Below are 115,343 nucleotides of genomic sequence, written 5' to 3' on the forward strand. Positions count from 1 at the left end.
TTTTCCGGAACAGGTTGATTCATTGTATTAACAGCTCTAAATGCAGACGCCCTTACAAGCTTTTCTTTCTTATCATCACAACAATTCACTTTTACATACTTTCTATCACATTGACTATTTTTTCTAAAGCAATCATGACTTTTCTTTTTATAATCTTTACAATACTTACAGTAATAACAAGACGTAGTAAGTCCCCCTTTAAATTTATTATTACATACTATGCAATATAGATTAGAATAGTTTGGACAAACTGTTACTATTTTCAATAGAATAAAATATCCCCACCATTTCGGTGAGGATTATTCTTTCTCTTTTGTTTACTCGACTTTATTTAATTGGAGAAGGGAATCTTGCAGCTTCAAAATGTGAGCCGTCTTCTGAAGGACTTAAAACTCCGTCTATGCTACTTTGTGCATAAACCTCAACTTGATCTCCTTCATTCAATTGAATAATCGTCGAAACACTTACTACATTTCCAAAACCTATTGGACCGAAAAAGTCATTATCTATAGCTATTGCTGCGTTTCCATTTACACGAATTTCTACACGAGCTCTATAATTTAAACTAGGATCGTTTGGAAAGAAACCAATCGTTCCAATAATAGAGTAAACTCCCCTAGTCTTCAGAATAAAAATAGACGTTACTGGATTATACTCATTTGCTAAATCAAATTGTTCATTTTGGAACAATACCTTTACAAAAGTATTGGCAGGAACCGTTTGATTCACCGTATTTCTAGCTCTAAATGCAGATGCCCTAACAAGCTTCTCCTCGTTGTCATTACACTTACTCGTGCTCTTACAACAATCATGCTGTTTCTTTTTATACTCTTTACAATACTTACAGTAGTAATAGCAAGACATGCTAGTTCCCCTTTCATGCTTATTACTACATATTATGTAAGGGGGATTCGCAATGTTTGGACGAGCTATTGTTTTAGCACTATACTTATCGCCTATTTATATACACTTGAGAGGAAAACATATTAATAAAAACACAACCTAGATGTATAGTGCAATCCATTCAAATTTAACGAATTTACCGAAAAAACTCTCCTTCCAAAGGCGTATGAAGGGCGATAGCCCAGCGCTCGATGGGAGATGAATTTCGGTTTGGGATACCTGCCCCCTACTGATTAAACTTTCAATTTATAGATTAAATACAGTTCCATATAGGATAGTAAGAAAAGAACTTCCATACGGTGTGATTTGATGCACTGGGTAAAAATACTCCATAGATGAATAATACGGCTGGATACCTTGTTGCTGCATTTGCATTTGTTGTTGCATTTGTAATGCTTGTTGAACAGCTTGAACTGTACTTTGTGCTCCACTAAACGTTATTGATGTACCATACGCTGGTCGCATACCAGCTTGAGTAGCAAAATAAGAATAAAACATTACTTTCATCTCACTTCCCTAAAAGTAATTACAAGTTATGTTATGATTCTTTATTTCAGTGGGTGCGGAGAGTTAATCTATTAGCTTTGATTAGGTTTAAAGATTTTTATTATCTGTTACACTTTCATATTTCATTTACAAGGTTCATCTACTAATACTAATTTAATTTTTGAAGGGGCATTTCATTAACAAGTTTCTGATAACTATTTTTTAAATTCGACTACTTTCAAAATTTTAGAAATGAATGTTTAAGATTACTAAAAATAGATTACTTATCTATACAACCTTCACAAAATAAAAACACCCTAAACGGATGCTTTATTTTTCACTACTTTTATTCATTAACAATAATTCAATTGTCCTCGTATTTCACCATTAGAATGTTGTACTGTATGAACATTAATATATATGTTTCCAGATATGATTTCATTTACAAGAGTACCTAATGTTTGACCCGCTAACGGCCCGACCAAATCTTCTTGAGTAATCATTCCCGTAAGAGTTGCACACTCTATTGAAACTGGATTTGTTATAGGTCCAAATAAAAAAGCTACAACAGGACCGTTCGTTCCTTTTGACCCAAGATGCAGATGGGCAGCTACTACATCCTCTATATCGAATAAATCTAGCTTGAATTTTAAGCTAAGCTTGTCCGGGCTTAATTTAAAGAAAGCCTCTCCTCGAGCACCTGTTTCTACTAGTGGAACTTCATTCCTACCGCGTAACTTTGCAAAGAACATATTTACCACTCCTACGTTGTTATATACTCCTAATATATTCTTGTCCTTCATATATAGTGTTAATAAATCAGGTATTAGTCTACTTAATTTTTTTATACCATAGGTTAAATTATCAATTTCTATTAAATCCATTAATATTACTATTACGTATTTGAATTTTATTCATATACTATATTAGATTACTCGGAAGGAGGCGAAAGTATGGAAAGCTGTGTTTTGTTCGTTAATGGACAACCTCTTTTAGTGGTCTCAGTCGCTGGAATCGAAATTGCTAGATTAGAACTTTCTCTTCAAGTAGCATTGACCTTAATAGCATTAGGAATTCCAATCTGTGCATAAACGTTAGGTATCTATTCAAAAGAGAGCTTAGGCTCTCTTTTTTATTCATATCTTTCCTTCACAACAAAAAAAGACACCACTAAAAGCACGGCATCGCGTAAAATAACTGCTATTTGTTTAATCATTTCTTCACTAGCAACCCTAATTCATGTAGAATTTCTGAGAACGAATAGCCATATGCAAAACCTACAATACGAATCCCTGGAATCCATCTATGTTCTAAATTTTCATTGTATGTTTTCTTATAATACTTTAATTTAGAATCTATACTGTATTTGTCGTTAATAATTACTTCATCGCTATGAAATCCATCCATTTCAATCTGAACAGCTACGTACTCTGCTCCCTCAATAAAGGCTTTATTATAACACTTTTCTAATTCTTCTAATGTCACTCCCATTATTAACCTCCTTTCCAAATGGGTGTTTTGTTCAATAAAAAAAGAGCATCTAGATCAGTAGATGCGAAGATATATATATAAGGTAAGCTCTTGGATTATTTAATAGATTATAAACTGGTTGCTTGTCCTACAATATATTATATGATTTTCATATAAAAATGGTTCATCAAAAAACAAGGTGAAAATTACTCATTGTCATTTTAGAAAATAGTTACATTTTAATTTTTTAAGCTAGTCTATCAATCGCTCCCTTCCAACTCCTCACTTTCTTCACGTATTTGTCCAATTAATGAAATTACGGACCCTACGGCTTGTATCCAACTTCCTGTTATTTCTATCAGTTGTCCTTCTTTATTTTTTTCATTCGGTTCGCTATTCACTTGAATGTTTGAATTTTTTTCAATATCATTTAATCGATTTCCTTTACCATACTGTCTCTCTTCTCTATTAGTTTTCAGTTCATAAATACCTCCAATTGCTTGCAATGAATTCCCTATAGCTTGCATTAAGTTTCCTACTATATTTAAATATTCATCTTTATCTGAAGTATCCTCAAATTCATCTGCTAATGCTGTAAGTCCTCCTAAAGCCTGTGTCCAATTCCCAGCAATCACTAATTTAATTTTTGTTTCATCTTTAAACTCAATAACCAATCCAGATATTACAGTTACATTACCAATTGATTGAATTTCATTCCCGATTTTTTCAAGAGATATTTCCCCTTGACCATCAGCCTCTAAAGCATTTCCAACTGCTTGTAATACGTTCCCGTATACACTCAAATCTTTCCTTACATTACTGCTTATAAAATAAAAAGGTGTACTTCCAATAGCGGCAGTTATTGTACCTATAGCTGCTATCAATGCACCAAATATTTCTTTTAGTTGGTTCTCCATTTATAACCTATCCCAACATTAAGTAATTACTTTCATCTTATTCAATCCCACATCTACCTGTTAAAAATTCAAACATAGATATCTATTTATATTACTTTCCCTATTAAACTAAGCAGTTTTTGCAAATAGATGACTTCTTCACTAGAACACTTAATAAATTACTCTTTTTATGTTTTAAGTTAATAAAAATATATTTCCATATTGTTTTCTAGTCTTACTTACACTTTCTGTTAATAACCAATTATTGATTATACATCCCATAAGAACGTCTCGTTTTTCTAAACATATACTTAGAAGAAAAATATTCCTGAACATTACACAAATACTTACAAATGCTTAAGGCATACTTAACGATTATAAAATTTTAAAAAGGAGGTAATTATGAAAAATAATCAAAACTCAAACGATCCGTGCGAAAAATTCCAATTCCCCTGTTTTATTTCTATATCCTCTTGCGATCAAACTAATTGTTGTACACCTGTTTTCTTCTCATCTTCTCAGCAACAAGAATTATTGTCCCTAATTAACCAATTAAATCAAGCTATCCTTTCTTTCTTTACCACGCCAAATCCGACAACTATACAAATACTCCAATCATCATTACAAGCGTTAAATGATTTAATCATTGCAGTACAACCAAATACTCCAAATAAAAATTTAGTTATACGAACTATCACTCAATTAATCAATTCTTTGCCCACTGCATCTCTTACTCAAATCTCTGCGTTATTCCAATTTTTATTCCAAAATTTATCTTCGCTCATTAGTTGTTCCAATATATCGGACCCATTGTTACAACAAACATTCAACTTAATTTTGCAAGGAATATTGAATAGTTCTCTATTAAATATTATCGGAATACCCGGTCCTACTGGAGCGACAGGACCTAGAGGATTTTCAGGACCTAAAGGAGCTACTGGTCCTCAAGGTGTGCAAGGAATTCAAGGGCCAGAAGGACCAGAAGGAGCTACTGGTCCTCAAGGTGTGCAAGGGCTTCAAGGACCGGAAGGACTTGCAGGAGCTACTGGACCTCAAGGCGTGGAAGGGCTTCAAGGGCCAGAAGGACCGGAAGGACCGACTGGACCCCAAGGTGTGCAAGGGCTTCAAGGACCACCTGGGCCACCTGGACCCACTGGCTCTGGGACTGGAATGGGAGTTCCTGGACCCCCAGGACCGACTGGACCTCAGGGAGTACAAGGAATTCAAGGGCCGGAAGGACCAGAAGGAGCTACTGGACCTCAAGGTGTGCAAGGCATTCAAGGGCCGGAAGGACTCGAAGGGCCGACTGGACCTCAAGGTGTGCAAGGTATTCAAGGACCGGAAGGACCAGAAGGGCCGACTGGACCTCAAGGTGTGCAAGGTATTCAAGGACCGGAACCGACTGGAGATTGTGAGTGTCCAACAGGACCTACGGGACCGACTGGGCCAACCGGCCCCACTGGACCTGCATGTAATTTCCTTGTTTATGTTACAAACGCAGGGGCCATAGACGATCCCACAGATGATACAGTATCTGTAATTAATACCGGAACAAATACAGTTGTTGCTACAATTGCTGTAGATAATGCTCCTCTTGAAGTAACCGTTTCACCAAATGGGACTCGCGCTTATGTTACTAATATTTTTTCTGATACCGTATCCGTTATTAATACTTCTACAAATTCTGTTATCGCTACCATTCCTGTTGGAAGCGACCCGATTGGTGTAGCTGTTTCTCCAAATAATACAACTGTTTATGTTGGAAATCACGGTAATAATACTGTTTCTGTTATAAATGCTGCTACTAACACAGTTGTTGCTACCATTCCTGTTGGTAACGCTCCGCAAGGAATCACCGTTTCTCCAAATGGAACCTTTGCATATGTCGCAAACGAATTAAGCAACACAATTTCTGTTATTAATACTGCTACTAATACAGTTAGCGCTACTATTCCTGTTGGCATTCGTCCTAGAATAATCGTCTTTACACTAGATGGCACTCGTGCCTATGTCACAAATCAAAACAGCAATACTGTTTCTGTTATTGACACCGCTACTAATTCCGTAATTAATACAATTAACGTAGGTACTGAACCGGTTGGTATAGATATTACACCAGATGGCACACGTATTTACGTTGTAAATAAAGTTAGTAATAATGTATCAGTAATAAGCGTGGCGACAAATACTGTAATTAATACAATTCCTGTTGCCTTATCCCCGGATCAAGTAACCATCATACCAGATGGCACTCTCGCCTACGTTACAAACCAAGGTAGCAATACTGTTTCTGTTATCAATACTGCTACAAATATGGTTATAGATACTGTTCCAGTAGGCGTTGCTCCAACTGGTATAGCAACTGGAACTATTTGTGAATAAAAAAAACAGAGAGACAAAAATATATGTCTCTCTGTTTTTTCGTTCCTTAAAAACTTCATATTCAAAGTCCCCCTTGTATGAAATGAAGTAACTGCTTAACTTTACGAACGTGAAAAACAGTCACAAATTATCTATATCACGCTCTAATCATATTTTCTAATCTTCTAAAATTCTTTTATAAAATAAAAAAGCAGCTGTTAAGCTACTTTACATTCGTTTTATCCCCAAGAGAAATGATATATATATTCTCCCGTTACACTTTGATTAATCCCATTAATTCTAGCAAACCGCATTAAGTCCGCTCCTTGAAGAAAATACATCGCAAGCATTACTGGCACTTGTGACCACATAAACTGATAAAGCTCCTCGGCTCTCAAGTTTGTCGAAACAATTAAATCATTTACAGGTCCTTGATTCCATACAGAAGTTCTAACTGAAATAAACGGAAGATCCTTTCCATTTACCACTATTCTTGCCATACTTTGAGTTATGTCCATATCAATGCCCTCCATCATTACAAAAATCGGACCTGTGTATTTACTCCTATGGTTATAAATATTCTTGACTTTCATAAATGACTAAGGCAAACCTCTATTTTTCGCTTCTATTCAAATAAATTTATTTATTACAGTAAAAAACAAATGAAATTTTAGTATTACTCTCCCTCAACTTCCGTATTATTTAAATATTCCATACCCTTGTTCGCTTTAAAAATCTGGTATGCAAAATTACATATCTTATTATCTCAATATCACTTTATTAACTACAATTTGATAGAAATTCATTTGAATCACCTGATAAATCAACATTTGTAATTTAATTCCTTATTTAAAATTCCACCTTATTATTCTTAAACACTATATTCAAATAATTATATTGGGATTTCTTGTTGTATACACATCTATCTTTTTCATGTATTATATACGAGAAGAGTAAGGTAAGAGTTACTCTTTGCCATTTTAGGAAAGGTCCTGTTGGAAACAACAGGACCTTTTTTCATATAATTTCATTTCCGTTTATTTCCATAATATTATTTATCAAAAACACTATGCCCACGTAACAAATATCTGTAAATCCATGAATATGCATGCGCTTTATGAAAAAAATAAAAAAGCACGTTATTCGTCATTTTAACGATAGCGCGCTTCACTCATCTTCTTTATTTGCTTTCTTTGATTTTTCATTCTCTTCTTTCTGGGCTTTCTCCACTGCTTTTAAAAACCCTTCCAATGCTTTTTTCGGATTATTATCATTTAGTGGGTGTAGATCCATTCCAGTTTCCTCCTCTTAGAAAGTATTCCATGAATACCAAGCTCAATAAGAAATACAAAAGCCACAGCACTCACACACCGTGGCTGAATATATAAAATAAATTGGGATTTTCGTCATTTTTGCGAATCAGCTTTACAATTACCATTGTGTATGAACATCGGTTTTTCTAGCATCTAGTTCACCTCCTTAAAAATGCAGGATTTCCCTTTCCAATATTGAATTAGTAACATTTGGAAAGGAGGTGTAACATGGCGGAAATTAAAGTGGGACTTACACAATTTTTAGACTTCACACTGAAAAGTAGTGCAGCTAAAACAAATTTTGTAAAGAATTTAAAATCTCAACCTGAATATCACCCGGTTTTTGATTACTGGAAACAATTACGAGAAACTGTTATTAAATTTCATAAAAACGAACTACCTTTTGATTGTTTTGAAACATTAGTACAAACTGTTGATCAGAAGAAAAAGCAAAACTACATTGATGTTATAAAGCAGTACAAAAAATTTATTAAAAACAAAGAAGTCTCTTGGTTTGATCCAGGTAAATCACATTGGTTATCAGATAATTTAATCGTCCGCTCATCACCTGAACTCGGTTTGCTCATTAATGATGAGCCGCATCTTATTAAACTATTTTTCAAAGGAAAAAAAGAGCGAATTGATAAATATAACATCAACTCAACACTGACATTATTAAATGAATCAACATTTTCAAATAAATATAACGATGTGAATTATACTGTCCTTAACATCCAAAAGAACAGAATGTATACGAATAACTCTATTAATAATGATCATTTAATAGCTCTTGAATCAGAAGCCCACCAGCTTTGTTATTTATGGAATAAGATATAAAGGGTATAGGTATCTCTTTCAATACCTTGTTCATGCGTAATTTGGGCACAATTTTCACAAATCCAATTCGTTTCTTTTAATTGAAGCTCACCTTCTTGTTTCTCACAAACAATGCAAGGTGGGCGTTTTTGTTTCTTCACCCATTTCAACATCCTAATTCCCCTGACTTCTTAACCGCTAAATAATTCCTAAGATGTTCTTATGATCCCTTTCGCGTTCCACATCATGTTTTTTCTTTCAATCTATACAGTGCAGCAATTTCCCCTCTTGTTAGTCACGCTTCTTTCACCCATATTACTTTTTGGGGTTGTGATTATTGCTGGAACTCATATAACGCCGCCCTAATCTCTTCTCTCACAACTTCACGAATACGTTCTTATAACGATTCCTCTAAATTCATACATGCATCCCCTACATCTTTTTTTGAATTTCCTGCTTGTTGTTTAATTCACTCATAAAATTTATGAGTAATGATTATCCACCGTTTACCTTCTCTAAGTACCAGAAAGAGATTGCTTGTTTTATCCGGCATTACATTTCAGTCGCTTCATAAACATCTCATAAAAATATGTGAGGAAAAAAAGAACGTTATAGCAATGGCTATCATGAATACAATTTGAATTACCCTACTTATAATAGTAACCTTACAATTCAGAAGTTTGACACAACCCTAGAAAAAGCTTATAAAGAAAAGTGAGGTTTCTAATATTCGTTTCTAGGACCTAAGGTGTACATCCGAAGATTGCAAGTAAACATTTAGGATATAACAAGAGTAGGTATCACGCTGGGCACTTACTGAGCTGTTGTACCAGGACTTCAAGAAACTGCGGTGGATCAATTTGCAAACGAATTATTCAGAATGAAAACTCTCGTTAGAAGTTCGTTAGAAGTTTTCGTTTCACAGCAAATACACCAACTAAACAACCAAAAATATTAATAGTGAAAAAGGAGAAACAAAACATGAAAGAAATCAAATCTGAACAGGAATTCAAAGACATCATCGCAAGTGAGGAGCCAGTAGTTGTTAAGTTCTTTACTACATGGTGCCCAGATTGTGTGCGTATGGACAACTTTATCGGAGATGTAATGGAAGAGTTCAATAAGTTTGAATGGTATTCTATTAATAAAGATGAGTTCCCAAGTATCGCTGAAGAGTATCAAGTAATGGGTATTCCAAGTTTACTTGTATATCAAAATGGTGAGAAGCTAGGCCACTTACATAGTGCTAACGCAAAAACTGAAGAGCAAGTTACTGAGTTTTTAGAAGCATACTAAGATGAAGACCCTCTAAAATATATTTTCTAGAGGGTTTTTATTTTGCCCAATCACCTTTGAGCGGTGTAGTATACGGATTCATCATAATACATCTATCCTTTTCCCTATCCCCTCGATCCAAATCGCGTTCACACCCTAACTTTGCACTTTACAACATATTTTTCCTTCACGAAACTTTGTTATCCCCTTCTTAAAAACCTAAAAAACGTCAACAATGTTTGTATAGACCCACACGAGTTTCGTTTGGTACTCTATTTATAGAAAGAAATCCCTTGTAGAAAGGTGAGTGATTAAAATGGATACTCTTTCTCATAAAGAAGCTGATAAAGGTGCTATTGTCAGCATTATGGCCTACATATTTTTATCCTCTATGAAAATTATCATCAGTTATATTACCCTCTCTAGCGCATTACGTGCTGACGGTTTAAATAACTTAACGGATATCGGTGCTTCTTTAGCGATATTAATTGGTCTAAAAATCTCTCGTAAACCTCGTGACCCAGATCATCCTTATGGGCATTCACGCGCAGAACAAATTGCATCACTTGTTGCTTCTTTTATTATGGCAACGGTCGGATTAGAAGTTATTATTAGTGCTATTCAATCTTTTTTAAATCCGAAACAAGTAGCGCCTAATGTACTTGCTGCATGGGTAGCCTTATTTTCTGCTGTCGTTATGTACTTTGTGTATTTGTATACGAAAAAGATTGCAGCGCGCACAAAAAGCAAATCATTAGAAGCCGCTGCAAAGGATAATTTATCAGATGCTCTCGTAAGTATCGGTACAGTAGTAGGTATTGTCGGTTCGCAGTTCCAAATGCCTATTTTAGATCCTATTGCCGCTTTAATTGTCGGCCTTATTATTTGTAAAACTGCATGGGAGATTTTCGTAGAAGCTTCTCATATGTTAACGGATGGAATCGATCCAGATAAGATGGAAGAGTACGCTGGTGCTATTGAACATATTGGTGGCGTGGAAAACATCGTAGATATTCGCGCTCGTATGTACGGGAATCAAACGTACGTTGATATTACAATCGAAGTAGATGCTCGTATGGATGTTGGTGAAAGTCATTGTATTACTGATAACATCGAGGCTATGCTCCGGAAAAAGTTTGGCATTTACCATGCACACATTCATGTTGAACCAATGGAAAAAGAACCTATTATGACATAGGTTCTTTTTTAATGAACGCTTTATGAAATATAACACATAAAACGAGCCAGCTACCGCCAGCTGCCCATCCTGCTAATATGTCAGATGGATAGTGAACGCCAAGATATATTCGGCTAACTGAAATAGATAATACAACAAAGCTCGCTATAAAAATAATCAACAATTTTTTATGCAATGTAATACGTTCTTCAGTAATTGTGACGTATGCAATAAATCCTAAAAAAGCAGTAGCATTCATCGTATGACCGCTCGGAAAACTATATCCAGTTGCAGTAACAAGCTGCGTTACATCAGGTCTTGCTCGTTCGTACCATAGTTTAAGCATACTGTTTAAATAACGAGATCCATAATAATTAATTGTTAGAAGTAATGCACTAAGCAACTTTTTTCTAACGAGAAAATACATTACAAGAATGATGAGTAACGGAAAATATATTCTTTTGGAACCGATAAAAGATACCCAAGTAAAGTAGGCTGTCAAGTAATCGTTTCGAAAGCTTTGAATAAAATGCGCGACTATATTGTCAAATTTCTCAATACAAGCGGTATGATACGAAAGTGATAATACGACAAAACAAATGAGTAGCGTAAAACTTAACAAGTATAAATGTCGATATCGTTTCACATACATAACCTCACTATACAAAAAAATGGAGCGGTTGTTTTAGTTTTCCTCTCCATTTCTTTTTTATGCATAGTTTATTTAAAAATATAATTGTTAATTTTTTCTTGCATTGTTTGAATATCTTCATTCGTTACTGTAAAGCGAATCACTTTCTCGTCAAGATCAAGCGCTTCTGCAAATAAACCTGCTAATCCGCGAGATTTTCTGTCTACTTCCATAATAATCTCTAGGCGATCGTAAGCGCTTGGTAAGATTAATAATTCTAGTTCATCTAATTTCCCATAATACTCTCCGGAAACAGGAACAAACTCAAATTCTTGTGCAAACGGAACTTGCTTACGTAATCGATACGGTATTTCTTCACATTCTATATGACGCGCTTTAAAACCTAATTGATTTACACTCTCTAACACACTATTTAATAGTGCATTGGGCAACACTTGAATGTAATCACGATCACTTGGATCTATACTGCGTTTAATATCAAGACCTGTATGCACCCAAACTGTTTTCATTCCAAGTGTAAGCGGGGTTTCAACTGGCATTATAAATGAAAATGGAATTTCTATTTTTTCATTCGGCTCAACAGAAAAAGGTTCTGTTAAACGAACTCGCTCTAAATCATATGTTGCTGTTACTTTTTTATCATCCACTTCTCGTACATACGACGTCGATAATGTTAAGTAAATGCTTTCAATTTGTTGGCTAACTGAACCACCAGTTATATGAACCTTCCCTAGTATCTCTTCTCCAACAATATACTCATCTTTTTCAAGAACTGTATCTACTTTTGCATTACCAATACCAACACTTGCTAAAAACTTTTGAAACACGGAACCTCCATCCTTTCTAAAGCAAAAGCTATATCTTTTTTTAAATCTTGTACATTCTCATAGTACGGCGTTTTTATTTGTAACATTCGCATAAGCATTTCACGGTTATAATTTTCCAAAGTTAATTCGTCATACCATGGTTTTTCATGTTTTTCATTAGATTCATAGCCTGCATATAATAAAAATAACGAGAAATGACCAAGCGCATAAAAATCGCTACGAAAGTGAACTTCTCGCATCAAAGCTTGTTCACCTTCATAAGCTGTAGCTCGTTCATCACCCTCACCCTTCAATTTAGCTAATCCAAAATCAATAATACTAATTTGGTTTTCTTTCATTAATATGTTTGGAATGCGTAAATCTCGGTGAATTATACCTTTATTATGAAACACCGATACAATTTCTAATATTTCATATAAAATTTTTAAAACTTCACGTTCTGTATATACATGCCCATCTAAGAAAATATAATCTTCGAAATTTTTACCAGGCATATATTCCATCACGAAAAAGCTTTTTTTCTCCCATACGAAATGATCATATAAACTAGGAATTGCATGATGATTTAATGTTTGTAAAATCATTTTCTCTTGTTCAAATGATTTTCTACCTGACTCATACCTTTGTTTACTCTGTCTTAATTGTTTTAAGACTTTATTTCTATTTATTTGTAAATCATTAACGACATATGTAACCCCATAACTGCCCATTCCAATTACTGATTCAATTTTATAACGTTCTGCAACGATTGTATTTTTTCGCAGTGGTCTATCAAATAAAGCTAGTATACGACGCCATTTCATCAGCTACTTGAAAAGAAGCTACGACTTTTACGTTTTCTTTTATAATGCTGATGCCCATAACCAGATGAATGTCGTTTATAATCGCTACTTGAATAAGAGCGACCTCTATGGCGATAATCACTACTAGAATACGAACGATTTTTTTTCCTACCTAATAAAGAATCAATAATTTTTTTGAACATCCCTTCACCTCTTGAGTAAAATTTCCTTTTAATTATACCAATAATTTCCGAATATATTTGTGACAAGTTTGTAAAGAGTAAAAAACGACGAGTTAAGCCCGCCGTTACTTTCACTCATCCTCTTCATCAAAAACTTCATCAATCATACATTTCTCTAATAAATACTCAAATGTAATATCTGCGAGATCTTCAATTTCTTCTCGTTTTGGGACGTACCCTCTTTCAATTAGTTGCTCATAAAAAAACTCCGCAATCTCTTCCGTATCAATTACGACCTCAATTTCCTTCATGAGCATCACTCCTTTATTTCTGTTTTATGAAAAAATCTCAAAATTATGTATATGAGATTAGAAAAATAGTTTTTCTTTTTTTATAGGTCATATCCTTTGGACGAGATGCATACGATGGTAGTACAAGCTATCAAAAAGGGGGATTTAATTATGGAATACCAATATGAGGTAGAACAAGAAGTAGGGCAAACAAAAGAAGAGTTCATGCATGAAGATCAATGGGCAGACTCTCTTATTAAATGGCTTTTTATTTTTTTAATAATTGTAGGCATACCTTATACTGCATATGTTGTTGTTCAATTCATTCTCTCTTTCTAGTTAACTATTTTTTCTCTGTCAATTTAACTAAATAATTATGAACAACATCCATAACAATTTTGTATTCTTCATCTTTAAATGTATCGAATAACAATTGATAATCGTTATAAATATCAAGTAATCCATCAATGATCTCTTGACGATTTGTCTTAACACTCACTTTTTTTGAGTTGTTAATTGACTTTAATTTTCCTAAATCTAATTTATTCATACCAGCTTTATCTTGTTTCATTTTCTTCAAAATTGCATTTGCCGTTTGAGCATTAGCAAGTAACGTTAAATCTGACTCATCCGCTTCTAACCATTCACCATCCGTAATTCGTGACAATTCGTATATAGTATCTTCCCATGCGTCATTTTTATATCTCCATACTTCTGTACGAAAACCAACAATTCGAAACACATCTTTATCGTATCCTGTTACTTGCACGAGATCACCAAATGTGAAATTATAATTTAATTCAATCCACTCAGTTTCACCTTTTTTCATATCTTGCTCTGAAACGTGCTGCAACGTTTGCTCTACGTAAAACCCATCGTGATTATTGACTTCGTAAACGTAAACTCCATCTAAAACCTTCATATTTGTGATTTTACCAACGGTTCCATATAGCGTAATCACGACTATGTCCCCTACGTTATATTTAGGTTGCTTTTTTCTCGCCATCTATATCTCTCCTTTTTTTGACGTCGTGATTTTGATAACAGTATATGCAACCTACATAAAAACGCTTATCACAGAAGCGTATATTCATAAATTTTTTCAATAAAAAATATCACCGTATAAAAAAAATATTTACAACGTAAAAAAAAGCTAGCAAATAGACTAGCTTCACGTCAAAAAATTCATATAGTTCTTATCTCTCTTGTATGTATAAATCCCAAGCTTCATCAAATATAGACATACTTTCTAGCAATCCACTTAACTCTAAGTATGAACTAATTTCATCATAATCTTCAGATTGCTTTGGAAAGCTTAAATCATCATACATTGCTTCTGCTAAATTCGATACTTCATTACTAAATAAAGCTGCACGATGCTTCATCATATAGTGGTAAAATGTCTTTTTCAAAAATATTCCCTGCCTTTCTAACTTGGATACATTATACAAGGCAAAAAAGAAAAAAACCAGCATAAAAGCTGGTTAAAAGTCGAAATAATTTCTTTTTAATAGACGTGGTCTTCCCATTAATTCTTCATATGTTAGTTGTTTTGGTAAATCTTTCGTATAAATTAGAAACAATTGATCTTCTATTTCTTTCACTGTTTGATCTGCTTGATAGTCCATACCACATGAGGAACAAGAAATGCATGGTGTCTCTTGGATTTCAATGGCTTTCGTACCATCTGGTAATTCCCAATATACAGTATTCAAGCTTTCTTTCGCTTCTGTACTGTCACACCACATACAATTCATACTGCATCACCCTCATTTTTTTTGTCGTTTTCTTCTAATTTAGCCATTTGCGATTGATACTTTTTATCTTTAAGTTGATCACGCTTATCACGTTTATCTTTTAGTGATGCATGAGTGTCATTATCTTCATAGTCTTTACGACGGCTCATACGCTGTAAGTCGTCTGGAACAAGGTTAAATTTCTTATCACTCATAAGACCTGCGATACCAACATCTGAACGTTTTTCTTCGTAGTTTGGATAGATTTCTTTAAAGTACCCTTCTGCTCTTCCTGGGATATAGCTCTCTGGCTCTGGATACGTTGTAATAACACCTTCAAAGTTACGAAGCACAACTTTATCTGCACTTTGCGAAATTAAATAGTTTGGTTGAAGCGCAATTTTCCCGCCGCCTCCTGGTGCATCTACAACGAATGTTGGAACCGCATAACCAGATGTATGACCGCGTAAACCTTCAATAATTTCAAGACCTTTAGATACTGGTGCACGGAAATGACCAATACCTTCAGATAGATCACATTGATAAATGTAGTATGGACGTACACGGATTTTTACTAAGTCATGCATAAGTTTTTTCATAATTGGAACGCTGTCGTTAATACCAGCTAAAATTACTGCTTGGTTTCCGACTGGAACACCAGCATTCGCTAGCATTTCACATGCTTTTTTCGATTCCTCTGTAATTTCAATAGAAGTATTGAAATGTGTATTTAACCATACTGGATGGTATTTTTTAATAATGTTACATAAGTTTTCTGTAATACGCTGCGGGAATACTACCGGCGCTCTCGTTCCGATACGAATAATCTCGACATGCGGAATCTCTCGTAAATTTTTTAATACATATTCTAAAATTTTATCGTTAATAAGAAGACCGTCTCCACCAGAAATTAATACATCTCGTACTTGTGGTGTATCACGAATGTAACCAATTGCATCATCTAATTGTTTCTTCGGCACACCCATTCCAATTTGTCCACTAAAACGACGGCGTGTACAGTAACGACAATACATAGAACATTGATTCGTTACTAAGAACAATACGCGGTCTGGGTAACGATGTGTTAGACCTGGAACTGGTGAATCTTCATCTTCATGAAGCGGATCTTCTAAATCATATTTTGTTTTATATAACTCTTCCGAGATCGGTACAGATTGCATCCGAATCGGACAGCGTGGGTCATCAGGATTCATTAGCCAAGCATAGTACGGTGTAATATTTAACGGGATCGTTTTTGTTGAAATTTTAACGCCTTCTTCTTCTTCAGGTATTAAATTAATCACTTTCTTTAAGTCATCCAAAGTTTTGATCGTATTCGTTAATTGCCAAACCCAGTCATTCCATTGCTCTTCAGTAACATCCTTCCACAACTCGATATCCTTCCAGTGACGATTTGGTTTGTATACATCATGTAACATTGCTATTCCCCCTTTTTATACGCTCATCCTTTATATAAGCAATAGTTATGCCAACTTTACATTATTGATAAGTAAATGTACGGTGAACGCTATTACATAAACGAAAAAATATTTGTAAGCACTGTATAAAATCCATACATACTATCATATTCATTACTTTTTATATATGTAAACGCTCTTTTATTGGTGCAAACACACAAAAACCGCCAATTATTCGGCGGTTTTGTCGTACTTACTCAATTTATATTGAAGCGTTTGGCGAGGGATACCTAACATTTTTGCAGCTTGTAATATATTCCCTTCCGTTTCAATTAACGCTTGATCTATTAATTCCTTTTCTGTTTGATGAAGTGCTTCTCTAAGTGGCAATATGCTCTTCTTCTTTGGCAAATTCTCTTTCCGAAATGTACGCGGTAAACAATTGGCTGTTAGTGTATCCCCTTCTGCAATAATGACAGCATGTTCAATCGTATGTTTTAGCTCACGAACATTGCCAGGCCATTGATAAGCTTGTAGTCTTTCTTTCGCTTCCTTATCCATTTGAAGTACACCTTTTTTATAACTTTTATTATATTCGTTCAAAAAATAAGACGCTAATAATAAGACATCCTCAGTTCTTTCACGTAGTGGCGGAATATACAATGAAAAGACATTTAATCGATAATATAAATCAGTACGAATTTTATTCTCTCTTAAACATATTTCTGGTGGCTGATTCATTGCAGTAATAACGCGAACATCTACTTTTCTCGTCTTATTATCACCAATTCGACGAATAACACCATCTTCTAATACACGTAGCATTTTCGCTTGTAAATCGAGAGGCATTGAATTCAGTTCGTCTAAAAACAATGTCCCACCATCTACAAGTTCAAATAATCCCGCTCGTTCAATTGCCCCAGTATAGCTACCTTTCGTCGTTCCGAACAATAAACTTTCTAATAGCGACTCTGGCAAAGCTGCGCAGTTTTGTGCAATAAATGGCTTGTTCTTCCGTTTAGAAGCTTCATGAATCGCTTGTACAAATAACTCTTTCCCTGTTCCTGTTTCCCCATATATTAAAACATTTGCATCAGTTGGCGCTACTTTTTGTGCTAATTCTTTCGTCTGTTTAAATCGAGCATCATCCGTCACAATCGTCTCAAATGCAACATGCTTTTTAATTGCTTTTTTTCTAGATGACCGCTTTATTTTTGACTGCAAATCTACAATTGTATCCGTAAGTTTTTGAACTGTGGAATAATCCTTTGCAATTTCAACAGCCCCAGCAATATTTCCATCTATAAAAATAGGTAACGTCGTATTTACTGTACAAATGTCTTCCCCATTTAAATTTTGATAATGCTGAACTTGATGAACGATTGGTTTTTTTGTATCTAACACTTTCATTAACGTACTCGTTTCCCTAGATAAAGAAGGAAACGCTTCTAACAAATGTTTTCCTAACACTTTTTCAATTTTTGACCCATCGTGTTTTGCAGCTACAGTATTATAGAAAATTGTAATACCATTTTCATCTACTGCGTGTATAGCCTCATCAATACTGCCCAAAATCGCTTCAATGACTTCTTGTGTCGAAACTGCTAGCAATGTCATCCCCCCTTTTGCCGAAAATTCAGCAATCACATGCCGAATTTCCGGCATACCTATATGCGATTATAAGCATGACGATTCCGTTCTATTTTTTATACCGTACTATTTAGACAAATCTTTCACCCATATATTCATATCTTCTAGCTTATCGAAAATGTAGCAATTGTTCGCCAGTCTTCCTGTATACGTATAACCTAACTGATGAAAGGCCGCATTCATTCCGAAAGAAAGCGATCGAGCAATTGTATAGGAGCAGAAAATCGATTTTTCTTGCAGTTCTTCTTCTAACTTAATTAGTAAACTTTTCATAAACCCATGCTTACGATATTCGGGTAAAGTAGCACAATTCGTTAATTCTGCATTTCCTTCTTTTATATTCATTTCTGCAGATGCTGTACTAATTATTTTCCCCTCGAATTCGTACACATAGTATATTGTATCGTCTTCCTTCATCGTTTGTTTTACATAACTCGCTTCGTTTAAAGGAGTCGGATAAACTTCAAATACTTTTCCAAAGACAGCCGCTAATTCTTCCGCATCCTCTTCTGTCGCTTTTCTTAATAAAAATTTCTCTGGTACTATTTTTTCCTTTACTTCTTTTGCTTTAACACCGCTTAAAATGGTATCTTCCTCAGCCCAATGAATACTATTTCGTCTTTCATCATTAATAAATTTCACGAAGAAGTATGCATCGTGACCTTGAAAATAATGCGGTATTGTTGCTTCCAATAAAAAACCGAAAGAGAGCCATGTAGAAACATGCTCTCCCTTTCCTTTAATAATACATTTAGTGAAAGAATGCTTCTCTGCTAATTCGTCAATTGTTTGGATAACCCTCTGAATATTTCCTGTGTAGTGGTCTACTCGAATACGTTTATTAAAATAGTCTAAAACGCCTTCTACTGTATAGCCATTCGTCTGTTCTCTAAAAGATTCATAGTATTTCATTTTTTCACCTCACACCAATCTAGTAATGTACATGCAATAATTTTTGCGGCAGCTATCATTTTATCAACTTCTATATATTCGTTTGGATAATGTGCTACTTTCGTCTCTCCTGGACCAAATACTATCGTTGGTACACCTGAGATTTGTGTAAATAAACCTCCATCAGTCCCCCACGGTGATGCTTCAATAATCGGTTCATTCCCTTCGATTTCAACAAAGTTATGCTCTAGTGTCGTAATTAACTCATGATTTTCTTCTAGTTCACCAGGAACCCATCTCGCTCCAAACCATTCTACTTCTACAGGATTTTCAACAAACCAATTGTCCACATTATTTAATTCAGCGATCCAATTCTCGAACTCTTCTTTTGCTGCCTCTATAGTCTCATTCGGCGCAATACCACATCTTCCTTCTAAATTTAATGAATCAGGAACAGAACTTGGCCAACTCCCACCTTCAATTTTCCCAATATTAATTGGAATTGGAATGGGGATTCCTTTAAATAACGGGTCTGTAATTCGGTCATTTCTCTTCACTTCCAATTTTCTCAAATGATCTACAACAAACATACTTTTTTCAATTGCACTTACTCCTTCATAACGCGTTCCACCGTGTGCTGCTTTGCCTTTCACATGTAGACGAAACCACATGGACCCTTGTTGTTTCGGGAAAAACTTCATATTTGTTGGTTCTGGAATAATGACACCATCTGCTTTATATCCTCGTAATATAGTCGCTAATGTTCCTGCCCCGCCGCTTTCTTCTTCAATTACACTTTGAAAATAAATATCTCCTTTTAATTCAATACCAGATTCAATAATAGCTTCCATCGCAAGCATCAGTGCGACATTGCCGCCTTTCATATCCGTTGTTCCACGACCATATATACGATTCCCTATTTGCTCACCACTATAAGGGTGATGGTCCCACTGATTCACATCTCCTTCTGGTACGACATCAATATGTCCATTTAATATCATAGATTTCCCGTCGCCACTTCCTTTTAAAGTTGCCACTATGTTCGGGCTATCTGAAAAACTTGTACGCGGTGATACAAAATAAGGATGATCTTTCATTTTAGAAAATGAAGGTTCCCAAATATCAAGATCTAAACCTAGCTCACGTAATTTTTCAATCACAATTGCCTGCGCACCACTTTCATCACCAGATACGCTTTTTTCTTGAATTAATCGTTTTAAAAATTTTACGCTTTCCTCTTCATGACTCTCGATATAATCACAAATTTTCTTTTTTAATTGCTCCATATATTACATCTCCCCTCATTCGATTACTAGTAAGTTAGAGCCAATTTTGAAATCAGCTTCTGTATGTTGTTTTATATCTTCCACTGTGTATGGACTCATTAATTCTTGTAAAACGAGTCCACCCTGCGTCACTTCCATAACTGCCATATCCGTAATAATTAAATCTACACATTTCTTTGAAGTTAATGGTAATGTACACTCCGAAACAATCTTTGCATTTCCGTATTTATCGACATGATTCATCACAACAACGACCCGCTTCGCTTTTTGTGCCAAATCCATCGCTCCCCCAATACCTGGAACGCGTTTTCCTGGTACAATCCAGTTCGCTAAATCACCATTCTCACTTACTTGTAATGAACCAAGAATCGTTATGTCTAATAAACCTTTTCGAATCATCCCAAACGCTGTGCAACTATCAAAATAACTCGCTCCTGTAATAAGAGAAGTCGGTAAACCTGCTGCGTTACATAAATTTTCGTCTTCATTCCCTTTTCTTGGCGTAGGTCCCATACCTACAATTCCATTTTCCGCATGAAACATAACGTTTATATCGTCAGGAAGATGATTCGGTACAAGCGATGGTATACCAATACCTAAATTTACAATCATACCATTTTGTATTTCTTTCGCCGCGCGCCTAGCAATCTTATCTCTCACTTCTACGCCCATACCCATTTCCAATTCACTCCTTCCGACGGTACAATATAATTTACAAATACTCCTGGGACAACAATTTCTTCTGGATCTAAACTTCCAAGTGGAACGATTTCTTCTGCTTCTACAATCGTTATATCCCCTGCCATAGCTACGTGAGGATTCATATTACGAGCACTTTTATCAAACACAAGATTACCAAACGGATCCGCTTTTTTCGCATATACAATTGCAACCTCAGCAGTTAATGCTGTTTCAACTAAATATGTCTTGCCATTCATTTCAACTGTACGTTTTCCCTCTTCTACAATCGTATCAACACCTACATCAACTAATACACCTCCAAGTCCTACACCACCAGCACGAATACGCTCTGCTAATGTTCCTTGAGGAGAAAACTCGATTTGTAACCTTCCTTCGTTTAGCTGTCTTCCTGCATTTGGATTTGAACCAATATGTGAAGTAATTAATGATTTTACTCTTTCATTCGTAACAAGACGACCGATTCCTACATCAGGAAATCCCGTGTCATTTCCTATTAAATTTAAATTTGTAACTCCTTTTTCTAAAATCGCCTGTATTAAAGATGGAGGGGATCCAATCCCCCCAAATCCTCCAAACATTAATGTCATATCATCGTGGAACAAAGAAATTACTTCCTCTATCTCTTTTAATTTATCGAATGTATTCGTAATAGTTGTCATGCGATACTATGCCCTCCTTTTTGCATCATTTCTTCTACACTTTTTGCAAAAATTGAAAGTAATTCATCTAACTCGGAATATGTAGTTGTCATCGGCGGTGCTACAAGCAGTGCACTATCTTCTTTTCCTGCTTGCCCTGAAACAGCTTGGTATAAAAGAAGACCATTTTTAGCTGCAACCGAAATAAGTTCCGACGCTTTTGTAAACGGTTGCAATTCTACTCCAATCAGCAACCCTTTTCCGCGCACATCAGCAATGATTGTCGATTGTTGCTGAACTTTCTGTAGTCCTTTTATTAAATACTCTCCCTTTTCTGCTGTTTTTTCAGGTAGATTATGTTTCTCCATATATTCAATAACAGCTAGAGCTGTTGCTGCAGATAATGGATTTGCACTTAACGTATGCCCACTCATTACAGAACGCGATCCACGTAAAATTGGCTCCATAACACGGTCACTTACAATCGTCGCTGCCATCGGTGTATATCCAGCTCCTAAACCTTTACCAAGAGTCATAATATCCGGTTCTACACCCCAATGCTCCATCGCAAACCATGCGCCAGTACGACCAAGCCCTGTCATTACTTCATCAGCAATAAATAAAATATCGTAATGACTGCAAATATCTTTAATGACTTTATAATATTCTTTCGGCGGAACGACTGCGCCTCCAGCTGCTCCGATAATCGGTTCAGCGATAAAAGCTGCGATATGTTCTGCACCAATTCTTTCAATTGATCTTTCTAGTTCAGTCGCACAAGCAAGCTGACAAGTTGGATATACCTTTTGCACCGGACATCTAAAACAATATGGAGCTGGAATAGTTGGATAATCTTCTAAAATTGACACGAAACGTTGTCTGCGCAGTGGATGCCCAGACATTGATAAGGCTCCCATCGTAATACCGTGATAACTCATCCATCGTGACAAAATTTTATGCTTCCCTTGAATACCTCGCTCTTGAAAATGCTGGATTGCAATTTTCATAGCTGTTTCATTTGCTTCCGTACCACTATTCACAAAAAAGCTCCAGTTCAAATCTCCTACACTTAAATCGCTTAATTTCTTCGCTAATTTTTCAGCTGGTTCACTCGTAAACTGTGATCTATAAACGAAAGCAATCTCCTCTGCTTGCTTTTTTATAACATCTGCAATCTCCTTTACGCCATGCCCAATACCTGCCGTAATTGCCCCTGACGAACCATCAAAATATTTATTTCCGTTTTGATCATACAAATACACACCTTTTCCATGTGAAATCATTGGATACGGCTGACCAACAAGTGGTTTAATTAAGTAATCGCGCATAGCGCTCCCCCATTTCTCCAATTTGTATATATATATGAAGAAAATTGACGTTTCTTTCATAAAAAAGAACCCTCTGCGAAAGCAGTGATTTTATCAAAAAACTATTATAAAATATACAAATGAGTGCTAAATATTAATTTCGAAAACAGAAAATTCAGAACTTAAAACGAAGACCAACCCTTATCTATACGCTCCAATAACCCTCCTTTATATAAAATAAACGCTTCACTACATATTTTCTTAACATAATATCAGCTTCCCTCAATTGCCGACATTGTGTAAACTTCGACGAAACTCCCTTTAAACTCCTTCCTATTCTCCTACTTTATATTGCATATTTTCAAACAAATATCGACAATTAATCCTACTAAATGCATAGCAATTATTTTTATAGAAACCTATATTTTACATACATTCTCCTCCGTTTTATACAATAAAAAAAGAACCGATTAACCACATTAATCAGTTCGGCACGACGCTCTTTTATCGGTTAATACTGCCACTTGCTAACGTAAATAGAAAAAATAATGTTACAAATTCAAAATTCATCCTACATCGTAAAGCACAAAATCGTCCATAACTCCATTCACAATTCCTTTTTGGATATCCCCATCCCAATATTTTATTCCTTTCCTTATGTTTAAACTACCTTTCCTTTATAATTTATGTAGGACAATTATCACTTTGTATGTGTATTTGCCCATTATTAAAAAAATCCCTAGTTTCCTAAGGATTTTTGGACATGTTTTCGATATGTTACTTCATACGCTCTTAAGGTTTTTTATTTCGAAATATACATTGTAATCGGTACATCATCATCTAACATAGATGATATATTGCTGTATACTCTAGAAAATTATAAGGCTCTTTCGCCTAAAAAACACTTATCCTTAAGCAATACTCTTTATTAATTTTCAACTTTTCTCCTTCAAAAAACAATTTTTTCGCATAACCTCTTTCTTGTTAAGCATATAGTTTTAATGATGACAAAGGAGGAATATTCATGTCTCAATCTGAAATCGAAAAATATGGACAAGAAGCTGCACGTTACGAACAGCTCGCTCGTTACTATCAATTTAAAAATCCGAAAAAATATGTAGAACTATATATGAAATATTACGATGCGCTTACGAAACTTGTACAGGCGTATGAAAAAAGAGATTCACAAGAAGCTGCTTTACCGTCACACATACGTTTTTTTCACTCTGCTTCCAATACACCTGCGGTTGACATTTTAGTAAACGGGCAAAAGGTTATTAAAAATATTTCATTTAAACAATTTAGTCCCTATTTAACATTAGTGCAAGGTAAATACCGTATAGATATTGTCCCTGTTGGAAATGAAACTCCCATCTTTTCAGCTTTAGTACCAATAATGGGGAATCACACTTATACTTTTGCCGCAATAAATAGTGACAATCATCTACAATTACAACCTATGCTTGATAATACACATTTACCAGCTGGTCAAGCAAAAATACGCTTTGCACATTTTTCTCCAGATACCCCTGTTGTAAATGTAGATTTAAAAGGTGGAGATCATTTATTTGAAAATGTACTCTTTAAACAAATAACAGATTTTTTGGAAGTTAGTCCTGGTACAGCAGATATTGAAGTTTCACTCGCCGATAATCCCAGCGTCTTACTAACTATACCGAATTTCAAAGTCGAACCGAACATCATATATACAATTTCATTTTTAGGTTATTCAACTAAAGATCCTAAATTAGAAGCCGTTATACTTACGAATTAAAACAGTCTACACCATTCATTTGGTGTAGACTGTTTATTTTTGAAATACAATTTGAAATTCTGTCCATTCGTTATCTGAACGGCACATGATGGACCCATTATGTTTTTCTACAATTTGTTTACATACAAATAATCCAATACCAGTTCCTAACTTTTTAGTAGTTACAAATGGTTCGAAAATCATTTCTACACTTTCAGCTGGAATCATTGGCCCATTATTTTTTATCACAATTCGAATCGATTGATCTTCTTCAAATACATCAATGATAATTTTCCGTTCTTCTTTCATTGATTCTAGAGCGTCAATTGAGTTCATTAATATATTTAAAAATACTTGTCTCACTTCACTCCGATAGCCAACAAGTGGAATTGGATACGGTAAATTCTTTTCAATCGAAACATTTGCATTGACCAAACTCGGATATAAGAACTGTATAATATCTTGAAACAAATCATTAAGCCAAAATTGTTCTGATTTATTCCACATTTCTTTTTTCGATACGAGTAAAAATTGCGAAATACGAAAATTTAATTGGTCTAATTCATGCGAAATAATATCTAAATAAGATAAACTTGGATGATCTGCCTTTAATAATTTAACAAATCCCATAATTGAAGTGAGTGGGTTACGGAATTCATGTACAAAACTTGCTGACATTTGCCCTAAAATCGTCAGCCTTTCTTTATGTGTTTCGTTAATATATTGCTGTTTTTCCTCTAAATTTTTTGATATAATTTCCGAGTATTTTAAAACAGTATAATAAATTAATTTATCAAAACAAGTATGTATTTGGGCCATAATCGGTTTCAATTCACGTGCGCTAACATCTAATTCACACATCGCTTCGAAAAGTTCATTTCTTCCCACATTTGCATTATAAACAAAGTCTCCAATATTCGCATCTGCCCCTGCACGTTCAATAGCAATTTTCTCGCATAATGGCTGAAGATAATCTATATCTTTTTCTTCCATAGTAAGTTCGATAATTAACTCTAATAAATCCTCTCCATTTTGAACTGCTTCTAGTTTAAATGGATCTTTATCGGAAATTATCATTTTGTTTTTCCAGTTCTCAACGAATTGGTGCCTGTTGTTTTTCAAGTGCGAACAAAATACTTCTTTAATATCCTTATCGATTGGAAAAACCCCCATTCCCTCCATTTCCATGCGACGAACACCCTTTATATTTTGAATATTAACACAAAAAATGCGATTCGTTAATAGATTATTGTCACATTTTGTTAATATGTGTTGATAAAATTTTTAATGTCCTTATTAATTGTTTAGATTGATACATTCCATTTTCCTTCCTTTCATTCAAAATTTTTTACATTCGATGCGACTTTTTTTTGCATCCTGCTTCATTCTTTCGTACAATAGAAAATGAAAGGTGTGAAAAATATGGTAAATAAAAATGTGGAAGATTATCTCCAAGAAGGCATTTACGGCCAAAAGCAGAACAAACCAGAAGAACGTAATATGTATTTAACTACGTTACGTGAGCGTGTAGAAATCGCTTTAACTATCGGTCAAGTAATGCAAAGTAATGTATATTCTGAAGTAGCTAGTAGCATGCGCTCTTCTCAATCATTACAAATATTCCTAAATGGTGGCATTGCTTACCCACATTTATCAAAATACATTAAATTAGCAAATGAAAAAAATGTTCCTTTTACAATTGTTCAAAATAAAGGTATAGCAACACCAATCGGTTTAGTATTATCTCATAGCACTGCTGTTGACAAAGAACAAATTTATGTAGAAGATGCTATTTTCAAACAAGAAATGAAGTAAAAGGTACACTTGGTTAAATTAAATCGTTCCGAGAAACGTAAAACAAACAATAAAAAAACGAGTATGGAATCGTAAACATTTCCAGCTCGTTTTTTATTAGGATATTTAAGCTCGCTCTACTTTACTTTTTAATACACACTAATTTCATTTCTGTCATTTCTTCTATTGCATATTTAATTCCTTCACGCCCCGTACCACTTTCCTTAACACCACCGTAAGGCATATGATCTACCCTAAACGTTGGAATATCATTAATCATGACACCACCAACCTCTAGCTCATCAATTGCACGCATTGCTTTAAACAAATTATTTGTAAACACACCTGCTTGTAGACCGTAACGTGAATGATTTACTTGCTCAATTGCCTCATCAAATTCTTTAAATGTATTTACTGTCATGAGTGGACCAAATACTTCTTGGCACTGAACAGATACATACTCTGGAACATTTGTTAATACAGTCGGTTCAAAAATCCTTGCATCACGTTTCTTACCACCGTATAAAACAGTAGCACCTTCCTTAATAGCTTCTTGCACCCACATTTCTATTCGCTCTACATCTTTTTTCGAAATTAAAGCCGATACGTCCGTTTCTTCCAGCAATGGATCACCAACAATAACTGTTTCCATCGCTATCTTTAGCTTTGAAAGAAATTCATCCATTCTCTTTTCATGTACAAAAACACGTTGTACCGAAATACAAACTTGTCCATTGTTTACATATGCTCCCCATTTTACACGTTCAATTACTTCATCTGTTAATTCTACATCTTCATCAATAATAACAGCAGCATTTGATCCCAGTTCCAACGTAACTCGCTTTAACCCAGCCTTTGCCTTAATTCCAATTCCAACTTTCGGACTTCCCGTAAAAGTAATGGAAGCAACATCATCATTTGTAACTATCGCCTCACCTACAGTTGAACCGGGACCAGAAATAATATTTAAAGCTCCTTTTGGCAATCCTGCCTCTTCAAATAATTCAACTAATGCGTAAGACGATAATGGCGTTTGATCAGCTGGTTTTAACACAACTGTATTTCCGGCAGCAATTGCAGGGCCGACTTTATGTGCCACTAAATTTAATGGGAAATTAAATGGGGTAATAGCTCCTATAACCCCTATCGGTTTTCGTATTGTGTATGCAATACGCCCATCTGCACCAGGTGCTGCATCAAGTGGCAGTGTCTCGCCGTATATACGCTTCGCTTCTTCCGCTGCAAATTTGTATGTCTGAACGGTACGATCTACTTCTCCCCTCGCAGCACGAATTGGTTTTGCAGCCTCTTTTGCAATAATCTCTGCAAATTCTTCTCTTCTTTCATCCATTTTTTGTGCAACCTTCTCTAAAATAGTCGCACGATCATATGCAGATAATGTATTCATTTTTTTCATTGCATTTTTTGCAGCAGTAACAGCCTCTTGTACATCTTCTTCCGTTCCTTGTGCAATTTCCGCTAACGTTTCTTCAGAATATGGTGCGTATAATGGTTTATAAGTGTTTACAGACTTCCAATCTCCATTTATATATAAATGCTTTTTCATAAATCTTCCCCTTCCAAATATATGTATACAACAATATTTCACCTAGTGAAAGGTCTGGCTTATGCCATTGTATCATAGCCCTTATTCTGCCAAAAATATTATGCTCAAAAAAACCCTGCCATATAGCAGAGTCTACGAACTAATTTGTTCTTGAAATGGAATTTGTTTTTCATCTTCTAAAATAACAATTGATTCTACAGTTTTTGTAACTTCTAATCTCTTTATATAGTGTCCATCTAATTCTTTTACACAAAACTTATAATTTTCAATTTCAATGAAATCCTCTTCAGCAATTTCTATATTCTTCGTTAAAATCCAACCACCGATTGTATCAACACCATTATCATCAATTGTTAAACCTAATAACGTATTCACTTCACTAACAAGTACTTTTCCCTCTAGTATTGTTTTCGTTTCACTAACTTGTTGAATTTCTGGCTGTTCATCCGTATCAAACTCATCTTGAATATCTCCCACTATTTCTTCTAAAATGTCTTCAACTGTAACAAGTCCAGACGTACCACCATATTCATCTATCAATATAGCAATATGCGTTCTTTCTTTTTGCATTTTTAAAAATAAGTCGTGTATTGGGATAGAGTCGATAACTAAAATGATTGGCCTAATATATTGCTCTACTTTCTTATTACTTACTGCATTATGCTGCACAAAATCTGTGAAAATATCTTTAAAGTTTACAAAGCCTATTACGTGATCTTTGTCCCCATCTACAACTGGATATCTCGTATATTTTTCCCGAGACATTTTTTGCAAAGCTTCTTCAGCAGGCATTTCTTTACTTATAATATGCATCTCAGTTCGGGGGACCATTATTTCTTTCGCTATACGATCATCAAATTCAAAAATTTTATTTACATATTTATATTCAGATTGATTAATCTCTCCATTTTTGTAACTTTCTGAAACTAACAACCGTAATTCTTCTTCTGAATGAACCTCATCGTGCCCTTTCGGTGGTTTCAGCCCTAACAACTTCGTAATAATTCGAGCTGATCCATTTAGGATCCAAATAAATGGAAACGCCATACGATAAAAGAAAATTAACGGTTTAGCAACAAACAAACTCACTTGTTCAGCTTTTTGAATCGCGAATGTTTTTGGGGCCAATTCCCCTATTACAACATGTAAAAATGTAATAAACAAAAACACTAAAATTACAGCAAAAATGTCTGCTAGTTGAGTAGAAATGTTCAAATTTACAAAAAGCGTGTCAAACATTTGCTTTAACGCCGGTTTACCAAACCACCCAATCCCCAGAGCTGTAACTGTTATTCCTAGCTGACAAGCAGATAAATATTCGTCTAAGTTTGTAATGACTGTTTTGACAGATGTTGCGCGATTATTTCCTTCTGCAATTAAATAGTCAATTCGTGAACTTCGCACTTTAACAATTGCAAATTCTGCTGCGACGAAAAATGCCGTTAAGGCAATTAAAACAATCACTATACTTATACTATATATGTCCAAATACTTCTCCTTACTTACATTGTAAGCAAGGAAGCCACCTCCTACTTAATTTTATTCAAGTGAAGTAAGCATTCTAATACTCTAAAAAAATTCTACATTAGCAACCACCTTTTTATATATTATATGCATACATAAAAAAGATATTTATCATTATGATAATCTAATTCATTTCCCTTAGTCAAATAGTTCTAAATCTTAAGATAAAACATTTTATATAAACGATATATTCTTCACAGGTTCATTTCGTGAAAAAACACTTTCTTTGCCGATTCCACACTTCTTTTGTCACACTAGAAGGGAACTTCCTTCATAGATCGAAATCATTCAACAGGATATATATAGGAGGGATTATTTTGGAATATAAAACACCATTTATCGCAAAAAAATTAGGTGTTAGCCCAAAGGCTGTTGTCCGGATTGCACAACAATTAAATCTTACGATAGAAAAAAATAAATATGGTCACTTTATTTTCACACAAGAAGATTTAGATCAAATGTTAGAATTCCATCTTTCACAAATAGAGCAGTCTCAAAACTCTCACCCTACTCAAAAAACATCATCAAATGATGTTGAAGAATTAAAAACTCAAGTAAATACAATCGTTCAAAACAAATCATCACATGAATTTGAGCAATTAGCAGCTCAATTAAACACTATTACGAGAAGGCTAGATCGAATGGAAGAACAAATGCAAGATAAGGCAAATGATGTTGTTACGTACCAACTTTTACAACATCGCCGTGAAATGGAGGAAATGTTAGAGCGAATTCAAAAGCTAGAAGCTTCCCTCAAGAAAGAAGAACCAATATATATTACTCCCGATTCAAAACCAACATATGAACGAGAAAAGAAGCCGAAGCGCCGCAAAATGATTTTTAGTATATTTGGATTATAATTTTTAGACCCTTATTAAAATAATAAGGGTCTTTTTTCATGAAGAATGACTTCATATTAAAATAGTATTCTCTTTATTATATATATTTATTTCGCTTTATTTTGTTAACATAATATTCTTACTGTATTCTGCGATTAATGCCTGTGCATGAGCATTCCCTTGAATCACATCTCGAAATTCTTTTAAAGAATACAAATGCGTAGCCCCTTTTCGGGCATGAATTCGCACTGGTACACCTTGTAAAGTATCATGAAACTGAAATGGCTTATCTACCGGTTCAATTGGGAAACCGAGTGTTAATAAATACATATACATTCTTTTTGTCACTGCTGCAATATACCATTCTGCTTTCGTTTCTAATGCATGCATAAATAAAATAGCTGTTAGTCTTTTGAAGTGTCCTCTCCCACGAGACGTTTTCGCAATACTCAACTTGCCTATTTCATACACATTTTTTAAATCTTTCACTAAATCATTTTTAGAAAACGGATAGAAAAACTCAGAATTCGATTGCTCTGGTTCCGTATACTTAATACATTCTACTGTACCAATATGATGTTCATCTTCTATTAATAAAAATCGTGATGGATTTAAATTACGTTCTACGAACATTAAGTTTCTTTCTTCACAAAAATCTCCCCATAGTTGCTCGAACCAAAAATGTTCTTCTTTTGTTTGAACACGCTGGAACATATTTACCCGCCTTTCCCATCGCCGCTCTGTTTTTGATAACGCTTTCACTATCTATCATATAAGAACAAATCTTCGTATGCAACTAAAAATATTTATGACTTATTATATTCTGCAAAACGAATTAAATTCCATCTTAATCGTCTTTTATCCCTCATGTACCGTTCTTCTAACAATATATTTATATTACTTTCAAATTCAAATCGTATAAAGCTGTCTTCCATACAGCATATATTTCTTCTTAATCTAAAAAAATCCTTTATAAAAAAGGATTTTTTTACTTCTTCATGCTTTTTAACCACTTCTCAAAAATTTGTACCATTCCATGTTTTCCGGCTAATTTCTCTTCCCCTTGTTTCGTTTTATATGGATATAATTGCAAGAACACACCACATCCAGACTCAATTTTTTTACTATGCATATGACTTCCTGGATATACACAAATAACTTCATAAATGGCCCTTCGATAATAGACTCTCTTTCCATCCTGTTCTTCTACATATTTTATAGACCAGTACTTATACATTTGCTCAGTTGCCTTCGTATTTCCAACGTGCTGAAAAATGTTGTACATTGGGCTATACTTCACTTCAATAATAATAGAAGATTGATATACGTATTTTCCTTCCTCCTTTACATAACAGTCTAAGCGAATGTCTGGCTTCTTCGTATCTTCCCCATTATAAAAATTACTCCCTTTACTTAATGCAATAAGGGGATGAGTTTCAATTAAATCATTAAATGCGACATGTACTCTAATATCATCTCGGTGTAAAACTACTGTCGTTCCATCCTGTAATCCATCTACATAAAAATGTTCTTGAATTTGTTCACGAATGGAATTTCTAGCCTCAAAACCAATTTGCTCTAACATGGAAATAACGATAAAAAAAGCGTAATATTCATACACTAAAAATGTTGGTTTATAAACAAATAATAAAGATGGAGATTGTTCTGTATATTGTGGAAGTACATCTAAATGCTGTAGTAGTTGTTGATGTGGTATCGGTAAATCATGTGAGTACATGTTACCTGTTTCGGAAACTTCTCTCCAAAATGGAGAATGCATTAAAGTTTGAAAGTATTGTACACTTTCATGTACAAAGTGCGCTAATATTTTATATTCTTGTATCTTCATAGAGCTTTTTCGCAAATCCGCCTCTTTTAGTAAATGAATATTTTTATATTTTTGTTTCTCTCTATCGGTCACTGATCCATTACGCTCAATTGTTTGTATAATCGTTTTTACAGCTTGAAATTCTTCTGATTTCTTCCTTTTTGCTCTTTCTAATATTTCAATTGTTTGGCGCAAAAAACTTTCAGCTTCAAGTAAATAGAAATAAAATTGCATCGCTTTAAATTTAAGAAATGCATTTTCCTTACTATTTTTTTGTTCTATAAACTTACGATTATAATATTTTGCATACGGTTTTCTTTCCGCCACTATGGTTCCTTTTCTCGTTGCTTTCCGCTCTTTTTCTTCCCATTTATATTCATGTATAAATTTTGAACTCGATTCTATTTTCTTAAAAATTTGCTTTATCTTTTTCATTTTTTGCGGCAACTTTCTAAGTAACACTAAATAAGAAGAATCTTCAATATCACTAAGTGCAGAGAAAGTCTTTTTATAATAACCTCTATCTAAAATCAACTCATTCAAAATTGACTTTACATAGTTTTGAATCATTTCAAATTGATCATCAAAAAAATTTTTGGGAACGATTTGAAATGCGCCATAATACGTTCTATCTTCTATATTCACTTCAAAATGATATAATCCACAACGCCATGGATAAAAGAATTCCGTTTTTCCATGTTCATATATTAATACCTTTTGTTTTTTTTCATTTATTTCATATTTTGACTCTTTTATATTTTTCTGTCCCTCATATACTTTATTCCATATAAAAGTAATATTCATTGGACTTTCATAATGGTAATGCAATCTAATTGGTTTTAATTCTTGTACTTTATAAATACATTGAACTAATGCTGTAGTAGATGTACAAAGACGATTTAATAAAATATATTCCCCCTTTGCCTCAGTTCCAATGATTAACTTTAATACAAAAGGGAGTGTTTCTTTCGTATCAACGATTTCTGTTTCATATCGCCCTTCATTTTGCATAGCCATACAGCTCCAGTTCTCTACGCTTTTCTCTTATATATGCTAAAGAGTGTTCAAATGTAGATACTCTGTTTGCAAGTGGCGATTGCAAAAGAGGTAGTAATGTCGCCCCCCTTTTTACGTCTTCAGAAAGTAAAGACCCAACCATCATTTCAGTACCTCTTATTTTCGTCAATACACGTTGCTTGATTTGTAAATCAAATCCCTCTTCTCTACTGATCATATAGGAATGATTATTTTGGAACGGTATATTTTGCAAGTAAGTAGCGATTGCGTTTGCACATCGAAATGAAATTCCCTTTGACATATCATGTGATGACAATACAACATGTAACTTATCTAATAGTTCTAACTCTTCTTCAGAAAACACCTCAATCATCGCTTTATTCCTGACCCAGCTTATACGAAATTCTCCTGCAGTTACTTTCAGAGGTGGTTGTAATACAATTTTCTCTTGTTCCATACACATCTCACAAAACGGAATCTTTTGTAACGTTATTAAATTCGTCCGATCTAATAATCGATCTGAGAGTTCTTTCGTTGTTTCATCAAAATTTACTGTACCTACAAATATAATATTTTCACCAATTTCAATTGTTGCTGGAATTGGATTTTCTTTTTCTTGTACACCTTCATACAAATTTAGAATACGGTTTTGCTTTTCAAGTTGAAGAACAGATAGAAATGGAGTAAACCAATGCTCAATATGTGACATATTCATTTCATCAAAAACGATTATATATAGTTGATTTTGATTTTCTTTTGCCTTCATTAACGCCCTAACTAATTTTGTTTCACTTTCAATAAAAGTACCATTTGGGTGAAGGTAACCAAGTAAATCATGTGGTTCTTGATACGATGGTGAAATCGGAATCCAAACCAATTCTTCCCCATACTGTAATCCAAGTGCTTCTGCATAAGCTTGCACAAATCGGGATTTCCCAGCGCCTGGTATACCACCTAGAATCGTCAACATATTTGTTTTCGCACTTATATGGAAATTATAAATGTCCGTTTCATCCAAATATAGCCCTTTATTACGTACAAAACTTTTTACATACTGTAAAAAGACGGATTCACGCTCATCCCATTCCCATTCATCCTTGTGCACTTTTATTTCCTCTACTTCTACATGCTTACCTTCTTCAGTCATTCGTTTTTTTAATTGCTCATACATGTGATTGCTTACAAAATACAATTGATCTTCTACCGCTATTTCCACATACTTCATCCAGTCATTTAAGTCTATATACTTACATTCCCGCTGCTGTTCAAAATATGCGATTGAACTAATTGATGATGACTTTAAAGATATATTTCCATATAACCTTCCATCGTGCCACAATAATTCGGGAGGCTCAAAGTCTTTCGGATATTTTGGCATTAGAAATGACAAATAGCCATTTCCAAGTTTTCTTTCTAAAGACTCTCCTTTTTTGTATTCGGAAACTTTAGGTACTGGAATCATTTTATAGCCATTGGCCATTTCTCGTGGTTCTTCTGCACAAATTAACTCCACGTATATATGTCCTCTTTCATAATAGAGACGAAACATAACCAATTGCTTTTCTAATTTTCTTTTCTTTAATTCCGAAAAGACTTTTTCATTCTTTTTATTGCTACATAAACCTTCAAATACGTATGGTTCATTTTTTAATTGCTCTTGTAACGTGAATGGTATTGGCGATAGGCATTGTACAAAGAAGTTCTCTCCATTCTTCTCTCTCTCTGCTTTTGTAAACTTTCCGATAAACCTCATATAGTACATTCTTTTTATAAAACTTGGCTGAAGAGCTTTATGTAATCTCACCTTCGTCACCTTCTTTTTTTCATACTATTCTTAGTGTATGAAAGAAACGAAAAACTAGAAACAAAAAACCTGACGTTATCCGCCAGGTTCAAAATTAAAACGTATATTAATGAGATGGAAATGCTTTTTTCTCTTGTAAAATGGCATTATGAGCAATTTTCATTTTAGCAAGTACATATCGTAATCGATCTTCAGCGTTTTCATCTGTATTTTGCTGTAATTCCGCCAAATTTTCTACAGCACTCGCTAAATTTTCAATCACTCCTCGTAGTTCAGGATGATGATTAAAAAAGGATTCTTGCACTAATACTTTCCTTACTTCACTCGCTAAATCAACAATTCTGGTTAACTGTTCTTTTTCTTCCATTTTCATCCCTCCTGAATATCTTATGTATTAAATATTCTCTAGACAAAGAAAAAAGCCCTTTATTTAAAAGGACTTTTACATTTTTATATTTCCAGTTAATAACATATAAAGTGATGTGATAGCTGCGATAACAATTGCCCACATTACATATCTCTCAATACCTTTAAAACAACGATTTCCTTTTTCTTTTCTTGCATACATGTAAACAATAATCCCAATTCCATACACGATTGAAACAAGTAATAAATTTTTCAAACCTGCTGCATATAGAAGCCATACAGAATAAGTAGAAGCAATTAAAGCTAACGAACCGTTTTTTACTTTTGCATCTTTTAGTTCGTTTGTAATAACTAATTTAAATTGGAATAACGCTGATAATAAATATGGTACTAAAATTGATGTTGAAGCAATAAAATACATAATTTGATATGTTGATTCTGAAAACAGAACGATTATAAATATAATTTGGGCAACGCCATTTGAGATCCATAATGCCATATGTGGCGTTTGTTTTTTATTTGTTTTCGTAAAGACTTTCGGAAACACGCCATCTTTTCCTGCTACGTGGGAAATTTCAGAAACAAGTAAAAACCAGCCTATTAATGTACCTACAAGTGAAGCAACTAACCCAATGTTAATCGCAACGGCGCCCCATGTCCCAACAACATGTTCTAATACATGTCCCATTGACGGGGTTTCTAACACGGAAAGCTCTCCTCTTGTCATCGCTCCCATAGACAAGACAGAAATTAAAATATAAATAGACATTACTAAAATAAGTCCAAGTACTGTCGCTTTACCAACATCTCGGCTATTTTTCGCTCTACCAGATAATACAACCGCTCCTTCAACTCCAATGAAAACCCAAAGAGTTACAAGCATTGTATTTTTCACCTGACCAAGTATAGAGGAAACTGATATAGTTCCTTCTCCCCAAAAATCATGTGTAAATGTATCCCAGCGAAACGCTGTTACCATTACAACAATAAATAATACGATTGGAACTAATTTCCCTATCGTTGCAATAACATTCATAATAGATGCTTCACGAATTCCAAATAAAATTAGAAAATGAAGTGTCCATAATAAAAGTGATGCACCAACGATAGACGCAACATTATTTCCACCTTTAAAAATGGGGAAGAAATAACCTAATGTACTAAACAGTAACATGATTGTTGCAACGTTTCCTAAAATTCCTGCTAGCCAATATCCCCAAGCACTGTTAAATCCGATATATTCTCCGAAACCAGCACGTGCATAACTATAAATTCCGCCCTCAAGCTCCGGTTTTTGTCTTGCTAACGTTTGATATACGAGCGCGAGTGGAATCATTCCCATCGCTGTAATACACCAACCAATTATTATAGAGCCGCTATTTGCTCCTACTGCTAAATCATGCGGTAAACTAAAAACACCGCCACCAACCATCGTTCCGACTACTAATGCAATTAATGGAAAAAACCCTAACTTCTTTTCTATTTGTACCACCCCATCTGTCATTCTAGGTGTTATGTTCGTTCAACTATTAAAGTCACCTTTTTCTCTAATAGACGTTTCTCTTATATTTTTTCAGGAAAACATTACTTATTCTAAAAGAAAATGAAGAAAAATGGAATACTTTTTTGAAAAAATGTATAAGTATGCACAAAAAAACCGTTCATTTTGTAATGAACGGTCATTTCATACATATAAATTTGTATATTTCTTGTAAAATTAACGAAGTAAATTCTCTTTTTGTAAAAATTGTTTCGCAACTTCTTCACTACTTTTTCCATTCACATTTACTTCATAATTCATTTTTCGCATTTCTTCATCTGTAATCTTCCCAGATAATGTATTTAATACTTTTTCAAGTTCAGGATATTTCTGTAACGTCTCTTTTCTTAATAATGGTGCACCTTGGTACGGTGGGAATAACCCTTTATCATCTTTTAGCACTTTCAGTCCATACTGCTCAAGTTCACTATCAGTTGAATATGCATCGATTACGTTAACATCCCCTGATTGAATTGCACTATAACGTAGTTTCGGTTCCATCGTTTTCACATTTAAAAACTTATAGTTATATAATTTTTGCATTCCTTTATAACCGTCTTCACGATCAGCAAATTCTAATGTGAATCCTACTTTAGCATCCTGTGCCATTTTTCCTAAATCAGAAATTGTATTTATGTTATTTTGATCTGCTATTTTTTTTGGCATAGCTAGTGCATATGTATTGTTATACTCCATCGGCTTCAACATAACCATATTATATTTCTTTTCCATTCCAATGCGAGCCTGCTCATATACTTCATCCCGATTTGTGCTTTTTGGCTCTTCTTTCACAAAAGTAGATAAAGCTGTTCCCGAAAACTCAGGGTATATATCTACTTCTCCTGATTTCAATGCTTCAAATACAAATGCTGTTTTTCCAAGACCTGGTTTTAATTCTACGTGTAAATCGGTATCCTGTTCAATAAGCTGCTTATACATTTGAATTAAAATTTCAGGTTCTGATCCAAGTTTTCCGGCAATAACAATATCTTTCTTTTGTGTGTTCCAAAGAAAGGGAGAAGCAATCATTATACAAGTAATACATATCGTCAATATAATACGCTTAGAAGAGCGTTTTGGACTCTCAAGCACTCGAAGTACTACATCAAAGAATAAAGCGAGTAACGCGGCTGGTACGGCCCCTAAAATGATAAGCGCATGATCATTTCGATCGATACCAAGTAATATGAGTTTTCCGAGCCCACCAGCACCTATAAGAGCTGCTAATGTAGCTGTTCCAACAATTAATACCATCGCCGTACGAATACCGGCCATAATAATTGGTAATGCAAGAGGAAGCTCTACCTTCCACAGTCTTCTCCAGCTATTCATCCCCATAGCTCTCGCTGCTTCGATTAAAGATTCATCTAACTCCCTTATTCCTGTATATGTGTTTCGTAAAATAGGTAATAGTGCATACACAACTAATGCAATAATGGCTGGGAGTTTTCCAATTCCTACTAACGGAATTAAAAGTCCGAGTAATGCAAGTGATGGCACTGTCTGCATAACCGCAGAAGTTCCTATTATAAATTCAGCCATTCGTTGTTTTCTCGTTAATAAAATGCCAAGTGGCACCGCAATAATTACTGCAAAAAATAGTGAAATAAGCGATATTTGTAAATGCTCACTTAATGCAGTTAGTAATTCTATTTTTCGCTCTTGGAACGTTTGTATAAAATCAGTCACTGTTTAGCCTCTTTCCTTCATTTGTTCAACAATGTAATTAACAATATGACGACTTGTTAAAGCTCCAACATATTGACCATTTTCTTCAACTGGAACGACTTCGTCAGCTCGTACACGAACTAATGCTTCTTGTAAAGAAGAATGCAATGATAATGCATCCCCTTCTACCCGTATACTTTCATCAAGTGGCAATACATCTTCTATACTTTTCCCCTCATACCAAGGTTGTCCACGATTTCCAATGAACTCTTCTACAAACTCATTTTTCGGATTATGTATAATACCTTCTGGTGTATCTAATTGAACTACTTTTCCTTCTTTCATAATACAAATACGATCTCCAAGTGATAATGCTTCTTGCATATCATGTGTTACGAATACAATTGTTTTTTGAATCTTCTTTTGCAATTGTACGATATCCTTCTGAAGCTGTTCCCTACTTAATGGATCTAACGCACTAAACGGTTCATCCATAAGAACGATTTTCGGGTTTGCGGCTAATGCTCTTACGACACCAACGCGCTGCTTTTGCCCTCCTGACAATTCATCAGGCATACGATCGCGATATACGTCTGGGTCTAGCCCGACCATCTGTAGCAACTCATCGACACGAACTTTTATTTTTTCTTTGCTCCATTTTCTCATTTCAGGAACAACTGCAATATTTTCTGCAATTGTCATATGCGGAAACAAAGCGATTTGCTGCAATACGTATCCTATATTCCAACGCAATTCATTAATATTATATTGTTGAATATCTTTTCCATCGATTAAAATAGATCCTTCAGTCGTTTCAATTAAACGGTTAATCATTTTCATTGTCGTTGTTTTCCCGCAACCACTCGGACCAATGAGAACAAAAAATTCTCCCTTTTTAATTTCTAAATGCAATGAATCCACTGCTTTCATGCCATCTTCATACGCTTTTGACACATGATTAAATTGAATCACAAATACAACTCCTTTAATGTTGTTTCCTTTATTTTGATGGAATACGGCATTCATTTCAAATGATACGCTTTATAATTAAAAAAGAGCTCAAATTTGAGCTCTAACGGTCGAACAATATCGTTTTCATTATTGCAGCATATTCACGTACATACATTTTTTTCTTAGAGCGCATTGGTGTTTCAGCAGCTAGTGCCTCCATCTTCATGCCTAAACGCTTTGCAATTATTTTGGTCCTATACAAATGATACGTATTACTTACAACTACCGCATGTTTCACATCATATAAATCCATACTAAACTTTAAATTCTCATACGTATTTGTAGATTGATCTTCTATTAAAATACGACTCTCATCTATACCATGAATCATTAAATAGTTTCTCATACTATGAGCTTCCGGTATATCTTCATCTTCCCCTTGACCACCTGAAACAATTACTTTCGCTTCAGGATGGGAATGTAAATATTCCAACGCTACATCCAAACGGTTTTGAAGAGATAAAGACGGTCTATCTCCAAATAACTTTGCGCCTAAAATAAGAACGTACGGAGAGTGATTACTCAATTTTTCACGAGCAACTTTCTTCATTCGAAACGTCATATAAAGAATGTACAGTGGTGGAAATAATAAGATTATAAGCAAGATCCATTTGTTCATAAATAAGTTTGCACTCCCTTTCTTTTTATTATATAGAAAAAGATAGGAAGGCAGAAGTATTTTTTATACGATTGATTTATCACTCCACTCCTAGTTGTTTTTTCACCTCTTTATATACGCTCATATATGCTTTTAATTCTTTAACTAGATCATGAATTAACGGTTTTGCATCTTCTCCCAGTTCACCGTCTTGTACATGAAGTCCATCAAGCACAACTTGTTTTGGGATTGCATTTGCGTACACCCCTCTAGCAACAATACGCATACTGTTTAATGCGTTAATGCCACCTTTACCGCCTCCAGCAACTGCAAGTAATGCGACAGGTTTATGAACAAATTCACTACTGCTTAAGTAATCTAACGAATTTTTCAACGCTCCACTCATTGCATTATGATATTCAGGTGTACATAGTACTACACCGTCTGCAGTTTTCACTAATGCCTTTAATTTTTTTACCGCTTCTAATTCACGTTGTGATTCTTCCCCGTTATATAAAGGCAGTTCCTCTACTGATAAATCGTATAACTCCCCTTCAAATTGATCAGCAATATATTTTGCCACCACACGAGTTCTACCGAATTTTCTTGGCGTACCGTTAATAACGACTAGTTTCATAATTATTTCTCTCCTTTGTTTTTCAGTTATACTTTTATATTATCAGAAATTTCTATACAAAACACAATATAAAGAGGGAACTAGCTTGATAAAATAGTATGATAGACGAAAAAAAGAACTCATACGAAAGTAGGAGTTCTTCACAATTACTTTTCTTCCGCTTTATCGCTCAGTATGTCTATGCTTCTTTTTGCTTCAAAATGGTTATACGCTTTTTCTGCTAATTTAATACGTTCTTCTGGTAATTCTATATATTTCATAACGTTTTCTATTATTTTTTCATACGGAGTAAACACTATTCCTGGCCACTCTATCTCGTCCTCAGGATTACTATTTTCAGAGATAATAAATTTCTTATTTGCCACTGCATAAGAAACTCGAGGAGTTTCAAGAATACCCGATAAGTAAAAATGAATATTTAATATAATTTTAGACCTAGCAATCAACTCATTTCTAACAATTCCCCACGCATTATTTTTAAAAACAATATTTAAATTCGGGGCAACTACTTTTAATTGATTAAAAATAGCTTGTCGCCTTGGGTTAAGAGCACCTATAAACAGTATATCAATGTCTTCAGTTAACTCTTCATCAAATGCATCTTTTTTTATTTCTAGAGTTGGGGCATAGTTCATTTCCACATGTTTTATTTCTTTTCCTACTCCTTTTTGTTTTAACCATTCTATATTTTGTTTACTATAATCCCAAATTTCCTTATCTTTTAATAACATTAAATAAAGAGGATGCGCATAAGGACTTCCTTCATATAGCTGTTCTAAATTATAAACAATTGCATTTTTTGGTAGTAGATTCGGATTATGTGCGTACGTATGCGCTCCAAAAACAATTGTATTTTTCACATTTTCTAGTATTGTTTCTGATATGATTGCTGTATTTCCCTCCTGCTCCAATCGCCATTTCAAAGCTCGCGCGACATCTATGAAACTACCATACGTCTTTGGGCATATAAAAAGACAATAATCATATTCTTTATTCAAATAGGCTTCCATTAGTCTTAAATTATTTTTATATAAATCCACATCCGGATATTTAATTAAAAGCTCACTTGCATGTTTTTTTGCTACTTTATACATTCCAGCATAATAAGCAGCAATGCACCTTCTTAATTCGATTTTTTGCCGATGCTCTTCTGCTACGTCCATGTCTATAAGGAGATTTGCGATACAATACGCTTTTAAATGATCACGATCATAATAATAATCTAGTAGTGGCATCAATTCTTCATACGTATTTCCATGCACGGATTCCCCTAGTTCTAGCGCCCATCGTATTAATTCCATGATTACTCCACTACTCCTTTAACCGACAATGTATTTAATAAAATTTCGCATTACTTTCTACCATATTTGCTATATGCAACGGTAGCTCTTCTTTTTTCGATTCCAAATATTTTTGTGATACTGCACCTAAATGTTTTTTATGCGGTATATAAAAAGCACTTATAGAAATCTCATAGTCAAATAAGTAATCATACACATGATAATCTACAAATAGCAGATCATTTTTCGGAAAAGGAATTTCCTTCCCTTGCAACGCATACATCAAAGCAATATTATTTTGAGATTTTAATCGATACATTCTTGCAAGTTGGTATAATGGCTCAGCCCGAGTTGGTCTATATTCCCACGCTTTTTGAAAATAAAGAATAGCTAATGCTGTATATTGCTCTTCTTGCGCCTTAGCATTTTCTTTTTCATCCACTTCTGTTACCTCATATTGTTTATTTGCTGAACGGTTTGCTAATTGTTCATAACAAAATCCTATTCGCAATAACGAATAGAACACCTCTTCAACCCATCCACCTGCTTCCACTCTTTTTTTGTACCATTTAATCGAATCTTCAAATTGACTTAAATGAAAATAAGTTTGGGCTAAGTAAAATAAATATCTTATATGCAAATCTGGCGTTGTTTCTGGATCACTCAATCCTTGTAACAACAACCGCTCATCTCTCTCAAATTTATCAGCTTTACTACCACCATCCCCAGGATCGTTAACGACAAGCGTCTCTAACCTAGCTACCCTCGTATTGTAATTCGCACCAACTTTGGAACGATCTATATCCCAATACTCATGAGTAACACCGACAGATTTCCATGGTAAAGAAGCTTTCAAAAGGCGTGTAAGCCAATACTTAATATGAATATCATATTGCATTGTAAGATAGTGGTCTTCCGTTAAACTAGTCTTATCAAACTCGGGATCAACTTCTAATATCATATCTGCATCTAATATTAATAAATAATCTGCTTCTGGATATGTTTTTTGTGCTAATGAAACTGCTAAACTTCTGTTATAGCCAAAATTTTGAAATGGTTCATGATGAACTGTTCCAGGGATTTCATTTTCTTCACACCAATTTTCAATAATTTCAGGTGTATTATCAGTTGATCCCGTATCACAAATAGAAACAAAATCTACAATTGATTTTGTAGCATTTAAACATCTTTCCATAATTCTAGACTCGTTTTTAACAATCATACAAAGACATAACTTTTTTTCTTCCCCTGCATTCTTCACTTGCTCATTTCCCATTTAACCACCTCATATTTTATTAACACGCTCTTTTCATATGTAACACCACTTCATAGCTACACTGATGACATAATCATCCTTTTACTATTTATGAAAATTTCATTTTATTTATTCTTATTTTTATGTTGGGACATCTTTCATGCTTCACTATATATTTGATACAATCAGTACAAATAAACAATGATTGATTGATATTTTTAAATTAGAGATTTCTTACACTATAAAAAAAGAAACTTGCGCCTATGCACAAGTTTCTTTTTAAAAACAACCTTATTTTTTCACAACTTCATGTCCACCGAACTGATTACGAAGAGCTGAAACTACTTTTCCGTGGAATGTATCATCTTCTTGAGAACGGTAGCGCATAAATAATGACATTGCGATTACCGGTGCTGCCGCTTGAAGTTCAAGTGCCGTTTCCACAGTCCATTTCCCTTCTCCTGAAGAGTTCATCACACCTTTAATGCCATCAAGTTTAGGATCATCTGCAAATGCCTTTTCAGTTAAGTCCATTAACCAACCGCGGATAACTGATCCGTTTGCCCATACTTTAGCAACATCTTCATAATTGAAATCAAAATCACTTTTATCTAACACTTCAAAGCCTTCAGCGATTGCTTGCATCATTCCGTATTCAATACCGTTATGAACCATTTTTAAGAAATGACCACTTCCGACGCGGCCTGCATAAGAATACCCATTCTCTACTGCTAAATCTTTAAATAAAGGTTCTAATTGATCATAAATTTCTTTTTCTCCACCAACCATTAAGCAAGCACCGTATCTAGCTCCTTCTACACCGCCTGATGTACCGATATCTACGTAATGTAAACCAAAACTTTTCGCTTCTTCAGCACGGCGTAACGTATCTTTATAGAATGAATTCCCGCCTTCAATAACGATATCGCCTTCCTCTAATAATGGATATACATCTTTTAGTACCGATTCAACAACTTCTCCCGCAGGTACCATTACCCAAATTGTACGAGGAGCTTCTAGTTCAGCAATCATTTCTTTTAATGTATGACGAGCAGTAATCCCTATTGCCCCTGCCTTTTCAACAAGCTCTTTATTAACGTCATATACAACTACTTCATGCTTGTCTTCATATAAATGTTCTGCTAATGGGAATCCCATTTTTCCTAATCCAATTAAACCTAGTTTCATATTCATCAATCTCCCATTCTATACAAATATATTTAATAACGAAATTAGTCCAAGTGCTACAACAGATAATATCGTCTCCATTGCAGTCCATGTTAATAATGTTTCTTTCACAGTCATTCCAAAATACTCTTTAATCATCCAAAATCCAGAATCATTTACATGTGATAAAATTAATGACCCTGCACCTGTTGCAAGTGCTAGTAGTTCAACATTTACACCTGGTGTACTTGCTGCAATCGGTGCTACAATTCCAGCTGCTGTCATCATAGAAACTGTAGCAGATCCAGTCGCAATTCGGATAAGTGCCGCAATTCCCCAACCTAATAATATCGGTGAAATATGAGATTCTTTCGCCATTTCTGCGATTGTCGTTCCAATTCCAGAATCTAATAATACTTTATTAAACGCACCGCCTGCACCGATAACTAACAGTATGTTCGCAATAGGCCCTAAACAATCATTTGTAAATTGTAATACTTTATCTTTTGAGAAACCTTTTGCATAACCAAGACTAAAGAAAGAATATATCGTTGCAATTAATAACGCGACTATTGGATCTCCAATGAAGTGCAATACTTGTGCAAGTTGACTTGTTTTGCTTAGCCCTACTTCCGCAATCGATGCACCTAGCATAAGAAATACTGGAAGTAAAATAGTAAACAATGTATTTCCGAAACTAGGAAGTTCCTTCTTCTTATCTCTTTCAATAAATTGCTCCGCTATATCTAATGGTACTTCTTTATGTATACGAGCACCGATCCATTTCCCGTAAAGCGGACCTGAAATGATTGCAGTTGGAAGTCCGACGATTAAAGCATATAAAATTGTCTTCCCTACATCTGCTTTAAAAATACCTACTGCTGCCATCGCCGCTGGATGCGGTGGCACGAGTCCGTGTACAACAGATAGTCCTGCTACTAGTGGAATACCGATTGTAATAAGTGATACCCCTGTTTCTAACGCAATTGTAAATACTAATGGAATTAGTAGTACAAATCCAACTTGGAAAAATACTGGAATCCCTACTAAAAATGCAACGAACATCATCGCCCAGTGAACACGTTTCTTCCCAAAACGATCTATTAATGTGGTAGCAATTCGTTCAGCACCGCCAGATTCGGCCATCATTTTTCCTAGCATGGTTCCTAATGCTAAAACTATCGCTAAAAACCCTAACGTATTACCAAGCCCTAGTTTAATAGAATCGATAATCCCTGGATCTTTTGGTGAAGTTCCAATCAATGGCATTCCCATTGCAAGTCCTACACCAATTGCTGTTAAAATTAACGCGACAAACGGATGCCATTTTACTACTGTAATAAGTAAAAGTAGTATGACAACTGCCGCTAGTACGATTCCAACTACCATTTCTCCCAATCCCCCTATTGTTTACGTTGGAAAGCAGCTATACAATCAAATTCTTCTTTCAAGCGATTGTAAAGTCGTTCATACATATAAAACATTTCTAAATATATAGCCGTATTTTCTTTATTCGGTACATGATGATGAACAATATCAATCCAATCCTTTACCTCTTCAAGAGAATCAATTTTTCCTACAGCATATAAAGCAACTGCCGCTGCCCCAAGCGCAGATGCTTCATGACTTTCAGGAACAAGCAATTCTTTTCCCATCATATCGGATAACATTTGTCTCCAAAATGCAGATTTCGCAAAACCTCCTGAAACGCGTATTTCAGTAAGTGGCCCTGTACAATCCCTGATTGCGAGTGCAACAGAATATACGCTCATACAAACACCTTCCATGACTGCACGTATAAAATGTTCTCGTTTATGCTGAAGGTTTATTCCAAAGAATGTACCACGAGCATTTGCATTCCAGTACGGTGCACGCTCTCCAGATAAAAACGGTAAAAATAGCAATCCACCCGCTCCAGCTGGTACACTTTCCGCATACTTAATTAATAAATCATACGGATCAATGCCAAGTTTTTTTGCTACTTCTTGCTCTGGGCTACCAAATTCATCACGTAACCATCTCAGTAATATTCCGCCGTTATTCGTTGGTCCGCCGATCACCCAGTGCTCGTCTGTTAATGCATAACAAAACGTTCTTCCTTTTTCATCTGTATTAACACTTGATGAAATTGTTCGAACCGCACCACTTGTACCAATTGTAATTGCAGCTGAGCCAGGCGATATTGCCCCAACGCCCACATTCGCAAGAACACCATCACTTGCACCAATAACAACTGGCGTATCTTCACGAATACCCATCTTTTGTGCTAATTCCGGTTTCATACCCGACAAAATATATGTAGTTGGCACTGGTGTTGATAATTGTTCTGGTGACATATGTAACAACGTTAAAACATCTTCATCCCAGTTTAATGTTTCTAAATTAAATAACCCGGTAGCTGATGCTATTGAATAATCCACTACGTAACGTGAAAACAATTGATACATAACATACTCTTTAATGGAAATAAATTTATATGCGCTCGCATATAATTCTGGCTCTTCCTCTTTCATCCACAATAATTTAGAAAGTGGCGACATCGGATGAATTGGTGTACCCGTTCGTCTATAAATTTCATGACCATTCATATGTTGTAATAATTTTTCTGACTGTTTCGTACTTCGATTATCTGCCCAAATGATAGAACGCGTTAATGGTGCACCGTTTTTATCTACTGCAATTAATGCGTGCATTGCTGTACTAATACCGATTGAAGAAATATCCTCTGGTAACACGTTACCCTTCCGGATGGCAACGCTTACAGTTTTATATACAGCAGCACATATTACATCAGGATCTTGCTCAGCCCATCCGACATTCGGTTGAATAATTGGATAATCAACTGCATGTGATGCAACGACTTTTCCTTTTTCTGTAAATACAACCGTTTTTGTACTTGTGGTACCGATATCAATCCCGATTACTCTCCCCCTTGTTTCCATGCGAATCTTCCCTTCGTTTCTAGCAAAATACGATCTAGTAAACCGTTTACATGAATTAGTATATAAAAATTTTTTTCGTTAATCAAGTTTTAAAAAGAAAATTTTTTTCATAACAAAAAATATATCCCCCTCATTCCATTTCACTTACATACTAAATTTAGATTTTCCCCGCGGTAAAGTTGCGTTATATTCGTTACGTTTCGCAACACACTCTCTTTTTCTTTCATTAACAACACATACATAGTTCTTCCTTACGTTCTACTCATTTGCATGAAAAAGAGTTGAGAAGCAATATTCATTTTTAAGGGTCACTTTACATAACCATCAAGCTAAGAAAAATGATTAGTGACCCTTCTTTTTATACAAGTCCGAAAAATAAGGGATATTTTTAAAAGATTATTAAGTAGGCAATAGTTAATTGATTAGGCCAGTATTTTTATTCTTCACTAATAAAGGGAGCAATTATCTTTTTTTCATGAGAAGATAACACGATATTTGTTGATGGCGTACCATATTGCATCGAATCATCAATAAATTTTTCTAAACTTTCTACAGAATACGTTGCTAATTTGACAATATAGCTAATTTCCCCTGCTACTCTGTAACACTCAATTACATCTGGATGATTATAGCAAAAGTTAGATAATGATTTACAATTCGTTGATTTAAACAATATAAGTGCAGAAATTGGACGATTAATTTTTTTTAGAGAAACACGTGCATGGTAACCTTCAATAATTTGTTGCTCCTCTAACTTCCTTACTCGCTCAGTTACTGACGGAGAAGATAAGTGAACTGCTTCAGCTAAATCCTTCATTGAAATTTTTGCATTTGACTGTAATAACCCCACGATTTTTTTATCAATTTGATCCATAAACTATCCAACCTTTTTTTATAAAATAGAATAACCTAAATTCTTTATATAATAAAGCCAAACAATTGAATATCCTTATTTAACTTATTCATCAGCTTTTTATATTTATATAAAATAAGGATATTAGGAGGCGATTTACGATATGAAAAAGATTTTATTATTATTAGCTGACGGATTTGAAGCAGTAGAAGCTAGTGTATTTACAGACGTACTAGGTTGGAATAAGTGGGAGGGTGATGGATCGACCGAGGTCATAACAGCTGGTCTTCGGGATAAATTAACCTGTACTTGGAATTTTACTGTCATACCCGAAAAAACGGTTGATAATATTCAATTGGATGAGTTTGATGCACTAGCTATTCCAGGAGGGTTTGAAGAAGCTGGTTTTTATCGGGATGCATTCAGTAAAGAATTCTTACATGTTATTCAACATTTCCATGTCAAACAGAAGCCTATTGCAAGTATTTGTGTTGCATCATTAGCGCTTGGTAAAAGTGGAATTCTTATAGATAAAAAAGCTACCACATACAGTCATCCAACGAGTAAACGAAAAGAGCAGTTAAAGAATTTCGGTGCAAAAGTACAAAATGATTTAATTGTTCAAGATGGAAATATTATTACATCTTCAAATCCAGGTACAGCTTTTGATGTTGCATTTTTATTACTTGAAAAATTAACATCTAAACAGAACGCTAAACATGTAAAGAATCTAGAGCTTGTTAGAATTATCTCTTTGTTGAACCACAGGTGCCCTCCTAGGAATTCATTGATCCCTAGGAGTTTTTTAAATTTCCTACACGTAGCCTAAAAGAAGAAACCATCTCGTCTAAAATTAACTTTGCATAAGTTTAGCTTTATCGCGATGAAGTCGCGTAACATAGCCGCTACCTCTCCAAATAAGAATTCTGTACATTTTGCTCTATTAATTGTTTTTGGTTCACTCATCCTATTACCTTAATAAACTTAGAGCGCGGATCCTACTATAACTTTATTAACTTGTAAATATATGTTCCATACTATAAAATCTAATAGTATTTTTATTTTTCGGAAAAATAAAACAATATTTTAGACTTTATTGTATAATGTTGTAAAAAGATGTCGGAGGGATTTAATGTTACATAAAATATCTCAATTCACAATTAAGCTTTCATCAATTCTTTTATCACTGTTACTATTATTAAATTTACCTTATTTATTTATCACTCAACAAGGATTCACCTTTCAACCAATTTATTTTTTTAACCAGATCGTTACTATGTTAAAACAGGTTTTCTCACCTGAATCATTGTTGGTTATAGGATCAGACCCAAAGTTTGGTCATTTAAAAACAACACCACTATTTCCAACTGTTTTAGAACCTTACCTATATTCGTTTATTGTATTATTTGTGGCCTTTTTGCTTGCGCTCTTTATCTCATCTAGCATGGCATTTTTTTATTTTTTAGCAAAAGATTATATAAAAAAATGGATAAACCGGATTGTGTTCATATTAGAAGCTGTCCCTGATATGATGATGATGATTTGTTTGCAAATATTTTTCATTTGGGTACTTAAGAAATTTGGGGAAGCTCCTTTCACCATTATTTCTTTTAATGAAAATCGTGCTTATTTACTCCCTATTTTATCTTTAGCGGTCTTACCTACATTACAAATGTTTCGGATGATGGTGTTATACATAAAAGAAGAACATGGAAAACATTACGTAGAGGTTGCATATGGAAAAGGATTTTCATCAAGTTATATACTATGCATTCATTTATTCAAAAATATATCTATCCACTTTTTCCACCATTTAAAAACGATTTTTGTTTTCTTACTTTCTAACTTATTCATTTTAGAATTTGTTTTTAATATGCAAGGCATTATTCAATTTTTATTTAAAAAGGCGTTTATTTCACCTCCAGCTGCATTTATCATACTTGTCATGATTACCTTACCATTTTATACCATTTTTCAAATAACCTCTTTCATGATGAATAGATGGCAAAAGCAATTGAAAGGAGCAACTTTATGAAATCTATTTGGAAATCAAAACGCTTTTTAATCGGCTTTACTTATTTATTCATACTTGTTTCAGCTAGTTTTATTTATAGTTGGTTCTTTAAAGATAACATCCCAAAACCTCCTCAGTTACTTTACAATGACAATAACGAATTACTTGGAAAGGCCCCCTTTCCACCATCGTTAATACCGCCTTTTGGATCTGATCGTTTTGGAGAATCTGTTTTCTTACAAATTATAGAAGGAGCAAAATTTACCATTTTATTAGCCGTGGCAATTAGCTTCTTTCGAATTTTATTCGGAACATGTATAGGAATCCTCTTAAGTTTATATGCTCCAAAATTCAAGAGATTTTTCCAGTCATGCTCAGAAGTTTTTTATTACATTCCTACTTTATTTATCGCATTTATACTCATCACACCCGTTAATATTGTAATCGTATCAAATGCTGATAGATTAGATCCAAATATTTCATTTGCGTTTTATCAAGTACTCGTACTTATTTTCGTCGCTCTGCCTACACTTTCTTTATATATATCCTCAGAAGTTGATGAATTTATGAAACAAGATTACATTTTAAGTTCCCAATTGCTAGGGGCTAGCCGTTTTCATATTATCAAAAAACACTTACGAGTCTTATTACTTGACCGCTTATTTGTGTTATTTATGGAACATATCGTTCAAACTCTCATACTCGTTATCCATTTAGCGTTGCTTGATATTATAATTGGTGGGATACAAATGCGTGAACTCTATGACGGAGTACTCAAACCTGTTTCTCTATCTAATGATTGGGCAGGCCTTATTGGATTAAATCGTTATGAAATGAATATTTCATGGTGGATTATTTTGTATACTCTCGTTTCATTCTTTATTACGATTCTATTTATTAAGCTTATGACAATCGGGATTCAAGATGCACTGAAAGCAAGAGATTCGCAAGTTGTAGCAATTCAAACCGTTCCAGATCATAAAAAATTTGTTAAAAGTAAAGATTCTTTTTCGTTTGTAGATAAAGTGAACCTTTAATCCTTTCTCGTTAGTCGACATTGATAGTAGTGGAATGCAAAGAAGATGATTCCTGTTGAATGCAGGGATCATCTTCTTTCTGCCGTCTAACTTTTTTACATGTATTTAGCTAGACTCATGCTTTTTATATTTAAAATGAATTATTTGCAATCACAATTATGCTGTTTAAAATCGATTACCATACGTCCTTGAATTCTACCTTGTTCCATTTCTTCGAATACATTTTGTACTTTATCTAGAGAACAAGTTTGAACAACCGGCACTACTTTTCCTTCTGCACCGAACATGAATGCCTCTTCTAAGTCTTTACGAGTACCGACTAGAGAACCAACTACTTCAATTCCATCTAGTACAAGTCGCGGAATGTTTAAATCCATAGTTTCTACTGGTAAACCTACTGCAACGACTTTACCACAAGCACGTACTGCATCAACTGCTGAATTGAATGCTACTTTAGAAACGGCTGTTACTACAGCAGCATAAGCACCACCAAACTCATCTTGAACAATCTTATCAGCAGGACCTTGAGAAATTGGATTGATAGTCATATCCGCACCAACCTCTTTTGCTAATGCTAATTTATCGTCATTAATATCTACTGCAATTACCTTTGCACCAAATACGTTTTTAGCATATTGGATAGCTAGGTTACCTAATCCACCACACCCATAGATGACGATAGGTTGACCAGGTTTAATGTCTGATACTTTTATTGCTTTATATGTAGTTACGCCCGCACATGTGATTGATGATGCTTGAGCAGGATCTAATCCTTCTGGTACTTTCACAGCATAATCAGCTGTAACAATACATTGTTCTGCCATACCACCATCTACTGAATAACCAGCATTCTTAACTTCACGGCAAAATGTTTCTCTACCAGTTATGCAATATTCACAACGTCCACAAGATTGGAACATCCATGCAATACTTACACGGTCACCTACCTTTAGTGAAGTTACATCATCAGCAAGTTTCGTAACAATACCTACACCCTCATGACCAAGAATACGGCCATCTGTATTTCCAAAATCATGATTTGCAACGTGTAAATCAGTATGACAAACTCCACAATACTCTACATCCACTAGCGCTTCACCTGAGTGTAACGGACGCAATTCCTTTTCAATAACTTCAATGTTTGCTTTACTATTTTTATTTACTACTACCGCTTTCATATGTGATCTCCCCTTTAGTGTTTTAGAATTTTAATGAGTTCATCTCACAACTTCTACCTGCACTGTTTCGGCCAATTATTGCACCAAATTTAAATGTTCAATCATCATTACACGTTCATCATAACATGTAATTTTAAAAGCTTATTGTTAAATATTGAACAATATTTGAATTATTAACCAAATGTTTTCTTACTATATTTGAAGGAAAAACTGAGATTTCATCTATGTATCGTTTATTAGAATTCAAGATGCGAAGTAATAAATAAAGATTTTTTAATATAGGAAATTATTATCATCATATTTTCAAAAAAGATTATAACGAGTAAACCTAGATTATATATCATCAAACTATTGACCAATATAAAAAGCCCTTCAACTGAAGGACTTTTTATATTCGTTTCATCGAAATTGTTTCGCGTATACTTTGTAAATTTTGCAATGTCTCTTCTTGGCGTTGTAACGATAACCCAACGTATAAAGTATCTAACAAACTTAACTGTGCTAATCTTGATGAACTTGCTTCTGTACGGAATTCCGTCTCACGTGTTGAAGTATATAATGTAATATTAGCAAGTTGACTTAATGCTGATTTCTGATAGCTCGTAATTGCAATAATGCGAGCTCCTCTTGCTTTTGCTACTTCTAACGCTTCCAGTAACCCTTTATTGCTACCAGAATGAGAAATTGCAATTACCACTGCTTCTTTAGTAAGTAAACCCGCACCCATAATTTGAAAATGTGAATCTGTATGAGCAATACAAGAAATACCCGTTCTCATAAATTTATGATATGCATCCATCGCTATAATACCAGAACCACCATTTCCATAAAACTCAATACGACTTGCATCTTGCAATACCTTTACGGCTTGCTCTAGCGCTGTATCATTTAACAAATGCAATGTATCTTGCAGTCCTGTAATATGCGAATGAAAAACTTTTTTAGCAACAGTTACCATACTATCTTCTGCCGATACTTCTTCATGAATATTTTGCATAGGAGTATGTACAATTTCACGAGCTAATGTAATCTTTAAATCTTGAAACCCTTGAAAACCGAGGTGCTTACATAAGCGGAATATCGTAGCTTCAGAACTATTCGTAACTTCAGCTAATTCTGTAATAGATTTATGTACAACATCTTGTGGATGTTTCAATATATGTTCGGCAATACTTCGCAATTTCGGTGATAAACCATTTAACGAAGCCTGAATCTTTCCAATCCCACTTCTTGTACCTGGCATAGCATATCTTCCCCTTCCATCGTAGTTTTATTGTACCTAATTATAGAAAGAAGAAAAACCTTTATTTAGCACTACTATAAATTGAAACTTTAATCAGTGAGAGTATTGTACATCTCCCACTAATTATAAGCCCGCAAATAGCGGGATAAATTTTAAATACTCCTATGTATTCTGTCGTAACATGGGACATAATTATTCATACTTATTATTTCCCCCGTGCTTCACCGCATATAATGCAGCTTGCGTACGATCATCTACTTCCAATTTAGCTAAAACATTTGAAACGTGTGTTTTCACAGTCTGTTCTGTAATATGAAGCTCTGCTGCAATTTCTTTATTACTTCGCCCTTTCGCAATTTCACGAAGTACTTCTTGCTCTCTTTTTGTTAACATGGAAAAAGGGTTCTCTTTTTCTTTCTTAACTGCTGATCGTCCGAATAGTGCTGGTGTTATTTTCGGATGAAAATTCGCATTTCCTTCATGTACTGCAATGATAGAAGCGACAAGTTGCTCTGGTTGTACTTCTTTTAATTGATAACCATCTGCTCCAGCTTCCAGTGCTGGTAAAACATAATCTTGCTCTGAAAAACTGCTTAATATAAGTATCTTTATTGTTTTATCATATTGCTTTATCCGTTTTGTTGCTTCTATACCATCCATCTTCGGCATTGATAGATCCATTAATACTACATCTGGTCTTTCCGTTTGAATGAATGTTAATGCCTCTTCACCATTTTCTGCTTCCCCAACTATTTCAAATTCTTCTCTCGTTTTTAAAAAGAATACAAGTCCTCTTCGAACGATATGATGATCCTCAACTAGTAGTAATTTAATCTTCAATCTTCTTCTCCCCTTTAAACCGGCAATTGAATTTCAATTTTTGTACCCTTTTTCAGCTCAGTTTTTATTTGAAATGATCCCCTCATTAACTGAATACGTTCCTTCATACTTTTTAAACCGAGGGCTGACTCTCTTACGTGATCTTGTATAAATCCTATTCCGTTATCCTCTATGTAAAAATACAACTGGTTATTTTCTATTTTTAAAAGAACATTTACCTTTTCACATGAAGCATGTTTTTTACAATTATGTATTGCTTCTTGACTAATACGCCATAAAACTTCTTCAATTTCATCTCCAATTGAAACCATACCATCAATTCGAACTTCCACGTGGATCCCTAACAACTTTCCGTAATTTTTAATTGCTTCTGCTAAACCTTTCTCTAATCCTTCCGGTCTTAATTGCCAAATTAAAAGTGTCATTTCTTGTAATGCTTCCTGTGATAATTCTCCAATATAGCTCAACATCTCTTGCAAGTCTCTATCTTGCGTCATATTTAAAGTACCTTTTGCTGTTAGCATAATAGAAAATAACAATTGTTTTACTGAATCATGTAAATCACGTGCAAGTCGATTTCTTTCAGCTACCACTACGTATTTACGTTCCTTCTCTACCAACTGAATACGTTGTATTGTCGTTCCTATTTGAAATGCAATCGATTCTAATAATGCCAATTCTTCCTCTGAAAAGTGTGTTTTTTGAGGTGAGGCTACATTTAATAGACCAAACTTCTCCGATCCAGACCTAAGTGGAATCGTCGCATGATGCGTAACATCTTCTGTCTCTCCCCAATTACACTCAATCGCATCCTCTATTCGCTTACATTCAATAATATTTGTCGCTTTTTCCAATCTGCCATTCACAAAACGCTCTACACACCAGCAGTCCCCTTCACACATCGGCTTCTTCTCTTTCCATGTAAGAGCCGGTGGTAAGTTTTCATCTACAAGCATACGGTGCTTTCCACTTTCATCGATAAAGAATATCCACCCTGTTTGTAAATTCATAACTTGTAACAATGTATGTAACACTTTTTCTAACATGACTTGTAAGTCTGTTGCTTCATTTAATAATTCTGCAATTGCTTTTAATGCTTCTAAACGATGCATCTCTTTTTCTTCAAAGTTCATTTTCATCACCATCTATCATTATAACATTAAGAAATTTCTAAATTCTACAAATAAGAAAGAACTGAATTCCTTCAGTTCTTTCTTTAAATTAATCATTTTATTATTTTTCTATCCAATGTTGGAAGCTAGATTTTTGTTAACAAACTATTCTATTTTAGCTGTCCGATAAAGATTGTCCACCATGGTTATGCTGTAAACTTTCAGTAGTAACGACCATATTTGCTGCTGGCATTTGCACTTGATTCTTATGGAACATAGACATTAATTCAAACCTTACTTGTCTAGAAGTTTCAAAATAATCTTCTGGCTTTATTAAACCTGTAATACAAAATTCATATCCAACATATTTAAGGTTCGGGTTTAAATCTGTGACACCAACATATTTAAACGGCTCAACAGCTTCATCCTCTACTTTATAAAGACTCGAAGCCAATCTTTCATTACAATTAACACAAACTTCTTCTAACAATTCCTTAACTCTTGTAGGATCTTCCTGATAACTTACCGTAATCCGTTCAATTACGCGCATCCATCCTTTATTAAAATTTTGTATCGTCCTAATCTCTCCGTGTGGTATCGTAAGAAGTTTTCCTGACCATTCACGAATTTGCATAAAACGAATACTAATTTCCTCAATTGTTCCTGAATTTGTTCCGTTAAAAGTAACAAAATCGCCAACACGAAACTCTTTGTCCGCTAATCTCGCAAAGCCTAATATAACATCTTTTAACATCTGTTGTGCAGCAAAACCAATAACAACTCCCGCTATCCCTGCACCTGCAATGATACTTTTTATATCTACAAATTGGCTAATTAAATATATGATTAGACTGATGATAATGATATATCTAAAAATAGATCGAATCACACTTTGAATCGTTTGCTCTACCTCTTCATCAAAAAAGCTTGATTTCCTAAAAAACCAATCAATAATACGGTTGATTACAAAAGAGATAATGATTAAAACTAATGCAAATAGTAAAAATCTTAAAAGTAAAAACTCACGTACATAATTAAAAAATTCTTCAGTATACGTTAATAAACTCATCCATCCACACCCTTAACTAATGAAAATTTCATGAAAAACTAATTTATTGTCATACCTTTTGATTTCCTTAAAACTTGTTACACTTTCTTCTATAAATATACCCTTTTTCATTATCTAAAGGGAGATTACATTAGAATTTTTTTATAAACGACTTTATTTTATGACTGCGCTACATATCTCAAAAAAGGAAAATATTAACACAATACCGAATAGTTCATTTGTAAATATTTTGACTCGCGGGGGTTAACTAACAATGGGCTATATCGAAGAACTAAGAGAAGTTATTGGATCAAGACCACTCAATTTATCTGGCGTTGCTGTAGCTGTCTTCAATGAAAAAGAACAAATATTACTACAACAGAGACGAAGTGGTATTTGGGCTGTCCCTGGTGGATTCGTTGAACTTGGCGAATCAACGGAAGAAGCCGGAAGACGGGAAGTGCTTGAAGAAACAGGGATTGAAATAGGCTCTTTACAGTTAATAAGCGTATTTTCCGGAAAAGAATTTTTTGTAAAATTACCGAACGGAGATGAATTTTACCCTATAACAATCGCATATCTTTGCAAAGATATTACAGGTGGTACGTTAAAAGCTGATGGATTAGAATCATTACATGTACAATTTTTTGACTTAAATGGGTTACCAGAAAAAATTAGTCCGTTCATAAAAAAACTAATCGAGCGAAACCTCGTCTCAATTTAAACGAAAAAAGAGACCTTTTTAAAGGCCTCTTTTTTTCACTTCACTTCTGCATGTAAGCATGACTTAAAATGTCCAAGTGCAAATTCATGTCCTTGCGCATTAAAAGATGCAACTGCCTTTTCGTAAACTACAATTTTAAATCCTTTATTATAAGCGTCTACTGCTGTGTGAAGAACACAAATATCAGTACAAACACCTACAAGATGAACTTCTTCTATTCCTCTTTCTCTTAACTTCATCTCTAAGTTTGTTCCTGCAAATGCACTATATCGTGTTTTATCCATATAATATACATTCTCTGCATTTTTATATGTTTCGTACACATCTTGTAATTCACCAAACAAATCTCTTCCATTTGTACCAGCTATATTATGAGGCGGGAATAACTTTGATTCTGGATGATATACATCATTTTCATCGTGTTTATCGATCGCAAAGACAACATAATCTCCATTTTCAATATATTCTTTCGTTATATGGACAATTTCCTTCTCAATTTCTTGTCCTGGTTTCCCGCATGTTAAAGCACCTTTTTCAGCTACAAAATCATATGTATAATCAATATTAATAAGAGCTCGTTTCATAACCACTATCTCCCCTTCTCCTGTTTCACAGTAAACAATAGAAAATTTGTTATTACGACATCGTATGTACTATTCGACATTTCAAATGAAATACCTACATTTTTCATGTAAAACTTACCTTAACCATTGTTTATCATATGATAGATAAACAATGGTAAAACAAATAGCTCCTATTAACAAATCATGAATTTGTTAATTGAGCGTAATTTGAGTCACCTCTTGGATTATAAACCAAATGACTGACATCGTTAAAATAATCAAGACGATACGAATACATCGATTCACATCTTCAGCCTCTTTCTCTATCATAGTAGAAACAAGTGATTTCTTCTTACTTAATCGTATTAGAAAACGAAACAAGTTATTCACTGTTACATCCTCTAGTATAAACAAAAAAGCACACTACTTTTTGAGTAATGTACTTTTTATTCTTCTTATGACGCTGGTTTTGTTTCGAATGTTGCTTGATTTAAACTAATAACCTTTCCTTTTGGATCATTGTTTTCATACTGAACTGCAGTAATCGTATGACTACCTGTCTCAAGTGTCTTTTCTTTTAATTGTACTGTTGTCTGTGTTGTACTAGTGACTTGATGTTTATCTGCATATACTTGATCTACAAATATAAATGTTTCTTTATCATTTTGAAAATTAGAAAGCTCTAATTCAACATGTTGAATTAAAGTATCCTTTTTGATGAATACAGTTGGTATATTGCCGTTTTCAGAAGTACCATCTGGTGTAATAACTTTTACTTTTCCTTCACCAACTGGTACTGCACCTTCAGGGAATACTACTATATTCTCATTACTTGCATTTACAACTCGTTCTTCCTGCTTTGATTGCGCATCCTCTTTTTCTTGTGGAGCACCGCAACCGGCTAATAACAATACAGACAATCCAGTGATTATGAATTTTTTCAAAATTCATCCCCCCTGTCATTTCATTATAATTTATTATACAAAAATAACTTTTAAATTTTAAGACTATTTTCAACACTTTCATGAACAAATAGAATCTTGCCCACGATTAATGTATCATACTTTCCTTAATAGAACATTAATTTTTTTTATGAAATAAATAGTAATTCCCTCTTATCTATCATTTTAGCCCAACAAATTAATTACATACCTGTCCAAAATAAAAAGACATTGTTCATTCAATGTCTTTTTATTTTAAGCTTTAAAAAACAAATGTTGTAATCTCATCTACTTCTTTTCTTGGAAGTTTCTTCGGCTTATCTTTCGGAAAACCGAGTGAAATAACCATATTTATTTGTTTTTCAGACTCAATTTGTAAATATTGTCGTAGTTCATCTTGAGCTAACAATACCGGTCCTGTCATTGGACAAGTACCCAGCCCTTTCGCATGTGCAGCCAACATTAAGTTTTGTGCCGCTAAACAGCTACTCTTAATTCCTTCTTCTTCCCAAACTGAATCTGGAACAAAAGCAATTGGATCAAATATCTTTTCGCGAAATTTTGATTCATATGGTGTTGCCAAACACACGATTAATACAGGTGCCTCTGAGAAAGCTGTTGCATATGGTCCAAATGAACGGGTAAGTAATTTCCCTGCTTTCTCTTCTCCGTTTTCTGCCGCTTTTGCCGCAAGTTTATGTAATGCATCCCAAGTCATTTGCTCAATTTCTTTAATTTTCTCTCGGTTCATAATGACCAAGAACTCCCAAGTTTGTGAGTTCGTATCACTCGGTGCATAACGAGCACAATCAATAATTTCTTTTATGTCACTAATGGATACTTCTTGTTCTGTGAACTTCCTAACACTTCGTCTACCGTGAATTACTTCTTTAAAATCTTCATAATTCATACATTAAATCCCCTTTTTACAACGTTTTCAAATCTTGTCCTATGTTTGAATTATATCATGAAAAAAAGCTGGAGGAATACCAGCTTTTTTCTTCAATATTAGTTCGTAACTTTAAATAAACGAATACTTTCTTCATATGCAACTTGGAGTTTCTTTGTAATTGGTCCTCTTTCGCCGGTTCTAAACTGTTCATCACCTATTTGAACGACTGGGAATATTTCAAGTGGTGTCGCTGTAAAGAAGCACTCATCAGCCTCATATACTTCTTGTAGTGAAAATTCTCGTTCTTCTACTTCAATATGTAACTCTTTCGCTAATGTAATAACGAAGTGACGTGTAATGCCGTGTAGAATGAAGTTGTCAGCCGGATGTGTAATCAATTTATTATTCTTCACCATAAAGAAATTTGAATGACACCCTTCAGTTACAATTCCATCTCGTACTAATATCGCTTCTTGATAGCCTTGTTCGTTTATTTTATTTTTAATCATAATATTAGGTAGCAGATTTAAAGATTTTATATGACAAAACTTCCACCGTATATCCTCTTCTACCGTAACTTTTATTCCCAGTTCCATAGCAGCAATTGGTCTTGGAAACGAAACAATATTTGCAAAATATGTTGGTTGCATATTTGACTCATATACATGATTACGTGCTTGAGCACCTCTTGATATTTGCAAATATACATTCCCATCTTCTTGAAATTGATTTTTTTCAATCATTTGATGCAACTCTTCCACTAACTCCTCCTTAGTAAAAGGTGGAATTAGTTTTATTTCTTCCATAGAATTAAAGAATCGTTCCAAATGTAGATCTAATAAATGTGGCTTCCCATCATATAGTCTGAATACCTCGTATATACCATCACCAAATTGAAAGCCTCTCTCCTCTAATGGAATCATCGGCTGTTCTTCCTTCGTATTTACAATTCTTCCGTTAAACAAAATCCAATCTTTATGAGTAGCTTTCATTCATTCCCACTCCTTTATTCCATAATTGGTTTAATTGTACAACTTATCCACACTCAAAAGAAGGAATTTTCTGTATTTTTATAAATAAAAAAGTACATCACCCATTTAAGGTGATGTACTCGACCATTCATTTACTTTAAAAAATATTTTTCAATATCATCTAACATAAGGTTTGCAGCTACAATACCACCTGCTGTATTCCAAATCACTTCATCTACTTCGAATACTTTATTATCTTTAGAAGCCTGTAACTGCTTAAAGAGCGGATCTTCTGTCCATTCTTTCGCTAACGTGTTTCCTTCATTATTCTTATCCGCATCTTTATCAGATGTGAAATAGAATAAGTAGTCCCCGTCCATATTTGGAATTTGTTCTTTTGTAATTCCTTTTATCGCAAATTCATCTTTATCTTGTAATGGTGGTCGTTTAAATCCAATATCATTTAATACAACGCCTGAGAATGAATTTTTTTGATAAATACGAACATCACCTGGGACGAAGCGAATAATTGAAACTTTAGAGTTAATTTTATTACCTAATTGTTCTTTTATTCCTGCAATACGCTTTTTATAATCATTAAGAGCATTTTGCCCTTCTTTTTCTTTATTTACAGCTTTTGTATAAAGCGTAAAGTTTTCTTTCCAATCACCGCGCAATGTTTCAGCATATACTGTTGGCGCGATTTCTTTTAACTGCTCGTATATTTTTTCGTGACGCATTTTATTTCCAATAATTAAATCCGGCTGAAGCTTCATTACTGCCTCTAAATTAATGTCACGCTCAGTTCCTACTACTTTCGTATCTTTTAACTCATTCGCTAAATGAGGATACCATTCATCCCCAGCTCGTGGTTTTGTCGTTCCAACTGGCGTTACTCCAACAGTTAAAAGTGCCTCAGCACCCTCATTCGTTAAAACAACAACTCTTTTTGGTGTACCATTTACTGTCGTTTCGCCCATCGCATGCTTTATACTATATGAATCTTTTGCCTTTACTGATGTATCTTTATCTTTCTTCTCTTTTTCTTTACCGCAACCTGCAATTATGACCATTAATAACATAATGCAAAGTATAAGAATATTTTTAGTGCGTGTCATAAATCCCCCTAGTTGAAAATGATCTTCATTAACATTTAAAGATTAATGTATATCTCATACATTGTCAATAGATATATCAGAAAACTTTTACAATATATATAATTTCCACCTCATTTTTATTCAAAATATTTTTGTACTTATTTGCTATTCACTTTTTAACCGTAACATGTGAAACATAAACGGACATAAGAAAGTAATTGTAATTCCAGTCAATGCATAACGTACATAATACATATCAGGTATTACTTTTTTTAGTATGAGCTGTATCATTAACATGAAACTAAGGCCTAAAACTGTTTTTACTACTTGTATTTTAAAATTATTATTTTCATTCATTTTAATAAAGTGATTCTCTAACATGATACCAATCGTAGAACCTGTCAAAACTCCAAGTAATTTTAAATTATCTATTTGGTCAGTCATAAAATACATAATGAGTGAAACTGCCAATACAATTCGTTGTAACAATATAAATTTCCTATCACTTAATTCCCCTGTTACTTTCGTATATAAATAAACAACTATGACACTAATTAAAACGGCACCTATTATATCACTGAGCCAATGTACACGTAAATATAGACGAGAAGTAGCAACCAATATTATAAAAATAATTCCAATGATCCAAATGATTCTCTTTTTACATAACATCATAAAAGAGCCCCAAAATGTTGTCGCTAACTGGACGTGTGTACTTGGAAAAGAATAACCTGCAGCTGATTTTTCATATAAAGCCTGAATTCCTTCGTATGTATACGGTCGCGGGATTTTCATGAATTCTTTTACCACTATCCCTATATACCCAGAGAAACAAAGCATAACAATCATATGAAATGCTTTTCTTTTAGAAACGCACCAATATAAAATCGAAATAATGACTAAATACAACGTTTCATTTGCAATACTAGATATAAGTTTAAAAAGTATTGTAAGCACACTTCCCTCCACACTGGTCATCCATTCAAGAAATAAAATATCCAAATTAAACATAAAAAAAAACGAAACCTCCCCAAAATTTAATCCTGCTATTTGTCAGCACTTAAGATAAACTAGTTGATTAACATTTCAAATTTATACACCTACTTACGTTACAGGTTAAGAATATATAGTACCACATACTAATAATAGATAATATGTTAAATCATCTAATTATTTTTATAAATTTTAATGAAATTTTGAGCTTTATATACAAAAACATCTGTATCTTGTTATCCACTTATTTATATTCCATGTCAAATTGCACCTCGTTGTTTTTTGATATATGGAACTACTATTAAATAAATCAGCATACATATAACTTTCAAAACCATTACAATTACAAATAAAAAAACCGCCTTATATAAGGCGGTTTCTATCATTGTGCTTTAACCAATTTAAAATAAATATATACGATTGATAGTGAATATAACGTATGCAAAATAAAAGAAATAAAAGGGCTATTCCAGTGCTACTATACAGCAAACCGAACTTTAAAAAAATATTTAAAAGCGGTGGAAAGTTCGTTATGTTTTGTAATGTAATAAGCATACAAAATAAAAGGAAAAACACAGGGGCATATTGTAATTCATACGGCTTTCTTTTCTTATTCATTCTTTTTCGAATGAACATATGGATTAGCTCTGCTACTATAAAACACCCTCCAATTAATACAAGACCAGAAGTCATCGTCATATATCCACCTGCCTTATATTTATCTCGCACAACTACTCATCGTTATATTTTCTTCACATATATTCCATCTTCTTCATTAAAACCAAAGCTCTCTATGAAAGTTTTTGCTTGTTCTGTTAATTCCGTTTGTAATACCTTTATCTCTTTCACGTTTCTTTCTTTCATCATCGTTTCAAATGTAAAATACGTATTTGTCCCATAACCGTAACTTTGATAATCAAAGTGAATAATTAACTGCGATAAAATTGCACTCTCCTCTTGTACACTATAGTCTATTACACCAATATATGTATCATCAACTTTCACACAATACTGTACTTGATTCTCAGTTAAACTATGTGAGCGAAACATTTCTTTAACAACGCTTTCATTATCTACAGTTACTTTTTCAAACGTAATCATATGTTGTCCATCCTTTTACTATTATTGTATCAATAATACGTCCTATTTATGAAAAAAACCTTAAGACCATATGCGATCTTAAGGTTTTTCTAATTAAACTAAGCTATACGCACGTTTCGTTTCTTCGTGGAACTTATTCGTATCGTATTTATGCTCAACATAAATTTGATGCCATACCATAAACGCAAGTACAGTCCAAATTTTACGGCTATAATCGCCTTTATCTGCACAATGTGCTTCCAGTAAGTTTAATACATACTGTTTGTCGATTAAATGCTCTGTTTTACTCTCGTTTATAATATTGATAGCCCAATCATGCATTTCGTCTTTTAACCAGTGACGAATTGGTACTGGGAATCCAAGTTTTTTACGATCTAATACGTGATCTGGAACGATTCCGCGTGCCGCTTCACGTAAAATAGCTTTCGTAGTTCCGTTAGCAATCTTAAATTCAGTTGGAATTTTAGATGCAACATCAAATACTTCTTTATCTAAGAACGGTACACGAAGTTCTAATGAGTTTGCCATTGTCATTTTATCAGCTTTTAATAAAATGTCACCGCGTAACCATGTGAACATGTCAATGTACTGCATTTTGCTTACATCATCATAATCTTTAATCTCGTTATACAATGGTTTCGTGATATCCATATAGTTAACACTTTCATTGTAATACTTCATTAATTCAACTTTCTCTTCTTCACGGAAGATTTTCGCGTTTCCATAGTAACGCTCTTCAATTGGCGTACACCCACGCTCTAGGAAGCTCTTTCCTTTAAATCCTTCTTTAAGAGCACCACTTAATGCTTTTAGAACGCTCTTACCTGGGCTAGGAATGTAAGAGAACATTTTTAGTGAGTTTGGCTCACGATAAATGTTATAACCACCAAATAGCTCGTCTGCACCTTCACCTGAAAGAACAACTGTTACATGCTTACGTGCTTCTTTTGCAACGAAGTACAATGGTACAGCTGCTGGATCTGCTAAAGGATCATCCATATGCCAAATGATTTTTGGGAACTCATCCATAAACTCTTTCGCTGAAATGAATACGTTATGGTTTTTAACGCCTAATTTCTCAGCAGTTTCTTTTGCAACATCAACTTCACTGAAACCACGTTGTTCAAAACCAATTGAGAATGTTAAAAGATTTGGATTCATTTCTCTTGCGATAGAAGCGATAATAGATGAATCGATACCACCAGATAAGAATGAACCTACTGGTACATCACTGCGCATATGCACTTTTACTGAATCATACAACACATCACGAATTGCTTGGATATGCTCCTCTTTCGTTGCGCTTGAAGCATTGAAATAAGGTTTCCAGTAGCGATGGATTTCCATCTCTTTACCGATTTCTTTTACGAAATAATGACCAGGCTCGATTTTATTAACATCAATTGTTAATGTTTCTGGCTCTGGACCATATTGGTACGTAAAGTAATGTTGTAGTGACGTTGGATTAACGCCTTTATCTTCCATCACATGCATAATACTTTTCTTCTCAGATGCGAAGAATGTAGTATCACCTTGTTGTGCGACGTATAAAGGTTTAATACCGAAGTGGTCACGTGCACCGAAAAGTTTCTTCTCTTCACGATCCCAAATCATAAATGCAAACATACCACGAAGATAGTCTACACATTTTTCTTTCATATGTGCATACAATGCAATGATAACTTCTGTATCAGATTGTGTTGCAAACGTTGCACCTTTTTCAAGTAACATTTCACGTAATTCTACATAGTTGTAAATTTCACCATTAAAAATAATTACATATCGATCATTTTCATAAGTTAGCGGCTGATGTCCTGCCTCTAAGTCAATGATGCTTAAACGGCGGAAGCCAAATTGTACATGTTCATCACGAAAATATCCTTCGTCATCTGGACCACGGTGGAAAATCATCGTGTTCATATTTTCAAATTGATGTTTTTCTGTTTCTGAAAACTCTCTAGGGTTTTCACATAAACATCCTACAAAACCACACATACTTCTTACCCTCTTTCAGTTTTCATTCTGTCTATATACTACTATATCAACCCTATTTATACTAGCATAATCAATTGAATATGGCGACCAAAAACTATAAAAAAATCACTCCATTTCACATTTTTAACAATTTTTTATGAAAACATGAAAACTAGGCAATCACCTTTCTCCGCTTTTGTCATATGATATTGCAAATTGATTTCTAGGAGGGAATACCATGAGTGAAGAAAAAAAAGACTCTTCTCGCCCACCGGTTCGCAATTATTTAAAGCAAATTGATGATTTCTTCGAGCAAACACCACTTCGCAATGTAATCGCTGATTTAAATCATTTTTTCCAAAAAGGAAATCGTTTATTAACATTCCCCGTAGATTTATATGAAGTTGGTGAAGAACTCGTTGTTACAGCTGAACTACCAGGTATACAAAAAGAACAAATTCAAATTGAAATACAAAGTGAATACTTAAAAGTCTCTGTAAAAGAAGAGATACTTGAAGAGGTCGAGGAAGAAACATCTCATAACTATTATCGCCGAGAACGTTCCATTTCAGAAGCATCAAGATTGATTAAATTACCGTACTCAATTAATAAAAAAGCAGCGAAAGCTTCGTATCAAAACGGCGTGTTAGAAATTCGGGCACCAAAACTTCCACAACAACATGACATTTTATCCATAGACTAATGTAAAAAAAGAAGGGTGCTATGCACCCTTCTTTTTAATCCACTAATCTCTTCATATCACGTATAATGTCTTCGTACGGCGTATTACTAATACCACTATACTTTTTCATTACTTTTCCGTTTTGATCAATTAAATAAAATGATGTACCATGTATAACTTGACCATCCTCAGGTTTATCTACAAGTGATTGGAAATTATCTTTTGAAAACTTTGTAATATCTTCTAATGAATAACCCGTTAATAAATTCCAGTTACTAGTATCCTCTGTAAACTTTTGAATGAAAGCCTTCAAATTCTCCGGCTTATCAAGGTCTGGATCTACACTAAACGAAACAAACTGAACGTCTAATTTCTCTTCTTTGGCCATCTTTTGCAGTTTTGCCATATTGGCAGTCATTGGCGGACAAACTGTTTGGCAATTTGTGAACATAAAATCAGCAACCCAAACTTTCCCTTTTAAATCTTTTGTACCAAATGACTTTCCATCTTGATTTGTAAATTGGAAAGTTTCTAAATCCCAATTCAATGGTTTACGAAGCTTTGAACCCGATCCACTACATCCAGCAAGTACAAAGAGACAAAATACAACCATAAGACCAATTATTTTTTGATAACGCTTCATCTATAAACCTCTTTTCTCTATCCTAAATTTAAATAGGTTATGTTTATCATAACAAAAGTTAACACTACGAGAAAATTGTTTACTACATTTGTTCACGAAATCGTACGAATTTACGTATGTTACTTCTTTATTTTAAGCCAATTACTAGACAAAATTTATTTTTTTACTATTATTTCTCTAAATAGAAGTTGCAAAACTAATTTTATTGTTACTTTTGTAAACGCATCCCCCTATTTTTTAACAATTCCTTAAACATTCATCCATGTTATACACTGTATTCCTTAACAACATTTCGGTACAATACAATTACAACGATTTTAAATGAGGTGATGTTCATGACAAAACGTTATGAAAACATGGATAATGTGAGTACAAAAAAATCAATTCGTTCCTTTATACGTTGGCGAAAAGAACGAAAACAAAATAAAAAGGATTTTTCTTTTTTAGTAGAACAATCACCTGTTAAGCAAAGTAAATTTCTACAAAACAACTTTGAAAAGACGTCTGTAACTTGGATTGGTCATTCCACATTCCTTATCCAAACGAATGGGCTGAATATATTAACAGATCCAGTATGGGCTACTAAATTAAAATTAGTTCCAAGACTTACTGAACCTGGTCTTTCTATACAAGAACTACCTAAAATTGATATTGTCCTCATTTCACACGGTCATTATGACCATTTAGATTTTTCAACGCTTCGCCAGCTAAATGATGATGTTTTATACCTTGTTCCTATTGGACTGAAAAAACTATTTACTCGCAAAAAATTTACTCGTGTAGAAGAGTATAATTGGTGGGAAAATACGATCATTAATGATGTTTCCTTTCACTTCGTACCGGCCCAGCACTGGACGAGAAGATCCTTATTTGATATGAATACATCTCACTGGGGGGGATGGATTATTAATAATGAACCAACGAAAGAAACCGTTTATTTTTGTGGTGACAGTGGCTATTTCCAAGGTTTCAAAGAAATTGGCAGACGCTTTTCAATTGATATTGCCCTTATGCCAATTGGCACTTATGAGCCAGAGTGGTTTATGAAAGTATCTCATGTTTCACCTGAAGAGGCAGTGCAAGCTTATTTAGATTTAAACGCTACACACTTTATACCGATGCATTACGGAGCTTTTGCCCTTGCCGATGAAACACCTCGCGAGGCAGTAACAAGGCTCCGAAATAATTGGAATTTACGTATGTTACCGTGGGAACAACTGCATGTACTCTTTTTAGGCCAAACTTTTACTTATAATAGCGCAACAAACGATAAGCAAGTAAATGAAAAAATTGAAACATTACACGTATAACGTAACTACTTATTTTCTATATCCAACATATACTATAGAAAATCATAAAGTAAAACTTTAATCAGTGGGTGTTTTCTATGAATAAATATTTACAGACTCGCTATATCATTAGCGGGAGTGCCTGTATAACCCTTCTTATTTCTTACTTTCTATTCACATAAAAAAGCTACTTGAAAATTCATTTCAAGTAGCTTTTTTATTACTCTGCTAAATACATAAATCCGATTGCACCCGGACCTGTATGAGTACTAATAATAGGCGTTGTAAAGAAAATTTCTGATTGAGCAAATCCACTCACTTTTTCAACAGCCGCTTTTACATTTTCAGCTAAAGGAATTGCTTTCGCATGCGGAATTGCAACAGCTTTTACAACTTTTCCAGCTGTATCTTCCTCAAATAACTTAGCTAACGTTTTTACAATTTGACCTTGGCTACGCACTTTCGTTACAGGGTTATAAACACCATCTTCAAGGCTAGCAATTGGCTTTATATTGAGTAGCGAACCGATAAACGCTTTTCCTTTACCGATACGCCCACCCTTCACTAAATTTTCTAATGTATCTACTACTACATATAAACGAGTATTCTTTCTCACTTCATCTACACGTTTTAAAATTTCTTCTAGTGAGCGTCCTTCATTTGCCATTTTTGCAGCTTCTATTACTTGATATGCTAAAGCATGTGTAATAAATTGAGAATCAACAACTGTTACTTTTGTGTCGGTCATTGATGCAGCACTATTGGCAGTTGCCACAGTACCACTCATTCCACTTGTCATATGAATGGAAAGTACTTCACTTCCATCTTCACCTAACTTGTCATACATTTCTACAAATGTACCCATTGCCGGTTGTGATGTTTTTGGTAATTCCTCTGATTTGATCATTTCTTCAATAAATTCATCAGGTTGTAAATCAACGCGATCTAAATATGTTTGTCCATTTACAGAGATTGATAATGGTAGCACATGAATGCCATACTTTTCGATTACATCCTGCGTTAAATCTGCAGTTGAATCTGTTACAATTTTAATTTTTTGCATATTATATTCTTCCCTTTCCAATACGCTCTCCTTGTTATTATACTAGCATTCCCTGTGCTTTCAACAATTTCGAACAAATTTCACCAAATTAATTATATTTTTATACCTAAAATGAAAAAGACAGAGTTTACTAACCCTGTCCATACTTTGTATCATGCATTTTTTTCAAGGGTATTTGTTTTATATACATTTAAATAATCATTCCACTTCAAACAATTTTGCAAATATTCACGGAAAGAATACGAAAATCTTGGGTGCTTTTGTTTTTGAATTTTTGCAATAAATAATTGAAGACGAGACTGAATTAGAAACGATAATGGATGCTGTGCCTGTAGGACAGGGATTTCGAATATTTTAATACAATCCCCTGTTGAATGAGTGAAATAAAAACTTTTCGTAATCACAATATCAATCCTCTTTTTCATTGGATTTTTGAACTTCCTCTACTTTACCCTGTAACACGTTGTTTAAAGTGGAGACTTCTATGAATACAAAAGTATCCTTAGTCAATCCCTGTAGTCCTTTTGGTTAGAAGATTTATACTCTATTCATCCTCCATCCTAAATATCCGATCAGACAGGAATCCCGCTATCCGTATATTGCTTAATAATTTTAGTATAAACTTAGCAAAGCGCAAAGTTTGTCTAAATTTTGGAGATTCTATAATTTTTTTCTTCTATATATTGTATACGTTTATGTCTAAAGTATAACAAATAAATAAAAAAAGTGCCTTTATAACGAGGCACTTTTCGACTGTATTTCTTCTTCTCTTTTCTTTTTCCGCTTACTGACAATCTTTGATAAAGCGATACTAATTTCATAAATACAAATAAGCGGTACCGCTACTAAACTATGTGATAAAAAATCCGGCGGTGATATACACGATGCAATGATAATCAATGCTACGTAAGCATACCTTCTTATTTTTATTAGCAATTCCGCCGTTAACAGTCCAATACTCGTTAAAAACATGACAACTACAGGTAATTCAAAAATTACAGCAAATGGAACTGTTAAATTAAGAACAAAATGAAAATACTTTTCTGTCGTAAACATCGTATTAAACATTTCATTACCTATCGTATTTAAAAAATGAAATAAAAACGGCATTACAACGAAATATCCAAAACATAAACCTGCAATAAATAATATAGACAATACCGGTATATACATTACTGTCATTTTTTGTTCATTTGGATGTAAACCCGGTTTTACAAATAACCAAATTTGTATAGCAGCAAAAGGAATTGTACAAACGATAGCAAATACTGTAGCAATCGAGAAAAAAATCCATAATACATCACTTGGACCGAGAACAGTTAATTTCATTGGTAAATCTTTTACTAGCCAAAAATAAATATCCTTCGTAAAAGTAAATCCGATAATTAAAAATAGGACAAAGGATAGTACTGTATATATTACTCGTTTGCGAAGCTCAACAATATGTTCTACTACGCTCATTTCCCGATCTTCCATCTCGTTCACCACACTTTATTTATCCATTTCGAGGAAAATTCATTACATTTTTTCTTTCTTTTCCTTCTCTTGAAATGCATCATCAGTCAATTCTTTCGTTGATTTTTTGAATTCTTTTAACGTTTCCCCTAAAGCCTTTCCGATTTCCGGCAATTTTTTCGGCCCAAACAAAATGAGTACAGCTACTAAAATTAAAATTAATCCTGGAAAGCCAATATTTGAAAACATTTCTCCATCCCCTTTATTAGTAGATTCCTTGTCCTACTATTGCATAATTTTATTTTGTCAAAAAAGTTTGAAAACGTCAACAAATCCATTGCCTTTTGTCAAAAAAATTCAAAAATATAATCAATTATACAAATTTCATTTTCTATTGCCCTTGTGTATGATATGGTAAGGGAAGTGACATATTATTTTATGATAGTAGAAAGGATTTGCATTATGACTGAAAAAATGACGCGAATGACACATTTTGTGAAAGAAGAAATTGCAAATGCAATTACACATGGTATCGGTGCCATTTTAAGCATCCCTGCCTTAATTATATTAATTATTCATGCCTCTAAGCATGGTACCACATCTGCTGTAGTTGCATTTACGGTTTATGGTGTAAGCATGTTTTTACTGTACTTGTTTTCGACCTTGTTACATAGCATTCATCATCCAAAAGTAGAAAAATTATTTACTATACTAGATCACTCAGCCATTTATTTATTAATCGCTGGCACATATACTCCTTTTTTACTTATTACGCTTCGCGGACCATTAGGCTGGACGTTACTCGCTATTATATGGACACTAGCACTCGGAGGTATCATCTTCAAAATTTTCTTTGTACGTCGCTTTATTAAGGCATCAACATTATGTTATATCATAATGGGATGGCTCATAATCGTTGCTATTAAACCACTTTATGAAAATCTAACTGGACATGGTTTTTCACTACTTTTAGCAGGCGGAATTTTATATTCTGTAGGGGCTATATTCTTCCTTTGGGAAAAGTTACCTTTCAATCATGCCATTTGGCATCTTTTCGTTTTAGGTGGTAGTGCGATGATGTTCTTCTGCGTACTCTTTTATGTCTTACCTACAGCATAAAAAAAGGTTTCAGCTTATATTAAGCTGAAACCTTTTTTTATTACTTATGTAATTGTGATGCGATAACATCCTGTGTATGCTTCGTTAATTCTTTAATATCCATATTCGCATACTCTTCAGCTGTAATCGGCTTAGAAATTGTTACTGTTGCATGAGCTGGTTTCATACGGTTTCCATTCGCTTCAAACATTTTATATGTCCCATCTAATGTTACAGGTAAGATTGCTACACCAGATTTTACTGCAAGGTGAAAACTCCCAGCCTTAAACTCTCCAATTTCGCCACCCTTACTTCTCGTCCCTTCTGGGAAGATTACGATTGAATGCCCGTTCTTTAACAGCCCAATTCCATCTTTAATCGCTTGAAGAGATTGACGACGATCATTACGAACCATAAATACACAATTCATAAGTTCCATCCAAGTTGGTACAACTGGAAACTTCTTAATCTCTGCTTTTGAAACAAATCCAATTGGTTTATTTAAGTAACCTAGTAAAACAGGAATATCCATATTACTCTGATGATTACTTACAACTAGTACCGGCTTATCTTTTGGAACATTTTCCAGTCCCTTTACTTCAACTGTCCCACCAGCTACACGTACCATTTTCTTACCAAACCAATTTGTCGTTTTATACACAACATTATCTTTTTCTTGTGGCGACATCGTATTTACTTGTCTTTTCAGACGCCACATTCTCGGTGTAATCGCAATTACGATTAAAATTAAATAAAAGATTTTAAAAAACGTTTGAATCATACAGAACCCCCACCTATTATCATTCCGACCTTCATTATACTAGACAAACGAAGGAAAAAGAAGAAAAAATGTCCAAACAGCAAGTGCTTGGACATTTTCAAGTATTCTATATTAGAAACGTTTTGCTAATTCACGAGCATTAGCAATTGCTGCTTCTTTAATTTCTGGTGCTTTTTCAGGGTTTGCATTCATACCTTCAACTGCAATGTATTCAGTTTCATTTACACCAATGAATCCTAATACTGTTTTTAAGTGATTGCGGCCGAAGTCTACAGCTGCGTATGCTCCTTCAGAATAAACGCCACCTGTTGCTTGAATGTGAAGTGCTTTTTTGCCTTCTAATAAGCCAACTGGGCCATTTTCAGTATACTTGAATGTTTTACCTGCGATTGCTAAGTTATCTAAGTATGCTTTTACTACTGGTGGATAGCTAAAGTTCCACATTGGAGTTACGAATACATAACGATCCGCATGCATAAATGTTTCTAAGTTTGTGTTCATTGCTGCAACTTTTTGTTGTTGAACTTCAGTTAAAGTTTCAAAGCCTTCACCTGCTGCAAATTTACCCCAAGCAGCAAATACATCCGCATCGATTGCTGGTACTGTAGTGTTGAATAAATCAATTGTTACAACTTCGTCTTGTGGATGTTCGTTTTTATAAGCTTCGATGAAAGCTTCTCCTACTGCCATTCCGAAAGAACCTTCTGCTGAATTTGGATTTGCTGTAATAAATAGTACTTTTGTCATTGTATTCTCTCCCTTTTACACATCTTATCTTTAATTTGAGATTTATAATTCGAAAGTAAATAACTTACCTTATGTAAGTATAATACAAAAAGTTATGTTCAATGTCAATAAAAAATAGCTACTTTTTTTTCGTAAGTTAATAAACACTATCTTTTCAATATGTTTTTGGTGAAACAAAAAACTACCTCCACATTCCATGGAGATAGTCTTCATCATTTTCTATTTTTGAAACACATGTTTCACTTTTTCAGCTGGAATATTACTTCCGCCTCTACCTTTTACATCTTCAATCATCATTGTAATGACCATATCTGGTGAATTTAAATCAAATGCAGCGAACCAGCCTAGTTCTTTTCCTTCGGCCTCTTTTGATACTTTTAATTCCGCTGTACCTGTTTTTCCAGCAAGAGTCATTCCATCAATTTTAGCAATTTTCCCAGTACCATCTGGATCATTAATTACTTTCGTCATAGCAGTTCTTAATATATCCTGATTGCCTTTTGAAATGACATTCTCTTTCCAAACTTTTGGTTGCTTATCTGTTTTAATAATATATGGAGAAGGTATGTTTCCATCATTAACAATTGGTGCGTACGTTAACGCTAGATGGAGTGGCGTCATTAATACTTGCCCTTGTCCATAACCTGTGTCTGCCATTTGAATATCATTTTTAATACCACCATTTGCGATTTTAGAAGCTGGGAATCCATATTCAATTGGTAATTTCTCATCGAATCCGAATTTTTTCGCTTCACTCATAAATTTATCTTTTCCGATTTTCAAAGCTTCTTGTGCGAAATAAATATTATCCGAGTATTTCATTGCCTTATCAAAATCAATCGGATTTGCATCTTTTACACGCGTTACATAATAATTACCCCAAGAAGAATCTTTTGTCCATTTTAATCCTTCAATTTTCAATTCTTCTTTTGGATCGATTGTTTTCGTTTCAAGACCGATTGCAGCTGTAATAGGCTTAAATACAGATCCTGGAACTGATAATTGTGTAAATCGGTTCGTCATCGGCTTTTTCGGATCGTTATTCCATGCATCGCGTTGTGCTTTTGATGTCCCTCTTGCAATTATGTTAGGATTATATGCTGGGCTACTTACAAGTGCAAGTGTTTCTCCGCTTTTCGGATTAATTGCCGCACTTGAACCAGCCTCGCCTTTCATTTCATTATAAGTTTTTTCTTGAACAGCACTATCAATCGTTAAAGTTACATTTTCCCCATCAACAGCATCTGTTTTTGCTAAATTTTTAATTTCTTTCCCTTGTGCATCTTCTACAAAGACACGGCCACCTTTTTTACCACGTAGCTTTTCTTCCAGTACTTGCTCTAAACCAGCTTTACCTACTGGATCATCTGCTTGATAGCCTTTCTTTTGTAGCGTTTTTAAATCTTCAGCATTCACTTTTCCAATATAACCAGTAAGATGTGCTGCTGCTTCCCCTAACGGATATGTACGAACATTTACTGGTTTTGTTGAAACACCTGCTAAATCAATGTACGTATTTTGCGTTGCCCCTTCAGGCAAAATTCCAATTGGTACGAGATACCCTGGTTTTACCCATTTAGCAGCTAGTTTTTGATCAATTTCTTCTACAGACATATTTAATAACTTCGCTACTGTCTCTTTCGTTTGCGGAGCAGTATCGTCTAATTTTTCTGGAACTATTCCAATTTCAGAAGCTTTCCCATTCGTTGCAAGACCTTTTCCATTACGATCATATATTTCTCCACGTTTTGGCTGCGTCGTTTGCATACGCACTTTACTATCTTTTGTCATACCTGGGAAGATAAAATCAGGAGTCCAATCTATTTTCCAAGATTCTTTATCTCCATCTTTTTCTTTCACCATTTTTGCTTCATGACCAAAAGTGATTTTACCGCCAACTGTATCCATACTTACTTTAAAAGGAACAGGACCTTCATCTTTTTTATCTTCTTTTACTTCCCCTGTTTCTACTTTTAAATCTTTCACTTCAATGCCAGCATAAATTTTTTCATATTTCTCAGTGAAATCTTTCTTTGAAATATCTTTTTTTGCCTTTTCTGATAATTGATCATACATTTCTGCAAATTTTTGTTTATTCCATGCTTTTGCATATGTATCAAACGCTTCTTGTGGTTTTTCTTCTTTACCACATCCAACTAACATGAATGTTAAGCAAAGAAAAAGAATCCCCCATATCTTTCTCAATCGATTCTCCTCCTCTTTCTACACCAATACTTTAGAAAATATTAGCATTTTTACATGCTACCATTCATTATAGCACTATCGAATCTCATCTATAAACCTATATTGATGGATACAGATAAAAAGATTGATGCGAATATTCACATCAACCTCTATTATTATTGTTGCTTTTCATATACATGATAATAGTACGTATACGGATTTTTTTCATCCGTTAACCCTTTTTCAACAAAAATTTCTTTCCAATTTGCCATATCGATTTCTGGGAAGAATGTATCTCCTTCAAATGCATGATGAATTTTTGTTATATATAACTTGTCTACGTATGGTAAAAAGAGATCATAAATTTGCGCTCCGCCAAAAATAAAAATCTCTTCTTCATTTTTGCATAGCTCAAACACTTCTTCTACAGAATGTGCTACTTCACAGCCTTCAACATGATACCCTTCATTACGAGTTACAATGATATTACGTCTTCCAGGCAGTGGTCTACCAATCGCTTCATAGTTTTTTCTTCCCATAATAAGCGAATGACCCATCGTTGTTTTCTTTACATATTGTAATTCACTCGGTAAACGCCAAGGTAAATTATTATCTTTACCAATTACTCTATTCTCGTCCATTGCGACCATAAATGAAACTATCATCTTTTCATCTCCTCTACAATTACACTGCAACCGGTGCTTTAATTGCTGGGTGTGGATCATATCCTTCAATCGTTAAATCTTCCATTTCAAATTCAAACACAGATTTCACATCTGGATTTAATGTAAGTTTTGGGAACGGACGTGGTTCACGTGCCAATTGCTTTTCCACTTGCTCAAAATGATTCGTATAAATGTGTGCATCTCCAATTGTATGAACAAATTCTCCCACTTCAAGTCCGCATTCATGTGCAATTAAATGTGTTAGTAGTGAGTAACTTGCAATGTTAAATGGAATTCCAAGGAATATGTCACCACTTCTTTGATATAACTGACAAGAAAGTTTGCCATCCGCTACATAAAACTGGAATAGCGTATGACAAGGTGGTAATGCCATACTTGGTACATCTTCAGGATTCCAGGCAGAAACAATTAGGCGACGGGAGTCTGGCGTTTTTTTAATCATTTCAATTACATCTTTTAATTGATCAAGCGTCTCACCAGCTGTCGTTTTCCAGGCACGCCACTGCTTTCCGTATACATCTCCTAAATAACCATATTTATTCGAGAAATCATCATCTTCTAAAACGTTCTTTTTAAACAATTCCATTTGCTCATCGTACTGCACTTTAAATTCCTCATCTTGTTGTGAGCGAAGACCGAAATCAGTCATATCAGGACCAGTATACTCATCGCTTTCTACCCAGCTCTTAAATGCCCATTCATTCCAAATATTATTATTATGCTGCAATAAATAACGAATATTTGTATCACCTTTCATAAACCAAAGCAGTTCACTTGCTACAAGGCGAAACGGCACTCTCTTTGTCGTTAATAAAGGAAAACCTTTACTTAGATCAAAACGCATTTGATATCCAAATACAGATACAGTGCCTGTCCCTGTACGATCTTCTTTCTTCGTACCATGCTCCATTACATGGCGGCATAAATTTAAGTATTCATATTCAGCATGTTTCATATGTAGTAAAACCTTCTTTCAATCTTATATGAAATTTATCATAACATGAAAAACAGTGAATTAAATAATCCTAATGAATAAAAATATATTTCTATATAAACAGAATTCTACTTCAATATATTTTTACAAAATGTAAATTTATAATCACCTGATCCTAAATCCCTTCCAACGTCATGTTCTGCTTTCCATTTTGTTTCGTCTATCCGTAATGTAGCGCTTGTATTAGCTGGTACAGAAATATATAAAAAGGCTTGTTCCTTTTCTACACGCCACTCAATCTTAATTTCTCCATAAGCTGTCTCACGTTTTACTTTAACCCATTCTATATTCGAATCAAAATGTGGTTGTACATAAAAATGTTTATATGCAGGTTTTGTCTCATCCATTTCTAATCCAATAATATATCGGTATATCCATTCAACAATAGAGCCATATGCGTAATGATTATAAGAATTCATGCTATCATTCCAAAGTGTTCCATCCTCTTTCACGCCATCCCAATGTTCCCAAATCGTTGTGGCACCTTTTTTCACTTGGTATAACCATGATGGATAATCTTCATAAAATAGAAGCTTACAAGCAAGGTCATGCCGGTTAAACTTACTTAATATTAAATTCAAATACGGTGTTCCTATAAAACCTGTTGTTAAATGATTTTTATTTTCTTTTAATAGCTCAATTAAGCGATTAAATACTTTCTCATTCACATCATCTTTCACTAGTTCAAAAAGAAGTACTAATATGTGAGCTGTTTGTGTATTTGAAATTAACCTACCATTTGGTGTAACGAATTCATTTTGAAATGCTTGAACAATATTCCCATGTAACTCTGCATATAATTTAGCATCTGTATTTTCACCTAAAATCTCAGCAATCCTTCGTAAAAGCGATGTAGAATAGGCATAATAAGCTGTCGCAATAAAATGCTTGTCTGTTCCGCCTTCATATACATCTGGTTTCGTATCTAATGCGAGCCAATCCCCTAAATGATAGCCTGTATCCCATAAATACTCGTTCTCACCTTGTGAACGTATGTAATCTATATACTTCTTCATACTGTCATATTGTTCTTTTAAAATCGATACATCTCCGTAATGTAAATAATGAACCCACGGGCATATAATTGCTGCATCGCCCCAACCACCAGAAGTATGTAAATCAAAATCCGCTCTTTTCCCAAAAGCATCTGGAATAACTAAAGGCACAGCTCCATTAACATTTTGATCTAATGATAAATCTTGGAGCCACTTTTTAAAGAATAATTGTACATTCATAATTTGCGTAGCTGTCCCAATGAACATTTGTGCATCCCCGGTCCATCCAAGTCGATCATCTCGCTGCGGACAATCTGTTGGCACATCAAAAAAGTTCCCTCTTTGAGACCATTCCACATTATGATGAAGTTGATTGATTAATGGATTAGACGTTTTAAATTCAGTCGCTTTTTCCATATCCGTATGTAATACAACCCCTTCAAAATCTGCTATTTGAGGCGGCTGGGTTAATCCACTTATTTTCACATACCTAAAGCCTTGATATGTAAAATGAGGTTCAAACCTTTCCTCTTCTTCTCCTTTTGCTATATACACTATTTTTTGTTTTGCCTTTCGGAGATTTCCGGTGTAAAAACTACCGTCTTTATTCAATATTTCAGCATGATGCAATTCTATCTTTTGGCCAATATAAACATGACGGACTGTAAATTGAACCCAACCTACCATATTTTGCCCCATATCAATGAGCCATTCGTGATTCGGTAGTTTTGAAATAGAAATCGGTTTAATAATTTTCATTTTACGAATTGCTTCGTTTTCTTGCGCAACAATTATTTGTTTGGAATGCTCAATTACTTCAACATCTTCTAGCCCTTGCCTACTTTCTTCTATCCTAGCGTCGTAAACCTCCCCTTCATAAATTTCTGAATACAAAATTGGGCTTGGAGTTACCTTCCATGTTTCGTCTGTTACAATTTTTTCTTTCGTTCCATCTTCATACGTTATATGTACTTGAGCAATTATCACACGTCTTCTACCGTAATAATTACGTACATGATGCATGGTAAGTGGTCCCTTATACCATCCATTACCTAGCAGAACCGAAATAGTATTGTGCTCACCCTTTAATAAATGCGTTATATCATACGTTTGATACAGTACTCTCTTATCATAACTTGTCCATCCAGGGGTAAAATAACAATCTCCAATGCGCTCTCCATTTATAGAAGCCTCGTATAATCCTAAACTTGTGATATATAAACGCGCTTTTTTAACTACTTTTTTAATAGTAAAATTTTTATTAAAGGACATAACTTGCGCTCGTTCTTTTTTCGCGGCAATCCAGTTCCCGCTCCAGTTATCTTGCCCTTGTAATCCAGTCTCCCAAAATACTACTTCTGACCACGATGATTCTTCTCCGTAATTATCCCATACCTTTACCCGATAAAAATAACGCGTTTCCGCTCTGTATGAAAATGAATTGATTGGTATATGTAAACTTTGATCTGTTTCTACTTTTCGCGAATCAAACATTATAATTTCAAAATCTCTATCTTTCGCAACCTGCAATTGATAAGCAAGTTGTTTTACATTTCGGTTACTCGACTCAAGCAGCCAACTCATTTTAACAACTTTTGAATCTATACCTATCGGATTTTTTTTATTGTCGCAAAGCACTCTCTTTATTGTTAGCACACTTCTTCACCATCTTTTCTATATCTTAATTTAAATTAATTATAATAAAATTAAAATTCTAAATAAATAATAACTTTATTCATTCTTACAAAATTATTAACTTTCCAAATTTATAAAGGTTTTCATTTTCTATTACCGAAAGTATAGTGCGGTAGGATAAAATTTATATTTGGAGGTTAGAAGTATGTCTAAAATTGAAACTCCTGTTATGACTTCTTTACAAACAACGGTTGAAAAAATGATGAAGGATTTAAATGTTCCTGGCACTGCTATAGCTGTTATAAAAGATGGTGAAGTCATTATTTCAGAAGGATTTGGCTATCGTAATATAGAGACAAAAGAGGCTGTTACACCGAATACTCGGTTCGCAATCGGTTCCTCAACGAAAGCTTTTGGTACACTTTCATTAAGCTTGTTAGCACAACAAAATAAGTTTAACTGGGATACTCCTGTCCAGACTTATATACCTAACTTCTCTTTATCTGAACTACTTGCTAGCTCACAAGTTACCGGACGAGATTTAGCTTCTCATCGAACTGGTGTAAGCCGTCATGAGGCTCTTTGGTATAGCTCTTCCTTATCTCGAAAAGATCTCGTTGAAAAAATAAAACATTTACCACTTGATGCTCCGTTTCGTACAGCATTTCTTTATAACAACTTAATGTATGCGACAATTAGTTATATTGTAGAAAACATTACGAATCAAACATGGGAACAATATGTTGCAGAACATATTTTAGAGCCTTTAAATATGGATCAAACAAACTTCTCTGTTACAGACTCACAAAATACAGATGATTATGCATTACCTTACGTTGAAAATGACGGTAAAATAAAAGAAGTTCCATTCCATAACATCGATACAGTCGGCGCTGCTGGGTGTATTAATTCTACAATTGAAGATATGGCAAATTGGGTCCTTCTTCACTTAAACGAAGGGAAATTTGGAGATCATGAATTAATCTCCTCTGAATTATTACAACAAATGTATACACCACATAATTCCATTCCAGATCAACCAGTTTTATCACTTCCGGAATCTCCATTAAATAGTTACGGTCTTGGTTGGTTTATTAGCGCTTACCGTGGTAATAAGGTAATTCATCATGGCGGTAATATTGATGGGTTTTCAGCACTTGTTTCATTCATACCAACAGAAAACATAGGCCTTGTTATTTTAACGAATGCTGGAGGCACATTACTACCTACTTATCTCGCTAATCAAATTTATGACGAACTACTTGAATTAGAATCCATTGATTGGCATAAACGTGCTGTAGAAGATACTGAAAAAATGAAGGAAATGATGAAAGAAGCAACTGAATCCATTCCTGAACAAATTGAAGGGACTACACCTTCTCACAAGTTAGAGGATTATACCGGTACTTTCGAGCATCCTGCATATGGAACATTACAAGTATACAAACGAGATGATTCGTTATTTGTACAATTTATGGAGATGGATATTCAATTAGCTCATCATCATTACGACATCTTCTCTGCAAAAGTTGATTTATTCCAAATGAAAATGAGTTTATTATTCGCTTATGAAATGAATGTAAGTGGTGAATTCCCATCCCTTCAGTTACATGTACCAGCTATGTTAAGTACGCAGCCGCTTGTATTTAAGAAAATTAAATAAATATTTTAATAGAGGGAAGATAACACTTCCCTCTATTCCCCTTTTCTCTATGCAAAAAAAGGATAATACGTAAAGGATACAGAATTCTATTATTCAACTAATTAAATTATCAGGAGGAAAAGCTGTGTATACAGAAATTTTCAAAGAAATTGTTTCGATCACTCATCACGATTATTCAGGTTGTATAGATAAGAAAGGATGGGACGATCCTACTACATATTTACAGACAGTCGAGAAACTAGAGAAACAAGGAGAACTAACACCAATACAATTTACTGAAATTGTACGTGATTACTTACTAGACTTTAAAGATAATCATATGTTTTTCAAAATGAACTCTAACAATCAACCACTTAACAGTGCTGGCTTCCAAGTGAAAAGATACGAAGACCGCCTATATATTACATCCACTTCACAAGAAATAAGAGTGAAAAAAGGGCAGTCTATTCTAGCATTAGATAATATGAAAATCCCTGAGTTAATAATAAAATATAGGAAATATTTAAATGCGAATACATATGAACGTGAAAAATGGGATTATGTTTTATTACAATCATCAACTTGTACACTTATAAATGAAGATGGCGTAATCGAAACCATTACTTTACAAAAGTATAAACAAAATGAATACACGCCTATTTATTCATTTAAACAGCATAATAAAGACACACTCTTAATTACTTTGACTGATTTCGCAAATACTGAAGCGATTAATAAATTATTAGACTCACACAAAAATGAGCTTAATTCTTTTCCGAACTTAATTATTGATGTGCGTTTGAATCGTGGTGGAAGTGATGATGCATTTTTTAAATTACTTCCTTACTTATTCGAAGACAAAGAGATCTCCCTTTTAGATTCTTCAGATACAATGCAATTAAATCATACAGAACGAAACTTTCATTTACGTATGAAAGACATCAAAATGGAAGATTACGATTCTTTAGACGAAATTTCCAAATTATTCACTGATATATTTATTCAAGATTTAAAAAAGAATTATAAAAAAGGATTCGTTACATTTGATACTTCTGAGTTACCAAAAGAACTTCAATCATTAAAAATACACGGGAGAAAATCACCTAATAGATTAGTTATATTAACAGATGTTACATGTGGAAGTTCTGGTGATTCTTTTGTAGAAGTTGCAAAAAAATCATTGAAAGTAAAAGTAATAGGTCGTCCTACTGCTGGTTTAAATGATTATTCTAATTTAGCGGTAATGGAATGGGCTGATACATTCGCACTTTACTACCCTACTTCACGGCTCTCTATTATAGATAAAGGCGAAGGAATGTCCGGAATTGGTATACAGCCGCATATACATATCCCGTGGACTCCGGAACATATACAAGAAGATGTTGATTTAAAATTAGCATTACAACTGCTTCAAAACGAAGAATGGTAAAAATAAAGGTAGATGTGAATCACACCTACCTTTTCTATTTCATCTTAATCTTCTCTGGTTGAAACCAAATTGGCTTTAATGACTCAAAGTCTTTATGATCTTCTAAAACGATAGTAAGACGCTCTAACGTATCCTCTAACATATGTGGTGCTGCTCGTAAGGACCACACAACTGATGAGAAAACTGTCATGCCAACGTACACCGCATATAAGTTCCAGAACTCCTCTGGTATTCCCCCATTAAAGTAGCCTTCTATTTGTCCGATTGAATACGGAATACTAATGTCTCTTGCAAATAGTGCAATTTTTACGAAATCATGAAGTGGGTCACCCCAATCATAACCATTAAAATCAACAACACCTACATATTTCGCATCACGTACAATTATATTTTCTAAATGAAAATCATCGTGTTGAAATCGATTTGGGCGGTTCTTTAAATATATTCCATTTTCGTCTATAAACTTTATGATTTTATCATCATTTTTTATTTTTATTCCACATGTTTTATATGCCTCTACATATTTTCGATGTTTTTCCATTGCTCTTTCATACCATGGAAGGATATCCTTAGGAGCTTCATATGTATGCATTTTTGCTAAATCTTTTCCTGCTTCTATACCAATATCATATTGTTCTTTTGGTGTATATGTAGGCAATAGTTTCTTCGCATCTTCCCCTTCTAAATATGAAAAAATACCATAGCATAAGTCTTCCTCTGCCAATAAACCCATTTCAATTGGTTTTTGAGCTTGCACACTACGTTTTTGCATTTCATTTAAAATTTGAAACTCTATTTTCTTTCTTTCATACTCTTTTATATCGCCTGTCCGTAATAAATATTTTTCATTATTCGCTTTCGTAATGATATATTTCTTATCAGGTGAGAAACCTTTAGAAATTTCTTCAATATTAACTGCATCTTTTACTATCTGTATATTGTTTTGCCATGCTGTAATTGTTTTCATTTTTATTCCCCTTACATTTCTACATTTGGTGTATACGCTACTTCTACAATAAACCCATTCGGATCTTAAAAAGAAATGGACTCCTCTAAATCCGATACCCAAAATTCAATATGATGAATAGCTGATTGAAGTGTATTCATATTAAGAATATGCCCCTTGTACTATTTGCACAATTTCCATTGGTGTATTGACCATGTAATCTGGTGCATCTTTTTTCACTGTTTCAATAACATCATATCCCCAAGATACCCATATTACATTCACCCCAGCCTTTTTACACGCTGCTACGTCTCGCTGTTCGTCACCGACGTATAACATATCTTTCTCTGTTATTTTTTTCGATTTTAAAAATCTTTTTATCATTTTATCTTTACCGAACAAATTTTTAGAACAATATACCTCTTGTATATTTTCTATATCATTATTGTGTAAAAATGCCCGAATATGCTCTTCTGAGTTAGAAGATATAACGGCAATTCCGTATCCTTTTTTATGCAGTTCATCTAATACATCCTTCATCCCATGAAACAAAATAAGATCTTTTATAGCGGGTTGATACAATTTATAAAACTCCAGCGCTAATATCGGTAGTTTATACAATGGTACATCAAGTTGTTTACATCTCTCTGGCATCGTTAATTTACGTAAATACTCAATTTCTTCTTCCCTTACCGTTTTATATCCATGCTTTTCAGCAATTTGATTATAAATTGGTACAAATATATTTTGTGAATCTACTAATGTGCCATCAAAGTCAAAAACAATATATTTTTGCATCCCCATACTCCCTTTGCTTCTTTTTCTAAACCTATCTTATTCAACACCGTAGTTGTCTAAACCTTCTATATACATAAAAAAGAACAAGATTTTCTCTTGTTCTTTTTAAGAAAGCCACTTTGGCGGTATATTCGTATTCCAATAAATATTCCCTAATTCATGGTGTCCTGAGTACCCATCATCAAAACGGTGATAGTGGAAATTAAAATAATAACCATCTTGCGGTGGATGATCTCTTCTTACATGAAATCGCAATAAGTCATTTCCTGATTTCGTGTCATACACATGAAAAATCTTTTCATTATTTCCGCCAGCTGGTCTTTGAGAAATCGCTAATGATTGCAATGACTCCTCTGGCACATCACTTGCAAGCTCAGCAATTGCCTCTTCAATTTTCGGTAATATTACATCTTTAAACTCATCTTCAATTACTGGACCAATTTTAGTGCCAAACTTTTGCATTGACTGCTTCTCTGCTTCTTGCATTGCGTACGTAATAAAAGTATCAGTGGTTAACCTGTCATTCGTTTCTTCATATGTATAGGACGTACTCTCCAAATTTTGTTGCCCAGCTGTGCTCGTAGGCTTGTCCGCAGCTTTGGCATTATCAAGCAATATGGAAGGAGGCGTCACTAAACCAAATGTAAATACGGTAATTAATGCGACTAAGGTTTTTCTAAACCAATTTGGCATGTATGTTCCCTCCCCTTTCACTCATTATATTTTATATAACGGTTGTTCCTTCTATTATACAAAATGATTGTAATTTTTGCACTTTACAATTTTGTTAACGTTCACATATTTTTCACTTGAATATGAAATTGTAAGATTTCATACAATATAAATACAACAACAATGAGGAGGCAATCCGATGACTTTAGATGTCATGTATTCCGCCGCAAGCATACTCGTTTTGGTATATTTTCTTTATCAATGCGTAACAGATTAAAAAAAGAGCCATTTTTCGGCTCTTTTTCTATGGTAAAAATACAATCCAACCAATCCATACTATAAAAATAATCCCGGCAATTACAGCTAGTAATAAATAAAAATGAGAAAGTATAACTATTCCATACAAAAGCAGTACTGGAAGTAATAAATAGCGATCGGCCTTCCATCTTAACAATAATAATTTTCCTTCATCACAATATAGATGGAGAAACATTTTTTTCGTAAATTCATTCCAATAATCGCGCGCATAACGAGAAATTCCAACTAAAGCAAATGCAAGAATAATAGCTGCAATCCACCTCGGACTCATAATAATACTGACGGTGCTTATACATACAATTTGAATATAAAATATTCGTGCACTACTTGTACGGAAAAATTCTTTTAAAAAGGATTCAACAATACGAGATTCCTTTTTCTTCCCTAAAAACTTTTTAGAACGCGGAAACATCCACGGTTTTTTATTCGAACTACTCGGTTTAGCTGTATGACCACCAACTTGCATAATCCCACTCGTCCAGCGCATACTTTCTTCTTTCTCTTTCTCAACTTCTTTAAAAAAGCAATTTTTATAATTCAATTTTTCTTTTCTCAACCCGATAATTAGAAAAACTGCTAGACCGATACTTAGTATAGAATAAACTGGATTTGTATAAATAAGAAACAGACTCAATCCAAAAAAGGTTAAACTTATAGAAAAAATTACATTTTTTATAATCCATAGTAGCCATCGTTTCCCCACACGTACATGAATAAATCTCGTTAATAACGACAACAGAAATCGAAATACAGTAAAAAATATCCAAAATAATACGACTTGTATTTTCGTCACTCCGATACTTTTCATCAACACTGGTAACATAGTAACTACTACTATTACATTCGTTATAGCTATTCGAATAAACGTATATGTCATACCATACTGGATTAACTTTTGCATGTGAGCGGGATACGAAATTAAAAATAAACTATCTGCTTGTTCAAAAAATGAACGAACTCCTCTTGAATATGTAATCACATAAAATGCGAATAGACCTAATCCGAAATAAACTGTCTCTCCCATCGATAATTCTTCTATCCATAGTGAACGATAATAAATCCCCATAAATATAAGTGCTGGAATAATAATATATAGCGCAACTGTCCAATCAGTTATAGAACGTATGGACTTCCATTTACGCCTCAGTTCATGACGCAATCTTTTATAAAATTGTTGTTTAATCATGCTGTTCACGCCTTACGATTACATCAAAGCAGTCTAATAATGAACTCCCTGGCATTTCTGCTAACGCTTGGATAGATTCTAGATTTCCATCTGCGACTAATGTACCTTGTGAAATGAGTAAAAATCTCTCACAAATTCTTTCAGCTGTGTCTAATACGTGCGTACAAAGTAATATACCTGCGCCACGTTCTTTTTCTTTATATAAATAACTTAAAAACTCTTTCGTAGCTACTGGATCTAAACCGATAAAAGGTTCATCAATGATATAAAAATCTGGTTCAGTTAAAAATGCCAAAATGAGCATCGATTTTTGTTTCATACCTTTTGAAAACTTTGATAAATACTCATGTTTATGTTTATCCATTCGAAACATATGTAATAACTCTTCTGCTTTTCTTTCCCAGCTTCCTACTTCGTTCTCGCGAGCAGCCATTAATAGTTCGATATGTTCCCAAAGCGTCAAATAATCATAATATGTCGGGTGTTCCGGCACGTATGCATAAGGATTTTTCTTTTCACCAAATGATATTTCACCATTCATATTTACAAGTAAACCGAGCATCGTTTTAATCGTCGTACTCTTCCCGGCACCATTCGCACCAATAAGTGCAACTAATTCACCTTTTTCAATTGAAAAGGCAATATCATGAATTGTCTTTTCCCCTATATCATATCCGGCAGAGCGAATATTCACTTCTAACATACATTCCCCTTCTTTCCATTTCCAATACAATCAAGGAAAAGAATAACATATAACCATCTATATATCATTATAAAATATTTATTTTCATAGCAGGAATACATACTTTTTAACAGAATATTTAATGTTTGATTACATTTAATTGGAGTGGATAATATGTCTTTTCAGATTCGTGAAGCTACGATAGACGATATAGATGCACTTTGTTCTTTAACAACAGAATTAAAAGGTTCCTCTATTTCGTATGAAGATATGAACAACCGATTGCAATTCGTACAAATGAGTCCCTTTGATTTTTTATATGTTTATGAGGAAGAAGAAACCATATGTGGATTACTTGGGTTTCGTATTCGTGAAAATTTAGAAGATGTAACTCGTTATGGGGAAATTTCAATTATTAGCATTGATTCTACAATACGACGAAAAGGCATTGGGCAAGTATTAATGGATTATGCTGAGCAATTAGCAAAGACACATAATTGTATAGGCACATGGCTAGTCAGTGGAACAAAAAGATTAGAAGCACATCCTTTTTACAAAAAATTAGGATATGAAGTGAATGGATATCGATTTGTGAAACATTTTTAAACTACTTATAAATGGAAAGGACTATAACTATGACAAACATCGAAGCTATTTTTATTGATCGTGACGGTACAATTGGTGGTGACACTACCATACATTATCCAGGCTCTTTTACATTATTTCCTTTCACAAAAGCAGCTCTGCAAAAACTAAAAGCTCAAAATATAAAAATTTTCTCTTTCACAAATCAACCAGGTATCGCAGATGGGATAGCAACTGTAGCTGATTTTGCACAAGAATTAGAAGACTTCGGTTTTGATGATATATACGTATGTCCTCATAAACACGGTGATGGTTGTGAATGCCGTAAACCAGGTACAGGTATGCTGCTGCAAGCAGCTGAAAAACATGGGCTTAATTTAAAAAAATGCGCTGTAATTGGTGATCGCTGGACTGATATCGTTGCAGGCGCAACAGTACATGCGACAACGATATTAGTTCGAACAGGCGCTGGATATGATGCTTTACATACGTACCGAGACAAATGGGCACATATTGAACCAAACTACATTGCAGAAAACTTTGAAGATGCTACAAATTGGATTTTAAATCAACAATAATACAAATTAAAAGAGACGTTTTCACAATGAAAACGTCTCTTTTAATCTTATATTTTTTTAAAACGTTAATTCATAATGGAAATAACGATTATCTCTCAAATAACCATTTTCAGCATATAATCGCTGTGCTGATAAATTATCAATCTCCGTTTGTAATTTTACACCTTTTGCACCATTTTCTAATGCAAATTCTTTAGCAGCTTCTAATAATTTTTTACCTGTTCCTGCTCCGCGCTTAGTTGCTTGTACAAATAAATCATTTAAAATCCATAATTCTTTCATCGAAATGGAAGAAAATGATGGATATAATTGTGTGAAGCCAATATATTCGCCGTCTTCAACTGCCACAAAAATAACGGATTCTTTTCTCTCGATTCGACTTCGCAAAAATACTTTTGCTCCTTCTAAATCGGAATCTTGTCTATAAAACATACGATAGTTATTAAAAACTGATGCTAGTCCATCTAAATCTGCAATTGTTGCCTCATATATTCTCATTTTACTCCATTCCCCTTCCAATACTGTCTCATTATATCCGTTGCCCATTTAGGCTGTACAATTTCTTCTTTCGGCATAAACTCTTTCATTATCGGCTTTATATCCAATATAGGTGTGCCATCAATAGCATCTAACCCCTCAACAATAATTGATTTACCTTCTCTTTTGATCACCTTTACAATTGTTGCTCCTATGCGATTCGGACGATTTTTCCCGCGCTGTGCAAAAATGCCTACTTTAGGATAATCATTATTATTTCTAGGATGTCTAGCAAAATATTGAATTTGTTCATCAGTTACTTTATGAAAATAAAAAACAACTTCAATATGAGAAAAATCTTCAATCCCTTGTATACTTTCCTCAGTATATATTTCAGTTAAAGTAATATAGGATCTTACTTCTCCCCACTCATCATCTTTTATTTCCTTTCTTTCATTATGTACAAATGCGATTGGTTGAACTGAAAACATACGCATTCCCCCTTAAATGTAACCACTTACATTATAAAGTATTTTCAGAATGTTTTCCACAAACACGAACTAGGTTACATAATATAATTATGATCTATTTCGTAAAGCGAAATTAACTGCTTCAACTGCATGTATATAAGTTGTGTCGAATATCGGAACTGATACGTCTTCCTGCTTTATTAATAATCCTATTTCTGTACAACCTAATATAATTCCTTGGGCCCCTTCTTGTACTAGCTCTTCTATAACTCTTTTATAATACTCTCTAGATTGAGATGTTATCTTTCCTAAACATAATTCTGTATATATTACTTCGTTTATCTTTTCTCTATCCTTTTCTGATGGAACTATTACTTTTATACGATTCTCTTCTATGCGTAATTTATAAAAGTCTTGCTCCATTGTATATTTAGTTCCAAGCAAACCAACCCTTTGAATATCTTTCCTTTTAATTTCTTTCGCAGTTGCATCAGCGATATGTAAGACTGGAATATGAATATTCTCCTTTATTTTCTCAACTACTTTATGCATTGTATTTGTGCAAATAATTATAAAATCTGCTCCTCCCCTCTGTAACGAATATGCCGCATTTCCTAATATTTCTCCTGCTCCATTCCAATCTCCGTTAGATTGGAATCGTTCAATCTCTTCAAAGTCCACACTATTAATCATACATTTTGCTGAATGTAATCCTCCCAATCTCTCTTTTATTTCTTCATTTATGATTCGATAATATTCAGAAGTTGATTCCCAACTCATACCACCAATTAAACCTATTGTTTTCATTACACACACCCACCTATACTGTTTTTTAAAACTAATCACAACATTTTATTATGTATATTATACACAATAAAACAAGACTTTACGTTTATAATATAAAGTCTTGTTTTAACTATTTCCAAGGAAATTTTATAAGAATATTCTGAAATTATTTTTTTGATGTTTTTATAAAATCTTCATATTGATAATGAAAACATTCTCGATACAACTGTTTAATTTCATCATATGATGGCACACGTGGATTATTTGCTGGACTTCCACTTTCAATTGCATCTGATGCCATTTTAGAAATAGCTGTTTCAAATTCAACTTCACCAATTCCGTATTCTTTTAAATTTGGAATACGAAGATCAAAACAAAGTTTTTTTATTTCCCTCAGCGTGTAGTCGGCTACTTCTTCATCACAATAGGAATACAAATCTTTATTTAAACAACGTCCAATATCCGCTAGTCTTTTTACTGCACTAATTTTTGTATATTGTAAAACTGTAGGTAATAGTATTGCATTCGATATACCATGTGGTACATGAAATAACGCTCCTACCGGCCTTGACATTCCATGAACTAACGTAACAGATGCATTGGAAAATGCGATTCCAGCTTGTAAGGAAGCAATCATCATCGCTTCTCTTGCCTCCATATTCTCTCCATCCTCATATGCAATACGTAAATATTTCATAATACTTTCAATAGCGGAAAGTGCAAGTACATCGGTAAGTGATTGTGAAACTTTAGAAATATATGCTTCGACTGCATGACATAATGCATCTATCCCTGTTGCTGCTGTAATATGAGGTGGTACCGAACGCGTTAATATTGGGTCAATAATCGCTACTTGCGGTGTGAAATTTGGATGCTTCATCATCATTTTTACATCTGTTCGTTTATTCGTAATTACTGCTACACTTGTTACTTCCGATCCAGTACCAGAAGTTGTTGGGATTGCAATTAGTGGTAGCGGATCGTTGTCTATTTCCATATCTTTTTGGACATAATCTTCCACTTCTCCACCATTTGTATATAACACCGCAACTGCTTTCGCTGCATCAATACAACTTCCACCACCAATACCAATAATAAAATCACACTTTCCTTCTTTACAAAGTGTCAACGCTTCTAACACGTGTATATTTGTAGGCTCAGCATTTACTTTATTATATGTACTAACAGTAATACCTTTCGTATTTAATTGTTGTATACACCTCTCAACATATCCTAAATTCTCCATAATTGTATCCGTAACTATAAACGCTCTTTTCCCCAACTTCTTAGATTGTTCCCCCAGCTTTTCAAGCGAATTTCTTCCATATAATACGGACTTCGGCATACGAAACTCAGCAACTTCTTGCAAGTACTCCACCCCTTCTTACCCTAATTAATGTTTTAGTTTATAAAATATCGACTTAATAAATTCCTGTTGCAGTATAGAATGCAATTACTAAAAATACGGCAACCGTTTTCAAAACTGTAATGGCAAAAATATCTTTATATGACTGTTTATGTGTTAAACCTGTTACTGTAAGAATAGTAATAATAGCTCCGTTATGTGGTAATGTATCCATTCCTCCCGATGCCATTGACACGATACGGTGCATTACTTCTAATGGAATATCAAATTGATTGGCCGCTGCAATAAACTTATCTCCCATCGCGCTTAAAACAATTCCCATTCCTCCTGATGCAGAGCCTGTAATTCCAGCTAAAATATTCGTCGTTACAGCTCCATTCACTAGAGGATTTGTGAATGTGGCAGAAATGCCGTCTCTCATAATCGCGAAACCTGGAAGTGCTGCGATGACACCACCGAATCCAAACTCAGCACCTGTATTCATCGTTGCAAGTAACGCTCCACCAATACTTGTATTCAATCCAGCTTGAAATCCTGTTACTACTCGTTTCCAATATAATAATAACGTTGTTACAATACCTATAATAAGTGCTAATTCTACTGACCAGATTCCAACTACTGCACTTAATTCTACTTTTCCAAATGCTTTCATACCAATTTCAGAAAAATCAAAACCATCTGGATACCACTTCGGTATCATAATAGTAAAAACTTTATTCATTACACCTACAAAAATAAGTGGTATAAAAGCAATCACTTGCTGAACTCTTGTAATTTCAATGCTTTTAAGCACCGGCATATCTTTTTGTTCTACTTGCAAAGAAGCTGCCATTTCAGTATCCCCATCGTTAAAACCAAAATACCCTTCTCCTGCCGCCTTCGCCTTCTTACGTCTACTCTCTAAATATAGTAATCCTAACGTCAGTACAAAAATTGCCCCTACAATACCCAGTATCGGTGCAGCATAAATGTCCGTTTTAAAAAATGTTGTAGGTATTACGTTTTGAATTTGTGGTGATCCAGGTAGCGCATCCATCGTAAACGTGACCGCTCCAAGTACAATCGTTCCAGGGATTAAACGCTTCGGAATATTCGCTTGTCGAAACAGCTTAGCTGCGAACGGATATACAGCAAACACTACTACGTACACACTAACGCCACTATACGTTAAAATAGCACCCATTAATACAATCGCTAAAATTGTACGTTTTTCACCAACTAACTCTATAATTGTCTTTGCAATCGAGTCTGCAATTCCTGACATTTCTACTACTTTCCCAAATATTGCCCCAAGTAAAAATACAGGGAAATATAGTTTAATAAACCCTACCATTTTCTCCATAAAGATATTCGAAAAGAAAGGTAATACAAAACTAGGCTCTGTCAAAAATACGGCAAATAATGCAAATATCGGTGCAAATAAAATAACAGAAAACCCTCTATATGCTACAAACATAAGTAAACTAAGTGCTAATAATATAATAACTAGCTCCAATCATACCCCTCCTTTAAACTGAAAATTCAAAATTTTATTGATAAACTTCTACTAATCTTTTATTTCTGACATCCCTCCTCTTATTCATACAAATTTTTCATGCTAAAAATGTCTAATTATAAGTATTCGATTACATATGAAAAATCCCTTTAAACATAAAGTGAAACTTTAATCAGTGGGGGTTTTGTTCATCCCCCACTGATTATTAGTTGAACCAATCGGACGTTTACGGACAGTTGATCCCCACCTAACTTCTTTGCTCCAACTGAATTTTGAGGTGGGAGTTTTACTGTCCGTTAACGCGGGATAAACAAATTCATCGTCATACGTTATAAAGGGATTGCTAGTCTCTATATTTACTGCTTTATCAAACTATTGTCTACACAAAAATGATGTAGTTCTTTTACATCATTTACTATATGAGTTGCACCAACTCCAGTCAATTCCGTTTTACTACCATAACCATATAAAACGCCGATTGAAGCAATTTCATTATTATTCGCACCGATTATATCGTGCTTTCTATCTCCAATCATAACAATTTCTTCTTTATTTAGGCCTTCATTTGTTTGTAAAATATGAGCAATGATTTCTTCTTTTTTTATTCTCGTACCATCTAAATTACTTCCAATGATATCTTCAAAATAAACCGTTAATTGAAAATGATCTAGTACTTGTTTTGCAAATACAATAGGTTTTGAAGTTGCTATAAATAATCGATTTCCGGTATCTTTTAATTGTTTTAAAAGATTTGGAATACCCTCGTAAACATTATTTTCTAACAATCCACGCTGCTTTAAATACTCTCTAAAATAAAAAACAGCTCGTTCAACTTCTCCTTCATTCATATTATATCTCTCTACGAATGATTGCTGGATGGGTGGACCAATAAATGAATCTAACTCGCTTACATGTAATTCTTCAATTCCAACCTTTTTTAATGCATATAATACTGAATTTATAATTCCTTCTTTCGGATCCGTCAATGTTCCATCTAGGTCAAATAGAAATGTTGTGTACAAATTTAATCCCCCGCTCCTATTTAATTTACATATTATATAGAAGGCTTTTTTATGCCTACCTTTTACTATACTACCATTATTTATCTTTTCGGAAATTTCTTCTATGCCACATACGTTCAGTTACAAAATGTAATAGATATGATAAAGTAAAAAAGTTACAATTAACTAAATAGAAACTGGTGAACTAAATGTCAATTACCTTAATATTTATTCTGGCTTTCACAATTATTATCCACGCAGTCGAAACAAGTTCTTATAGTATTCGATTAGCCGGTGTTCGTTTAAAAAAGATTGTCGTTGCCTTATCCGTCGTAGGGATGGTACTGCTTATTTCAAGAACATCTAACTTACTACAAGCCTTTTTAATTGGTGGGATTGTCGATGAAGCAAAACTAGATTCTTCTATTGATTTAGAGCATATTATACGGCTCGTTCTATTATCTGCCTCTGTCGGTACACTGCTTGCGATTATTCTGTATCCAACTTTGACAAAACTATTTGGATATGTCATTCGAAACTTTGAAACAGACGGTTCTTTCATTCGAATGATGAAAACAAATAACATTCAAAAATTAAAGTATACAAAAAAATATGTACGATTTCCAAAATTAGAAATGATTCATAGACTACGTATTGGTGGTATTCCAAAACGTATTATGCTTATTAACATGTTTGCTACTGCAATTTATACAGCTGGTGTTCTTTCAGCCCTTTACGCTTCTTTTTTAAATCCAGATTATGCAACAAATGCAAGTACAGCTTCTGGACTTGTGAATGGTTTCGCTACTATTTTATTAACAGTGTTACTCGATCCACGTATTGCACTTTTAACAGAACGTGCTTTACAATCAGAAAATGGCGTTGAATCTATGAGTAAAATGTATGGTTGGCTAATGATATCTAGACTTCTCGGTACATTATTAGCACAGCTACTATTTGTACCAGGTGCTTACTGGATTTTATGGATTATTGAACTGATGCATTAATTTACTAGAAAGGTAGATTTATCAATGAATATAAAAACAGAGCAAGATATAATTCGCTTAATAGAAAACGACGAATGGATGATGGATATATTACAAATGGCAAAATCACTAGAGCTACCAGATTGGTGGATTTGCGCCGGATTTGTTCGCTCTAAAATTTGGGATACTTTACATGACTACGAAATACGAACGGCTACACCAGATATTGATGTCATTTATTTTGATCAATTACATACAGATGAGGTATATGAGCAATCACTAGAGAAAGCACTGGTAAATATGGATGCTTCTATACCTTGGTCGGTAAAAAATCAAGCTCGTATGCATGTAGTGAATAATATGCCACCGTATTCTTCTTCTGTTGATGCTATTTCTAAATTTCCTGAAACAGCAACTGCTTTAGGAGTTACACTTGATGAATTAAACAACGTCATATTAACGGCCCCATGCGGTATTGAAGATGTACTTTCCTTACAAGTGAGGCCAACAGCTCATTTTCTTGAAACAAAAGAGCGATTACATATGTACAACACTAGAGTTAATAAAAAGAAATGGCAAAACATATGGCCTAACATTGCAATCACTTATCCTAAAATCTAAAAAAGGAGCTTCTCATTATACGAAGCTCCCTTTCTATTTTATTTCAAAAACTGAATGACTATTTCCGCAAATCGATCTGCTTCTTCATAATGCGGTGTATGACCACTCTCTTCGAATACAATACAATCCCCATTTTGAGCATCTTTATTAAATATTTCAATTTGTTTTTCACACGTTACTGCATCATGTTTTCCTACAATTAATAACATTGGATTTTGTATATCTTTTATTTTTTGTAATAATGAAGTATGAACTGCTCCTTCTATTTTTAATCTATCAAAATGAATTTTGGAGCGATTTGAAAATACTTCCCACTCTTCATCACTATACAAACTCTCGTCTGTCACATCTTCCTTATAATTGTAAATCTCCATTCTATTTTCTTCTAATTCATTGCTTATTCTTATATAAGCTTCTAGCAACTCTTCTGAAGTAGCATTGCTAGATGAATAAGCGATAGACTCTTCTGCTACTTCTTCTTTTCCATACTTTTTTAATAAATGCCCTGTCTTTTGTAACAAAGCTCTACTTGTTAATGCAAAATCGAAAGTTGGCGCTTCAAATATGATTTTCTCTATTGAACTTGGATATATCGACGCATATAACAATGCTAAATATCCACCGAAAGAATGTCCAATGACAGACCATTTCTCAATTTGTAATACTTTTTTTAGTTCCTCACAGTCTTCAATCAAATCATTTAATCCAAAAGCTTCGTCCTCAGTAATTTCTTCTGAGCGACAAACACCTCTTTGATCTATCATTATTACATATAAAGAATCTTTTAAACGTTCCGCTTGATGAAATGAAAAATCATAGCAACTTTCTCCTGGTCCACCATGCAAGTATAGGACTGGTTTATTTTTAGGATTTCCATGCGTTTCAACGTATAGTTTTTCCCCTCTAATATTCATATATTTTCCTACTTCTATCAAATTCGCTTTTATGACCATCACCTTCTTTTTTACTGAATATTATAACATTTAATTTTAAATAATCCCTATTACATTTAAAAAGACGATGATTATTGCAAGTGGTGCTATAAATCGAAGTAAAAACGCCCAACAAATAAATACTTTCTTTCCATAATTTCCACCTACAAAAAACTCTGCTTCTAGTACCTTCTTTTCCATTTTGAATGAAACGAAAATACTAATAAATAGTGCACCAAGTGGCATTAGTATATTACTAGATAAGAAGTCTACTGCATCAAAAATATTCTTTCCGAAAATCGTAATATCACTCCATACTCCAAATGATAACGCGGATGGTATACCTACTAAGAAAATGCCGAAACCGATTATCCATGATAATTTCGTTCTTTTTTCTTGTTCACCATTTGCTAATGCTGAAACAACTGTCTCTAATAGAGAAAATGCCGATGTTAATGTTGCAAATGTAAATAGTGCAAGAAATACTGTTAAGAACAACCCACCGAATGGAATTTGACTAAATACAGATGGTAATACGATAAATAGTAATCCAGGTCCTTCTGTCGGCTCCATTCCTAATGAAAATACGGCCGGAAAGATAGCAAGACCTGCAAATAATGAAACAAATAAATTCAATCCAACAATTGTAACTGCTGATTTTGGTAAACTTTCTTTTTTATTTAAATACGAGCTATAGGTAACCATAATAGAAATCCCGATACTAATTGCAAAGAAAGATTGACCCATTGCGAACAAAATACTTTCTGAAGTAATCTTTGAGAAGTCTGGTTGTAAGAAAAACTTCACACCTTTCATTGCGTTATCTAGTGTTAGTGAGCGAACAATAAGAGCGACAAATAAAACGAACAACGCTGGCAACATATATTTACTTGCTTTTTCAATTCCATTTTGTACACCTTTTGATACAACCCAAATCGTAATGAACATAAAAGCGAAATGTCCCATAATTGCCCAAGTCGGATTTCCAATTGTTTCAGTAAATAATGCTCCGTAATTTTGTCCTGGAATAATAAGTTGTCCTGTTAGTCCTCTGAACAAATAAATGAATACCCATCCACCTACAACACTATAAAACGAAAGTAATATAAAACACGTTCCGACGCCAAGACGTCCAATCCAGTGCCATCCTGTATTAGGTGCGATGCTTTTAAATGCTCCAACTGCTTGTTTCTGTGTACTGCGCCCAATCATAAATTCAGCTATAAGTAGTGGTAATCCAATTAATACAGTAAATAATATAAAGATTAAAAAGAATGCTCCTCCCCCGCTTTTCCCAGCGATATAAGGAAACTTCCATATTGCGCCAAGTCCAATTGCTGATCCTGCTGCAGCCATTATAAAACCTAATTTCGAAGTCCATTGCTCCGTCTGTTTCATCTTATTTTCCTCCTAATTAAATTACTTTATATAAATAATTAAATTTTGTAAACCAATCCGAATAAACCCTCCATTTCTATTTCCATAAAATAAAAAAATGGCTCAACGTCTCTATATAAAGAGACGCTAAGCCATTTACTTAACGCGGTACCACCCTTATTGATTCCATTATGAATCCACCTTAGTAGTAATCGTTTGATTACAAACCTAATATCGAAGGTTAACCGTTAAGATTTACTAAGAATGTGATTCCGTTCCACCTTACTGCTCCTAGGCGAGTTCAGGATGTCATTTGACTATGTCACACCAACCCATAGCTCTCTGTACAAATATACGACCTTACTACTCCTATTCAACACAATTAAATATTTAGAATATATTTTCTTTTGAAATTAATATGAAGTATATCGGTTATATTTGTAACTGTCAAGGGTTATATTAAAATTTGTTGAGAAACCTTTTTATTATCCTTCGTCATCATCACCACTATCAGCAGTACCTTCTTCTGGATCATCGTTATCTTGTTGTTGCGATGACTCCTTTTGTTGAATAGCGTTATTTACCGCTGTAGTAGACGACTCCACCTGTTATTGGATGTACTCTTACATCAACCGTTAAAACGTACTTTACGATGACTTCAAAACATAATACAACCCTTTAGTTTTTCCTCTACTATCGTCATACACTGTACAAATCCATTACAGTCTATAAAATTTAACACTTAATACACTTATAAAATTATACGTGTACCAACTTATTTCTACGCTAAAACACAAAAAGCACTTGTTGCCTTTAATTGACAATCAAGTGCTTTAAGTTCATATGTTTTTAAGTAGCATAAATTTGTAAGTTTTATAGTAACAGTATGACACCTTTTATATGTCATAACAACTACTACGTTAAAACTTACGAGTTTGTACGATTTGGTTAGTTTTATGTCCATTCAATGTCTTTATATTCGTCGCACAGTAAAATGTCATCTCGCCTAAGCTCGTACTTCTTTTCCTATTCTATCATTGCACATAATACACTATGATGGTACAACCATCATGAAGTATATACTTTTTAACAGCCTACTATTTTTCTGTACACTACATAACATGTTTTAAATTAATTACAGCAATACTTTGTCACTCCTGTATGCAAATGCTATTATACAAATAGATGCTAAAACTTTCATGAGTTATTAATTCAGTTTAAATATATCTATTACTATAAATTTTTTAAAGTTTATTATTTTTCACTTCCTCAAACCACTCATCAGCAATATGGCTAGCTGTTTTAACTTCATCATTCGTATATACTAAATCATACTTATATTGAGCTTTAAACTTGCCACTATGAACATCATATATCAATTTCATCTCAGTTGGCATGTCACGCTCATATTCTTTGCATAATTCTTCAATTTTCTCAATATCTTCACATATAATGCGTAATACCATAGACTGTCTTTTAGTAGAAACATCATATCTTTCGTCTTCATCTTCCAATGCATCATTTACTTTATGACGTTCTACATATTTATTGTTAATGCAATAAAAGAAACTTCCCGAAATAATTCCTTCCTCACGCGAAGCATAAACGTACACTTTATCCGCCCTATCTTCAACATATTCCATACATATAGATATCATATCTGCTTGCAATTCACTAAATTTATCTTCAAATTCTTTCATACTACTTTTTCACTCCTTAAATCAATTTTTAATAACTCTGAAGTCTGCCTTACCATCAATCGAGTAATTAACTATAAATTCCTTTGGACGCATATCATTGCCATGATAAATTATTTCAACATCAACTGTTACTTCTTTAGGGGGTTTTTCTTTCAAAGCTGTAGCCCATTCATTTTCAATTTTCTTATACTGCTTCATATTAACATCAGATAATTGCGAAACTAAATTATCAATTTTAGGTGACCCTCCAAATCTATCACCAGCCAAATGTCCTGCATGATCTTGCCCTTTTACTTTTCCTAGTGTATTTTTGCTATGTGATAATCTCTTCTCTCTCTCAGTTAATTGTAACTTATCTGTTTCAAATTTTTCAATTCTTCCAAGATTATCTGTTTCATAAAAGTAATCATACTCTCCCGTTTTATATCTAATATTAGGCTTTAATCTATTTTTTCTTCCATTTGTAAAATGTTTCCCTTTGTCCACAAATGTTTTAACTTCACTTACAGTACTGCCGCCTTTACCCGTACCCTTAACAACCTTACTCTCCATATACTGATAAGCCTCTTTCAGAGAATACTGTCCTCCTCCTGAGACCTTTCCTACTCCAGCCATGGCGAAGCCTTTTCCCTCGCCTGGGATCCATTTGTATTCCAGTAATGTTTTTACTGCGTGCTGGATCTTTTCATTCCCTTGCAAGAAGGTTGTTTTTACGGTTGTGGCACCTTTGTTCCATAGACTTCCGATTTTATCGGCAAATCCTTTTGCTGTGGAGGCTACAAAGTTTACACCCTCTTTTACTTTGTGGCTGGCTGTTTTTATACCATCGACGGCTGCTTTTCCAGCTTTTCCGGCTACCATTGTTACGCCTTCACCTAGTCTTTTTCCTGCTTTTACAATTGTCTTCCCAAAGCTAGAAGCGACATACTTTATTCCTTTTCCAGCAAGACTTGCCACTTTTCCAACAGGAACAAAGTTTAGGAGTGTCCATCCTGCGGCGATGAGTCTTTCTTTTGATGATAATTCTTTTCCTGTAATAGGGTCTTTACCGGTAACTGCACGAATTGCATCATTTACTCCAATGAATTCAGCTGCTCCTTCTACTGTCTTTTCCCACCATGATTTTTCATTTTTCTTTTCTGTTTTATGGGTTTCTTTCAATTTTTCATTTTGTTTCTTTTGATATTCTTCATCTGCTTGACGAAACTTTTGAGCGATACGCCGTAATTCTTTTTCTGTAACTTGTAAGTTACGTATGTACGATTCCATGAGACTCATTGATCTCATATATTCCCCATAAAAATGCTGACTCGTTGCCCCTTGCCATTGCATTTGAATACTAAACATAGATTGATTGAGATTTTGTTGTATATTCTGGCTGTGTGTTTGCATCTCTGATATGTTTTTGGCAATTTGTTCGAGTTGTTCAGGTTTGACCTTAATTTCCAAGCCTTCTCCCACCTTCCTCTATTTTATACCAAAAAGAAATAGAACTGCATCAATTTTTACTTATTCTCTTTAGAAAAAACATCAAAAATACTGTTATCACAAATCGCTTCAATTTCTTCCTTTACAAATAATTTTTGAAATTTTGTTCCTGGGTTTAATATTACATTTGCCTCTAAATCTATCGTCTTTAATAATTCAACTGCATTCATAGAGACATACGGACATTCTTCTGGAATAACCATTTCTAAATGTTTCAAATCAGAATACAGTGGTAACATTAATCCTTCTACCATTTCAAAATAATGAATTTGCAATTGTGTATTTTCAGTTGAAATCAAATTTCCTTCTTCATCTATAGTTGTATCTCCCTCTACCGAAGCAACAACGTACAAATTTGATTTCTGTAATATCTCATAAAAACGAGCTCTTTTTTCTTCATTCTGTAAAGCTTCCACTAACGCCTCATCTAATGGACAAATTTCTAGTAAACTCATTGAACTTCACTCCTTATGCGAAATAATTTCGCCATCTTACGCAAAGTAAGATGGCGAATGTTAAATCTAATTATTTTTGAACGTTTATAGCTTTAATTTCGTTTAATTGTTTCATTGCTTTTTGGCGCAATTCTCCATCAATTGTAGCTGAATATATTGGTCGAGTTAAAAACTCGAAACATTTATATGCATTATTACTATCATTTTTCTTTAAATACTTTTCACCTGTCTCTAACATTTCTTCAGAAACAGCCTTCATAAATTTATTTACAGGCTCCTGCTGATACCCTAGCATGATTGATTGATGTGTTAATTCAATTACTGATGCTAAATCTTCAATAGTGCTTACATGATTAGCCCTTTTATTTGCAGCATCAAATGCACTTAAATATTCAATGGCAGCTTTGGCTTTATCTTTCATTCCAGTCAGTTCAATGCCTGGCGTCTTATAAAGAATTTGATAAATTTCTAATGCTGATAAATAATTACTTTTTTCCGCTTGCTCCGCTTCATATAATACTTCATTTACAACTTTAGTGAATCCTTTTACATCATTTACCCCGCGATTTGAAGCTTGTCCGAAGTAATGTAAAGCATCAAAAAGTTTTCCTGGCTCATTCGCTTTTGCACTCGCTATTTGTATTAGCTGAATCCCTTCCATCTTTCTTGATGCACTATCAATCATACTCATTCCGTTAATTTGGCCAATAGTCTTATCGATATCCTTTAATTGTGCCAGTAATGTGTATGATGGTAGCACTGTTTTTTCTACCTTATTTTGCCACCCTGTTGTTCCATTCATTTCATTCCATTCATTTTCTGTCTTTACCCATAATTTATTCGCATAATTAACCATTTCTTCTCTTGAACGTTCTAATGGGTGTTTTGTGCGAATTGCATTCGCAATATTCAATACAGCTGTATAATACTCTCCCATATTCGCAGCCTCTATTGCTTTTCTTTCAAACATAAGTGGCATTAATAATTTCTTAGCTTCATCTTGAACGGATTTTTCAACCCCTGCTGTATTTGCTAATAAATTTGCTTTATTTAGAGCAACTTCCACTGAAGTAGTAGGAGCTTTTATTTGTCCTTGAAGTCCCTCTACAGCCACACTAAATTGCTGATCTAGTTTTTCTTTTTGTTGATTGTTTGCATCAGCAATCGATTCATTTACTAATTTTAATGTCTTTTCATATTGTGGATTTTCAGAATTTAAATATGTTTCGATTTGCTCAATTGCTTGATCAATTCTTTTTTCTTTTTCTGATTTTTCTGGTTTCATTTGATCAACTGTATCTTTGCTATCTTTATTTTTATGCTCTATCTTTTCCTTGTTTTCTATATTGCTTTTTTCACTTTCAATTAATTGATCTTTTTTATCTTTCTCACTAGCTATTTCTGACGCTTCAATCTCAACCTTATTATCTTCTTTAACCGCTTTTTCTCCATTACTGCTAGTTACAGGTTCTTCCTCTGTACCTACGTTTTCCTTAGTACCATTATTAGATGTCACTACCGGTTTATCGATGTTAATATTCTTTAATTCTTCTTCTAAAAGTTTGTAAAAAATCTTCTCTACATGTTGATTTGCAGCTTCTACTATTTTTGGATCCACACTTTCGAGCACTGATGTGACTAAATAATATTTACTTAAAGCTTGTTCTAAATAGACTAGATTCTCCGGATTATACGGATCTTCCAACCAAAGCCCTTCCTCATATACAGCTTTATCATATATTAACTTTCCAACAAATTGAACATACTCTTTCTGTTTTTCATTTAAATACTTTTGTAACTCTTGTTGTGTTGTAACTTTTTCCTTAAGTGTATTCATTTGATTACGCAAATAAAATAATTCACTTTGATTCGAATAATTCTTTTTATTAGCTAAAATTTCTCCCAAATTGTCCAATGTTAGTCTATGATTAGCCAGCGTTTTTGCATTTGACTCCTTATTTAATTGAGATATAAGTGTCAAATCTTTCAGTTCCTCGGAATATTCAGCTAACATATCTAATTTATTAGAGTCTTGCTTTTTCCCGTAATACTCATTAAAGAATACAGATGAATATTTCTCTCCATTTCCAGCATACCACTCTACTAAAATATCTCCAGTTATTGGGGATACAATAATTTGATCATGTGGTACAGGTGGTTTTGGCTTCTCTGGTTCTTTATCATCACCTGGTTTTGGTTTCTCCGGTTCTTTATCATCACCTGGTTTTGGTTTCTCTGGTTCTTTATCATCACCTTGTTTTGGTTTCTCTGGTTCTTTTTGTTCTTTTGCTTTTCCTGTTTTTGGTTTCTCTGGTTCTTTATCATCACCTGGTTTTGGTTTCTCTGGTTCTTTATCATCACCTGGTTTTGGTTTCTCTGGTTCTTTATCATCACCTGGTTTTGGTTGTTTCTCTGGTTCTTTATCATCACCTGGTTTTGGTTGTTTCTCTGGTTCTTTATCATCACCTGGTTTTGGTTGTTTCTCTGGTTCTTTTTCACCACTTGGCATTTTCCCATCACCTGGTGTCTCTCCACCACCTGCTGTTTTTCCATCACCCGGTGTTTTCCCTTGATCCACTAAATTATCTAGCGATTTTTTACTTGGCTCTGCCACAGGTCCAACCATATTAGTTGGTAAATCTAGTTTCTGTGGAGTTGGTGCATCCGATAATTTGATTTGTGGATCTTTCTTTTCCACCGATACTTCATCTGGTTTATATGTTACTGGCGTAATTGGTGATTTATTATTCCCAATTAAGTCTGCTAAATTAATAGTTGGTTTTTCGCCGGGTTTTTCATCTTTTTTTGCAGGATCAGCGACTAAATTTGGGAACATAGACTGTAAATCGCCCCCTGTAATACGATCATCTTTTTTCTCTTCTGTATTACTAGCTAGTTTTACTTGTTCTTTTCCTGCTGTCTTAAAGCCTTTGTCATACACAAGATATCCTGATGTTCCTAGTAATGCTACCGACATTACGGATATAGCGACTTTTTTCCCTAAGTTATTATTGTTTTCCTCCATGTCCTTTTCCCCTTTTCCTATCTTTATTGAATCCAACCGTTTGTTTTCATTTCTGTTAGTTTTTCTTGCGCAGCTCTTACTTCGGATTCATTTTCATTTGCTTGCACTGTTTTTCTTAAGAAACGACTTGCTTCCTCGTATTTTTTCTGTTTAATTTTAAACATCCCGAATGCAAAATTCACATGTGGATTTTCATCATTTTGTGCGTATGCTTCTGTGAAAAGCTTCTCTGCTTCATTCCCTTTTCCCACTTTATCGTATAAAATCCCTATATTTACAAGCGTATTTATGTCGCGTGTTCCACTGCTGACAACTCTATTGTAAGCTTCTAACGCTTGCTGATATGCAGCAGTACTCTTTGCACCATCTCGCGTTTCATAAAATTGACCCGCTTCATAATACACAATTCCTAGTTGATTTAACAACTCAATATTTTTCATATCTTTTCGAATCGCTACTTGTAAAATGTGAGATGCTTGTTGATAATTCATTTCTTTCTTTGCACTATCAATTAGATTTGTTTTATTCCAAAGCACATATAAATTTGAAAGTTCAATTGTATATATGGCATTCTTTGAATCTTGCATAATAGCTTCTTTAAAGAAAGATTCTGCTTTGTCTAACTGTACCGTTGCGGTTGATAATTGACCTTTTAAATACGAAACAATTGCCTTATCCTCATTTGTCTTCGTGCTCATTTTGACAATAACATCTTCCGCTTTTTCAAATTCTTTCATTTTCATATGACTTACAGCTAAATCTCGCATCGCATCTTTTTTGTATGGTTCAATTCCTTTTGCATTATTCGCTAACGCTTGTTCAAAATTTTGCACTGCTTCTTGATATTTTCCAATTCGGAAATTTGCTGAAGCTAATAGATAAGCAGCTTCATTATTTTCTTTATCGATTTCTCTATCTTTTATTAGTTTTGTAATATAATCGATTGCAATTTTATTTTTTCCTTCAGCAATGTAAATCGTTGCTAATTGGAGATAAGCCTCGTCCTTACCTTTCACAGCAATTGCCTGTCCAACAGCTTCTTCAGCTTTTGTATATTTTTTATCATCATAAGCTTGTCGTGCTTGTTCCATAAACTTTTGATATTTAGCATTTGTTGTGTAGAAATAAAACAACGTCGAACCACCTATTACAACTACTACAGTTGAGCCAATAATCAAAATCCGTTTTTTATTCTTTTTCCACCATTTAGAAAAAGGTGACGGTTCACTTTGTTCATGCGCTACTGTAAGTGGTTGATTGGATGCTTTTGCATTTAAAATCTCATCATCTATATCATATTCCACTTGTTTTTTTGTTTGTTTTCGGCTCTGTAGAATGCTATTTGGCACTGTAATTGTAGCTGCTACTTCTTGCTGCGACTGTGTTCCTTGCTCTTCTTCTATCTCTTTAATAATGCTTTCAATTTCCTGTTTTAACGCCTGATCAATGTTTGGAAATTGTACGATTCGTGAATAGACGAAACAAGCAAATGCTGCATTGTTTTCTCGTTCCAATTCAGTAGCTAATTCCAAATAATGTTGTAGGACCATTTTATTATTTATTTCAGGCTCTTGACTCTCCATAGTTTGAATGATATATGCGAGTTCTTTTTGCAGAGCTGTTGATGGATTGAGTGAATTGAAAATTATTTTATATTCATATAATGCCGCTTGTTTAAATCCTCTCTCTTCTAATAATCTTGCAATTTCCAAACATTTTGATACAAAAAGAGAGTGTTCTTCTGCTGACTGCCTTTCCGCATCAATTTTTATTCTTTCTCTCGCGCTATTAAATACATCGTACCACTGTGCAAAGCTTGGGCATTCTGCGAAAGAATTACTACTCCATGCCTGCTTAAATAATTTTGCAATTTCCCCGTTCCATTGATTATGTAATACTTGCTGAAGTAACGTATACCTTCCACATTCTGTCTGCATTTCTTCCGTTTTAAAGTAGCTTGCATCCGTCCATTTTTTATTTCGAACTTCTTCACTACACCAACTTAATATTTCTCCCAATAAAATAGCGCCTGCAAATCGATCGGCTTCTTTTTGCCATACTCCACTTTTTAAATACATTGGTGCGTAACCCGCTGAACCTGCTGGCAATAACGAAGGTCTTTTCGTTTTTGGGCCATACATTTGCTCAACATCAACAAGTTCGATATAGTGTTGACCTTCAATTGCATTTTCACTTAAGAAAGGTACGAGTACGTTGCTAGACGATAAATCATTATGAGCAACTTCTTTTTCCTCCATCATTTTAAGTGTTGTAAGAAATGCTTCTGCAATAAAGAAACATTGTTCTTTTGATAACACTCGTTGTTCTTGTAAAATATCAGCCCAAGTTGGACCTTCAATCCAAGGCATTACAATACTATTAGCAAGATCTTCTGATTTTTCGATAGCAGATATATGTTCTTCTGTAGTAACGATATAGCGTGAACATACTTTCAGACCCGCTAAAGAAGAAAGTGGTTTCAGAAATGCTAGTTGATGTTTTTCCTCACGATAGCGTTCCTTAAAAACCTTTAATGCAATTCGGTCCACACCATTTTCTTGTTGTAATTGATATACTGTTCCTTGTCTTCCTTCTTGACCATAGGGCATTTCAATACCAATTACAGCTGGGTGTTTCTCAAAACGATACACATCTTTATTAAGGTTAATTTTTTCTCCTACTTCTGGTCGGAATCCCATTTTATCCCCTTACTCTCGTATAGCAATTTTTCAAAAAAAGACCAGGAACAATAGCTCCCGGTCTTTTGCGATTGTTCTATTCTTAGTATGCGTTATCTGTGTTACGGAATTTATCAGCAATACGTTTTAAATCTGTAGAAATCCCCTCTAAAATTGGAATATATTGTTGCATTGCTTGTTTAGATTGAATAAATTCTCCACGGAATTTCGCTTGTGTTGCCCCAGCCCATTGACCTTCTAAACTATTAATGTCGCCCTCAAGTCTATTAATTTGGCTTTGAGCTTCTCCTGCTGCGTTTTTAAAATTTCCTGAGATTCTTTCAAGTTCTTCTGGTGTGATTTTAATTTCTGCCATCGTAATAATTTCCCCTTTCAAATCATAAATGATACAACAATTAGATTATAAACTATATTCATACAATTTTAAAAGAGTTAAATTACAAAAATATTCTATTTTCTAGTAATTTAACCCTATTTTAATATTATTTCACTTTTAATTCTGACCATTTCACACTAATTTTATCTGTCATCGTGCGAAGTAAATGTAATGGTGTATATGCACATTTTATTTTGATTGGCTTTCTACGTATGCAATATCCATTCCCACTTAATAATTCTTGATCCATTTCAGTATGTGGCAGTTTCATATTAAAGAAATACACATCGTTATTTTGTGTCGTTCCCAATAAATAACCAATACTTCTCTTTCTAATTTCTGCAAACCATTTTTCATGAGAATAGCTATTTAGGCTAGACGTAGTAGCGGCTGTCATAAAGTGAATCCCTTTATTTTTACAGTTTTGGACTATTAGTTCCATTTTATTTTTTGCCTCATAATCAGTAGATAATATAGTTAACATTTGATCGATATCATCAATCGCAATGATTATTCGCTTATATGAAATCTCCACTGTTGCGTTTGGATCTATCGAAGGCATTATTGGTTCTCTATTATTTATTAGCTCTAACAATTCATCTAACATTTCTTTTAATTGCATACCATCTGTAACTTTCTTCTTCACATGAGGTAAATCTCCAAGAGCTAATAAGCCTGTAGGTCTTTCACCAAGGTCTACTAAGTATAGCTCAACCTTTTCAGGAGAGTATTGGTATGTAGTAGTGAATAGAAGTGTTTGTAATAGCGATGTTTTTCCACCTTCTATTCTTCCCCCAATAAATATATGACTCATTTCATCTAAAGAAAAACTTTGCAAACGAATATCCTCTGTTTCTATACCTGCTGAAATATGAGCTCTTTCTAATTTTTCAATCATATGTTCTACAAATATTTCTTTAGGTACCATTGGAATAGCTTTTGCTTTTTCACCATTCCATTCTCCATTCATTTTTTGAATAATTGTTTTTAATTGTTGAGAGTACTCAATTTCACTTTCCCCAATAAACGGCAATGCTGCTTGGAATAATTCCGGCGGTTGCCCTTTCATTAATCCACGGCCAACAGGAACTTCAATTAATGGGAATTTAGGTCTGCCAACTAAGTTATGATATTCTGTTCCATCTTGCAATTCAAATGTAAGTGCCATCGGTATATTATTACGAACACGATCGAACATATCTATTGTTTGATTCAGAGAAAAATAGAAATATACTCCGTATGTGCTTGATTCACGCAATAATAATTCTAATACTTCATTTTCTTTCTCGAATTCATTTTTGAATCTTATATAACCATCTACCATCACTACTATTGCTGGTATTTTCTTTTCTACCATTCGGTTATACATAGAGAATGATTTTGCACCGATATTAGAAAAGCTCTCTTTTCTAATCGTGATTTCCTTCTTTAAAAATCCGAATAGACGTTTCATTTTCTCATTTTCGCCTTCTTGTATAATCCCGCCAATGTGAGGTAAATCTCTAAAATCTAAGAACATTCGACCAAAATCAATAACATAGAAATTCACTTCTGCTGGTGTATGAGATACGGCTAGAGACATAATAATTGTTTGCAACATCGTCGTTTTTCCTGTACCAGGCATACCATAAATATTTAAATGCCCTTCTTGTAAATCTAACTTCAGAGGAAATTGAGCTTGATTTGCAACATCATCAATTAATCCTACTGTTACTTGTAAATATTCTTTTGATTTATTCCACTCAGCAATTGTCCAATCTTCCATAGCATAAAATTCTTTTAACAATAATTTTTCCGGTAATGGATCCAGCCAAGGTCCTGGTAATGCTTTAATATTTTCTTTTTCTGATATGCTCTGTACATATTGAATAAAAGCCTGTAATTGTTTTGGGCTATTTGTCATTGGTTTTGGACGCTTTTTCACTTTTATTCTTTCACCCGAGAGCTTAACTTCTGTAAAATCAACAATATCAAGAACTTTCTCTTCATCTGGATTATAAGGTGCTCCGCTCCATGCTGATTGGAATAATTCCAATACTTCATTGCTACCAACTTGGAGATACCCTCGTCCTGGTACATTGATTTTTGATGCATCTGGAATCTTTAACATTTCACGACTATCCGCATCATCTTGTACACGTAAACAAATTCGAAAACGCGAGTTACTCCAAATCTTGTCATTTACAACCCCTGAAGGTTTTTGAGTTGCTAATAATAAGTGAACTCCTAACGTCCTTCCTATTGCAGCGACACTAATTAGCTCGTCCATAAATTCTGGTTGTTCCTTTTTCATTTGAGCAAACTCATCAATAACAATAAATAAATGTGGTAAAGGTTCTTTTTCACGCCAGCTTGTTTCATAATATTCATCTAGATGCTGAACATTTCCAGCCTGAATGAATAATTTTTGTCTACGCTCTAATTCTGCCTTTAATGAAATTCTGGCACGCTCAATTAAGTTTGGATCTTCTAAGTTCGTAATAGATGCAATAATATGCGGTAATCCCGCAAATGTGTTTGACATTCCACCACCTTTATAGTCGATAAGCATAAATGCCATCTCATGAGGATGATAGGTTGCCGCTAACGCGGCTATTATAGACTGAATTACTTCACTTTTTCCGGATCCAGTTGTACCAGCCATTAGACCGTGCGGACCATGCCCCTTTTTCTCTATTTTATCGTGAATATTTAGAAAAACAGGTTTACTTCCTTCTCTTACACCAATTGGAACCGGTAATGAAGTCGGATATCGATTTTCTTTCCATCTCTCTAGCACTTGTAACTCTTCCATATTTTTAGCTTGAAACAAGTCTAAAAATGTTAATACTTTCGGAATGTTGGCTGCTGTAGAACTTTTCATTCGAATTGGAGCAATGCTTCGCGCTCCTAGTTCACATCGTTCGAATGAAAGTCGATCTACTTTAAAACTAGCACGCGTTGTCCCACTATTTTCAGCTGAACTTGAAAACGTTTCTACTAACTCACCATTTTCCTCATTTAAACTTATTACAAGATCACATTCCATCGGTAACCGTTCCTTTTGTTCCGCAAAAATAAATGTAGAAGCTCCTACACTTTCACCTTCTCTAAGTAACATTGGAGTTAAAGGATCATCTTCTAAAAATTCTCTCGCTGATAAGAAAAAGACATACATCGGAATTAAAGGAACTTTTGCATCCGCTTGCGCAGAGGAATTATAGATTCTACGCATGTTAAGTGGGGTAAATAGTACTTCAGCTAGTTTCTGTGCATCTTGTTGATTTTCAGATAAAAAGCGCATACTTCTCTGTTCATCCCATACGTGAGGAAGCCACCTCATCCAATCCCATTGTTTTTTCTCTTTCTCATGATAAAAGGCTGCTATTTTCACTTCATTTGGTGCATGATGCGTCATAATTTGCGTCGTTACAATTCGAATAAAGTTTAGTCTATCTTCTTTATTTCCAACTACACCAATTACATCGTTTTTTTTCAAAGAAATAGAAATGTGTCCATTTGGTATCGTATTGAAATCCCTTTTCACATTTTGCGCTTCTGTAACTAATGGATTTTCTTCATAACCTTTCTGTTCAGGCACCTTCAATTTTACAAGAAATGGTCTTTCTCCTGTACCAATACGAATATCTAAAAAATCTGGACTTTCAGGTGTTCTCTCCCATAAATTACTTTCCCGATTTTCAATTCTTTGTACACTTTTTAATGGGCTTGGATTTTGTGTAATTAAATATTTTGCTTGTTCAACCTTTAACGTATCTAATTCCACTCGATGCTTTTGAATTTGCTCTAAATATCTTGTTTGTAATTGTTCAACCATTTGACGATGTTCTTTCTTTTTACGGAAATGCCCCATCGTTGTAATTATATATGATCCCAACATCGGAATACTTGAAACCATCATTAATGGCATATAACTTGAATTCATCTTCATAAATTTCATCATTACAAAATATAATACCAATGTTAAAACCGTCATCATTGCAGGCAGTAACATTGTTTCAATTGAAAACTTCGGCTCCTCCGGTATATTCGGTGGATCATGAATAATAACATCCCCTGTCGGTATATCTACTTTCACACGCGGAGAGCGTTGAAAATACGGTGATTTTTGCACAAAACATTTCTCCTTCCCCATCCCAAAACTATTACTCAATGATTTTCCATACATAATCTTCTTCACTAGAAGACATATCTTGTTTAACAGGTTCATTATAAACTTCTTCTGCTGGCATCATTTCAAAAGAAGGGATAATTGCTCCTTTTTTATGTAGCATTACATATTGTCCATCCCACACATCATTATCGCGCAACGTTTCATCATTTCGAATAGAATGCCACTCTTCTTTATCTTTTGCTACTCTAATTTCATAGATTCCGCTTAATGCTTCATCTATTTTTTCATGATGTAAAATCGCTTCAATAATTTGCACCACTTTTACGTCATTTGGAATTGCAATATCAATTTCTTCATTTGACTGTTTTATGTATGTCACAATAATCTCTTCCACGTTTATTCACCTTTTTTCCATCATGTTTGTTACCAAGAAACATCTAAAAATGAAATATCATCGCTTGTCGGAGAGTTCTGTGCCCTCTCAATTTCTTTTAACACTTCCTCAAAGTTATACTGCTTAAGTGGCAAAAGTCCGTCTGAGTGAATAACTATCCGATTAGCTTCTTGTCTAGATAATACCTTTGAAAAAACCGCCAATTCCCCACCAATAATGCCTCGCTGTGTAGACCATCTTTTCTTTATATTTCTATTAAACTTCATTACATTCGAACAATTCTCCTTATCTTGAAACAATTGTACAAATGAATCGCCATGTGTAACTATCGTTATTTGTACTTTATCTTGATTTGGAATGAGTTCTATTTTCCCGCCAGTAAACATCGCTTCACTACCTTTTTTTCGCTTTTCTTCCAAAACATCGCGTAGTAACCACGGTGTTTCTTCTGGCAATCGAAATGCACTCACTTCCTCTGAAGCTTCTTCTATCCAATTATTTAACTGTTCATTTAATAATATAGCAATATCCAGTCCACTTTCTTGACATGTATCAAACAAGTTTACTAACTTCATACCAAGAAATTCCGCAGCAATTTCACCATGAAAAGATAGCCCTACACCATCACATAAGGCAAATACGAAACTAGTTCCATTATCTAGAAATACTAGAAAGTCTTGTCCACTCTCGTTTAAATCCTGCGTTTCTTTTGCTCTTACATAACTATATCTATAAGTAAAATGTTTCGTTTCCTTTTCTTGCAATACCGTTTCTTCCTTTTGCGATAGGGTATATTTCACCTTACTCCCCCCTCCTATCGAACCGGCGTTGCAGCAGACATTTGAAATCCAAGTGATACTAAGTCCGCATTTGTCCCAGGAAACATCATCACAGCACCATCTGCAATATGAAACCCATGTTCCGTCATCATCTCACGATAGCTTTGAGGTATAGGCGATGAAAGTCTTTGCAACTTTGCACCATATTCATCTGTAATCTCTGTATTTGGCATAATCCCTTCCCACTTCTTTATATTAGAAATTTGTTCTTGCATAATTTCATCTGAAATAAAAATATTTTCAATTAGTACGTTTCCATCAGGTACAGACATATTCATAATTCTTCGTACAATTAATTCTGGATCTTCACCAGTTGATGCCCCATCTGTCATATGACAAACAACAGGAGCTGGTCCATCTTGTAAATTTGGTAATTCCTTTTGCAATAACTTCTCCACTACAGAGAAAGCTTTTGCTGTATCAGTTAAACGATGCGTTTGAATTTTTTCTAATGGACGCAGTCTTGCTACCTCGTCTATTGTTTTCACACCACCCAATAAATCAAAAACATGATCGCTATAGGCTAAAATAGATAACTTATACCTTGGAAGCAAGCGACTACCTTTTGTTGAACGAAATACCATTTGGCGAATCGCTAAAGAAAGAGCATCCGTTACAATATCAATTCTTCTTTTTTCTTCTCCGCCTGCATCCATCATTTGGTTCATTGATGCGCTTACATCAAGAAGATAAATTATATAAGCTGGTGTTTGTTGTGTTGCTTGAGTTTGATATAACATGTTTCATACCCTTCCATACATTATTATATGAACTTTTTTTATATTCATATTTCATTATAACTTATGAATTTTCTTTTTCTCAATTCATTATAAAATGTTCTTAATATAATTTACATATTTTCACACAAAAAATTATTCCTTTTAACATGTGTTGAAAGGAATAACCCCCTTCTACACTATAGAAGGGGGTTATTCTTACGGTATAAGACGCGTACAATCTCTCGGAAAAGCACTCGCCTCTCGTACATTTGTTAATTCCAATAGTTTGTATACAACTCTCTCTAATCCAATTCCAAAGCCACCGTGCGAGGGACAACCATATCGGAATGTATTTAAATAAGATTGAAACGTATCTGGATGTAATCCTTTTTCTTTAAAAGAAGTGAGTAACATTTCGTAATCATGAATTCGCTGCGCCCCTGAAGTTATTTCTAGTCCTTTATATAGTAAGTCGAACGAATCAGTAATAGATGGATTCTCTTTATTTGGCATCGTATACATCGGCCTAGCTTCTTTCGGATAATGTGTAATGAAAACAAACTCACTCTTATATGTTTCCTTCACATATTTCCCTAATAGCTTCTCACCTTCTGTATCTAAATCCCCAATTGGCAATTCTTTCTGGTACTTACTTTTCAAAATTTCTTGCGCTTGTAACAATGTAATTTTCGGTATTTCTGTAATA

The 115,343-nt window shown here is 34.2% G+C and carries 111 protein-coding genes, 4 pseudogenes and 1 other annotated feature (1 of these 116 running past the window's edge); of the genes and pseudogenes, 22 read left to right on the top strand and 93 right to left on the bottom strand.

The annotated features are described in order from the left end of the window. From DM800_RS00570 to DM800_RS00590, 4 genes and pseudogenes are all read right to left on the bottom strand, one after another. Positions 1-221: pseudogene (locus tag DM800_RS00570) on the bottom strand (hypothetical protein); the annotation flags it as partial. A gap of 106 nt (positions 222-327) precedes the next feature. After that, positions 328-864, bottom strand: coding sequence for a C1q-like domain-containing protein (locus DM800_RS00575; protein WP_147786205.1), 537 nt, complete (start codon positions 862-864; stop codon positions 328-330). A gap of 285 nt (positions 865-1,149) precedes the next feature. Then, the gene (locus DM800_RS00585) at positions 1,150-1,401 is read right to left on the bottom strand and encodes a DUF3947 family protein (RefSeq protein WP_147786333.1); all 252 of its coding nucleotides are present in this window, start codon (positions 1,399-1,401) and stop codon (positions 1,150-1,152) included. 341 nt (positions 1,402-1,742) lie between these two features. Next, on the bottom strand, positions 1,743-2,141 hold the full coding sequence (locus DM800_RS00590) for a CHRD domain-containing protein (protein ID WP_147786206.1): 399 nt from the start codon (positions 2,139-2,141) through the stop codon (positions 1,743-1,745). 201 nt (positions 2,142-2,342) lie between these two features. Between DM800_RS00590 and DM800_RS00595 the strand changes: the two genes are divergently transcribed. After that, on the top strand, positions 2,343-2,480 hold the full coding sequence (locus DM800_RS00595) for a DUF3956 family protein (RefSeq protein WP_000443219.1): 138 nt from the start codon (positions 2,343-2,345) through the stop codon (positions 2,478-2,480). Positions 2,481-2,601: 121 nt separating this feature from the next. Here the strand turns inward: DM800_RS00595 and DM800_RS00600 are convergent, their stop codons facing one another. Beyond that, positions 2,602-2,880, bottom strand: a complete 279-nt coding sequence (locus tag DM800_RS00600) for a hypothetical protein (RefSeq protein WP_000539238.1) — start codon at positions 2,878-2,880, stop codon at positions 2,602-2,604. 239 nt (positions 2,881-3,119) lie between these two features. Then, on the bottom strand, positions 3,120-3,776 hold the full coding sequence (locus DM800_RS00605) for a DUF6944 family repetitive protein (protein WP_147786207.1): 657 nt from the start codon (positions 3,774-3,776) through the stop codon (positions 3,120-3,122). 381 nt (positions 3,777-4,157) lie between these two features. On the opposite strand from DM800_RS00605, the gene DM800_RS00610 reads away from it, so the two are divergent. Beyond that, the gene (locus tag DM800_RS00610; protein ID WP_147786208.1) at positions 4,158-6,137 is read left to right on the top strand and encodes a collagen-like repeat preface domain-containing protein; all 1,980 of its coding nucleotides are present in this window, start codon (positions 4,158-4,160) and stop codon (positions 6,135-6,137) included. 218 nt (positions 6,138-6,355) lie between these two features. On the opposite strand, the gene DM800_RS00615 is transcribed toward DM800_RS00610, so the two are convergent. Together DM800_RS00615 and DM800_RS29495 are read right to left on the bottom strand one after the other, a co-directional pair. Continuing rightward, positions 6,356-6,709 (bottom strand): hypothetical protein, encoded by a 354-nt coding sequence (locus DM800_RS00615; RefSeq protein ID WP_088063282.1) that lies wholly within the window; start codon positions 6,707-6,709, stop codon positions 6,356-6,358. A 574-nt stretch (positions 6,710-7,283) separates the two neighbouring features. Next, entirely contained in the window at positions 7,284-7,409 is a 126-nt protein-coding gene (locus DM800_RS29495; protein WP_255288454.1) for a hypothetical protein, read from the bottom strand. Between the two features lie 248 nt (positions 7,410-7,657). Here DM800_RS29495 and DM800_RS00620 point away from each other — a divergent pair, with 248 nt between their 5' ends. Beyond that, a complete protein-coding gene (locus DM800_RS00620) occupies positions 7,658-8,266 on the top strand; it encodes a hypothetical protein (protein ID WP_088063281.1) in 609 nt (202 codons plus the stop codon). Here DM800_RS00620 and DM800_RS29050 read toward each other — a convergent pair. Beyond that, a complete protein-coding gene (locus DM800_RS29050; RefSeq protein ID WP_170968428.1) occupies positions 8,245-8,418 on the bottom strand; it encodes a hypothetical protein in 174 nt (57 codons plus the stop codon). The genes DM800_RS00620 and DM800_RS29050 overlap by 22 nt on opposite strands. An 808-nt stretch (positions 8,419-9,226) precedes the next feature. On the opposite strand from DM800_RS29050, the gene DM800_RS00630 reads away from it, so the two are divergent. Together DM800_RS00630 and DM800_RS00635 are read left to right on the top strand one after the other, a co-directional pair. Continuing rightward, a complete protein-coding gene (locus DM800_RS00630; RefSeq protein WP_000658777.1) occupies positions 9,227-9,541 on the top strand; it encodes a thioredoxin family protein in 315 nt (104 codons plus the stop codon). A gap of 295 nt (positions 9,542-9,836) precedes the next feature. Continuing rightward, positions 9,837-10,718: a cation diffusion facilitator family transporter gene (locus DM800_RS00635; RefSeq protein ID WP_142291726.1), complete on the top strand. Its 882-nt coding sequence runs from the start codon at positions 9,837-9,839 to the stop codon at positions 10,716-10,718. Here DM800_RS00635 and DM800_RS00640 read toward each other — a convergent pair. The 5 genes from DM800_RS00640 to DM800_RS00660 all read right to left on the bottom strand — a co-directional run bounded on the left by DM800_RS00640 (position 10,708) and on the right by DM800_RS00660 (position 13,451). Then, the gene (locus tag DM800_RS00640; protein ID WP_000833364.1) at positions 10,708-11,343 is read right to left on the bottom strand and encodes a phosphatase PAP2 family protein; all 636 of its coding nucleotides are present in this window, start codon (positions 11,341-11,343) and stop codon (positions 10,708-10,710) included. The two genes, DM800_RS00635 and DM800_RS00640, sit on opposite strands and share 11 nt — an antisense overlap. 74 nt (positions 11,344-11,417) lie before the next feature. Continuing rightward, a complete protein-coding gene (locus DM800_RS00645) occupies positions 11,418-12,176 on the bottom strand; it encodes a sporulation protein (RefSeq protein WP_147786209.1) in 759 nt (252 codons plus the stop codon). After that, entirely contained in the window at positions 12,158-12,979 is an 822-nt protein-coding gene (locus DM800_RS00650; protein ID WP_088063277.1) for a serine/threonine protein kinase, read from the bottom strand. Before DM800_RS00650 ends, DM800_RS00645 begins: the two co-directional genes overlap by 19 nt. Beyond that, on the bottom strand, positions 12,979-13,161 hold the full coding sequence (locus DM800_RS00655) for a hypothetical protein (RefSeq protein ID WP_142329952.1): 183 nt from the start codon (positions 13,159-13,161) through the stop codon (positions 12,979-12,981). The genes DM800_RS00650 and DM800_RS00655 overlap by 1 nt, the downstream gene beginning before the upstream one ends. A 110-nt stretch (positions 13,162-13,271) precedes the next feature. Then, positions 13,272-13,451 carry a YozD family protein gene (locus DM800_RS00660; RefSeq protein WP_000658451.1) on the bottom strand — a complete coding sequence of 60 codons (180 nt, stop codon included), beginning with the start codon at positions 13,449-13,451 and terminating at the stop codon, positions 13,272-13,274. A 150-nt stretch (positions 13,452-13,601) separates the two neighbouring features. On the opposite strand from DM800_RS00660, the gene DM800_RS00665 reads away from it, so the two are divergent. Then, the gene (locus tag DM800_RS00665; RefSeq protein ID WP_000456535.1) at positions 13,602-13,769 is read left to right on the top strand and encodes a DUF3930 family protein; all 168 of its coding nucleotides are present in this window, start codon (positions 13,602-13,604) and stop codon (positions 13,767-13,769) included. 4 nt (positions 13,770-13,773) lie between these two features. Here the strand turns inward: DM800_RS00665 and DM800_RS00670 are convergent, their stop codons facing one another. From DM800_RS00670 to DM800_RS00715, 10 genes are all read right to left on the bottom strand, one after another. Beyond that, the gene (locus tag DM800_RS00670) at positions 13,774-14,436 is read right to left on the bottom strand and encodes a hypothetical protein (protein ID WP_000101496.1); all 663 of its coding nucleotides are present in this window, start codon (positions 14,434-14,436) and stop codon (positions 13,774-13,776) included. 190 nt (positions 14,437-14,626) lie between these two features. After that, complete coding sequence (locus DM800_RS00675; RefSeq protein ID WP_000750728.1) at positions 14,627-14,842, bottom strand: YozE family protein; 216 nt, start codon at positions 14,840-14,842, stop codon at positions 14,627-14,629. A 72-nt stretch (positions 14,843-14,914) separates the two neighbouring features. After that, complete coding sequence (locus DM800_RS00680) at positions 14,915-15,187, bottom strand: YokU family protein (RefSeq protein WP_000995761.1); 273 nt, start codon at positions 15,185-15,187, stop codon at positions 14,915-14,917. Next, positions 15,184-16,605 carry a lysine 2,3-aminomutase gene (gene kamA / locus DM800_RS00685; RefSeq protein ID WP_000902134.1) on the bottom strand — a complete coding sequence of 474 codons (1,422 nt, stop codon included), beginning with the start codon at positions 16,603-16,605 and terminating at the stop codon, positions 15,184-15,186. The genes DM800_RS00680 and kamA overlap by 4 nt, the downstream gene beginning before the upstream one ends. A 210-nt stretch (positions 16,606-16,815) precedes the next feature. Further along, positions 16,816-18,201: an arginine utilization transcriptional regulator RocR gene (gene rocR, locus DM800_RS00690; RefSeq protein ID WP_097857142.1), complete on the bottom strand. Its 1,386-nt coding sequence runs from the start codon at positions 18,199-18,201 to the stop codon at positions 16,816-16,818. 99 nt (positions 18,202-18,300) lie between these two features. Then, the gene (gene ablB / locus DM800_RS00695) at positions 18,301-19,146 is read right to left on the bottom strand and encodes a putative beta-lysine N-acetyltransferase (protein WP_098133856.1); all 846 of its coding nucleotides are present in this window, start codon (positions 19,144-19,146) and stop codon (positions 18,301-18,303) included. After that, entirely contained in the window at positions 19,143-20,411 is a 1,269-nt protein-coding gene (locus tag DM800_RS00700; protein WP_075311881.1) for a peptidase, read from the bottom strand. Before DM800_RS00700 ends, ablB begins: the two co-directional genes overlap by 4 nt. 15 nt (positions 20,412-20,426) lie before the next feature. Further along, positions 20,427-21,089 (bottom strand): CoA transferase subunit B, encoded by a 663-nt coding sequence (locus tag DM800_RS00705; RefSeq protein ID WP_000525267.1) that lies wholly within the window; start codon positions 21,087-21,089, stop codon positions 20,427-20,429. Beyond that, positions 21,074-21,772 carry an acetate CoA-transferase subunit alpha gene (gene atoD / locus DM800_RS00710; protein WP_000208097.1) on the bottom strand — a complete coding sequence of 233 codons (699 nt, stop codon included), beginning with the start codon at positions 21,770-21,772 and terminating at the stop codon, positions 21,074-21,076. The genes DM800_RS00705 and atoD overlap by 16 nt, the downstream gene beginning before the upstream one ends. Then, positions 21,769-23,079 (bottom strand): aspartate aminotransferase family protein, encoded by a 1,311-nt coding sequence (locus tag DM800_RS00715; protein WP_001205889.1) that lies wholly within the window; start codon positions 23,077-23,079, stop codon positions 21,769-21,771. The genes atoD and DM800_RS00715 overlap by 4 nt, the downstream gene beginning before the upstream one ends. A 1,003-nt stretch (positions 23,080-24,082) precedes the next feature. Here DM800_RS00715 and DM800_RS00720 point away from each other — a divergent pair. Next, a complete protein-coding gene (locus DM800_RS00720) occupies positions 24,083-24,832 on the top strand; it encodes a DUF4397 domain-containing protein (RefSeq protein ID WP_147786210.1) in 750 nt (249 codons plus the stop codon). A 33-nt stretch (positions 24,833-24,865) separates the two neighbouring features. On the opposite strand, the gene DM800_RS00725 is transcribed toward DM800_RS00720, so the two are convergent. After that, a complete protein-coding gene (locus DM800_RS00725) occupies positions 24,866-25,999 on the bottom strand; it encodes a BA2291 family sporulation histidine kinase (protein WP_000425101.1) in 1,134 nt (377 codons plus the stop codon). A gap of 234 nt (positions 26,000-26,233) precedes the next feature. On the opposite strand from DM800_RS00725, the gene DM800_RS00730 reads away from it, so the two are divergent. Further along, on the top strand, positions 26,234-26,626 hold the full coding sequence (locus DM800_RS00730; protein ID WP_147786211.1) for a YueI family protein: 393 nt from the start codon (positions 26,234-26,236) through the stop codon (positions 26,624-26,626). A 121-nt stretch (positions 26,627-26,747) separates the two neighbouring features. Here the strand turns inward: DM800_RS00730 and DM800_RS00735 are convergent, their stop codons facing one another. Next, the gene (locus DM800_RS00735) at positions 26,748-28,172 is read right to left on the bottom strand and encodes an aldehyde dehydrogenase family protein (RefSeq protein ID WP_048546594.1); all 1,425 of its coding nucleotides are present in this window, start codon (positions 28,170-28,172) and stop codon (positions 26,748-26,750) included. Positions 28,173-28,304: 132 nt separating this feature from the next. After that, entirely contained in the window at positions 28,305-29,660 is a 1,356-nt protein-coding gene (locus DM800_RS00740; RefSeq protein WP_002108356.1) for a hemolysin family protein, read from the bottom strand. A 353-nt stretch (positions 29,661-30,013) separates the two neighbouring features. Between DM800_RS00740 and racA the strand changes: the two genes are divergently transcribed. After that, a complete protein-coding gene (racA, locus tag DM800_RS00745) occupies positions 30,014-30,556 on the top strand; it encodes a chromosome-anchoring protein RacA (protein ID WP_088063272.1) in 543 nt (180 codons plus the stop codon). Positions 30,557-30,652: 96 nt separating this feature from the next. Here racA and DM800_RS00750 read toward each other — a convergent pair whose 3' ends face one another. From DM800_RS00750 to DM800_RS00820, 15 genes are all read right to left on the bottom strand, one after another. After that, a complete protein-coding gene (locus DM800_RS00750; protein WP_000487799.1) occupies positions 30,653-31,249 on the bottom strand; it encodes a hypothetical protein in 597 nt (198 codons plus the stop codon). Between the two features lie 274 nt (positions 31,250-31,523). Next, positions 31,524-33,374: a hypothetical protein gene (locus DM800_RS00755; RefSeq protein WP_147786212.1), complete on the bottom strand. Its 1,851-nt coding sequence runs from the start codon at positions 33,372-33,374 to the stop codon at positions 31,524-31,526. Continuing rightward, a complete protein-coding gene (locus DM800_RS00760) occupies positions 33,364-35,184 on the bottom strand; it encodes an AAA family ATPase (protein WP_147786213.1) in 1,821 nt (606 codons plus the stop codon). The genes DM800_RS00755 and DM800_RS00760 overlap by 11 nt, the downstream gene beginning before the upstream one ends. 106 nt (positions 35,185-35,290) lie before the next feature. Next, positions 35,291-35,551, bottom strand: a complete 261-nt coding sequence (locus tag DM800_RS00765) for a hypothetical protein (RefSeq protein WP_000391452.1) — start codon at positions 35,549-35,551, stop codon at positions 35,291-35,293. A 75-nt stretch (positions 35,552-35,626) separates the two neighbouring features. After that, entirely contained in the window at positions 35,627-37,054 is a 1,428-nt protein-coding gene (locus DM800_RS00770) for a basic amino acid/polyamine antiporter (RefSeq protein ID WP_000129474.1), read from the bottom strand. Between the two features lie 213 nt (positions 37,055-37,267). Next, on the bottom strand, positions 37,268-38,779 hold the full coding sequence (locus tag DM800_RS00775; protein WP_000129146.1) for an ABC transporter permease/substrate-binding protein: 1,512 nt from the start codon (positions 38,777-38,779) through the stop codon (positions 37,268-37,270). Between the two features lie 3 nt (positions 38,780-38,782). Beyond that, the gene (locus tag DM800_RS00780) at positions 38,783-39,730 is read right to left on the bottom strand and encodes an ABC transporter ATP-binding protein (protein ID WP_147786214.1); all 948 of its coding nucleotides are present in this window, start codon (positions 39,728-39,730) and stop codon (positions 38,783-38,785) included. 100 nt (positions 39,731-39,830) lie between these two features. Then, positions 39,831-40,388 carry a YdcF family protein gene (locus DM800_RS00785; protein ID WP_147786215.1) on the bottom strand — a complete coding sequence of 186 codons (558 nt, stop codon included), beginning with the start codon at positions 40,386-40,388 and terminating at the stop codon, positions 39,831-39,833. Positions 40,389-40,467: 79 nt separating this feature from the next. Then, positions 40,468-41,004 carry an NADPH-dependent FMN reductase gene (locus DM800_RS00790; protein WP_000780362.1) on the bottom strand — a complete coding sequence of 179 codons (537 nt, stop codon included), beginning with the start codon at positions 41,002-41,004 and terminating at the stop codon, positions 40,468-40,470. Between the two features lie 146 nt (positions 41,005-41,150). After that, the gene (locus DM800_RS00795; RefSeq protein ID WP_088063266.1) at positions 41,151-42,305 is read right to left on the bottom strand and encodes a CgeB family protein; all 1,155 of its coding nucleotides are present in this window, start codon (positions 42,303-42,305) and stop codon (positions 41,151-41,153) included. 34 nt (positions 42,306-42,339) lie between these two features. Next, entirely contained in the window at positions 42,340-43,560 is a 1,221-nt protein-coding gene (locus tag DM800_RS00800) for a tetratricopeptide repeat-containing glycosyltransferase (RefSeq protein ID WP_147786216.1), read from the bottom strand. A gap of 270 nt (positions 43,561-43,830) precedes the next feature. Then, on the bottom strand, positions 43,831-44,727 hold the full coding sequence (gene gnd, locus DM800_RS00805) for a phosphogluconate dehydrogenase (NAD(+)-dependent, decarboxylating) (RefSeq protein ID WP_060488646.1): 897 nt from the start codon (positions 44,725-44,727) through the stop codon (positions 43,831-43,833). Between the two features lie 18 nt (positions 44,728-44,745). Beyond that, positions 44,746-46,095, bottom strand: a complete 1,350-nt coding sequence (locus DM800_RS00810; protein ID WP_064477346.1) for a GntP family permease — start codon at positions 46,093-46,095, stop codon at positions 44,746-44,748. A 14-nt stretch (positions 46,096-46,109) separates the two neighbouring features. After that, positions 46,110-47,648: a gluconokinase gene (gene gntK, locus DM800_RS00815; RefSeq protein WP_088063264.1), complete on the bottom strand. Its 1,539-nt coding sequence runs from the start codon at positions 47,646-47,648 to the stop codon at positions 46,110-46,112. 436 nt (positions 47,649-48,084) lie between these two features. Beyond that, positions 48,085-48,522, bottom strand: a complete 438-nt coding sequence (locus DM800_RS00820) for an Lrp/AsnC family transcriptional regulator (protein ID WP_060488643.1) — start codon at positions 48,520-48,522, stop codon at positions 48,085-48,087. Positions 48,523-48,664: 142 nt separating this feature from the next. On the opposite strand from DM800_RS00820, the pseudogene DM800_RS00825 reads away from it, so the two are divergent. From DM800_RS00825 to DM800_RS00835, 3 genes and pseudogenes are all read left to right on the top strand, one after another. Then, positions 48,665-49,234, top strand: a pseudogene (locus tag DM800_RS00825) (DJ-1/PfpI family protein); the annotation flags it as partial. Positions 49,235-49,633: 399 nt separating this feature from the next. Beyond that, positions 49,634-50,536 carry an ABC transporter permease subunit gene (locus DM800_RS00830; protein WP_147786217.1) on the top strand — a complete coding sequence of 301 codons (903 nt, stop codon included), beginning with the start codon at positions 49,634-49,636 and terminating at the stop codon, positions 50,534-50,536. Next, on the top strand, positions 50,533-51,552 hold the full coding sequence (locus DM800_RS00835; RefSeq protein WP_147786218.1) for an ABC transporter permease: 1,020 nt from the start codon (positions 50,533-50,535) through the stop codon (positions 51,550-51,552). Before DM800_RS00830 ends, DM800_RS00835 begins: the two co-directional genes overlap by 4 nt. 140 nt (positions 51,553-51,692) lie before the next feature. Here the strand turns inward: DM800_RS00835 and adhP are convergent, their stop codons facing one another. The 5 genes from adhP to DM800_RS00860 all read right to left on the bottom strand — a co-directional run bounded on the left by adhP (position 51,693) and on the right by DM800_RS00860 (position 56,994). After that, on the bottom strand, positions 51,693-52,730 hold the full coding sequence (adhP, locus tag DM800_RS00840) for an alcohol dehydrogenase AdhP (RefSeq protein WP_147786219.1): 1,038 nt from the start codon (positions 52,728-52,730) through the stop codon (positions 51,693-51,695). Between the two features lie 388 nt (positions 52,731-53,118). Next, complete coding sequence (locus DM800_RS00845) at positions 53,119-53,973, bottom strand: MurR/RpiR family transcriptional regulator (protein ID WP_088063262.1); 855 nt, start codon at positions 53,971-53,973, stop codon at positions 53,119-53,121. A 192-nt stretch (positions 53,974-54,165) separates the two neighbouring features. Then, entirely contained in the window at positions 54,166-54,813 is a 648-nt protein-coding gene (locus tag DM800_RS00850) for a response regulator (RefSeq protein WP_147786220.1), read from the bottom strand. A 14-nt stretch (positions 54,814-54,827) separates the two neighbouring features. Beyond that, on the bottom strand, positions 54,828-55,946 hold the full coding sequence (locus tag DM800_RS00855; RefSeq protein WP_060488638.1) for a GAF domain-containing sensor histidine kinase: 1,119 nt from the start codon (positions 55,944-55,946) through the stop codon (positions 54,828-54,830). Between the two features lie 154 nt (positions 55,947-56,100). Next, positions 56,101-56,994 (bottom strand): mechanosensitive ion channel family protein, encoded by an 894-nt coding sequence (locus DM800_RS00860; RefSeq protein WP_088063260.1) that lies wholly within the window; start codon positions 56,992-56,994, stop codon positions 56,101-56,103. A gap of 253 nt (positions 56,995-57,247) precedes the next feature. Between DM800_RS00860 and DM800_RS00865 the strand changes: the two genes are divergently transcribed. Further along, positions 57,248-57,697 (top strand): NUDIX hydrolase, encoded by a 450-nt coding sequence (locus tag DM800_RS00865; RefSeq protein ID WP_088609139.1) that lies wholly within the window; start codon positions 57,248-57,250, stop codon positions 57,695-57,697. Positions 57,698-57,732: 35 nt separating this feature from the next. Here DM800_RS00865 and DM800_RS00870 read toward each other — a convergent pair whose 3' ends face one another. The 10 genes and pseudogenes from DM800_RS00870 to asnB all read right to left on the bottom strand — a co-directional run bounded on the left by DM800_RS00870 (position 57,733) and on the right by asnB (position 66,250). Further along, on the bottom strand, positions 57,733-58,281 hold the full coding sequence (locus tag DM800_RS00870) for a cysteine hydrolase family protein (RefSeq protein ID WP_088063423.1): 549 nt from the start codon (positions 58,279-58,281) through the stop codon (positions 57,733-57,735). A 114-nt stretch (positions 58,282-58,395) separates the two neighbouring features. After that, positions 58,396-58,650, bottom strand: a pseudogene (locus tag DM800_RS00875) (hypothetical protein). Positions 58,651-58,715: 65 nt separating this feature from the next. Beyond that, positions 58,716-59,204: a putative periplasmic lipoprotein gene (locus DM800_RS00880; protein WP_048541213.1), complete on the bottom strand. Its 489-nt coding sequence runs from the start codon at positions 59,202-59,204 to the stop codon at positions 58,716-58,718. 259 nt (positions 59,205-59,463) lie between these two features. Beyond that, positions 59,464-60,111: a nitroreductase family protein gene (locus tag DM800_RS00885; RefSeq protein ID WP_046955687.1), complete on the bottom strand. Its 648-nt coding sequence runs from the start codon at positions 60,109-60,111 to the stop codon at positions 59,464-59,466. A gap of 98 nt (positions 60,112-60,209) precedes the next feature. Continuing rightward, positions 60,210-61,085 carry a D-amino-acid transaminase gene (gene dat / locus DM800_RS00890; protein WP_000648369.1) on the bottom strand — a complete coding sequence of 292 codons (876 nt, stop codon included), beginning with the start codon at positions 61,083-61,085 and terminating at the stop codon, positions 60,210-60,212. Positions 61,086-61,216: 131 nt separating this feature from the next. Beyond that, positions 61,217-62,182 carry an ABC transporter substrate-binding protein gene (locus DM800_RS00895; RefSeq protein ID WP_147786221.1) on the bottom strand — a complete coding sequence of 322 codons (966 nt, stop codon included), beginning with the start codon at positions 62,180-62,182 and terminating at the stop codon, positions 61,217-61,219. A gap of 144 nt (positions 62,183-62,326) precedes the next feature. Further along, positions 62,327-63,172: a phosphatase PAP2 family protein gene (locus tag DM800_RS00900; RefSeq protein ID WP_088063257.1), complete on the bottom strand. Its 846-nt coding sequence runs from the start codon at positions 63,170-63,172 to the stop codon at positions 62,327-62,329. A gap of 345 nt (positions 63,173-63,517) precedes the next feature. Then, complete coding sequence (locus DM800_RS00905) at positions 63,518-63,847, bottom strand: hypothetical protein (RefSeq protein WP_097907492.1); 330 nt, start codon at positions 63,845-63,847, stop codon at positions 63,518-63,520. Positions 63,848-63,895: 48 nt separating this feature from the next. After that, positions 63,896-64,255 carry a GNAT family N-acetyltransferase gene (locus DM800_RS00910; protein ID WP_048541207.1) on the bottom strand — a complete coding sequence of 120 codons (360 nt, stop codon included), beginning with the start codon at positions 64,253-64,255 and terminating at the stop codon, positions 63,896-63,898. Between the two features lie 93 nt (positions 64,256-64,348). Next, the gene (gene asnB, locus DM800_RS00915) at positions 64,349-66,250 is read right to left on the bottom strand and encodes an asparagine synthase (glutamine-hydrolyzing) (protein ID WP_000333826.1); all 1,902 of its coding nucleotides are present in this window, start codon (positions 66,248-66,250) and stop codon (positions 64,349-64,351) included. 217 nt (positions 66,251-66,467) lie between these two features. Between asnB and DM800_RS00920 the strand changes: the two genes are divergently transcribed. Then, positions 66,468-66,932: an Hsp20/alpha crystallin family protein gene (locus tag DM800_RS00920; RefSeq protein ID WP_001288088.1), complete on the top strand. Its 465-nt coding sequence runs from the start codon at positions 66,468-66,470 to the stop codon at positions 66,930-66,932. A 34-nt stretch (positions 66,933-66,966) separates the two neighbouring features. On the opposite strand, the gene DM800_RS00925 is transcribed toward DM800_RS00920, so the two are convergent. Beyond that, positions 66,967-67,554, bottom strand: coding sequence for an SCO family protein (locus DM800_RS00925; RefSeq protein ID WP_046959312.1), 588 nt, complete (start codon positions 67,552-67,554; stop codon positions 66,967-66,969). 335 nt (positions 67,555-67,889) lie between these two features. Here DM800_RS00925 and DM800_RS00930 point away from each other — a divergent pair, with 335 nt between their 5' ends. Further along, positions 67,890-68,864 (top strand): MBL fold metallo-hydrolase, encoded by a 975-nt coding sequence (locus DM800_RS00930; RefSeq protein ID WP_147786222.1) that lies wholly within the window; start codon positions 67,890-67,892, stop codon positions 68,862-68,864. A 199-nt stretch (positions 68,865-69,063) separates the two neighbouring features. Here the strand turns inward: DM800_RS00930 and DM800_RS00935 are convergent, their stop codons facing one another. The 4 genes from DM800_RS00935 to DM800_RS00950 all read right to left on the bottom strand — a co-directional run bounded on the left by DM800_RS00935 (position 69,064) and on the right by DM800_RS00950 (position 71,610). Next, positions 69,064-69,906 carry a DegV family protein gene (locus tag DM800_RS00935; protein WP_033657798.1) on the bottom strand — a complete coding sequence of 281 codons (843 nt, stop codon included), beginning with the start codon at positions 69,904-69,906 and terminating at the stop codon, positions 69,064-69,066. Positions 69,907-70,058: 152 nt separating this feature from the next. After that, on the bottom strand, positions 70,059-70,310 hold the full coding sequence (locus tag DM800_RS00940) for a DUF2535 family protein (RefSeq protein ID WP_000629012.1): 252 nt from the start codon (positions 70,308-70,310) through the stop codon (positions 70,059-70,061). 328 nt (positions 70,311-70,638) lie between these two features. Further along, the gene (gene tatC / locus DM800_RS00945; protein WP_147786223.1) at positions 70,639-71,382 is read right to left on the bottom strand and encodes a twin-arginine translocase subunit TatC; all 744 of its coding nucleotides are present in this window, start codon (positions 71,380-71,382) and stop codon (positions 70,639-70,641) included. Positions 71,383-71,424: 42 nt separating this feature from the next. After that, positions 71,425-71,610, bottom strand: a complete 186-nt coding sequence (locus DM800_RS00950) for a twin-arginine translocase TatA/TatE family subunit (protein WP_000492443.1) — start codon at positions 71,608-71,610, stop codon at positions 71,425-71,427. A gap of 213 nt (positions 71,611-71,823) precedes the next feature. Between DM800_RS00950 and trhA the strand changes: the two genes are divergently transcribed. Continuing rightward, entirely contained in the window at positions 71,824-72,480 is a 657-nt protein-coding gene (gene trhA / locus DM800_RS00955) for a PAQR family membrane homeostasis protein TrhA (protein WP_147786224.1), read from the top strand. A 40-nt stretch (positions 72,481-72,520) separates the two neighbouring features. Here trhA and DM800_RS00960 read toward each other — a convergent pair whose 3' ends face one another. The 6 genes from DM800_RS00960 to DM800_RS00985 all read right to left on the bottom strand — a co-directional run bounded on the left by DM800_RS00960 (position 72,521) and on the right by DM800_RS00985 (position 80,502). After that, complete coding sequence (locus DM800_RS00960) at positions 72,521-73,240, bottom strand: lysophospholipid acyltransferase family protein (RefSeq protein ID WP_087982533.1); 720 nt, start codon at positions 73,238-73,240, stop codon at positions 72,521-72,523. 111 nt (positions 73,241-73,351) lie between these two features. Then, the gene (locus tag DM800_RS00965) at positions 73,352-73,987 is read right to left on the bottom strand and encodes an FMN-dependent NADH-azoreductase (RefSeq protein WP_048541201.1); all 636 of its coding nucleotides are present in this window, start codon (positions 73,985-73,987) and stop codon (positions 73,352-73,354) included. A 219-nt stretch (positions 73,988-74,206) separates the two neighbouring features. Further along, positions 74,207-76,192, bottom strand: a complete 1,986-nt coding sequence (pbpC, locus tag DM800_RS00970; RefSeq protein WP_147786225.1) for a penicillin-binding protein 3 — start codon at positions 76,190-76,192, stop codon at positions 74,207-74,209. Between the two features lie 155 nt (positions 76,193-76,347). Continuing rightward, complete coding sequence (locus DM800_RS00975) at positions 76,348-76,836, bottom strand: dihydrofolate reductase (protein ID WP_061679531.1); 489 nt, start codon at positions 76,834-76,836, stop codon at positions 76,348-76,350. Between the two features lie 19 nt (positions 76,837-76,855). Then, positions 76,856-77,812 (bottom strand): thymidylate synthase, encoded by a 957-nt coding sequence (locus DM800_RS00980; protein WP_087982539.1) that lies wholly within the window; start codon positions 77,810-77,812, stop codon positions 76,856-76,858. Positions 77,813-77,919: 107 nt separating this feature from the next. Beyond that, entirely contained in the window at positions 77,920-80,502 is a 2,583-nt protein-coding gene (locus DM800_RS00985; RefSeq protein ID WP_087982541.1) for an alpha-L-rhamnosidase, read from the bottom strand. A 184-nt stretch (positions 80,503-80,686) separates the two neighbouring features. Between DM800_RS00985 and DM800_RS00990 the strand changes: the two genes are divergently transcribed. Further along, positions 80,687-82,144: a serine hydrolase gene (locus tag DM800_RS00990; protein ID WP_087982543.1), complete on the top strand. Its 1,458-nt coding sequence runs from the start codon at positions 80,687-80,689 to the stop codon at positions 82,142-82,144. Positions 82,145-82,268: 124 nt separating this feature from the next. Next, complete coding sequence (locus tag DM800_RS00995; RefSeq protein WP_147786226.1) at positions 82,269-83,552, top strand: S41 family peptidase; 1,284 nt, start codon at positions 82,269-82,271, stop codon at positions 83,550-83,552. A gap of 34 nt (positions 83,553-83,586) precedes the next feature. Here DM800_RS00995 and DM800_RS01000 read toward each other — a convergent pair whose 3' ends face one another. The 5 genes from DM800_RS01000 to DM800_RS01020 form a co-directional block, all read right to left on the bottom strand. Next, the gene (locus DM800_RS01000; protein ID WP_098856781.1) at positions 83,587-84,519 is read right to left on the bottom strand and encodes an aminoglycoside phosphotransferase family protein; all 933 of its coding nucleotides are present in this window, start codon (positions 84,517-84,519) and stop codon (positions 83,587-83,589) included. Between the two features lie 141 nt (positions 84,520-84,660). After that, positions 84,661-85,296 carry an HAD family hydrolase gene (locus tag DM800_RS01005; RefSeq protein WP_141540980.1) on the bottom strand — a complete coding sequence of 212 codons (636 nt, stop codon included), beginning with the start codon at positions 85,294-85,296 and terminating at the stop codon, positions 84,661-84,663. 105 nt (positions 85,297-85,401) lie between these two features. Continuing rightward, positions 85,402-85,989, bottom strand: a complete 588-nt coding sequence (locus DM800_RS01010) for a YpjP family protein (protein WP_001134418.1) — start codon at positions 85,987-85,989, stop codon at positions 85,402-85,404. A 283-nt stretch (positions 85,990-86,272) separates the two neighbouring features. Then, positions 86,273-87,472, bottom strand: coding sequence for an ABC transporter permease (locus DM800_RS01015; RefSeq protein ID WP_147786227.1), 1,200 nt, complete (start codon positions 87,470-87,472; stop codon positions 86,273-86,275). Continuing rightward, positions 87,465-88,175, bottom strand: a complete 711-nt coding sequence (locus DM800_RS01020; protein ID WP_073518496.1) for an ABC transporter ATP-binding protein — start codon at positions 88,173-88,175, stop codon at positions 87,465-87,467. Before DM800_RS01020 ends, DM800_RS01015 begins: the two co-directional genes overlap by 8 nt. A gap of 153 nt (positions 88,176-88,328) precedes the next feature. Here DM800_RS01020 and DM800_RS01025 point away from each other — a divergent pair, with 153 nt between their 5' ends. After that, positions 88,329-88,760, top strand: coding sequence for a GNAT family N-acetyltransferase (locus DM800_RS01025; protein WP_147786228.1), 432 nt, complete (start codon positions 88,329-88,331; stop codon positions 88,758-88,760). A 29-nt stretch (positions 88,761-88,789) separates the two neighbouring features. Next, positions 88,790-89,317 carry an HAD-IIIA family hydrolase gene (locus DM800_RS01030; RefSeq protein WP_147786229.1) on the top strand — a complete coding sequence of 176 codons (528 nt, stop codon included), beginning with the start codon at positions 88,790-88,792 and terminating at the stop codon, positions 89,315-89,317. 57 nt (positions 89,318-89,374) lie between these two features. Here DM800_RS01030 and DM800_RS01035 read toward each other — a convergent pair whose 3' ends face one another. The 6 genes from DM800_RS01035 to DM800_RS01060 form a co-directional block, all read right to left on the bottom strand. Then, on the bottom strand, positions 89,375-89,815 hold the full coding sequence (locus DM800_RS01035; RefSeq protein ID WP_048540883.1) for a GNAT family N-acetyltransferase: 441 nt from the start codon (positions 89,813-89,815) through the stop codon (positions 89,375-89,377). Beyond that, positions 89,812-90,285, bottom strand: coding sequence for an SAM-dependent methyltransferase (locus DM800_RS01040; RefSeq protein WP_087982557.1), 474 nt, complete (start codon positions 90,283-90,285; stop codon positions 89,812-89,814). Before DM800_RS01040 ends, DM800_RS01035 begins: the two co-directional genes overlap by 4 nt. Positions 90,286-90,372: 87 nt before the next feature. Further along, positions 90,373-91,071: an aspartate/glutamate racemase family protein gene (locus DM800_RS01045; protein ID WP_147786230.1), complete on the bottom strand. Its 699-nt coding sequence runs from the start codon at positions 91,069-91,071 to the stop codon at positions 90,373-90,375. Between the two features lie 145 nt (positions 91,072-91,216). Next, positions 91,217-92,419 carry an alcohol dehydrogenase EutG gene (eutG, locus tag DM800_RS01050; protein WP_088063241.1) on the bottom strand — a complete coding sequence of 401 codons (1,203 nt, stop codon included), beginning with the start codon at positions 92,417-92,419 and terminating at the stop codon, positions 91,217-91,219. Positions 92,420-92,471: 52 nt separating this feature from the next. After that, positions 92,472-93,911, bottom strand: coding sequence for a GntP family permease (locus DM800_RS01055; protein ID WP_147786231.1), 1,440 nt, complete (start codon positions 93,909-93,911; stop codon positions 92,472-92,474). A gap of 356 nt (positions 93,912-94,267) precedes the next feature. Beyond that, entirely contained in the window at positions 94,268-94,933 is a 666-nt protein-coding gene (locus tag DM800_RS01060; RefSeq protein ID WP_147786232.1) for an HAD family hydrolase, read from the bottom strand. A gap of 188 nt (positions 94,934-95,121) precedes the next feature. Between DM800_RS01060 and DM800_RS01065 the strand changes: the two genes are divergently transcribed. Together DM800_RS01065 and DM800_RS01070 are read left to right on the top strand one after the other, a co-directional pair. Beyond that, positions 95,122-95,919, top strand: coding sequence for a lipid II flippase Amj family protein (locus DM800_RS01065; RefSeq protein ID WP_087982567.1), 798 nt, complete (start codon positions 95,122-95,124; stop codon positions 95,917-95,919). Positions 95,920-95,943: 24 nt separating this feature from the next. After that, entirely contained in the window at positions 95,944-96,519 is a 576-nt protein-coding gene (locus DM800_RS01070; protein ID WP_087982569.1) for a nucleotidyltransferase family protein, read from the top strand. A 38-nt stretch (positions 96,520-96,557) separates the two neighbouring features. Here DM800_RS01070 and DM800_RS01075 read toward each other — a convergent pair whose 3' ends face one another. The 14 genes and pseudogenes from DM800_RS01075 to aspS all read right to left on the bottom strand — a co-directional run. Further along, on the bottom strand, positions 96,558-97,472 hold the full coding sequence (locus DM800_RS01075; RefSeq protein ID WP_087982571.1) for an alpha/beta fold hydrolase: 915 nt from the start codon (positions 97,470-97,472) through the stop codon (positions 96,558-96,560). A 36-nt stretch (positions 97,473-97,508) separates the two neighbouring features. Beyond that, positions 97,509-98,849, bottom strand: coding sequence for a sodium-dependent transporter (locus DM800_RS01080; RefSeq protein WP_088609117.1), 1,341 nt, complete (start codon positions 98,847-98,849; stop codon positions 97,509-97,511). A gap of 116 nt (positions 98,850-98,965) precedes the next feature. Further along, positions 98,966-99,214, bottom strand: a binding site (T-box leader). A gap of 99 nt (positions 99,215-99,313) precedes the next feature. Beyond that, positions 99,314-99,476: pseudogene (locus tag DM800_RS30020) on the bottom strand (PepSY domain-containing protein); the annotation flags it as partial. A gap of 596 nt (positions 99,477-100,072) precedes the next feature. After that, positions 100,073-100,528, bottom strand: a complete 456-nt coding sequence (locus tag DM800_RS01090) for an immunity protein YezG family protein (protein WP_088063235.1) — start codon at positions 100,526-100,528, stop codon at positions 100,073-100,075. Positions 100,529-100,549: 21 nt separating this feature from the next. Beyond that, positions 100,550-101,977, bottom strand: coding sequence for a WXG100 family type VII secretion target (locus DM800_RS01095; protein ID WP_088609116.1), 1,428 nt, complete (start codon positions 101,975-101,977; stop codon positions 100,550-100,552). Positions 101,978-102,033: 56 nt separating this feature from the next. Beyond that, on the bottom strand, positions 102,034-102,471 hold the full coding sequence (locus tag DM800_RS01100; protein ID WP_147786233.1) for an SseB family protein: 438 nt from the start codon (positions 102,469-102,471) through the stop codon (positions 102,034-102,036). Positions 102,472-102,541: 70 nt separating this feature from the next. Further along, on the bottom strand, positions 102,542-105,496 hold the full coding sequence (locus DM800_RS01105; protein ID WP_147786234.1) for a hypothetical protein: 2,955 nt from the start codon (positions 105,494-105,496) through the stop codon (positions 102,542-102,544). A gap of 23 nt (positions 105,497-105,519) precedes the next feature. Further along, positions 105,520-108,195, bottom strand: coding sequence for a tetratricopeptide repeat protein (locus tag DM800_RS01110; protein WP_147786235.1), 2,676 nt, complete (start codon positions 108,193-108,195; stop codon positions 105,520-105,522). An 82-nt stretch (positions 108,196-108,277) separates the two neighbouring features. Further along, the gene (locus tag DM800_RS01115; protein ID WP_002141592.1) at positions 108,278-108,550 is read right to left on the bottom strand and encodes a WXG100 family type VII secretion target; all 273 of its coding nucleotides are present in this window, start codon (positions 108,548-108,550) and stop codon (positions 108,278-108,280) included. 127 nt (positions 108,551-108,677) lie between these two features. Next, positions 108,678-112,685, bottom strand: coding sequence for a type VII secretion protein EssC (gene essC / locus DM800_RS01120; RefSeq protein WP_147786236.1), 4,008 nt, complete (start codon positions 112,683-112,685; stop codon positions 108,678-108,680). A 31-nt stretch (positions 112,686-112,716) separates the two neighbouring features. Further along, the gene (locus DM800_RS01125; protein ID WP_000391141.1) at positions 112,717-113,079 is read right to left on the bottom strand and encodes an EsaB/YukD family protein; all 363 of its coding nucleotides are present in this window, start codon (positions 113,077-113,079) and stop codon (positions 112,717-112,719) included. 29 nt (positions 113,080-113,108) lie between these two features. Next, positions 113,109-113,879: a PP2C family serine/threonine-protein phosphatase gene (locus DM800_RS01130; protein WP_147786237.1), complete on the bottom strand. Its 771-nt coding sequence runs from the start codon at positions 113,877-113,879 to the stop codon at positions 113,109-113,111. A 14-nt stretch (positions 113,880-113,893) separates the two neighbouring features. Beyond that, positions 113,894-114,658 carry a vWA domain-containing protein gene (locus DM800_RS01135; protein WP_044792564.1) on the bottom strand — a complete coding sequence of 255 codons (765 nt, stop codon included), beginning with the start codon at positions 114,656-114,658 and terminating at the stop codon, positions 113,894-113,896. A 195-nt stretch (positions 114,659-114,853) separates the two neighbouring features. After that, positions 114,854-115,343, bottom strand: the end of a protein-coding gene (gene aspS / locus DM800_RS01140; protein ID WP_147786238.1) for an aspartate--tRNA(Asn) ligase. It continues 797 nt past the right edge of the window; 490 of the gene's 1,287 nt are visible here — the last part of the coding sequence; the start codon falls outside the window, past its right edge; its stop codon occupies positions 114,854-114,856.

It is taken from the genome of Bacillus sp. AY18-3, from assembly GCF_008042305.1.
GTDB classification, from domain to species: Bacteria; Bacillota; Bacilli; order Bacillales; family Bacillaceae_G; genus Bacillus_A; species Bacillus_A wiedmannii.

Coding starts and splice junctions, on each gene's coding strand:
- DM800_RS00575 (WP_147786205.1), bottom strand. CDS start 864: ATGTCTTGCTATTACTACTGTAAGTATTGTAAAGAGTATAAAAAGAAA.
- DM800_RS00585 (WP_147786333.1), bottom strand. CDS start 1,401: ATGTTTTATTCTTATTTTGCTACTCAAGCTGGTATGCGACCAGCGTAT.
- DM800_RS00590 (WP_147786206.1), bottom strand. CDS start 2,141: ATGTTCTTTGCAAAGTTACGCGGTAGGAATGAAGTTCCACTAGTAGAA.
- DM800_RS00595 (WP_000443219.1), top strand. CDS start 2,343: ATGGAAAGCTGTGTTTTGTTCGTTAATGGACAACCTCTTTTAGTGGTC.
- DM800_RS00600 (WP_000539238.1), bottom strand. CDS start 2,880: ATGGGAGTGACATTAGAAGAATTAGAAAAGTGTTATAATAAAGCCTTT.
- DM800_RS00605 (WP_147786207.1), bottom strand. CDS start 3,776: ATGGAGAACCAACTAAAAGAAATATTTGGTGCATTGATAGCAGCTATA.
- DM800_RS00610 (WP_147786208.1), top strand. CDS start 4,158: ATGAAAAATAATCAAAACTCAAACGATCCGTGCGAAAAATTCCAATTC.
- DM800_RS00615 (WP_088063282.1), bottom strand. CDS start 6,709: ATGAAAGTCAAGAATATTTATAACCATAGGAGTAAATACACAGGTCCG.
- DM800_RS29495 (WP_255288454.1), bottom strand. CDS start 7,409: ATGGATCTACACCCACTAAATGATAATAATCCGAAAAAAGCATTGGAA.
- DM800_RS00620 (WP_088063281.1), top strand. CDS start 7,658: ATGGCGGAAATTAAAGTGGGACTTACACAATTTTTAGACTTCACACTG.
- DM800_RS29050 (WP_170968428.1), bottom strand. CDS start 8,418: ATGTTGAAATGGGTGAAGAAACAAAAACGCCCACCTTGCATTGTTTGT.
- DM800_RS00630 (WP_000658777.1), top strand. CDS start 9,227: ATGAAAGAAATCAAATCTGAACAGGAATTCAAAGACATCATCGCAAGT.
- DM800_RS00635 (WP_142291726.1), top strand. CDS start 9,837: ATGGATACTCTTTCTCATAAAGAAGCTGATAAAGGTGCTATTGTCAGC.
- DM800_RS00650 (WP_088063277.1), bottom strand. CDS start 12,979: ATGAAATGGCGTCGTATACTAGCTTTATTTGATAGACCACTGCGAAAA.
- DM800_RS00655 (WP_142329952.1), bottom strand. CDS start 13,161: ATGTTCAAAAAAATTATTGATTCTTTATTAGGTAGGAAAAAAAATCGT.
- DM800_RS00660 (WP_000658451.1), bottom strand. CDS start 13,451: ATGAAGGAAATTGAGGTCGTAATTGATACGGAAGAGATTGCGGAGTTT.
- DM800_RS00665 (WP_000456535.1), top strand. CDS start 13,602: ATGGAATACCAATATGAGGTAGAACAAGAAGTAGGGCAAACAAAAGAA.
- DM800_RS00670 (WP_000101496.1), bottom strand. CDS start 14,436: ATGGCGAGAAAAAAGCAACCTAAATATAACGTAGGGGACATAGTCGTG.
- DM800_RS00680 (WP_000995761.1), bottom strand. CDS start 15,187: ATGAATTGTATGTGGTGTGACAGTACAGAAGCGAAAGAAAGCTTGAAT.
- kamA (WP_000902134.1), bottom strand. CDS start 16,605: ATGTTACATGATGTATACAAACCAAATCGTCACTGGAAGGATATCGAG.
- rocR (WP_097857142.1), bottom strand. CDS start 18,201: ATGACATTGCTAGCAGTTTCGACACAAGAAGTCATTGAAGCGATTTTG.
- ablB (WP_098133856.1), bottom strand. CDS start 19,146: ATGAAATACTATGAATCTTTTAGAGAACAGACGAATGGCTATACAGTA.
- DM800_RS00700 (WP_075311881.1), bottom strand. CDS start 20,411: ATGGAGCAATTAAAAAAGAAAATTTGTGATTATATCGAGAGTCATGAA.
- DM800_RS00705 (WP_000525267.1), bottom strand. CDS start 21,089: ATGGGTATGGGCGTAGAAGTGAGAGATAAGATTGCTAGGCGCGCGGCG.
- atoD (WP_000208097.1), bottom strand. CDS start 21,772: ATGACAACTATTACGAATACATTCGATAAATTAAAAGAGATAGAGGAA.
- DM800_RS00715 (WP_001205889.1), bottom strand. CDS start 23,079: ATGCGCGATTACTTAATTAAACCACTTGTTGGTCAGCCGTATCCAATG.
- DM800_RS00720 (WP_147786210.1), top strand. CDS start 24,083: ATGTCTCAATCTGAAATCGAAAAATATGGACAAGAAGCTGCACGTTAC.
- DM800_RS00725 (WP_000425101.1), bottom strand. CDS start 25,999: ATGGAAATGGAGGGAATGGGGGTTTTTCCAATCGATAAGGATATTAAA.
- DM800_RS00730 (WP_147786211.1), top strand. CDS start 26,234: ATGGTAAATAAAAATGTGGAAGATTATCTCCAAGAAGGCATTTACGGC.
- DM800_RS00735 (WP_048546594.1), bottom strand. CDS start 28,172: ATGAAAAAGCATTTATATATAAATGGAGATTGGAAGTCTGTAAACACT.
- DM800_RS00750 (WP_000487799.1), bottom strand. CDS start 31,249: ATGTTCCAGCGTGTTCAAACAAAAGAAGAACATTTTTGGTTCGAGCAA.
- DM800_RS00755 (WP_147786212.1), bottom strand. CDS start 33,374: ATGCAAAATGAAGGGCGATATGAAACAGAAATCGTTGATACGAAAGAA.
- DM800_RS00765 (WP_000391452.1), bottom strand. CDS start 35,551: ATGGAAGAAAAAGAACAGTTAACCAGAATTGTTGATTTAGCGAGTGAA.
- DM800_RS00770 (WP_000129474.1), bottom strand. CDS start 37,054: ATGACAGATGGGGTGGTACAAATAGAAAAGAAGTTAGGGTTTTTTCCA.
- DM800_RS00785 (WP_147786215.1), bottom strand. CDS start 40,388: ATGAACAAATGGATCTTGCTTATAATCTTATTATTTCCACCACTGTAC.
- DM800_RS00790 (WP_000780362.1), bottom strand. CDS start 41,004: ATGAAACTAGTCGTTATTAACGGTACGCCAAGAAAATTCGGTAGAACT.
- DM800_RS00795 (WP_088063266.1), bottom strand. CDS start 42,305: ATGGAATTAATACGATGGGCGCTAGAACTAGGGGAATCCGTGCATGGA.
- DM800_RS00800 (WP_147786216.1), bottom strand. CDS start 43,560: ATGGGAAATGAGCAAGTGAAGAATGCAGGGGAAGAAAAAAAGTTATGT.
- gnd (WP_060488646.1), bottom strand. CDS start 44,727: ATGAAACTAGGTTTAATTGGATTAGGAAAAATGGGATTCCCATTAGCA.
- DM800_RS00810 (WP_064477346.1), bottom strand. CDS start 46,095: ATGGTAGTTGGAATCGTACTAGCGGCAGTTGTCATACTACTTTTACTT.
- gntK (WP_088063264.1), bottom strand. CDS start 47,648: ATGGAAACAAGGGGGAGAGTAATCGGGATTGATATCGGTACCACAAGT.
- DM800_RS00820 (WP_060488643.1), bottom strand. CDS start 48,522: ATGGATCAAATTGATAAAAAAATCGTGGGGTTATTACAGTCAAATGCA.
- DM800_RS00830 (WP_147786217.1), top strand. CDS start 49,634: ATGTTACATAAAATATCTCAATTCACAATTAAGCTTTCATCAATTCTT.
- DM800_RS00835 (WP_147786218.1), top strand. CDS start 50,533: ATGAAATCTATTTGGAAATCAAAACGCTTTTTAATCGGCTTTACTTAT.
- adhP (WP_147786219.1), bottom strand. CDS start 52,730: ATGAAAGCGGTAGTAGTAAATAAAAATAGTAAAGCAAACATTGAAGTT.
- DM800_RS00845 (WP_088063262.1), bottom strand. CDS start 53,973: ATGCCAGGTACAAGAAGTGGGATTGGAAAGATTCAGGCTTCGTTAAAT.
- DM800_RS00855 (WP_060488638.1), bottom strand. CDS start 55,946: ATGAACTTTGAAGAAAAAGAGATGCATCGTTTAGAAGCATTAAAAGCA.
- DM800_RS00860 (WP_088063260.1), bottom strand. CDS start 56,994: ATGAGTTTATTAACGTATACTGAAGAATTTTTTAATTATGTACGTGAG.
- DM800_RS00865 (WP_088609139.1), top strand. CDS start 57,248: ATGGGCTATATCGAAGAACTAAGAGAAGTTATTGGATCAAGACCACTC.
- DM800_RS00870 (WP_088063423.1), bottom strand. CDS start 58,281: ATGAAACGAGCTCTTATTAATATTGATTATACATATGATTTTGTAGCT.
- DM800_RS00885 (WP_046955687.1), bottom strand. CDS start 60,111: ATGAATTATGAAGATTTTAAAGAAGTAATTCACGGTAGACGAAGTGTT.
- dat (WP_000648369.1), bottom strand. CDS start 61,085: ATGAAAGCTACTCATAAAGATTGGATTTTGTTTAACGGAAGAATTGTA.
- DM800_RS00895 (WP_147786221.1), bottom strand. CDS start 62,182: ATGACACGCACTAAAAATATTCTTATACTTTGCATTATGTTATTAATG.
- DM800_RS00900 (WP_088063257.1), bottom strand. CDS start 63,172: ATGTTTAATTTGGATATTTTATTTCTTGAATGGATGACCAGTGTGGAG.
- DM800_RS00905 (WP_097907492.1), bottom strand. CDS start 63,847: ATGACTTCTGGTCTTGTATTAATTGGAGGGTGTTTTATAGTAGCAGAG.
- DM800_RS00910 (WP_048541207.1), bottom strand. CDS start 64,255: ATGATTACGTTTGAAAAAGTAACTGTAGATAATGAAAGCGTTGTTAAA.
- asnB (WP_000333826.1), bottom strand. CDS start 66,250: ATGTGTGGTTTTGTAGGATGTTTATGTGAAAACCCTAGAGAGTTTTCA.
- DM800_RS00920 (WP_001288088.1), top strand. CDS start 66,468: ATGAGTGAAGAAAAAAAAGACTCTTCTCGCCCACCGGTTCGCAATTAT.
- DM800_RS00925 (WP_046959312.1), bottom strand. CDS start 67,554: ATGAAGCGTTATCAAAAAATAATTGGTCTTATGGTTGTATTTTGTCTC.
- DM800_RS00930 (WP_147786222.1), top strand. CDS start 67,890: ATGACAAAACGTTATGAAAACATGGATAATGTGAGTACAAAAAAATCA.
- DM800_RS00935 (WP_033657798.1), bottom strand. CDS start 69,906: ATGCAAAAAATTAAAATTGTAACAGATTCAACTGCAGATTTAACGCAG.
- tatC (WP_147786223.1), bottom strand. CDS start 71,382: ATGGAAGATCGGGAAATGAGCGTAGTAGAACATATTGTTGAGCTTCGC.
- DM800_RS00950 (WP_000492443.1), bottom strand. CDS start 71,610: ATGTTTTCAAATATTGGCTTTCCAGGATTAATTTTAATTTTAGTAGCT.
- trhA (WP_147786224.1), top strand. CDS start 71,824: ATGACTGAAAAAATGACGCGAATGACACATTTTGTGAAAGAAGAAATT.
- DM800_RS00960 (WP_087982533.1), bottom strand. CDS start 73,240: ATGATTCAAACGTTTTTTAAAATCTTTTATTTAATTTTAATCGTAATT.
- DM800_RS00965 (WP_048541201.1), bottom strand. CDS start 73,987: ATGACAAAAGTACTATTTATTACAGCAAATCCAAATTCAGCAGAAGGT.
- DM800_RS00975 (WP_061679531.1), bottom strand. CDS start 76,836: ATGATAGTTTCATTTATGGTCGCAATGGACGAGAATAGAGTAATTGGT.
- DM800_RS00980 (WP_087982539.1), bottom strand. CDS start 77,812: ATGAAACATGCTGAATATGAATACTTAAATTTATGCCGCCATGTAATG.
- DM800_RS00990 (WP_087982543.1), top strand. CDS start 80,687: ATGTCTAAAATTGAAACTCCTGTTATGACTTCTTTACAAACAACGGTT.
- DM800_RS01000 (WP_098856781.1), bottom strand. CDS start 84,519: ATGAAAACAATTACAGCATGGCAAAACAATATACAGATAGTAAAAGAT.
- DM800_RS01005 (WP_141540980.1), bottom strand. CDS start 85,296: ATGCAAAAATATATTGTTTTTGACTTTGATGGCACATTAGTAGATTCA.
- DM800_RS01010 (WP_001134418.1), bottom strand. CDS start 85,989: ATGCCAAATTGGTTTAGAAAAACCTTAGTCGCATTAATTACCGTATTT.
- DM800_RS01015 (WP_147786227.1), bottom strand. CDS start 87,472: ATGATTAAACAACAATTTTATAAAAGATTGCGTCATGAACTGAGGCGT.
- DM800_RS01020 (WP_073518496.1), bottom strand. CDS start 88,175: ATGTTAGAAGTGAATATTCGCTCTGCCGGATATGATATAGGGGAAAAG.
- DM800_RS01025 (WP_147786228.1), top strand. CDS start 88,329: ATGTCTTTTCAGATTCGTGAAGCTACGATAGACGATATAGATGCACTT.
- DM800_RS01030 (WP_147786229.1), top strand. CDS start 88,790: ATGACAAACATCGAAGCTATTTTTATTGATCGTGACGGTACAATTGGT.
- DM800_RS01035 (WP_048540883.1), bottom strand. CDS start 89,815: ATGAGAATATATGAGGCAACAATTGCAGATTTAGATGGACTAGCATCA.
- DM800_RS01040 (WP_087982557.1), bottom strand. CDS start 90,285: ATGTTTTCAGTTCAACCAATCGCATTTGTACATAATGAAAGAAAGGAA.
- DM800_RS01045 (WP_147786230.1), bottom strand. CDS start 91,071: ATGAAAACAATAGGTTTAATTGGTGGTATGAGTTGGGAATCAACTTCT.
- DM800_RS01065 (WP_087982567.1), top strand. CDS start 95,122: ATGTCAATTACCTTAATATTTATTCTGGCTTTCACAATTATTATCCAC.
- DM800_RS01070 (WP_087982569.1), top strand. CDS start 95,944: ATGAATATAAAAACAGAGCAAGATATAATTCGCTTAATAGAAAACGAC.
- DM800_RS01075 (WP_087982571.1), bottom strand. CDS start 97,472: ATGGTCATAAAAGCGAATTTGATAGAAGTAGGAAAATATATGAATATT.
- DM800_RS01080 (WP_088609117.1), bottom strand. CDS start 98,849: ATGAAACAGACGGAGCAATGGACTTCGAAATTAGGTTTTATAATGGCT.
- DM800_RS01090 (WP_088063235.1), bottom strand. CDS start 100,528: ATGAAAGAATTTGAAGATAAATTTAGTGAATTGCAAGCAGATATGATA.
- DM800_RS01100 (WP_147786233.1), bottom strand. CDS start 102,471: ATGAGTTTACTAGAAATTTGTCCATTAGATGAGGCGTTAGTGGAAGCT.
- DM800_RS01105 (WP_147786234.1), bottom strand. CDS start 105,496: ATGGAGGAAAACAATAATAACTTAGGGAAAAAAGTCGCTATATCCGTA.
- DM800_RS01110 (WP_147786235.1), bottom strand. CDS start 108,195: ATGGGATTCCGACCAGAAGTAGGAGAAAAAATTAACCTTAATAAAGAT.
- DM800_RS01115 (WP_002141592.1), bottom strand. CDS start 108,550: ATGGCAGAAATTAAAATCACACCAGAAGAACTTGAAAGAATCTCAGGA.
- DM800_RS01135 (WP_044792564.1), bottom strand. CDS start 114,658: ATGTTATATCAAACTCAAGCAACACAACAAACACCAGCTTATATAATT.